Raw genomic sequence first — 112,407 nt, 5'->3', positions numbered from 1 at the left:
AGGTGTCGGTGCGCTGCTGAATGGCGTGTTGACTCAAGGCCTGACCAACCTGCGGGTCTATGACTGCGACGCGATCGAAGTGCTCAACCGCTGCATCGCCGACAACAGCCTCGACCGCCTGATGCTGTTCTTCCCCGATCCATGGCACAAGAGCCGTCACCATAAGCGCCGCATCGTCCAGGCTTCTTTCGCGGAACTGGTGCGCAGCAAGCTGAAAGTCGGCGGTATCCTGCATATGGCTACCGACTGGGAACCCTATGCCGAATACATGCTGGAAGTGATGGACGTTGCCCCTGGCTACCGCAACCTGGCGCAAGACGGCAAATGCGTACCACGCCCGGCCGAACGCCCGATCACCAAGTTCGAGCGGCGTGGTGAGCGGTTGGGGCATGGGGTTTGGGATTTGAAGTTCGAGAAGCTGGCGTAACTCGCCACTGACTTTAAATGCAATTCAATGTGGGAGGGGGCAAGCCCCATCCCACAGTTGTTTTGTGTTGGATTTGAGGTCAGCGGCGATCGGCGACGACGCCAATCAGCACCAGCACCACCACCAACACCGGCGCCAGGCTGTAGTTATTGAACTGGCTCAACCCCCGCACAATCCACGGCGTCGCATAGATCAGCGCCGCACCGCTGCCGATCATGCACAGCAGGGCCATCAACGGTACGCGCAACGCGCCGGCAACGCTGCCCAGGCGTGCTTCGACCCAGCCCTTGATGTCGGCGCCAAACAGCACCAGCAAACAGCCCACAAGGGCCAGGGAGATTTCCGACAGGTTGCTGCGGCTCCAGCGGGATACGGTGGCGAGCAGGTCGAGTACCAGATCCATTCGATTTCCTTAGAGCGATCAGCTCAAAAACTTCTGCAACAGGTCATTGAGAAAGAGTTGCCCGCGATCGGTGGCCGCCAGGCGTGACGGTTCGACCTGCATTAAGCCACTTTGTTCTGCCTCGCGCCGCGCCTCGTCGAGGCTCGCCAGGTCGAGGCCGGTGCGCTCGGCATAGAGCGTGGCGTCGACGCCCTCGGTGAGGCGCAGGGCGTTCATCAGGAACTCGAACGGCAACTCTTCGTTGGTCAGCTCCTTCGCCCCGGCCTGGAAGCTTTTGGCCGGGTTGAGGTAGTCCTTCGGCGCGCGGGTCTTCCAGGTGCGCACAATGCGTCCGTCCGGATGGCTGAGCTTGCCGTGGGCCCCGGCGCCGATGCCGATAAAGTCGCCGAAGCTCCAGTAGTTGAGGTTATGTCGCGCCGGGCGCCCTGGCTGGGCGTAGGCCGACACTTCGTATTGTGCGTAACCGTGCTCGGCCAGCAGCGCCTGGCCGGCTTCCTGGATGTCCCACAGGGTGTCGTCTTCCGGCAGCGCGGGCGGCTGGTTCCAGAACACGGTGTTGGGTTCCAGGGTCAACTGGTACCAGGACAGGTGTGTGGGTTTGAGCGCGATGGCCTGGCGCAGGTCACTCAACGCATCGTCCAGGGACTGATCGGGCAAGCCGTGCATCAGGTCCAGGTTGAAGTTGTCGAACCCGGCCTGGCGCGCCATCCCGGCGGCGCGTACGGCTTCGTCGCCGTTGTGGATGCGGCCCAGGGCCTCAAGCTTTTCCTGCTGGAAGCTCTGGATGCCGATGGACAGCCGGTTGATCCCCAGCGCGCGGTAGGCGATGAACTTCTCTTGCTCGAACGTGCCGGGGTTGGCTTCCAGGGTGATCTCGATGTCACCGGCAAACGGGATGCGTGCTTCCACGCCTTTGAGCAATTGGCCCAGCGCCGCAGCGCTGAACAGGCTTGGCGTGCCGCCGCCGAAGAAGATCGAACTCAGTTCGCGCCCATACACCGCGTGCAGGTCCTGATCGAGGTCGGCCAGCAAGGCGTCCACATACTCTTCTTCCGGCAGCACCTTGCTGGCGGTGTGGGAGTTGAAGTCGCAGTAAGGGCATTTGCGCACGCACCACGGGATGTGGATATACAGCGCCAGGGGCGGCAGCACCGGCATGGCCGCCCGTGGTGTTTGCGCGCCACCGTGGATCAGCGGCTGCGCGGAGGTGTTCCGGGTCATTTCAAGCCCAGGCGCTGGCGCAGCAAATCCATTGCGCGGGCGCGGTGGCTGATCTGGTTCTTGTCGGCCGGGCTCAATTCGGCACTGGAGACATTGCGCTCCGGCACCCAGAACAGCGGGTCATAGCCAAAACCGTGCTCACCGCTGGCAGCGTGCAGGATGCGCCCGTGCCACAGGCCTTCGCAGAGGATCGGCAGCGGGTCATCGGCATGCCGCACCAAAGCCAGCACACAGACGAACTGCGCGCCGCGCATCGCGTCCGGCACGTCCTTGAGCGCGTCCAGCAGCTTGGCGTTGTTGGCCGCGTCGCCCTTGCCGTCGGCATAACGCGCCGAATAGATACCCGGCGCGCCGCCGAGGAAGTCCACCGCCAGGCCAGAGTCGTCCGCCAGCGCCGGGAGGCCCGAGATACGTGCGGCATTGCGCGCCTTGAGGATGGCGTTCTCGACGAACGACAGGCCGGTCTCTTCGGGTTCGACCTGGCTGAACTCGCCAATCGAGCGCAGTTGCACGGACTCGCCGAGCATGGCCTGGAGTTCTTTGAGCTTGCCGGCGTTATGGCTGGCCAATACGAGTTGAGTAAGGTTCATCATTCCGCCGGAAACAGTTCCTGGTTGAATTGGAAGCTATGGGCTTTGCCGCCGGTTTCAACATTGATGGTAAACGTCTTGTATTCACGCTGTGTCACGGAGTACGGCGCGAGGTAATTGATCCCGCCTTTCTCGTCGATTTGCTTGAACGTCAGGATCTCGCTCTTGCCGCCCAGGTCCTTGATGGTGCCTGTCACCTGCGCTGCCACCGGGGTTACGCCCTTGATCACGGTCACATTGATCAAGCCCTTCTTCTTGCTGCGCACCACGCCGACTTTCTGGGCGGTTTCCGGCTGCAGGAAGCTGGAGGTGAAGGTGTTGTAATGAACGGTGATATCACCGAAGTCTTTCTTGCGATTAGCGTCGATAGTGTCCGCCGCCATGGCGCTGGCGCCCAGGCATGCAGTCAGTAGAAAAATAGCCAAGCGACTCATGATCGTCCCTCTTGAAAATGATTAGACGGCAATCTTGTGATCCGTCAGGCCAGGGCTGCTGACCCGATAGATACCAATTTCGCCCAACAGATTGGGCCATAGCTTGCTTGCCCAGCCGTGACGATGCTGTTGATCGACGGCCAGGCGGTTGATCACCTTGGCTTCACGCTCGCCACACAGGGCTTCGAAGTCTTCGAAGGTGCAGAAGTGGATGTTCGGCGTGTTGTACCAGGTGTACGGCAGGAAATCCGAGACCGGCATGCGGCCCTTGGTCGCCAGGTACCAGCGGCAGCGCCAGTGCCCGAAGTTGGGGAAGGTGATGATGCACTGCCGGCCCACGCGCAGCATTTCGTCGAGGATACGGTCCGGGTAGTGCACCGCTTGCAGGGCCTGGGTCATCACCACGATATCGAAGCTGTTGCTGGCGAAGTTGCCCAGGCCCTTGTCCAGGTCCTGCTCGATCACGTTGATGCCCTTGGCCACGCACTGGGCGATGTTGTCCGGGTCGTTTTCCAGGCCGTAGCCGGTGACTTGCTTGTTGTCGCGCAGCCAGCTCAGCAGTTCGCCATCGCCGCAGCCCAGGTCGAGCACGCGGCTGCCGGCGGGGATCCAGTCTTGGATGATGTCCAGGTCGGCTCTCATGGCGTTCTCACAAAGTAATGCGGTTCATGTAGTTGCTGAAAGCCTGGAGGTAGCGCGGGATCGGAATCAGGAAGGCGTCATGGCCTTGCGGTGCATCGATCTCCAGGTAGCAGACGTCTTTCTTGGCCGCCATCAGCGCATCCACCAGCTCTCGGGAGCGGGCCGGCGAGAAGCGCCAGTCGGTGGTGAACGACATGACGCAGAACTTGGCCGTGGCGCCCTCGAAGGTTTTCGCCAGGTCATCGTCGTGGTTGGCTGCCGGGTCGAAGTAGTCCAGGGCCTTGGTCATCAGCAGGTAGGTGTTGGCGTCGAAACGCCCGGAGAACTCCTCGCCCTGATAACGCAGGTAGCTTTCCACCTGGAACTCGACGCTGTGGAAGTCATAGTTGAGCTTCTCGCTCTTGAGGCCACGGCCGAATTTCTCGCCCATGGAGTCATCGGACAGGTAGGTGATGTGCCCGACCATTCGCGCCAGCATCAAGCCGCGCTTGGGGATCACACCGGCTTCCTGGAACGAACCGCCGTGGAACTCGGGGTCGGTGAGGATGGCCTGGCGTGCTACTTCGTTGAAGGCGATGTTCTGTGCCGACAATTTGGGCGCCGAGGCGATGGCCAGGCAATGGCGCACGCGATCCGGATACGTGATGGTCCATTGCAGGGCCTGCATGCCGCCCAGGCTGCCGCCGATCACCGCGGCCCATTGCCGGATGCCCAACAGGTCGGCGAGGCGAGCCTGGCTGTGCACCCAGTCTTCCACGGTGAGCACCGGGAAGTCGGCGCCGAACGGCTTGCCGGTTTCCGGGTTGAGGCTGCTAGGGCCGGTGGAGCCATTGCAGCCGCCGAGGTTGTTCAGGCTGACGACAAAGAACTTATTGGTGTCGATGGGCTTGCCGGGGCCGATGCAACTGTCCCACCAGCCAGGCTTGCGCTCGTCAACGCTGTGGAAACCAGCGGCGTGATGATGGCCGGAGAGGGCGTGGCAGATCAGCACGGCGTTGCTCGCCGTGGCGTTCAGTTGGCCGTAGGTTTCATAGATCAGGTCGTAGGCGGGCAACGAACGGCCGCAGGCCAAGGCCAGCGGTTCGCTGAAGTGCGCCACTTGGGGCACGACCAGTCCAACAGAATCGGGGGGGAAGGCAGCTGGCATCGACCCTGCTCTCGTTTAAATGAGGCGTAAGTCTAAAGACCGATGCACCCAGCGGCAAGCAAAGGCCAAATGTGGGAGGGGGCCGGTCGAATCGTCGCACCGCCCCTCCTGCATTTGCTTCGCCTGTCAGATCAGCCCGAACAGTAACTTGGGCATGTTCGCGAAGTCAGCCAGGTACGGGATGCCCCAGCCTTGTATCAGCTGGATCGCGATAAACGCGAAGATCGGCGAAATATCCAGGCCGCCGAGGTTGGGCACCCAGCGACGGAACGGCGCGAGCACCGGCTCGGTGATCTGAGACACCAGCTCGGCACCTGGGCTGCGGCTACCCGGTGCGACCCAGGACAGGATCACGCTGATGATCATCGACCAGAAGATGATCTTCAAAAACAACGAGAAGATCCCGATCAGTGCCCATGGCAACAGCAGCACGGTGTAAGGCAGGTAGCCCTTGAGCATCAGGACCAGCGCGAACAGCAGGATCTGCAGCAGCAATGCCAGCACCAGCGACGACATGTCCAGGCCGAACATGCTCGGGACCACTCGACGCAGGGGCTTGAGCAGCGGTTGGGTGGCCTTCACCACGAATTGGCACAGCGGGTTGTAGAAGTTCGCCCGCACCAGTTGCAGGATAAAACGCATCAGCACGATCAGCAGGTACAGGCTGCCCAAGGTCTGGATGATGAAGATGACGGCGTCATTGAGTCCAAGCATCATTTATTCCTTCGTAGGGGTACGACTATTTGCCCAGCTGCTCGGCCATTTCAGCCGAACGATGTGCTGCGGCACCCAGTGCTTTTTCCACCAGGGCTTCAAAGCCCCCGGCCTGGAACGATTCGATGGCAGCCTGCGTGGTGCCGCCGGGGGAGGTGACGCGGCGGCGCAACTCGGCAGCGTCCACTTCACTGGAGACAGCCATTTTCGCGGCGCCCAGGGCGGTTTGCTCGGCCAGTTGCTCGGCGACTTGCTGTGGCAGGCCCAGTTTCACGCCGGCGGCGGTCATGGCCTCGATCAGTAGGAAGAAGTAAGCCGGGCCGCTGCCCGACACGGCGGTGACCGCGTCCAGTTGCTGCTCCTGTTCCAGCCACAGGGCGATGCCCACGGCGGACAGCAGTTCCTGGGCCTGGTCACGTTGCTCGGCGGTCACCTCGTGGGTGGCGTACAAACCGCTCACGCCCTGGCGCAGCAGCGCCGGGGTGTTGGGCATGCAACGTACGATCGGCTGGGCACCGAGCCAGTTGTTCATGCTGGCGCAGGTGATGCCGGCAGCGATCGACACCACCAGTTGGTGCGGCTGCAGGCTTGGGCGCAGGCTTTCGCACACGGCCTTCATGGCCTGTGGCTTGACCGCCAGCACGATCACATCGACACCTTGGATGGCTTCGGCGTTATCGGCGAAGGTTTCGATACCGTGCTCGGCGCTGACGCGGGCACGGGTCTCGGCGCCCGGGTCGCTGGCGCGGATCTGTGCCGCTTCCAGGCCCTTGGCCCGCAGGCCGCCGATCAGGCTGGCCGCCATGTTGCCGGCGCCGATAAAGGCAATACGCGTGTTGCTCATGACAGGTCCTTACTTAGATGGATGTCAGCCATTTCATGGCTGGCCGTAGTCGCGGGCGCCAAACAGGGCGGTACCGATCCGCACCCAGGTGGCGCCTTGGGCGATGGCCGACTCAAGGTCGTGACTCATGCCCATGGAAAGTGTGTCGAGCGGCAGGTTCAGGCTGTTTTGCAGGTCGCGCACGCTGGCGAACGCGGCGTCTTGTTCGGCCCGATCTTCCGTCGGCTCGGGAATCGCCATCAGACCCCGCAGCTTCAAGCGCGGCAGGGCGCTGATGGCGTTGGCCAGGGCCGGCAGGTCGGCGGGGGTGCAGCCGGATTTGCTGGCTTCGCCACTGACATTGACCTGGATGCAGATATTCAGCGGTGGCAGGTCGGCCGGGCGTTGCTCGGACAGGCGTTGTGCAATTTTGAGGCGGTCCACGGAATGCACCCAGGCGAAGTGCTCGGCGATGGCGCGAGTCTTGTTCGATTGAATGGGGCCGATGAAGTGCCAACTCAAGGGCAGGTCGGTTAATTCGGCCTGCTTGCCCAGGGCTTCCTGCAGGTAGTTTTCGCCAAAATCACGCACCCCGGCGGCATAGGCTTCACGCACGGCTTGGGCGGGTTTGGTCTTGCTCACGGCCAGCAGGTGGATGCTGTTTGCGTCACGTTGCACGGCGTCGGCTGCGGCGCGGATGCGCTGGCTAACCTGGCCGATGTTGTCTGCTATCGTCGACATTCAAGATGCGCCCGTGGATATGGAGTCCGCGGCATTCTACTGGAAATGGAAAGCCCTATGGATATCACTGAATTACTGGAGGCGGGCGTGCGTCGCGGCGCTTCCGACCTGCATTTGTCGGCCGGTGTGGCACCCATGCTGCGCATTGATGGCGAAGTCTGGCCGTTGGATTGGCCAGTGCTTTCACCCCCGCAAGTGGCAGATTTATTGAGCCCGTTGCTCAACCGCTACCAACAAAAGGATTTCGAAACATCTCTTGAAACGGATTTTGCCTTCGAGTTGCCGGGCGTGGCGCGGTTCCGGGCGAACGTATTCCAGCAGGATCGCGGCATGGGCGCGGTGTTTCGCACCATCCCGGCCGAGGTCCAGAGCCTGGAAAACCTCGGTCTGGGGGAGGTGTTCCGGCGTATTGCCCAGTTGCCGCGTGGCCTGGTGTTGGTGACGGGCCCCACGGGCTCCGGCAAGTCCACTACCCTGGCGGCGATGATCGATTACCTCAATCAGCATCGGCGCCAGCACATCCTCACGCTGGAAGACCCCATCGAGTTTATCCACACGCCGAAAACCGCCCTGATCAACCAGCGCCAGGTGCATCGCGACACCCACAGTTTCTCGCTGGCCTTGCGTTCGGCGCTGCGCGAAGACCCCGACGTGATCCTGGTGGGCGAACTGCGCGACCTGGAAACCATCCGCCTGGCCCTGACGGCGGCTGAGACCGGGCATCTGGTATTTGGCACCCTGCACACCACCTCGGCGGCGAAGACCGTGGACAGGCTGGTGGACGTGTTCCCGGCGGGGGAAAAGGCCATGGTCCGCTCGATGCTGTCGGAGTCGTTGCAGGCGGTGGTGTCCCAGGTGCTGGTCAAGAAGGTTGGCGGCGGGCGGGTGGCGGCCCATGAGATCATGCTGGGCACGCCGGCCATTCGAAATTTGATCCGCGAGGACAAAGTGGCGCAGATGGTCTCGGCGATTCAGACCGGCGGTGCGCTGGGTATGAAAACGTTGGATATGAGCTTGAAGGCGTTGGTCACGGAAGGCGTGATCAGCCGGGAAGAGGCGCGGGAGAAGGCGAGGGTGCCTGGGGATATCTGAGGGGTTGTGGACGACACAAATCGAATGTGGGAGGGGGCTTGCTCCCGATAGCGGTGGATCAGTCAGCTTATCTGTACCTGGCCCACTGCTATCGGGAGCAAGCCCCCTCCCACATGTACTACTGCATTCCAGCTTCAGATCAGCGTTGTACTACCCGCAAGGTGTTCTGCTCTTTCGGCAGAACCCGCTTGGCAATCACGTAGTTCTTGTCCCAGAACGGCTTTTTCAGCGTGTCGATGCTGACCGACTTGCCACGACGCGGTGCGTGGATGAAGCGGTCGTTGCCCAGGTAGATGGCTACGTGGTTCACCTGGCGGCTCTTCAGTTTGAAGAACAACAGGTCACCCGGTTTCAGGTCCTTGCGCTCAACCTTCTGCCCGTGACCGGCGGCCATGGCGTTGGAGGTGCGCGGCAGATCCACGGCCGCTACGTCGTTAAACGCATATTTCACCAGGCCGCTGCAGTCGAACCCTTTACTTGGGCTGCTGCCGCCCCAACGATAAGGAGTGCCGAGCACGTTTACGGCGCGGCTCAGGACGGTGCTGCTTTGCTTGGTGTTGACTGCCATCAGGCCTGGAACTGCTTTACCGTGGGCCTTGCTCAGTTGAGTCGGGCGGCTGACGGTCGGCTTTGCCGATTTGGCAGTGCTGGGCGCGCTGTGGACTTTAGGGGTGAAACCGTTGACGTTCGGAAGTCGTTGCTCACGATTGGTGGCGTGGGCGGCCAGTGGCATTAATAGGCAAATGGTTAGCCATGTCTTTAAAAATGGTCGCATTAGGCGTGGCTCTTATGGGTTTGCGCGCAACTTTATAACAGCTTTTTGTGTCGTTCTCAGGCCGTTTGTCGACTGAACCTTGGGGTCAAACTGAGGAAAAACGCGACGATTCGCCGCGATTGTCCTACACAAGTCAGGTGGCATAAGGCTTTCAGGGGAGGGAAGATACCATTTGCCGTACGTCGGGCGCCTGTAAAAAAGTCACAAAGAAACTGAAAAAATTTATCTATCGAAGCAAAAGAGGTACGCCATGAACACCTATCAACAGGTTGGTCCGCAGCAAGACACCCACAGCAAGGTGATCGGTTACCTGCTCTGGATTTTCGGGTTTACCGGTGCCCATCGTTTCTATTACGGCAAACCGGTCACTGGAACGATCTGGTTTTTCACCCTCGGCTTGCTGGGGATCGGCTGGCTGATCGACCTGTTCCTGATTCCGGCCATGGACCGTGAAGCGGACCTGCGTTTTACCGCTGGGCCTATTGAATACAACGTGGCGTGGATTCTGTTGGCGTTTCTGGGGGTGTTCGGCGTGCACCGCATGTACCAGGGCAAATGGATCACTGGCCTGATCTACCTGCTGACCGGCGGGTTGTTCCTGGTGGGGGTGCTGTATGACTTCTGGACGTTGAATACCCAGGTTTCGATCCGCAATGCCGAGCGCAACGGCGGCCGGTAGATCATAAATAACCTGTAGGAGCGAGCTTGCTCGCTCCTACAGGTTTTAATGGCTCAAGCCTGATAGCTGATGCGCCCATCCACCAAGGTGTAGCGCACGCTCGCCGGCAGGCTATGGCCGATGAACGGGCAGTTCTCACCCTTGGACAGCCAGTGCTCGCCCGCAACCGTGGAGCCGGCCGGGTCAAACAGCACCAGATCCGCCGCCGACCCCACCGCCAGCTTGCCCGCCGGCAGGCGCAAGGCCTCGGCCGGGCCTGCACTCAGGCGCGCCAGCAGTGTCGGCAGGTCCAGCAAACCGTCTTCCACCAATGTCATCGCCAGCGGCAGCAACAGCTCCACGCTGCTGATGCCCGGCTCTGTCGCGCCGAACGGCGCCAGCTTGGCATCGCGCTCATGGGGCTGGTGGTGGCTGGAAATCGCCGAGATCACACCGGATTTGACTGCCGCACGCAAACCGTCACGATCGGCCAATGTGCGCAGCGGCGGTTGCACGTGGTAAAGGCTGGAGAAGTCGATCAGCGCCTCATCCGTCAGCAGCAACTGATACAACGCCACGTCTGCCGTCACCGGCAGGCCACGGGCCTGGGCCTGGGCGATCAGGGCCACGCCCCGGGCGCTGGTCAGTTGGCTGAAGTGCGCACGCACGCCGCTTTGTTCCACCAGCAGCAGGTCACGGGCCAGGGCTACGGTTTCAGCGGTTTCCGGAATGCCCGGCAAGCCGAGGAAGCTGGCGACCGCACCTTCATGGGCCAGGCCGCCTTCAGCCAGGTCGCGGTCCTGGGAGTGGAAGATCACCGTCAAGTCGAAGGTGGCCGCGTATTCCAGAGCGCGGCAAAGGGTACGGGTGCTGCGGAAACTCTCCAGGCCGTTGCCGAACGCCACGCAACCGGCATCGCGCAGGGCGATCAGTTCGGCAAGTTGTTCGCCCTCCAGGCCTTTGCTCAGGGCGCCGATGGGGAACACTTTGCAATTGCCGGCCTCACGGGCGCGGTCGAGGATCAGCTCGGTCACGGCCGACGTGTCGAGCACCGGTTTGGTGTGCGGTGGGCAGCACAGGCTGGTGACGCCACCGGCTGCGGCCGCGCGGGTCTCACTGGTGATATTGCCTTTGCGGCTGAAGCCCGGCTCGCGCAGGGCGACGTTCAGGTCCACCAGGCCGGGCGCGGCCACCAGGCCTTTGGCGTCGATGGTCTCGCTGGGGCTGAAAGCACCGGGCGCGGCACCGATGGCGATGATCCGGCCGGCCTCCAGGTGCAGATCGGTAACCTGATCCAGGCCGCTGGCCGGATCGATGACTCGGGCGCCGAGAATGCTGAGCTTCACTGGGCCTTCTCCTGCTCGAATTGACGTTGCGCGGTTTGTCCGCTCATGGCCATGGACAACACCGCCATGCGCACGGCGATGCCATACGTGACCTGGTTGAGAATCACCGACTGGCTGCCGTCGGCCACCGCCGACTCAATCTCCACGCCTCGGTTGATCGGCCCCGGGTGCATCACGATGGCGTCCGGCTTGGCGCCGGCCAGGCGTGCGGTGGTCAGGCCGAACAGGCGGTAGAACTCGCCTTCGCTCGGCAGCAGGCCACCCGACATGCGTTCGCGTTGCAGGCGCAGCATGATCACCACGTCCACATCCTTGAGGCCTTCGGTCATGTCGGTGTAGACCTTCACGCCGTATTGCTCGATGCCGATGGGCAAGAGGGTTTTCGGTGCGATCACGCGGATGTCCGGGCAACCCAGGGTTTTCAGGGCCAGCATGTTCGAGCGTGCCACCCGCGAGTGCAGGATGTCGCCGACGATGGCCACCGAGAGGTTTTCAAAGCTGCCCTTGTGCCGACGTATGGTGAGCATGTCGAGCATGCCCTGGGTCGGGTGGGCGTGACGGCCGTCGCCGCCGTTGATGATCGCCACCTGCGGGCACACGTGCTCGGCAATGAAGTGGGCGGCACCGGAGTCGCCGTGGCGCACCACGAACATGTCGGCGGCCATCGCTTCCAGGTTGCGCAGGGTGTCGAGCAGGGTCTCGCCCTTGCTCGCCGACGAGGTGGACACGTTCAGCGTGATCACGTCGGCCGACAGCCGTTGGGCCGCCAGTTCAAAGGTGGTGCGTGTACGGGTGGAGTTCTCGAAGAACACGTTGCAGATGGTCTTGCCGCGCAGCAACGGGACTTTCTTCACCGCCCGGCCGCCAACCTCGAGGAACGAGTCGGCGGTGTCGAGGATTTCGGTGAGCAGTTCGCGGGGCAAACCGTCGAGGGACAAGAAGTGTTGCAACTGGCCCTGAGCATTGAGCTGCAGCGGGCGCTTGGCATCTAGAGGCGTCATCGCGGGGACTCTTTACAAGGCGGTTTAAAGGGCAAGGTCTTGCAGTTCGAGTTCGAGCGGCGTGGGACCGGACAATTTTACTCGCTGGCTGGCCTCAAGGGACAGCGTGGCGCCAACCACGTCCGGGCTGATGGGCAGTTCGCCTGCGTCCAGGTCCAGCAGGCAGACCAGGGTGATGCTGGCCGGGCGCCCGTAATCGAACAATTCATTCATGGCGGCGCGGATGGTACGGCCGCTCATCAGCACGTCGTCGATCAGCACCAGGTGCTGGCCTTCAATCTCGAACGGCAGGGCGGACGGGCGCACTTGCGGGTGCAGGCCGTTCTGGCTGAAGTCGTCGCGGTAGAAGGACACGTCCAGGGTACCCAAGGGTGAGTCGCTGCCCAGTTCGTCCAGCAACGCTTGGGCGACCCACACACCACCGGTGCGAATGCCAATAAAGCGCGGTTCGCTGATGCCACGGTGTTCCAGGTGCGTCTTGAGGCTAACCGCCATCTGGCGGATCAGTTCGGCGGGTTTTGGCAGACTCATGGTGGCTCCTTCAAGGCCTTGCGCGGCGGGGGCGACGACAAGGTCCGGGCTCAAACGTAAGAAGACGCGGCAAGCCGCGTCAGTCAGGATTCAAATAAAGCAGTGTTTTCGTCCAGCCAGCCCTGTAACAGCAAGGCGGCGGCGATGGCGTCCACCGGGTTGTCGCGGTAGCTGCCTTTCTGGCCGCCACGGTCACGGCGCTCGCCCTTGGCTTCAAAGGTGGTCAGGCGTTCATCGTGGGTATAGAAGGGCAGGTTGTAGCGGCCGTTAAGACGGCGGGCGAACTTTTCGGCGCGCAGGCACATGTCGCTGGGGGTGCCGTCCATGTTCAGGGGCAGGCCGACCACTACGGCATCGGGCTTCCACTCTTTGATCAGGGCTTCGACCTGGTTCCAGTCCGGTATGCCGTTCTGGGCCTTGAGGGTGCACAGCTCGCGGGCCTGGCCGGTGATGACCTGGCCGACCGCTACGCCGATCTGCTTGGTGCCGTAGTCAAAGCCGAGGATCAGACGCAAGGCCATCAGGCGTGCCCCGCCTGGCTGGTCAGCAGGCTGAGGTTGACCCGCAGCTTGGCCGCGGCGGCTTCCAGGCGCAGTTCGCTTGCGGTGTTGAACAGGATGTCGGCATCGAACGGGCAGGTCAGCCAGGCATTGCTGGCCAGTTCGGCTTCCAGCTGCCCGGCTTCCCAGCCGGCGTAACCCAGGGTGATCACACTTTGCTCAGGGCCCACGCCGTCGGCGATGGCGAACAACACGTCCTGGGAGGTGGACAGCGAGACTCCGTCCAGGTCCACCGTGGCCTGGAACTTCGGCCCGGTGGGGTGCAGCACAAAGCCGCGATCGGTCTGCACCGGCCCGCCGATGTAGATCGGCACGCCCTGGCAACGGGCCGGTGGGTCGACCTCCGGGCGCAGTTGTTCAAGGATGTCGGCCAGGTTCAGCGCCTGTGGGCGGTTCACCACCAGCCCCATGGCACCATTGGCCGTGTGCTCGACGATGTAGGTCAAGGTCTGCGCAAAGTTCGGGTCGGCCATATGGGGCATGGCGATCAGGAATTGGTGCTTGAGGTAGGTCGGGCTGACATTTTTCATGTCCGCTAGTGTGGCGTTGGAGGGGCGAACTGACAAGCTGGACGTGACCCGAATACAGTGCTGTCGGCTTTTCTGTAGGACGGCGCGTTCAGTTGCTGGAAAGGCGATCACCCTTGGCAAACTTCCAGGTGCGGATGATTTCCAGGCGGTCCACATCGTTCAAGTCCCCGGTAAACGGGGCAAAGGGCGCGGCCAGGCGCACGATGCGTTGGGCGGCCTGGTCCAGCAGCGGCTGACCGGACGATTCCAGCACCTGCACTTCATATAAGGTGCCGTCGCGGTTGATCGACACCAAAAGACGCAAATTGCCGTAGATCTGCTGGCGCCGAGCCTCTTCCGGGTAGTTGAGGTTACCGATGCGCTCGACCTTCTTACGCCACTCGTCCTTATACCAGGCACCCTTGTCGCGCATGGTCGAAGCGGCGTTCAAGCGGTAAATGCGTGGTCGCTTGGCGTAAAGCTGTTGTTCATGGGCCAGTTCGGCCTCCAGGCTGGAAATTTCGTCGGACAGTGTCGAACTGTCGAACGTCGGCGCCGGCTTCACGGGCTCGGGTTGCGGCTCGGTCTTGGTTTTCTCGCGCTGGACTGGGGCTTTTTGCGGCTTGGGTGCGACGGTGGTCACCGTGGGCTTGGGCGTGGCCTGTTTGACTTCAGGCTTGGGCGCCGGCGGCGGTGTGACCTTATTGACCTTGTTGTCCTGGAAGGGCGCCACTTCGGTGGTCTTGGGGATCGCCTTCTTGTCCAGGGTGCCACTGCCCTGCTGGTTGTCCTGGGCGAGAAAGTCCGCCTTCTCGGGCTTCTTTTCACTCTTGAACGTGGCGAGGGTGATTTCCAGGGTCTTGGTGATCTGCTTGGGCTCGACCATGGTGAAACCCACGCCGAGGATCAAGGCCAGGTGAATCAATGCCGCGAGAAACAGGGTAAATCCGAGCCGATCAGCCGGGCGCACGCCGCTGTGGGAGAGTTCGGAGGGCAGATCGGACGGGAGTGTCATGACAAAAAAACCAACATCGCGCGTTTCACAGGTCGGGCATGATAGCGCAATGTTGGTGTGTGTCCGGCTGTTCTATATCACTTGGCGTGCAGCTTGCGTTCGATGGCGGCCATCAACATTTCGCCGATGTTCGTGCCAAATGCGTTGTCGATCTCGCGAATGCAGGTCGGGCTGGTGACGTTGATTTCGGTGAGGTTTTCACCAATCACGTCAAGGCCGACAAACAGCAAACCCTTTTCCCGCAGGGTCGGGCCAACCTGGCTGGCGATCCAGCGGTCCTTGTCGGACAACGGCCGCGCTTCGCCACGACCACCGGCTGCCAGGTTGCCACGGGTCTCGCCCGCCGCCGGAATACGCGCCAGGCAGTAATCCACCGGCTCGCCGTCGATCATCAGGATGCGTTTGTCGCCGTCCTTGATGGCCGGCAGGTAGGCCTGGCCCATGATCTGCTGGGTGCCCAGGGCGGTCAGGGTTTCGAGGATCACCGACAGGTTCGGGTCGCCGGCGCGGTGACGGAAGATCGAGGTGCCACCCATGCCGTCCAGCGGCTTGAGGATCACATCACCGTGTTTGGCGGCAAATTCACGCAGCACGTCGGCGCGACGGCTGACCACGGTGGGCGGTGTGCACTGCGGGAACAACGTGGCGAACAGCTTTTCATTGCAGTCGCGCAGGCTTTGCGGCTTGTTGACGATCAGCACGCCGGCACGCTCGGCCTGCTCCAGCAGGTAGGTGGAGTAGACGAACTCCATGTCGAACGGCGGGTCCTTGCGCATCAGGATCACGTCGAGGTCGCTCAGGGGGCTGTCGATTTCGTCCTGCAGTTCGAACCACTTCTCGGGGTTGGCAAACACCTGCAGCGGGCGCATGCGTGCACGGGCCTCGCCGTCGCCCTGGTAAAGGTCGCGCTGCTCCATATAGAACAGGCTCCAGCCGCGGGCCTGGGCGGCCAGGAGCATGGCCAGCGAGCTGTCCTTTTTATAGGAAATGCTGGCGATAGGGTCCATGACAATGCCGACGCGAACGCTCATGGGGGATTTCCTCTAGCAAAATTAGGGCGCATAAAAGTGGCGTCAGAGTGGCGCTGCGGCTGTTGTGGGTCAAGGAAAAACCACCGGGCGGGTGCCTCGATAGATTGCTCCCCGAGACTGTGCTAAAAAGACTGCCACGGCGCAGCAGCCCTTGAATTCCAAGGCCTGCGGCGCTCATCCTGTGCAACATCAGGCAGTACACACCGAAAACCGATTCGCTGTGGCGATGGTAGAGCAGATATGGAACAGCATTCCAACGCCTTGAGAGTGATGGTGATCGACGACTCGAAGACGATCCGCCGCACCGCCGAGACGCTGTTGAAGAACGTGGGCTGCGATGTCATCACGGCCATCGACGGTTTCGATGCCCTGGCCCGGATTGTGGATCATCACCCGCACATTATCTTTGTCGACATCATGATGCCGCGCCTGGATGGCTATCAGACCTGCGCCCTGGTGAAGAACAACCCGGTGTTCAAGTCGATCCCGGTGATCATGCTGTCCTCCAAGGACGGCCTGTTCGACAAGGCCAAGGGGCGCATCGTGGGTGTCGATCAGTTTTTGACCAAGCCTTTCAGCAAGGAAGAGCTGCTGAGTGCGATCAAGGCCTATGTGCCCGGGTTCGCCGCAGTGGAACAAGCACACTGACGCCGCCTCACAAGGGCCGGTGCCGACCAATGTAGTGGGGAAAACCATGGCACGTGTTCTGATCGTCGACGATTCGCCGACCGAAATGTACAAACTGACCGGCATGCTGGAAAAGCACGGCCACCAGGTCCTCAAGGCCGAGAACGGCGCCGACGGCGTGGCCCTGGCCCGCCAGGAAAAGCCCGACGCCGTGCTGATGGACATCGTGATGCCGGGCCTCAATGGCTTCCAGGCCACCCGACAGCTGTCCAAGGAGCCGGAAACCAACGGCATCCCGATCATCATCATCACCACCAAGGATCAGGAGACCGACAAGATCTGGGGCGCACGCCAGGGTGCCAAGGATTATCTGACCAAGCCTGTGGACGAGGAAACCCTGATCGCCACCCTGAACAAGGTGCTGGCCGGCTGACGGCACGCCATCATGACCGAGTCGCAAACCGCCTTCGAGTTGCTGCTGGACATCGACCGCCGCTGCCGCCTGCTGGCCGCCGACCTGCCATCCCAGGAAACCCGCCTGCAACGCTGGAGCGGGATTGGCTTTCGCCTGGGGCAGCATTGGTATGTCGCGCCCATGGGCGAAGTCGCCGAAGTCCTGCATGAGCCGCGCTGCACTTTAATGCCCGGGGTCAAGGCCTGGGTCAAGGGTGTTGCTAACCTGCGCGGGCGTTTGCTGCCGGTGATGGACCTCGGCGGCTTCCTTGGCCTTGAGCTGTCCAAGGCGCGCAAGCAACGGCGGGTGCTGGTGGTGGAATACAACGATCTGTTTGTCGGGCTGCTGGTAGATGAGGTGGTGGGGATGCAGCATTTTGCACAAGACGCCTTGCTGGCGAACACCAGCCCCAGCGCGCCGTTTATCCAGGGTCACTTCGATGGTGAGCCGCTGTGGCAGGTCTTCAGCCCCTTCGCCCTGGCCCAGGCCCCTGGCTTCATGGATGTCGCCGCATGACCACCGCTACTACGCCCAAACCCCAGGCCGGCTCACGTAGCCGTTCACAGATCATCGTGCTGTTTATCGCGCTGATCGTGTTCATCATGCTGCTGTTCGCCAACTTTGCTTACCTCAACACCCAGTCCACCTACGACAAGCAGTACATCGGCCACGCCGGTGAACTGCGCGTGCTGTCCCAACGCATTGCCAAGAATGCTACCGAGGCCGCCGCCGGCAAGGCCGCCGCATTCAAGCTGTTGGGCGATGCGCGCAACGACTTTGCCCGACGCTGGGGCTACCTGAAAAAAGGCGACCCGGAAACCGGCCTGCCCGCTGCGCCCAGTGCGGTCCGTGCCGAAATGCGCGCGGTGCAGACCGACTGGGAGGCACTGCTGAAAAACACCGACGCGATCCTCGCCAGCGAACAGACCGTGTTGTCACTGCACCAAGTGGCCGCGACCCTCGCCGAAACCGTACCGCAATTGCAGATGGAATCGGAAAAGGTCGTCGACATCCTGCTGCAACGCGGCGCGCCGGCCAGCCAGGTGGCCTTGGCCCAGCGCCAGTCGCTGCTGGCCGAGCGTATCTTGGGCGCGGTCAACACGGTGCTGGCCGGTGACGAAACCGCCGTCCAGGCCGCCGACACCTTTGGCCGCGACGCCAATCGCTTCGGGCAGGTGCTCAATGGCATGCTCAACGGCAACCCCGGGCTGCGCATCACCCAGGTCGAAGACCGCGATGCCCGCGCGCGGCTGGCGGAAATCGCCGAGTTGTTCGAGTTTGTCTCCGGCTCCGTGGATGAAATTCTCGAAACCTCGCCACAGCTGTTCCAGGTCCGCGCCTCGGCGAGCAATATTTTCAACCTGTCGCAAACCCTGCTCGATGAAGCCTCGCACCTGGCCACCGGTTTTGAAAACCTCGCCAGCGGACGCAGCTTCGACACCATCGGCGGCTATGTGCTGGGCCTGTTGGCGCTGGCCTCGATCATCCTGATCGGCCTGGTGATGGTGCGCGAAACCAACCGCCAACTGCACGAGACCGCCGAGAAGAACGAGCGCAACCAGAACGCGATCATGCGCCTGCTCGATGAAATCGAAGACCTGGCCGACGGCGACCTCACCGTGACCGCCTCGGTGACTGAAGACTTCACCGGCACCATCGCCGACTCCATCAACTATTCCGTGGACCAACTGCGCGACCTGGTGGCCACCATCAACCTCACCGCCGGGCAGGTGGCGGGTGCCGTGCAAGAGACCCAGGCCACCGCCATGCACCTGGCCCAGGCCTCCGAGCATCAGGCCCAGCAGATCGCCGAAGCTTCCACCGCGATCAACCAGATGGCCCAGTCCATCGACCAGGTGTCGGCCAACGCGGCCGAATCCTCGGCGGTGGCGGAACGTTCGGTAGAAATCGCCAACAAAGGCAACGAGGTGGTGCACAACACCATCCACGGCATGGACAATATTCGCGAACAGATCCAGGACACCGCTAAGCGCATCAAGCGCCTGGGCGAGTCGTCCCAGGAGATTGGCGACATCGTCAGCCTGATCGACGACATTGCCGACCAGACCAACATCCTCGCCCTCAACGCCGCGATCCAGGCGAGCATGGCCGGGGATGCCGGGCGCGGCTTTGCGGTGGTGGCCGATGAAGTGCAACGGCTGGCCGAGCGTTCGTCGGCGGCCACCCGGCAGATTGAAACCCTGGTGCGCGCGATCCAGGCCGACACCAACGAAGCCGTCATTTCCATGGAGCAGACCACCACCGAAGTGGTGCGCGGTGCACGGCTGGCCCAGGACGCCGGGGTGGCGCTGGAAGAGATCGAAGGCGTATCGAAAACCCTGGCCGCGCTGATCCAGAGCATCTCCAACGCGGCGCAGCAACAGACCTCATCGGCGGGGCAGATCTCCCTGACCATGAACGTGATCCAACAGATCACCACGCAGACGTCATCGGGCTCCACCGCTACCGCCGAAAGCATCGGCAACTTGGCGAAGATGGCCAGCCAGTTGCGCAGGTCGGTGTCGGGTTTCACCCTGCCAGCGGCCAAACAGGTTGATGATTGAAATGCGATCCAAATGTGGGAGGGGCTTGCCCCCTCCCACACTAGATCTCTATTGGCTTTGAGATCCAGGCAACCCACGAATTCTAAGCGGAGCAGTTATGGTTGATCGGCACGACTACGTGGCCCTCGAATGGGTCAAGGGCGACATTGCCGAAACCCTGAAACAGGCCCGTTCGGCGCTGGATGCATTTGTCGAGACCCACGACGATGGCGTGATCAGCCAGTGCCTGGACGCTATCCACCAGGTGCATGGTGCGCTGCAAATGGTCGAGTTCTACGGCGCGGCGCTGCTGGCCGAAGAGATCGAGGAGCTGGCCCTGGCGCTCCAGGCCGGGCATGTCGGCCAGCGCGAGGAAAGTATCCGCCTGCTGCAACAGGCCCTGGGCCAACTGCCGTTGTACCTTGACCGGGTGCACAGCGCCCGCCGTGATTTACCGCTGGTGGTGCTGCCGCTGCTCAACGACCTGCGCAGCGCCCACGGCGAAAGCCTGCTGTCGGAAACCAGCTTGTTCAGCCCGCCCCTGCTGTCGATTGCGCCGCTTGCCGATGACATCCTGGCCCAACGCGCGCCGGCCGACCTTCAGGCGCAACTGCGCCAGTGGCATCAACTGTTGCAGCAAGCCCTCGCCGGGCTGCTGCGTGAAGACCACGGGCCGAGCAACCTGGAAGACATGGCGCGGGTGTTCGCGCGCCTCGAGGCGCTGTGCCAGGGCGCGCCGCTGTTGCCGCTGTGGCAAGTGGCGTCGGCGCTGGTCGAGGGCATGCTCACCGGCGTGGTCGCCAACAGCCCTGCGCTGCGCAGCCTGCTCAAGGCCAGCGACAAGCAGCTCAAGCGCCTGCTGGCGCAGGGCATCGGCGGGATCAACCAGCCCGCACCGGATGAACTGCTCAAGAGCCTGTTGTTTTACGTCGCCAAAGTCACCCGGCCGACCCCACGCATGCAGAGTCTGAAAGAGCGCTACAGCCTGGATGAGGCCTTGCCCGATAGCACGGTGGTGGACGCCGAACGCGCGCGCCTTGCCGGGCCGGATCGCAACGCCATGGGCTCGGTGCTCGGTGCGTTGTGTGAAGAGTTGGTGCGGGTCAAAGAGCGCCTCGACCTGTTCGTGCGCAGCGACCGCCAGCACACGAGCGACCTCGACGCGCTGCTGGCGCCCCTGCGACAGATTGCCGATACCCTCGCGGTGCTGGGGTTTGGCCAGCCGCGCAAAGTCATCATCGACCAGCTGGCGGTGGTATTGAGCCTGGCCCAGGGGCATCGCGAGCCCAACGATGCGGTGTTGATGGACGTCGCCGGCGCGCTGCTCTATGTGGAAGCCACGCTGGCGGGAATGGTCGGCACCGTCGAGCCGGAAGGCCATGAAGAGAGCCGCCTGCCCACCACCGACCTGACCCAGATCCACCAGTTGGTCATCCGCGAATCCTGCCAGTGCCTGCAGCAAGCCAAGGAGCTGGTGATCGACTGTATCGAAGCCGATTGGGACCGCCAGCGCCTGGAATCCCTGCCGGAACTGCTGAGCCAGGTGCGCGGCGCGCTGGCGATGATCCCCTTGCCCCGCGCGGCAAGCCTGATGCGCGGTTGCACCGATTACGTCGACGAACAGTTGATGGTCAGCGACAGCCCGCCGTCGGAGCTGCAACTGGGGCATTTCGCTGACGTGATCAGCAGCCTGGAGTATTACCTCGAACGCATGCTCCAGGACCCGGACGCCGCCGGTGAACGGGTGTTGGAAATGGCCACCCAAAGCCTGGCTGCGCTGGGCTACCTGCCCGCCGAAAAACCCTGGCGCCAGGCGCTGGCAGCACCCGATGGCGCGCTGTCGAGCGAGGTTGCGCCCAGCCAGTCGCAGTTCGACGCACTGGCCAACCCCACGTCGCGCCTCAATCCGCCAGCCTTGCAACGCCCCGGTAGCCTGCTGCCGCCGCCGGCCGATGAAGCGCCCATCGACGATGAACTGCGCGATGTCTTCCTCGAAGAAACCGAGGAAGTCCTTGAGGTGCTGCACCGCCACCTGCCCAACAGTGCGGACAAAACCGCCCAGGGCGAAATGCGCCGCGCCTTCCACACCCTGAAAGGCAGCGGCCGCATGGTGCGCGCCCTGGTGCTGGCAGAATTGGCCTGGGCCGTGGAAAACCTGCTGAACCGTGTGCTCGAGCGCAGCGTGGCCCTAGGCCCCGAGATCCAACAGGTGCTGGATGACGCCGTGGCCCTGCTGCCGGCATTGATCGCCGACTTCGCGACGGGCGAGCAACACCAGCGCGATGAGGTCGACGCCCTGGCCGCTCGCGCCCACGCCTGGGCCAACGGCGCCCCAGCGTCGGTCGGCGAACCCCACGATCCGATGTTGCTGGAGATCTTCCGCAACGAAGCCCAGAGCCATCTGGACAGCCTCAACCACTTCCTGCAACAGGCCGCCGAGCATGTGCCGCTGCAAGTCAGCGATGAACTGCAACGCGCCCTGCACACCCTCAAGGGCAGCGCCTACATGGCCGGCGTGTTGCCGATCGCCGAGCTGGTGCGCCCACTGGATCACCTGACCCGCGAATACAAGGCCCATCGCCTGCCGCTGGATCTGGACGAAGTCGAGTTGCTGCTGGAAGCCGAAGGCCTGTTCCAGCGTGGGTTGCGTCAACTGGACCGCGATCCCCTGGTGCCGATCAAGGGCGCGGATGACTTGATCCGCCGTACCCAGGCCCTGCTCGACCATCAACTGGCCGCGCTGCTCGACGCCCCCAACACGGGGTTGCGGATCAAGCGCGACCCGCAACTGATCGCCAACTTCCTGGCCCAGGGCATGGACATTCTGCTCGACGCCGAAAGCCTGCTGCGCCGCTGGCAGCAGCACCCCGGCGAACGCCAGGAACTCACCGCGCTGCTGGATGAATTGACTACGTTGGGGGAGGGCGCGCATGTTGCTGACCTGCACGCCATCGATGAACTCTGCGAAGCCTTGCTCGACCTCTACGGCGCCGTGGAAGAAAGCAGCCTGGCGGTCAGCGAGCGGTTTTTCCATGAGGCCGAACAGGCCCATGAAGCGCTGATCAACATGCTCGATCAATTGGCCGCCGGCCAGGAAATCATCCCGGCACCGGCACGTGTACACGCCCTGCGCGAACTGTTGGACGATGCACTGGACCCTTCTGCCACCGGCCTGATCAAAAGCGACGGCAGCCGCGCCCTGAGCATCTCCGAACTGGGCGCCGCCACCGCGCAACTGCAGGATGAAACGTGGATCGACGATGAACTCGTGGAGATCTTCCTCGAAGAAGCCGTGGATATCCTCGACAGTGCGGGGCAGTCCCTGAAACGCTGGCTGCTGGAGCCGGACAGTGCCGCGCCGTTGTCGTCCCTGCAGCGCGACCTGCACACCCTCAAGGGCGGCGCGCGCATGGCCGACATCGGACCGGTGGCCGACCTGGCCCATGAATTGGAGTGCGTGTACGAAGGCCTGGTGGATCGGCGCTACAGCTACTCCAGCGAGCTGTCGCAGGTGCTGATGGCCAGCCATGAGCGACTGGCCCTGCAACTGGAGGAACTGCAGCACCATCAACCCTTGAGCGACAGCGCCGAACTGGTCGCCCGGTTGCGCGCGCTACGCCAGGGCGGCATGCCGGCTGCACAGGCCGCTCCACCTGCGGAAACGCCGGGCACCGACCCCGAGTTGCTGGACATCTTCCTCGAAGAAGCCGCCGACATTCTCGACAGCTCCGGCAGCGCCTTGCTGCGCTGGCAGGCCGAGCCTAACAATCGCCAGGAAGTCGAAACCCTGCTGCGCGACCTGCACACCCTCAAGGGCGGCGCGCGCATGGTCGAGATCGGACCGATCGGCGACCTGGCCCATGAGCTGGAATTTCTCTACGAAGGGCTGTCCGCCGGTTTGCTCGCGCCGTCCGCCGAACTGTTCGCGTTGCTGCAGGGCTGCCACGACCGCCTGGCGCAGATGATCGACGCCGTGGCGGATGGGCTGCCGGTGGGTTCGGTGGACAAGCTCATCGAACGTATCAAGAGCCTGGTGCACCCCAGCGATGAGCCCGTGACGCCCGTGGCGCTGCCTGCAGGCAAGGCCGAAGCGGTGGTTGATCCCGGCGCCGACATGGTGAAGATTTCCGCTGAACTGCTGGACGACCTGGTCAACCTGGCCGGCGAGACCTCGATCTTCCGTGGTCGTATCGAGCAGCAAGTCAACGATGCGCGCATTGCCCTGCATGAGGTGGAAACCACTATCGAACGAATGCGCGACCAACTGCGCCGCCTCGACACCGAAACCCAGGGGCGCATCCTCAGTCGTCAACAGGCCGAGGCCGAGCGCCTGGGCTATGAAGAATTCGACCCGCTAGAAATGGACCGTCATTCGCAGTTGCAGCAGCTGTCCCGGGCACTGTCGGAGTCGGCGTCCGACCTGCTCGACCTCAAGGACACCCTCGACCGCCGCAACGAGGACGCCCATGACCTGTTGCAACAACAGGCGCGCATCAATACCGAGTTGCAGGAAGGCCTGATGCGCACGCGCATGGTGCCCTTCGAGCGCATGCTGCCGCGCCTCAAGCGCATCGTGCGCCAGGTCGCGGGCGAGTTGGGCAAGGACGTGGAATTCATCGTCGGCAATGCCGAGGGCGAGATGGACCGCAATGTGCTGGAGCGCATGGCGGCACCGCTGGAACACATGCTGCGTAACGCCGTCGACCATGGCCTGGAGTCCCGCGATGTTAGGCTGCTGGCCGGCAAGCCGGAGAAGGGCCGCATCACCCTGGACCTGACCCACGAAGGCGGCGATATCGTTTTCGACATGCGCGACGACGGCGCCGGCGTGCCTCTGGATGCGGTGCGGCGCAAGGCGATCAAGCGCGGTTTGCTCGCCCCTCATCAAGAGATGAGCGACCGTGATGTGTTGCAGTTCATCCTGCAGCCGGGGTTCTCCACGGCGGAAAAGATCACGCAGATTTCCGGGCGTGGCGTGGGCATGGACGTGGTACACGAAGAAGTGCGCCAGCTCGGCGGCTCGATGTTCATTGACTCGACACCGGGGGAGGGCGTGCACTTTCGCATCCGCCTACCGTTTACCGTGTCGGTCAACCGAGCGTTGATGGTGCACTGCGCGGACGATCAATACGCGATTCCGCTCAACACCATCGAAGGTCTGGTGCGGGTGCTGCCCCATGAGCTGGCGGGGCACTACCAGCAGGATCCGCCGTGTTATGAATATGCCGGCCAACGCTACGAGCTGTTTTACCTGGGTGACCTGCTGCACACCGTCGGTCGCCCGAAATTACTGGGCCAGTATCAACCCGTGCCGGTGTTGCTGGTGCAGTGCAACGAGCGCCGTGTGGCGGTGCATGTGGACGCCATGGCCGGCACCCGGGAGATTGTGGTCAAGGGCCTGGGCCCGCAGTTTTCCGGGGTGCAGGGGTTATCCGGCGCGACCATCCTGGGGGATGGGCGCGTGGTGTTGATCATCGACCTGCTCGCGCACATCCGCGCCCGGCAACCGGCCTTGCCGGCCCAGCCGGTGGATGCTCCGTTGATCCTCAACGACCCGCTGAAAAAGCGCCCGCTGCTGGTGCTGGTGGTGGACGACTCGGTCACCGTGCGCAAAGTCACCAGCCGCCTGTTGGAGCGCAACGGCATGAACGTACTCACCGCCAAAGACGGCATCGACGCCCTCGCCGTGCTCGAGGAACATACCCCCGACCTGATGCTGCTCGACATCGAAATGCCGCGCATGGACGGCTTCGAAGTCGCCATCCAGGTGCGCAACGACCCCCGGCTGATGCGCCTGCCGATCATCATGATCACCTCCCGCACCGGCCAGAAACACCGCGACCGCGCCATGGCCATCGGCGTCAACGACTACCTGGGCAAGCCGTACCAGGAATCGGTGCTGCTCGAAAGCATCGCCTACTGGAGCAAATCCCGTGCTTGACCACCGTACCAGCCAACTCACCGGCCTGCTCCTGCCCCTGGCCGACCGCCACCTGATACTGCCCAACGTCGCCATCGCCGAGTTGATCGACTTCCAGCGCGGCGAACCGGCCAGCGATGCACCGCCGTGGTATTTGCGGCAAGTGACGTGGCGCGATCGGCAAATCCCGTTGATCAGCTTTGAAGCAGCGTGCGGCGAGGCCAGCGTGACCGGCGAACGCTCGCGGATCGTGGTGTTGAATGCACTGGGCGGGCGACCGACGTTGAAGTTCATTGCGCTGGTGATCCAGGGGATTCCACGGTCGTACAAGCTCGATAGCGAATTGAGCTACGTGGACGTGCCACTGTGCCCGCTGGAACTGGCGGCGGTGCAGGTGGGGGAACATGTGGCGAAGGTGCCGGATTTGATGGGGCTTGAAGCCTTATTGGTCGAGTCCGGACTGGCCTGAATCTAAGTCATGTGAGGATCCCCTGTGGGAGGGGGCAAGCCCCCTCCCACATTAAAGTGCCGGTGTTTGACAGATTGCGGGTGGTCTTAGGATTTTTCCTGCAAGATTTTGGGCTGTGCATGAACTTGTCGCGTGCAGCCCGCGCGCCTAGTCTTCGTCCCGTCATCGCAAAAAACGGTGACACGGACGTGCAAGTCCGACGAAACTGTTTAGGCGTACAAACGCCCTGCCAACCAACGGGCGTTTTTTGTGCTCGCTGCTTTATGGCGGCTGCGCGCAGGAGGTCTTCGGACCTGCTGGGTGTCCTAAACAGGCCCGGTCTTGCACACCTGCGCACGGTCGCCACCCTCATTCGCGTGCAAGCGAACGGTGGCGCTCCTTACTGACTGTTTAGGAGTTTCATCATGATCAAACCTACCCCTAATCTGCCTCTCTTCGCCGTAAACCCCCACCAAACCACCGAAACGCTGCTGGTCAACGCCAGCGAAACCCTGTCCTCCCTCAATGCACTCACCTGCAACCTGGCCTTCGACCTGGACACTTCCCAGCGCGCCATCATGCTCGGGATCCAGCAAATGGCCGAGTTGGGGCAGTTGTTGGTGGATCGGGCGCTGGAGCAGGTCAGCCCTTCGCTGGAAAAGGTCCCAAACAGGGACTGATCAGCCCCTGTTTGGGACCGCTATCTAACAGGCATCACTGAACAAATGTGGGAGGGGGCTTGCCCCCGATGGCTGAGTGTCAGTTGATACATAACTTAGCTGACCCTCCGCTATCGGGGGCAAGCCCCTCCCACATTTAGATCATCTTTTGGCTCGGATCAGTGTTTGCTGATTCTCCATTACTCCAACCGTAACGATCCACCGCTAAGCTTGATTGATGGCCCCCGAATCACTCCTAAGGTACAGCCCACGACAGCAAACCCGTGGAGCGACCATGACAACAATAACTACCCCCGACTCGCGCTGGACGCGGCGGCGTGACGAGAAGCAGCGGCGGCTCGGGCGGGTTTTGCAGTATGCAGACGGGGCGGTTTTGCCCAGTGACAGGATCGTCGAGGCGCTTGAGGCGCTGATCCTCCCCGGCGACCGAGTGGTGCTGGAAGGCAACAACCAGAAGCAGGCCGACTTCCTCTCGCGCTCTCTGGCCAAGGCCGACCCGGCCAAGCTCCACGATTTGCACATGATCATGCCCAGCGTCGGGCGGTCCGAGCACCTGGACCTGTTTGAAAAGGGCATCGCGCGCAAGCTGGACTTTTCCTTCGCCGGCACCCAATCCCTGCGCATCAGCCAATTGCTCGAAGACGGCCTGCTGGAAATCGGTGCGATCCACACTTACATCGAACTCTATGCACGGCTGGTGGTGGACCTGATCCCCAACGTCGTACTGTCCGCCGGTTTCATGGCTGACCGTGCCGGCAATATCTACACCGGCGCCAGCACCGAAGATACTCCGGCGCTGATCGAACCCGCCGCGTTCAGCGATGGCATCGTGATCGTGCAGGTCAACCAGTTGGTGGATGACGTCAGCGACTTGCCCCGCGTCGACATCCCCGCCAGTTGGGTGGATTTCGTGGTGGTGGCCGACAAGCCGTTCTACATCGAGCCGCTGTTCACCCGCGACCCGCGCCATATCAAGCCGGTGCATGTGCTGATGGCGATGATGGCGATCCGCGGCATCTACGAAAAACACAATGTGCAGTCCCTCAACCATGGCATCGGGTTCAACACCGCTGCCATCGAATTGATCCTGCCCACCTACGGTGAATCCCTGGGCCTGAAGGGCAAGATCTGCCGCAACTGGACCCTCAACCCGCACCCCACGCTGATCCCTGCCATCGAAAGCGGCTGGGTGGAAAGCGTGCACTGCTTCGGCACCGAACTGGGCATGGAGAACTACATCGCCGCGCGCCCGGATGTGTTCTTCACCGGCCGCGACGGTTCGATGCGTTCCAACCGGATGTTCTGCCAACTGGCCGGCCAATACGCGGTGGACCTGTTTATCGGCGCTACCCTGCAAGTCGACGGCGACGGCCATTCCAGCACCGTGACCCGTGGTCGCCTCGCCGGTTTCGGTGGGGCGCCCAACATGGGCCACGACCCGCGCGGCCGTCGTCACGGTACGCCGGCATGGCTGGACATGCGCCACGGCGACGCGCCGGAAGCGCTGCTGGAGCGTGGCAAAAAACTGGTGGTGCAGATGGTCGAGACCTTCCAGGAAGGCGGTAAGCCCACCTTCGTCAACACCCTGGATGCGGTCGAAGTGGCGCGCAAAAGCGGCATGCCCCTGGCGCCGATCATGATCTACGGTGACGACGTCACCCACCTGCTTACCGAAGAAGGCATCGCCTACCTGTACAAGGCGCGGTCCCTGGAAGAGCGCCAGGCGATGATCGCCGCCGTCGCCGGGGTGACCGCCATCGGCATGCGCCACAACCCCAAGGACACCGCACGCATGCGCCGCGAAGGTCTGATCGCCTTGCCCGAAGACTTGGGCATCCGCCGCACCGATGCCACCCGCGAGTTGTTGGCCGCCAAGAGCGTGGCCGACCTGGTGGAGTGGTCCGGTGGCCTGTACAACCCGCCCGCCAAATTCAGGAGCTGGTAAATGCGCGCCCTTAAACTGCACGAACTCAGCCTCGCGGATCGCCTGGCGGATATGGCCGTCGATGCGCTGATCGATGAAGCCGACCTGTCACCCAAGCCCGCCCTGGTGGACCGCCGCGGCAACGGCGCCCACAGCGATTTGCACCTGGGGCTGATGCACGCCTCGGCGCTGGCGCTGTGGCCGATGTTCAAGGCAATGGCCGAGGCGGCGCTTGAATTCGGCGAGGTCGGCTTGCCCCTGCGCGAAGCCCTCGGCCGTATCGGGCGCGAAGGTGAACAGGCGATGCTCGCCACCACCCACGGCGTGAACACCCATCGCGGCGCGATCTGGGCCCTCGGCCTGCTGACCGCAGCGGCTGCCCTGGAACCGCGTGCCATAACGCTGAACGCCGCCAGACTGGCCCTGCTCAACGACCGTTACGCGCCCCAATCGATGAGCCACGGCGCCCAGGTCGCGCAACGCTACGGCGCACGCGGTGCCCGTGAAGAAGCGCAATTGGGCTTCCCCGCCGTGACCCAACGCGGTCTGCCGCAACTGCACAAAAGCCGCCGCCAGAACGTCGGTGAACAGAACGCGCGTCTTGACGCCTTGCTCGCGATCATGACCGAGCTTGCCGACACCTGCGTGCTCTACCGCGCCGGCACCGCAGGCCTGCAGGCAATGCAACACGGCGCCCAAGCAGTGCTCGACGCTGGCGGCAGCGCCACCCTGGCCGGGCGCCGCAGCCTGCACGAACTGGACAACCAGCTCTTGGCCCTGAATGCCTCCCCCGGTGGCGCCGCCGACCTGTTGGCCGCCTGCCTGTTTATCGACCGCCTCGACGGAGCGTTGTGATGGAAACCTTATCCTTTGAATTCCCCGCCGGGCAGCCGCCAACAGGCCGTGCGCTGGTGGGCTGCGTCGGCTCGGGCGACCTGGAAGTGCTGCTGGAACCGGGCACGGCCGGCACGCTGACCATCCAGGTCCAGACCTCGGTGAATGGCGCCGAACAACGCTGGCAGCACCTGTTCGAGCGGATCTTCCAGGAGCAGACGCCTCCGGCCCTGAACATTGATATCCACGATTTCGGTGCCACCCCCGGCGTGGTGCGTTTGCGCCTGGAACAGGGTTTCGAGGAGATCGGCCATGACTGACTTGCTGGCTAAACACAGCTTCGTGGAATTGGGGGCGCGGCAGCGGGCCAAGGCCTTGTTGGATGCCGGCACCTTTCGCGAACTGATCGACCCGTTCCAGCGCGTCATGTCGCCCTGGCTCAGCCGCCAAGGGGTGGTGCCCCAGGCCGATGACGGCGTGGTGATCGCCAAGGGCAGCATCGGCGACTTGCCTGTGGTGATTGCAGCCATTGAAGGCAACTTCCAGGGCGGCAGCCTCGGTGAAGTGGGCGGCGCGAAAATCGCCGGCGCCCTGGAGCTGGCGGCCGAAGACAACCGCAAGGGCATCCCGACCCGCGCCGTGCTGCTGCTGGAAACCGGCGGCGTGCGCTTGCAGGAAGCCAACCTCGGCCTGGCCGCGATTGCCGATATACACGCGGCGATTGTCGACCTGCGCCAGTACCAGCCGGTGATCGGCGTAGTGGCGGGCAGCGTTGGCTGTTTCGGCGGCATGTCCATCGCGGCCGGGCTGTGCAGTTACCTCGTCGTCACCCGCGAAGCGCGCCTGGGGCTGAACGGTCCGCAGGTGATCGAGCAGGAGGCCGGGCTGGAAGAGTACGACTCCCGCGACCGTCCTTTTATCTGGAGCCTCACGGGCGGCGAACAGCGTTTTAACAGTGGCCTGGCGGACCGTTACGTGGCCGATGATGTGGCGCAGATCCAGCAGACGGTCAGCGCGTTGCTGCAACAGGGTGTGCCCGCACAACAGCGCAGTCGCCAGGCTGATTATTACCTCGCACGCTTGGCCGAGTTGGACGCCGTAGCGCAAATCGACCCGGCGACGGTGCGCGAGCTGTATCAGGGAGAACGCTCATGAGAGGCTTGCAGTGGTTCAACGCATTGAGCGCCGGCGCTCCAGTTGTAGACGATTTACCGGCGTCGCTGAGGGTGGCCGACGGTGTATTGGGTGAGCAACAGGTGCGCTTTGTCGCCGTAGTGACCGACGCGCAAAACCGCTTCCCTCGGGCACGCAATGGCGAAGTCGGCCTGCTCGAAGGCTGGGGCCTGGCCAAGGCCGTCGATGAGGCCATCGCCCGCGGCGACAAGCGGCCCATCATCGCCATCGTCGATGTGCCCAGCCAAGCCTACGGCCGTCGCGAAGAAGCCCTCGGCATCCATCAAGCCCTGGCCGCTGCCGCCGACAGCTATGCTCGCGCTCGCCTCGCCGGGCACCCGGTGATTGCGCTGCTGGTGGGCAAGGCCATGTCCGGTGCGTTCCTCGCCCATGGCTACCAGGCCAACCGCCTGATTGCCCTGCGCGACCCCGGCGTGATGGTGCACGCGATGGGCAAGGCCTCGGCCGCGCGAGTGACCCTGCGCAGCGTCGAAGAGCTGGAAGCCCTGGCCGCCAGCGTGCCGCCCATGGCCTATGACATCGACAGTTATGCCAGCCTCGGCTTGCTCTGGGAGACCTTGTCGGTGAGCCGGATTGAACAGCCCACGGCGGACGATGTAGCACGGGTCAGCGATTGCCTGGTGAATGCGCTCAAGGACGTCGGCAGCACCGATTTGCGCGGGCGCCTCGGCGCGACCAATCGCGCCGCCTCCAGCCAGGTTCGCCAACTGCTGCGGGAACAATGGTGAACGCCCACGACTTGCTCTGGGGCATGACCCCGGCGCATGCGCCCGCCGATGCACCGGCCTGGGTGCTGGAGGCGCTTGGCGCCGGCCACCCGGTGGTGGTGCGCCGCGCCATTGCCGAACCGGGTTATGTGGCGGTCGGCGTGCGCGGGCGTTTGCGTGAGCAGCGGTTCGCCGCCGAGATGCCGCTGGCGGCGGTGCAGCGGCGTGTTGCACCGGAAGCCCTGCGCGACGTGGTTTCGTCACGGGATTTACCCGCGCTGCAAGCGCTTGCTCAATTGCGTTCGGTGCTGGTGCACGAGGCATGGGGCGTCAGCGGTAGCGCAGGCTTTGAATTGGCCACCGGCATCGAAGCGCTGCATGCCCAGAGTGATCTGGATTTGATCCTGCGTACGCCCAAGCGCCTTGAACGCAGCGATGCCGAGGACCTGCTGGCGAGCCTGGACGCGGCGGTGTGCCCCGTGGACCTGCAACTGCAAACCCCGTTCGGCGCCGTGGCCTTGCGCGAATGGGCTGGCGGATCACGTCGCGTGCTGTTGAAAACCATCAGCGGCGCGCACCTGGTCGACGATCCCTGGCAGGCCGTGGCATGAGCAGCCTCCTGGTGTTTCCGGGGCAGGGTGCCCAGCGACCAGGCATGCTCCAGTCGCTGCCCGAACCTGTGCTGGAAGAAGCCAGCGATGCCCTGGGCGAAGACGTGCGCCGGCTCGATTCAGCGCAAGCCCTGGCCAGTACCCGCGCCGTGCAACTGTGCCTGTTGATCGCCGGCGTCGCCCACGCCCGCCTGTTGGAGCGCACCCCGGATTACGTGGCGGGCCTGTCCATCGGCGCCTACCCGGCGGCGGTCATCGCCGGGGCCCTGGATTTTGCCGATGCGGTAAAGCTGGTCAGCCTGCGCGGCCAACTGATGCAAAGCGCTTATCCACACGGCTACGGCATGACCGCGATCATCGGCGTGGAGTTATCCACCGTCGAAACACTCCTCGCCGACATCCACAGCCCCGAAACCCCGGTGTACCTGGCCAATATCAACGCCGATAACCAGACTGTGATCGCCGGCAGCGACGAGGCCATGAAGCGTGTCGCCGCGCGCATCAAGGGCAACGGCATCGCCAAGCGCCTGGCTGTCAGTGTGCCGTCCCATTGTGCGCTGCTGGCGCAACCGGCCGAGGTCCTGGCCCAGGCATTTGTCCCGCTCAAGGCGCCGCGCATCACCTACCTGAGCAGCACCCGCGCGCGGCCGATCTACCACCCCGAACACCTGCGCGACGACCTGGCCTTCAACATGTGCCGCGTCGTTGACTGGCGCGGCACCGTACAAAGCGCCTACGAGCGTGGTGTGCGCCTGCAAATCGAACTGCCCCCGGGCGCCGTGCTCACCGGCCTGTCACGCCGCGTGTTCGAACAAGGCACCGTGATCGCCTGCGAAGGCGCACGCCTGGATACCTTGCAGGCCCTGCTGGAAGAGGAGGAGCGCCGCCACCGATAAAGCACCACCCAAGGCTGTCGAAGCACAAAAACAACAATTTCGATCGAGCACTTCGAGGACAACAACAATGATTATTTACGGTGTGGCATTGCTGGCGATCTGCACGCTGGCAGGCGTGATCATGGGTGACATGCTCGGCGTGTTGCTGGGCGTCAAATCCAACGTGGGCGGGGTGGGCATCGCCATGATCCTGCTGATCTGCGCCCGCCTGTGGATGCAAAAACGCGGCGGCATGACCAAGGAGTGCGAGATGGGCGTGGGCTTTTGGGGCGCCATGTACATTCCCGTGGTGGTGGCGATGGCCGCGCAACAGAACGTCGTGACCGCCCTGCACGGCGGCCCGGTCGCGGTGCTGGCGGCGATTGGTTCGGTGGTGGTCTGTGGTTGCACCATCGCCTTGATCAGTCGTACGCACAAGGGCGAGCCTCTGCCCGCCGAAGAGCCGCTGATCGTGCCTGCGGGAGGTCGCTGATATGTGGGATCTCATCGAAAAAGGCCTGGAACATAACGGCCTGATCACTGCGTTTGCGTTTGTTGGCGTGGTGATGTGGATTTCCGTGGTGCTGTCCAAGCGCCTGACGTTCGGGCGCATCCACGGCTCGGCGATTGCCATCGTCATCGGCCTGGTCCTGGCCTGGGTCGGCGGCACCCTTACCGGCGGGCAAAAAGGCCTGGCCGACCTGGCACTGTTCTCCGGCATCGGCCTGATGGGCGGCGCGATGCTGCGCGACTTCGCCATCGTTGCCACGGCGTTCGAGGTGCAGGCCACCGAGGCACGCAAGGCCGGGATGATCGGTGTGATTGCGCTGCTGCTGGGCACGATCCTGCCGTTTATCGTCGGCGCCAGCATGGCCTGGGTGTTTGGCTATCGCGACGCTATCAGCATGACCACCATCGGCGCGGGTGCCGTGACCTACATCGTCGGCCCGGTGACCGGTGCGGCGATTGGCGCGACTTCGGATGTGATGGCGCTGTCCATTGCGACCGGGTTGATCAAGGCGATCCTGGTGATGGTCGGCACCCCGGTGGCGGCGCGTTGGATGGGCTTGGACAACCCGCGTTCGGCGATGGTGTTTGGTGGCCTGGCCGGCACCGTGAGCGGCGTGACGGCAGGGCTGGCGGCGACGGATCGGCGCTTGGTGCCGTATGGCGCGTTGACGGCGACGTTCCATACCGGGCTTGGGTGTTTGCTGGGGCCTTCGTTGCTGTACTTCATTGTGCGTGGGTTGGTTGGCTGACCTTGGGGGTTGCGGAGTGTCAGGCTGTTCCCTGCCGATTGGCATACATCCGACACTCCGCCAGCAACGCCAGTAAATTCGGATCACGCTCCTTGGCCTTCAGGAACACCACGCCGATATGCTGCTGCAACCGATACCTGGGTTGCAGCGGTATCAGCTTCACGCGGTTCTCGTACACCGCCGCAATCCTTCCCGGCAGCAACGCATAACCCACCCCCGAACTGACCATGCTCAGCAGTGTGAAGATGTCATTGACCTGCATCGCCACCTTGGGCTCGAACCCCGCCTGCTTGAACACCCGGTTGCCATCCTGGTGAGTGGCGAAGCCTTGGGTGAGGGTGATGAAGGTGGCGTCGCGCACGTCGGCCAGGTCGATTTCCTGGGTGCGGTCGAAGGGCGAGTCGGCCGGGGTGGCGAGGAAGATGTCGTCGCAGAACAGCTCGATCTGTTCGCAGTCGGGGTCGTTGGCGTGTTCGTCGAGGGAGATGAGGATCGCGTCGACTTCCATGTTCTTGAGCTTGTACAGCAGGTCGAAATTGGAGCCGAGGATCAGGTCGATATTGAGTTCGCTGCGCCTGATCTTCAGGCCCATGATCAGTTGCGGCACGGTCTTGACCGTCAGCGAATACAGCGAGCCGAGCTTGAAGCGTTCGGCGGAGAAACCGGCGGCTTCGCGGGTCAGGCGTACGCTGTCGACCACATCGGCGATGAGTTTCTGTGCGCGTTCTTCCAACACGTAGGCGCTTTCCAGCGGGGTGAGGTTGCGGCCCTCGTGTTTGAACAGCGGGCAGCGCAAGGCATTTTCCAGCGAGTGGATGGCACGGTGCACGCTGACATTGCTGGTTTGCAGCTCGGCGGCGGCGCGGGCCAGGTTGCCAGTGCGCATGAATGCCAGGAAGATTTCCAGTTTCTTGAGGGTGAATTCTTCGTCGATCAGCATGGCCGTGGGCTCTTGTTCGAATGCGTCCGATTGTGCCCGCAAAACCCGGCGGCGTCCTCGGAACGTCACAAGTCGCTTGCACTCTTATGCGCAAGGCTGGACGCTTGCCAGCCAGTTCCAGCGGCTACAGGAGGTCAGTGACAGATGTATCACGGGGAACGATTCAACGCCTGGAGCCATTTGCTCGGTGCAGTCGCGGCGTGTATTGGCGCCGTGTGGATGTTGGTGGTGGCGAGCCTGGACGGCAGCCCCTGGAAAATCGTCAGCGTGGCGATTTATGGCTTTACGCTGATGGTGCTGTACAGCGCGTCGACCGTGTACCACAGCGTGCAGGGGCGGCGAAAAGAGATCATGCAGAAGGTCGATCACTTTTCGATCTACCTGCTGATCGCCGGCAGCTACACGCCGTTTTGCCTGGTGACGTTGAGAGGCCCTTGGGGCTGGACGCTGTTCGGCATCGTGTGGGGGCTGGCGGTGATCGGCATCCTGCAGGAGATCAAGCCGCGCTCCGAGGCGCGCATCCTGTCCATCGTGATCTACGCGGTGATGGGCTGGATCGTGCTGGTGGCGGTCAAGCCGCTGATCGCCGCGCTGGGCACCGCCGGGTTTATCTGGCTGGCGGCGGGCGGGGTGCTGTACACCGTCGGTATCATCTTCTTTGCCCTGGAGCATCGCCTGCGGCATTCCCACGGGATCTGGCATTTGTTTGTGATCGGCGGCAGCCTGCTGCATTTCGTGGCGATCATGCACTACGTGTTATAGGCGCTCCAGCTGCTCCCGAGCCCGGTTGCCGAAGATCTGTAGCAGATTGGCCAGCATATGCGGCGGCGGTTCATCGGCACGGGTCAGGGCGTAGAGGGTGATCGGCAGCGGCGGTGTAAGCGTGCGGATGCAGGTGGTCGCCGTCGATGCGCCGAGGGCGGTAAAGGGGTCGATGACCGTCAAGCCGGCGCCGGACTCCACCATCGCCCGCGCCAGGGAATAGGTTTGCACCGAGATCGTCACCCGAGGCGGCGGGTCGACGCTCTCCAGGTAGTTGTCGAGCCTCGCCGCCAGTGGGTCGGCGCTGGACAGGCCAATCAACGGTGCCCCCGCCAGGTCTGCCAGGGGCAGGGCTTGATGCAGCTCAGCGTCCGGCCAGTAGTTTTTCGACGCCAGGGCCACCAACACACCGTTGGCCAGCACTTGTGTGGTCAACCCGGGATGGCCGGAGAAGCTGAGGGTCAGTGCCAGGTCGATCTCGCGCATCAACAGTTTTTGCACCAGCTCGCGGCTATGGTCGCTGGACAGTTCGCAGGCTATGTCCGGGTAGTCGCGCTTCCATTCCAGGATCGCCGGGGGCAGCAGCGACAGCGCCAATGCCGGGATTGCACCAATCCGCACACTTTGCCCCGGGGCGCGGCGCAGGCTCTTGGCCAGGCGCCGCACGCCTTGCAGGCTCGCGGTGACTTTTTCGACTTCACTTTCCAGCGCCAGGGCTTCGGGCGTGGGCTGCAATTTGCCGCGTACCCGCAAAAACAGCGGGAAACCCAATTGTAACTCGGCATGTTGCAACACCTTGGTCACCGCCGGTTGGGAGACATGCAGCAACTGCGCGGCGGCGCTGATGGAGCCGGTCTGGCGGATGGCCTGGAAGATTTCGATATGACGCAAGCGCATGGCAAGTCCATAACCTTTGTTTATAGGTGCCCCATCTTTATTCATTGTCGGCGGCCTGTCACCTGCACCTACGCTGGGGCTTTCTTGGATCAAGGGTTGGGGGTGTTGAATGGCCGGGCAGGTTTGCATCATTGGTGGTGGCGTTATCGGCCTGGCGAGTGCCTACGCGTTGGTACGTGCAGGTCATGAAGTGACGGTGATCGACGCGCGTGACACCGTGGGCAGCGAAACCAGCTTCGCCAATGGCGGGCAATTGTCCTACCGCTACGTCGCACCGCTGGCGGATGCGGGAGTGCCACTACAGGCGATTGGCTGGTTGCTGCGCGGTGACTCGCCGCTGAAGCTGCGCCCACGTCTGGACCCTCAGCAATGGCGCTGGATGGCCGCCTTCATCGGCGCCTGCCGTGGCTCGGTGAATAAGCGCAACGCCGCGCACTTGCTGCGCCTGGCGAGCCTGAGCCAAAACACCTTGCAGCAATGGCGCGTCGACGATCGCCTGGACACGTTCAATTGGCGGCGTAACGGCAAGCTGGTGACCTTTCGCAATGCCGAGACCTTTGAGCGTGCGCGCAGCAAGGTCACCGACATCCTGCAACAACAGGTGCTGTCGGCCCTGGATTGTGCGCGCCTGGAACCGGCGCTGGCACAGGTGGCTGATCAGTTTGTGGGCGGTATCTACACGCCCAACGAGGAAGTGGCGGACTGCCATGCCTTTTGCCAACGTCTGGCGCAAAGGCTCGAAGCGTCGGGGCGCTGCACCTTTCTGCTGGGGCGCAAGGTCACCGGGATTCGCCACGCCGACGGTGTGGTACAGGCCATCGAATTGGGGGGCGAGGTGATGCCGGTGGAGCAACTGGTGCTCGCGGCGGGCCATCGCAGCGCCGAGTTGGCATTGCCCGGCGTGTCACTGCCACTGTATCCACTCAAGGGCTATAGCCTCAGCGTACCGATTGGCGCACAGCACCAGGCGCCGAATGTGAGCATCACCGACTACGACCGCAAGATGGTCTACGCGCGTATCGGCGAACAGCTGCGGGTGGCGGCCATGGTGGATATCGTCGGCTTTGACGCCAGCCTTGAGCCCAAGCGCCTGGCGCTGATGAAACGCCAGGCGGTCGAGACATTTCCTACGGCTGGCGACTATGCCAATGCTGTGGAATGGGCCGGTATGCGTCCCGCCACCCCGACCGGTGTGCCGCTGATTGGCCCCAGCGTGTATCGCAACCTGTGGCTGAACCTGGGCCACGGCGCCCTCGGCTTTACCCTGGCGTGCGGCAGCGGCCAATTGCTGGCCGAGCTGATCGGCCACCACCTACCTTCCATTGACATGCAGGGCCTGGCGCCCCGCGCCGCGTGAGGATTGACCCATGACCATCAACCGAATCAGCAGCAACGACCGGCTGTCCGGCGCCGTCACGTTCAAGGATCTGGTATTCCTTTCGGGCCAGGTGCCCGGCGAAGGCCAGGATGTGGCGACGCAGACCCGCGAAGTGCTGGCCAGGATCGATGCGCTGCTGGCCCAGGCCGGCAGTGACAAGGATCATTTGCTCAATGCGACCATTTACTTGAAAGACATCGGCAGCGGTTTCGCGCCGATGAATGAGGTATGGGCTGCCTGGCTATCGCCCGGGATGGCGCCGACGCGCACTACCCTGCAGGCGGAGCTGGCTAGGCCGAGCGTGCTGGTGGAAATCAGCGTGATTGCGGTACGAAAATAACGTCAAAAACCAACGGAGAATAACAATGAAAAAAATCCTGTTGACCGGCTGCATCGGCCTTTTGCTGGGAGTACACGCCCATGCCAACCAGGCGCCGCTGGACGGTACGCTGGGCAAGATCGCCAGCACCCAGTCCATCACCCTGGGCTATCGCGATGCGTCGGTGCCGTTTTCCTACGTGGGGGATCACACCGGTAAGCCGATGGGCTATTCGGTCGACCTGGCCAGCAAGATCGTCGAGCGTATCCAGCAGAAAACCGGGGTGGCTGACCTGAAGGTGAAGTACAACCTGGTGACCTCTCAAACGCGGATTCCGCTGGTGCAGAACGGCACCGTCGACCTGGAGTGCGGCTCCACCGGAGTCACGGCCGAGCGGCAGAAACAGGTGGCATTTTCCTACGGGTTTATTTACGTGAAAGGCCAGTTGCTGACGGCTAAGGACAGCGGCATCAAGGGCTTCGCCGACCTGGCGGGCAAGAACGTGGTGACTACCGCCGGCACCACCAACGAGCGTTTTCTAAAGAGCTACAACGCCGAGCATAAGAGCAATATGTTCGTGATCAGCGCCAAGGACCACGGCGAGGCGTTCAAGATGCTCGAGACGGGCCGCGCGGCCGCGTTCTATATGGACGATGCATTGCTCTACGGCGAACGTGCCAAGGCCAAGGACCCACACAACTGGGTGGTGGTGGGCGAGGAGCAGTCGCGGGAGATCTACAGCTGCATGGTGCGCAAGGATGATCCGCAGTTTCTCGCGGTGGTCAACGAGACCCTCGGCGACCTGTACCGCTCGGGGGAGATCAACGGGATTTACCAGCGCTGGTTTGAACAGCCGATTCCGCCCAAGGGCTTGAACCTGGAATTCCCGATGACCAGTGAGTTGAAGGCGATCATTGCCAAGCCGGTCAGCGATCCGGTGGACTGATCACCCCTCCCACATTTAGAAGTCGCCCCAGAGTTGTTGGGCAACCGCCAACGCGACGACGGGCGCAGTCTCGGTGCGCAACACACGCGGGCCGAGGCGGGCGGCGTGGAAGCCGGTGCCTTGGGCCGCTTCGACTTCCCCATCCGTCAATCCACCCTCGGGCCCGATCAGGAACGCCAGGCTCGCAGGCTTGGCATGGCTGACCATCGGCTCGGCCACCGGGTGCAGCACCAGTTTCAGGTCCGCCTCGACCTGCTTCAACCAGTCCGCCAGTAGCAACGGCGGGTGAATCACCGGTACCGTCGAACGCCCGCACTGCTCGCACGCGCTGATCGCCACCTGGCGCCAGTGCAGCAGGCGTTTGTCGGCGCGTTCGTCCTTCAGCCGCACTTCGCAGCGGTCGCTGAAGATCGGCGTGATGGCGTTGACGCCCAGCTCAGTGGCTTTCTGGATCGCCCAGTCCATGCGTTCGCCCCGGGACAGGCCCTGGCCGAGGTGGATGTGCAGCGGCGATTCGGCCTGGCCGGCGAAGCTTTCCGTCAGTTGCACGGTGACGCGTTTCTTCCCGACTTCCAGCAGGCTGCCCAGGAATTCCTGGCCGGAGCCGTCGAACAATTGCACGGCGTCACCTTCGCCCATGCGCAGCACGCGGCTGATGTAGTGCGCCTGGGCTTCGGGCAGTTCGTGATCGCCGAGGCTCAGCGGGGTGTCGGTGAAAAAGCGGGACAGTCTCATGTCGGTTCTCTGGAAAAAGGTGTAGGTGTGCCGGCAATCAACCCGGATCGCGGAAACCAGGGTGGAAATCCTTCGGCACCGCCACGCTGACTTTACTGTTGGTGGCGATATCGATGCCTTCGCTGGCGACTTCGGCGAGGAAGTCGATCTGCTCCGGTGTAATTACATAGGGCGGCAGGAAATACACCACGCTGCCCAACGGCCGCAACAACGCACCGCGTTCCAGGGCGTGTTCGAACACCTTGAGGCCACGGCGCTCCTGCCACGGGTAAGCGGTCTTGGTGGCCTTGTCCTGGACCATCTCGATGGCCAGCACCATGCCGGTCTGGCGTACTTCCGAGACGTGCGGATGGTCGACCAAATGCGCTGTTGCCGTGGCCATGCGCCGGGCCAGGGCCTTGTTGTTTTCGATGACGTTGTCTTCTTCGAAAATATCCAGGGTCGCCAGGGCCGCCGCACACGCCAGCGGGTTGCCGGTGTAGCTGTGGGAGTGCAGGAAGGCGCGCAGGGTCGGGTAGTCGTCGTAGAACGCGTCGTAGACGTCATCGGTGGTGACCACGGCGGCCAACGGCAGGTAGCCGCCGGTCAGGGCCTTGGACAAGCACAGGAAGTCCGGGCGGATGCCGGCCTGTTCACAGGCAAACATGGTCCCGGTGCGTCCGAAGCCCACGGCGATTTCATCGTGGATCAGGTGCACGCCATAGCGGTCGCAGGCCTCGCGCAGCAGCTTGAGGTACACCGGGTGGTACATGCGCATGCCGCCGGCGCCCTGGATCAGCGGTTCGACGATCACGGCGGCGACGCTGTCGTGGTGCTCGGCCAGGGTCTGTTCCATGGCCAGGAACATCGTGCGCGAGTGTTCTTCCCAGCTCATGCCCTCGGGGCGCAGGTAGCAATCCGGGCTCGGCACCTTGAGGGTGTCCAGCAGCAGCGCCTTGTAGGTCTCGGTAAACAGCGGCACGTCGCCCACCGACATCGCGGCGATGGTTTCGCCGTGGTAGCTGTTGGTCAGGGTCACGAAGCGCTTTTTATTCGGCAGGCCACGGTTGAGCCAATAGTGAAAACTCATCTTCAGCGCGACTTCGATGCACGACGAACCGTTATCGGCATAGAAGCAGCGGGTCAGGCCCTCGGGGGTCATCTTGACCAGGCGCTCGGACAGCTCGATCACCGGCTGGTGGCTGAAACCGGCGAGGATCACGTGTTCCAGCTGGTCGACCTGGTCCTTGATGCGCTGGTTGATGCGCGGGTTGGCGTGGCCGAAGACGTTGACCCACCAGGAGCTGACGGCGTCGAGGTAGCGCTTGCCTTCGAAGTCTTCCAGCCAGACGCCTTCACCGCGTTTGATCGGGATCAGCGGCAGTTGCTGGTGGTCTTTCATCTGGGTGCAGGGATGCCACAGCACCGCGAGGTCGCGTTGCATCCACTGGTTGTTCAAGCCCATCGGTGATCTCCTCGAAGCGGTCCTGCGAACGGCGCAGGTGAAACAATCGCGCAAGCCTATGCAATGGTGGCCCGGGTCACAAGCCATTGTGGGGAATTCGGAGTAAACGTAGGACGGACTGTCACGTTTCTTAGGAATAGTCCTTAATCCTTGGTTAACTTATTGTGCATAGGCTCCAGATCGTATTTCTCGATATTTCAAAGCGAAATTTTCCGCTTTAATTCGATAGGTAAATCGCTAGTCTTGGGCGCAGCTCTTACGGGATTAAGTACATGCAGCTACGTAACTCACCGGCCCGTTACGGCTGGGTCAGTATGGTTTTGCACTGGGGCGTGGCCCTGGTGGTGTTCGGCCTGTTCGCCCTGGGCTTGTGGATGGTGGGTCTGGACTATTACAGCGCCTGGCGCAAGGACGCACCGGACCTGCACAAGAGCATCGGCATCACGCTGTTCGCCATCATGCTGGTGCGTATTGTCTGGCGCCTGATCAGCCCGCCGCCTCCGCCGCTGGCCAGTTACAGCCGCTTGACCCGTATCGGTGCCGCGTTCGGCCACGCGTTCCTTTATCTCGGGTTGTTTGCCGTGATGATCGCCGGTTACCTGATTTCCACCGCAGACGGTGTCGGTATCCCGGTGTTTGGCCTGTTCGAAATTCCTGCCGTGGTTTCCGGTCTACCGGACCAGGCAGACACAGCCGGCGTGGTGCACCTGTACCTCGCCTGGGTGTTGGTGGTCTTCGCCGGCCTGCACGGCGTGGCTGCGTTGAAACACCACTTTATCGACCGTGATGCGACCCTCACGCGAATGCTGGGGCGCAAAGCCTGATGTTCAACCTCGACTCACAAGGAATAGAAAGCATGTTGAAAAAGACCCTCGCCGCTCTGGCAATCGGTACAGCGCTGCTGTCTGCAGGTCAGGTGATGGCTGCCGACTACAAGATCGACAAGGAAGGCCAGCACGCCTTCATCGACTGGAAAATCAGCCACCTGGGCTACAGCTACATCCACGGTACCTTCAAGGACTGGGATGGTACGTTCAGCTGGGATGCCGCCAAGCCTGAAGCCAGCAAAATCGCGGTCGACGTGAAAACCGCCAGCCTGTGGTCCAACCACGCCGAACGTGACAAGCACATCGCCAGCAAGGACTTCCTGGATGTCGGCAAGTTCGCCGATGCCAAGTTCGTCTCCACTGCGGTTAAATCCACCGGCGAGAAAACCGCTGATGTGACCGGCGACCTGACCTTCCACGGCGTGACCAAGCCTGTGACCTTCAAGGCCACGTTCAACGGTGAAGGCAAGGATCCATGGGGCGGCGAACGTGCCGGCTTCAACGCCAAGACCACGCTGAACCTGAACGACTTCGGCATCAAGGGCCCAGGCCCGACTTCCCAGACCGTCGATCTGGACATCTCGCTGGAAGGCGTCAAGCAGAAGTAATTTCTGTCCGCACACAAAAAACCGGATCTCAGGATCCGGTTTTTTTTGGCCTGTATTTCCTGTAGTGAGCGAGCTTGCTCGCGCTGGGCTGCGCAGCAACCCCCAACACCTGTCACCGTGTTCTGCTAGAAAAATCATGTATCTGATTAGGGCCGCTTCGCGCCCCAGCGCGAGCAAGCTCGCTCACCACAGCAAGCTCGCTCATCCCAGGGAGCGTGTCGGGAGGAGATAAAAAAATGCCCCGCATCGAAAGATGCGGGGCATTTTTTAAGGCGCTTTGAAACTCAGCGGTTGCGGGTCAGCAATGCCGGTTTTTCACCACGAGGACGGCCTGGCAGTTGATCCAACTGCTCGGGTGTCGGGAAGCGGTCGGCTTTCGACTCCTTGTGGATGATCTTCGGCGCCGGGCCACCGCGCGGGTTCTGCACGGCTGGCTCGGACAAACGCGGCTGGTCGTCACGGGCCGGGCGGCGGTTGTTGCTGCGCGAATCTTCGCGACGCGCCTGGCCGTCACGCGGTGCACCGTTACGCGGGCCGCTGCGCTTGGCCGGTGGAGTGCCGGTCGTGCCGCCGCTGCTGTTGCGCGGGCCGTTCTGACGACCGCCCTGAGGCTGGCCGCCACGTGGAGCGCCGGCGGCAGCGCCCTGTGCCGGAGCACCTGGACGACGGCCGCGGCCCTGGGCCGGTTTGGCCTGGGGCACGTAGTCCACGCGGTTACCGAAGTTATCCACGTCGTCGTCGAGGAATTCGTCCGGGGCTCGGTCGGCTGCGGCACGTGGGGGCTGGCTCGGCTGGCGCTGTTCGCGGGCCGGGGTGCCTTCACGGGGCTTCTGCTCACGGGCCGGGCGTTCGCCACGGCCGTTGGTTGGCGCCTTGTCCTTGCCGCCCTTGTCCTTGCCCTTGTCGCGACGACCACCGCCACCACCGCCGCCGTTCGGGCCATCGCCCTTCGGACCGCGGGGGTTACGTGGGTTGCGCACGTCCGGACGTTCGCGCACTTCAGGCTTCTCGGCCTCAACGGCGCTGGCATCGAAGCCCATCAGGTCGCCATCGGCGATTTTCTGCTTGGTCATGCGTTCGATGCTTTTCAGCAGTTTCTCTTCGTCCGGGGCAACCAGGGAAATGGCTTCACCCGAACGCCCGGCACGGCCGGTACGGCCGATACGGTGCACATAGTCTTCGTCGACGTTTGGCAGCTCGAAGTTGACCACGTGTGGCAACTGGTCGATGTCCAGGCCGCGGGCGGCGATATCGGTGGCGACCAGGATGCGCACTTCACCGGCCTTGAAGTCGGCCAGGGCCTTGGTGCGGGCGTTCTGGCTCTTGTTGCCGTGGATGGCGACGGCGGTGAGGCCGTGCTTGTCCAGGTACTCGGCCAGGCGGTTGGCGCCGTGCTTGGTACGGGTGAACACCAGCACCTGTTCCCAGGCGCCGGCGGTGATCAGGTGCGCCAGCAATGAACGCTTGTGGCTGGCGGCCAGGCGGAATACGCGTTGCTCGATCCGCTCGACCGTGGTGTTCGGCGGCGTGACTTCGATGCGTTCCGGGTTATGCAGCAGCTTGCCGGCCAGGGCGGTGATGTCGTTGGAGAACGTTGCCGAGAACAGCAGGTTCTGACGTTTGGCCGGCAGGCGGGCGAGGACCTTCTTCACGTCATGGACAAAGCCCATGTCGAGCATGCGGTCGGCTTCGTCCAGCACGAGGATTTCCACGTGGGACAAATCGACGCTGCCTTGGCCGCACAGGTCGAGCAAACGACCGGGGCACGCCACCAGCACGTCAACACCACGGGACATGGCCTGGACCTGTGGGTTCATGCCGACGCCGCCGAAGATGCAGGCGCTGACGAACTTCAGGTCGCGGGCATACAGCTTGAAGCTGTCGTGCACCTGGGCGGCGAGTTCGCGGGTAGGGGTCAGGACCAGTACGCGCGGTTGGCGCGGGCCGTGACGCTGGGATTTGTCCGGATGACCGTTGGGGAACAACCGCTCCAGAATCGGGAGGGCGAAGCCGCCGGTTTTACCCGTACCTGTCTGAGCCGCAACCATCAGGTCGCGACCTTGCAACACGGCGGGAATAGCCCGCTGTTGCACCGGAGTAGGCTCGGTATAGCCCGCTGCCTCGATGGCGCGGACTAAAGCCTCGGAGAGACCGAGGGAAGCAAAGGACATGAGTAATCCTGTTTTAGTTAGGGCTTGGCCCAGAGGGATAATCTTGCCGGGCGTGAATGGCGCTTAGGGGAGCGCAATCCCGTCCGGTCCTGCTGCGTCTGGCGGGCACTCCACCGGCTCGCGCGGGCTGAAAGCTGCGCAGTAGCGGGGTTGGGTGCCTTTTTCAGGACCTCAGCGGCCGGGCGTAAGCCTGGCGGAAAGGCCAGAGTATAACAGAGCAATCACTGTGCGCCGCTTTCCTGCTGCTCAACGGTGTGTCCGGACGCGGTTATGGCGTGGATTCCACCATATTTGGCGCTTAAAGCGGCGTAGGCCGGTTCCTGTTTGAAGCGCTTGAGCTCGGCGGCAAAGCGTTGTACCAGCAGGTCCATCCCCGCGCCACGGCGTACGGCGAGGTATTGCTGCTGGCGGCTGACCACAATGGGCGCCTGGCTGACCTTGCCTTCCAGGCCCAGGGCCTTGATCACATGCTGGCCGACCCGGCGGTCGGTGATCAGCAGGTCGATGCGTCCCAGCAGCAATTTACCGAAGTTGGCCTCGTGGCTGGGGGCCGGCTCGCGGCTGAACCGGGTGGAGTCGCTGAATGGCGCGCCATACAGATAGCCTGGCGACGTGCCGACAGTGAGGCCGTCCAGCTCGTCGAGGCCTTGGACCGGGTGAGGGCGTTCGTTGGCGTAGAACATCACGAACTCCACTTCCGACAACGGTTCACTCGGGTACAGCAGCAGGGCGTCGCGTTCGTGGCTGTGGAAAATATCCAGTGCGCCATCGGCATGACCCTGATCGAGCATGGCCAGACAGCGCTTCCAGGGCAGGAACTGCCATTGCACCTCGACCCCCAGGCGCTGAAACACGATCACCGTGGTTTCGTAGTCCAGTCCGTGCATGGCGCCGTGCTCTTCGTACACATAAGGCGCCCAGGGCTCGGTGACAATGCGCAATTTCTCGCCATAAGCGGCGAGGCTCAAGCAAGTAAAAAGCGTAACGGTCAACAGCTTCAGAATGACGGGCATGCCCCGAGGTTACGATGCCCGTGCGCTAAAGAGAAGCGCTGGCACACGCATCTGCGGGCGACGCTATTTTGGGGGTGAGGTCATCAGGTGTTCATAGATGGCTGCACGTCGCTCGCCCAGAATCAGGCGCACCACTGGGTTGGCGAACCAATGTTCGAGCTGATGCGCATCGACCGGGCCTTTTTGCCGCTCTTCCTGATTCTGCAGGGCCTTGTCCCACCAAACCGGGCCACAGGCCTGGTCGAATTCATTCTCGTGCTCGTAGCAGCCGTAGAGAATTTCGCGGATGAACTGCTGCTTGCGTTTGGGCAAGGCCAGGGTGATCAGCTTGTACATCAAGCGCTGCAACCGCGGCGGGCGGGGCAGGTGGGAAGACACATTGCGGGTGTCGGCCAGGGCCTGGGCGCAGATGGGGTTCGCGGCGTGCTTGGTGACCCACGCCTTGACCTTGGCCCGGAACAACTGCTTGCGGCTCCAGTAGTGATGGATCAGGTCGGGGCACTGGCGCACGTTGAGCGTACGGTACGCGGCCACCGACAGACAGAACTCTTCCAGGGTGTAGGCACCGTGGGCCATCGGGAACAGCTCGTCCATCAACTCGATCGAGCGATCAAGGATGTGCGCGTCTTGCCGGGTCAGGCCCATGACGCCGGAGTTGAGCAGCCACATGTCATCGTCGGCCAGGCCTTTGTCTTCAAGGTGCCTGGCCAGGGCTTCATACAGCACGCTTTCGCGGTTGTCGCCGTACTTGGCGTGGAAGGCATTGCACAGCACGGTACCGGGCGCGACGCGTTCGAACAGCGCCATGGGTGAGTCGTGGAAAAAGGTGTCGGTGTCGATCAACAGCGCCCGTTCCGCTGTTTCCAGCACCTGGCGCAACAGCACGTGCTTGGTGCGGAAATGGTAGCCGTGGGGCTCGCTCCAGCGTCTGCGCGTGGTGTCGTCCAGCGTGTGAACCTGTACCGGCAAGCCGCGATAGGGGGCCGGATTGTCGCTGAACACCTGGATGTCCAATGGCATGTCCTGGGGACCGCCCAGGTGGGCCAGGGCGCTGGCGATGCTGAATACGGCTTCCTGATGATAGGTCTCGGCGCCGAATACCAGGTACACCAGCTGCGGGCGGGGAGTCGGGGACGCTGTATTCATGTACTGCAGGCTTCCTTTCCGGGAATATATAGACGAAAAAAACCCCCGTAATAACGAGGGCCGGGTACAGCGATTAAACCGGCCTAACGTGGCAGTTTAAGGTTGTTCCAGATCGCGAGGCTTGGTTCAGCCTGGTTCAGGGTATAGAAGTGCAGGCCTGGTGCGCCACCTTGCAACAATTCTTCACACATATTGCTGATCACCTGTTCGCCGAACGCCTGGATGCTCTTGACGTCGTCGCCATAGGCTTCCAGTTGCTTGCGCACCCAACGTGGGATCTCAGCACCGCAGGCGTCGGAGAAGCGCGCCAGCTTGCTGTAGTTGGTGATTGGCATGATGCCCGGCACGATCGGGATGTTCACGCCCATGGCGCGTACACGCTCGACGAAGTAGAAGTAGCTGTCGGCGTTGAAGAAGTACTGAGTGATCGCGCTGTCGGCGCCGGCGTTGGCCTTGCGTACGAAATTCTGCAGATCGTCTTCGAAATTGCGCGCCTGGGGGTGCATCTCCGGGTAAGCAGCCACTTCGATATGGAAGTGGTCGCCGCTTTCTTCGCGAATGAAGCTCACCAGGTCATTGGCGTAGCGCAGCTCACCGCTGGCCATGCCCATGCCGGACGGCAAGTCGCCACGCAGGGCAACGATGCGCTTGATGCCGGCGGCCTTGTATTGAGTGAGCAGGCCGCGCAGGTCGGCCTTGCTGTCGCCTACGCAGGACAAATGCGGAGCGGCGGGAATGTTGACTTCGCTTTCAAGCTGCAACACGGTGTTGATCGTACGATCGCGGGTCGAGCCGCCGGCGCCGTAGGTGCAGGAGAAGAAGTCGGGGTGGTAAGTGGCCAACTGCTTGGCAGTTGCCATTAGTTTTTCATGCCCAGCATCGGTCTTGGTGGGGAAGAACTCGAAGCTGTAGCGACGGTCTTGGGACATGGTCATACCCTTGGGAACTCGAAAGCCTGTAAGGCGAACCCGCCCCTGAAGGGGCGGGCAGCCAAGCCGATCAGTAGCGGTAAGCGTGCGGCTTGAACGGACCTTCGACGGTCACGCCGATGTAGTCGGCCTGGGTCTTGGTCAGCTGAGTCACCACGCCGCCGAAGCCGCGGACCATTTCCAGGGCCACTTCTTCGTCGAGTTTCTTCGGCAGTACTTCCACGGTCAGGCGCTCGGCTTTCTGGGCTGGCGACAGGTCGGCGTATTTCTGGCCGAACAGGAAGATCTGGGCCAGTACCTGGTTGGCGAACGAGCCGTCCATGATGCGGCTTGGGTGGCCGGTGGCGTTGCCCAGGTTAACCAGGCGGCCTTCAGCCAGCAGGATCAGGTAGTCGTCGTTCTGTGGGTCGAAATCGCCAGCGCCGGTACGGTGAACCTTGTGTACCTGCGGCTTCACTTCTTCCCATGCCCAGTTCTTGCGCATGAAAGCGGTGTCGATCTCGTTGTCGAAGTGACCGATGTTGCACACCACGGCGCGCTTCTTCAGGGCCTTGAGCATGTTGGCATCGCAGACGTTGACGTTACCGGTGGTGGTCACGATCAGGTCGATCTTGCCCAGCAGGGCCTTGTCGATGCTGGCTTCGGTGCCGTCATTGACGCCGTCGAGGAACGGCGACACCACTTCGAAACCGTCCATGCAGGCTTGCATGGCGCAGATCGGGTCGACTTCGGAGACTTTAACGATCATGCCTTCCTGGCGCAGGGACTGGGACGAACCCTTGCCCACGTCGCCGTAGCCGATCACCAGGGCTTGCTTGCCCGACAGCAGGTGGTCGGTGCCGCGCTTGATGGCATCGTTCAGGCTGTGACGGCAGCCGTACTTGTTGTCGTTCTTGCTCTTGGTCACCGAGTCGTTGACGTTGATGGCCGGGATTTTCAGTTCGCCCTTGGCCAGCATGTCCAGCAGGCGGTGCACGCCGGTGGTGGTTTCTTCGGTCACGCCGTGGACGCGGTCGAGGATCTGCGGGTACTTCTTGTGCAGCAACTCGGTCAGGTCGCCGCCGTCGTCGAGGATCATGTTGGCATCCCAAGGCGCGCCATCCTTCAGGATGGTTTGCTCCAGGCACCACTCGTACTCTTCTTCGGTCTCGCCTTTCCAGGCGAATACCGGGATACCGGCGGCGGCGATGGCGGCAGCGGCCTGGTCTTGCGTCGAGAAGATGTTGCAGGACGACCAACGCACTTCGGCACCCAGGGCAACCAGGGTTTCGATCAGCACGGCGGTCTGGATGGTCATGTGGATGCAGCCGAGGATCTTCGCGCCCTTGAGCGGTTGCTCGGCGGCATACTTGCGACGCAGGCCCATCAGGGCTGGCATTTCGGATTCGGCGATAAAGGTTTCGCGACGGCCCCAGGCGGCGAGGGACATGTCGGCGACTTTGTAGTCGTTGAAATCTGCAGGCGTAATTACAGCGCTCATGAAGAGCCTCCATTCGTAGTGTGCGAATGGGCGCCGTTGTGCGTTTAGTATCAGGCCAGGGCAACCAGGCCGGACAACGCCCCATCCGAGCCTGACAGGTTGAACCTGCTGCAGCGCCCCTCGGACAGGTGGCGGGAGAAACGGTATCAACTGAAGATGACCGTTTTGAAGCGGTGCGATTATAGCCGCGTACGCGGCACTTCCCAAGCCTTTCTGTCGGTCATATGAAGATCGCACATGAGGTTGATAGGCAATGGCGCATAGAGCTTGGGGGCAGGCTCTGCCATGATGTTGCCCATCATTCGGCAAGACGCTTTGGAGTGACCATGAACTTCCACACCCGCAAATGGGTAAAACCCGAAGACCTCAACCCCAACGGCACCCTGTTCGGCGGCAGCCTGCTGCGCTGGATAGACGAAGAAGCGGCCATCTACGCCATCGTCCAATTGGGCAATCAGCGCGTGGTGACCAAGTACATCTCCGAAATCAACTTTGTCAGCGCCTCGCGCCAGGGCGACATCATCGAACTCGGGATCACTGCCACCGAGTTTGGCCGCACCTCCATCACCCTCACCTGTGAAGTGCGCAACAAGATCACCCGCAAAAGCATCCTCACCGTGGAAAAAATGGTCTTCGTCAACCTGGGCGAGGACGGTTTGCCCGCCCCTCATGGACGCACCGAGATCAAGTACGTCAAGGACCAGTTCCAGGACGATGGCATCCGCGAGTAACTACATGTCACCCGTTTGATTTCTGTTGCCGGGTTGTTCCGGCTGGATCTTTCCCAGGCTCTCTCATCACTCAGGATTACACCCCTGCAGAGAGAGTCGGCTCATGAAAGTGCTCAATCCGGTCACCCCTGTTCAGACGCCTTTGCATGGAGATGACAGCGCCAGCGCCGATCACACGGCGAAGACGTTGTTGGTGGACAGTGGCGGCGATCGCAATCTGACCCTCCTTCGCGATCCTCAAGGGCGGGTGGAGGTGGTGTTATCGCCGCCGCCCATCACGCATTTGGTGCTCAGTGGTGGTGGCGCCAAGGGCGTCGCCTTCTCGGGAGGTGTGCAGGCACTGGAAGACGCACGGCAATTGGAAGGCATTCGAGAGATCTCCGGTTCCTCTGCCGGCGCGATTTCCGCCGCCTTGATTGCCAGTGGCATGGGGGCGGCAGCATTCGATCGGCTGTCGGACACCATCAATCTGCCCAGTCTGCTGAACAGCAAAGACCCTGTGACGACCTGGTTGCAGGAAGCCAGTTCAACGCTTGGCAAGCATGTGGGGCGCTTGCCGGGCCTGGTCGGCAACATTTCCCAGTTGTTGGTGACCCTGCTGCCGCGTTTGAAAACCGCTGCCGTTCCGCTGGAGGACATGATCCGCGACGAGTCGCGCAAGGCGCTTCTTGGTCATATTGCCGACTCTCCCAGAGAAACCCGGCCCGCCGAAGTCATGCGCATTGCTGACAAGCTCAGTGCCGGTGGCGCGCCCACGTTTGCCGACCTTGACGTGTTAAGCCGCACTATTCCAGCGGTCAAGCAACTCAATATCACGGGTACTGGCATGTTTGGTGGGCGCCCACAGTTGGTAGTGTTCAACAGCAGTTTGACTCCGGACATGGATATCGCCCGCGCCGCGCGTATTTCGGGTTCGTTGCCCGTCCTGTTCAAAAGCCCTGTGGAACAAGGGCATGCCTTCCAGATGGCATCTGAAACCACGGCCTTTCAGGACGGTGGCCTGTTGCTCAATACACCAGCGCCAGGCGTGGTGGACCGATTGTTTCCCGAGAGCCCCCTGAGTAAGTCTGAGTCGCTGATCATCAAGTTCGAGTCAGACGCCGTCGGGGCGCCAGCCCAAAGTGGCGGTTTTATCAGCAGCCTGGCCGACTGCATCACGGGAACACCCCACTCGGCCGCCGAGGCTTACCAGGATAAAAGGCTCGAAGCATTTGCCGAGCAGACGCTGGCGTTGCCACTGAATACCGAAAAAGGCGATTTTCGCGGCCTGCTCAACGGTACGGTCAACTTCACCATGAAGGATGAGTACAAGCAGCACCTGCAGGAAAAGGCGCATGAGGCGGTGGAGGGGCATCTGCAGCGTCGTGCCGCGACGCGTGAGTCTCACTCGTTCGGTACGCTAGATGAAGCGGTGCTGGCGATGGATGATAAAACACTGGCCAGTGTGCAGCCGACGTTGCAGAAAGACACCGCCGCAGCCAGCGCGCTGATGTTTCGAGAAGAAGCGAAGCAGGTGTTGCACGCCCTGGACCGTGCGATTACTGAGGTCGATAACTCCCATGATGGCTTGCTGTTCACACCGAAGTTGTCGTCGGCAGTTCGTAATCTGGATGCACTTGCCCGCAGTCCCGAGAAAACCGAATGGTTGGGACGGCGCTTGAATGATACTGGCCAACACAATTTCCAGGCGTTGCTGCAAATGGCTGCCAAGCAGGGCGACACCTCTTCCAAAGTCATGACCTGCGCCGTTGCCGAAATGAAACGGCGCGATATTGCGGTACGTGCCGAGAGCTTTACGCGGGAGGTCATCTACCCCTCGTTGTTCCGGCCAGGCCAGCCGGCGTCGAATGTTGAACTGTTACAGCGTGCAGCCCGAGACTTGGCCAAGGCCCCTACGCCACTCGCGTTCAACCGTGTGCTTGATGACCTCAGCGAAAATTACCAGGCGCGCAACAAGCCCTGGGGCACGCCTTCCAGTTCCACCACTGTGGAGATGGCCAAGGCTTGGCGCATGCAGGTTTAGTTGACTGGCCACTGAACAGCTACCGCGCCAGCCTGTCGTAGCTACAGGCACCCCCTCGGACTCTGGAACATCATGGCCACCAACGAAGACGGCAAGACCCCCAACCTGTCGCAGGAAGAGCAACAGGACGTGGACAAGAACCAGCCACCCCGTGCTGCGGTGCTCCACGAAATCATCCGTACCCAGGGCGACCAGGAGTTGGAGCGCAGTGTCGCCGCCTTGTGGTGGTCGGCCCTGGCCGCAGGCTTGACCATGGGCCTGTCGCTGATGGCCATGGGGCTGCTCAATTCACGCCTGCCGGACGGCGAAGCGTTCAAGGTGATCGCCAGTTTCGGCTACTGCGCAGGCTTCCTGGCGGTGATCCTGGCGCGCCAGCAACTGTTCACCGAAAACACCCTGACCGCCGTGTTGCCGGTGATGAGCAAACCTACACTGGCCAATGCCGGGCGGCTGATCAGGCTCTGGAGCGTGGTACTGGTGGGCAACCTGTGCGGCACGCTGTTGGTGGCCTATGTGATGCTGCACCTGCCGATCTTCGACACCAAGACCGACATGGCCTTTCTGGAAATCGGGCGCAAGATCATGGAAAACGACGCCGGCCAGATGTTCGCCAAGGGCATCGTCTCCGGCTGGATGATTGCCACCATGGTGTGGATGATCCCTTCGATGGAAAGCGCCAAGATGTGGATCATCATTCTGATCACCTACCTGATGGCCCTGGGGGATTTCACCCATATCGTGGTGGGGTCGGCGGAAGTCTCATACCTTGTGTTTGCCGGTGAGTTGCCGTGGAAGGATTTCTGGCTGGTGTTTGCCGGCCCAACCCTGGCCGGCAATATCATCGGTGGCAGCTTTATCTTTGCGTTGATCAGCCATGCGCAGATTCGCAGCGAGAGTAGCTTGCCGGGCAAGCACGCTGCGGACCCGAGGCATCCGCAGCGGATCAACAAGGATCAGTGAACGTCAGGTGCGGCCTGGGGTTCGCCCTGGGTCACGCGCTTGACCAGCTTGCCGATGCTCAGCCCCTGCAACAGGATCGACGACAGCACCACGATGTAGGTGATGCTCAGCAGCAGATCGCGCTCCGGGCCCAGTGGCAGGGCCAGCGCCAGTGTCACCGAAACCCCGCCGCGCAGGCCGCCCCAGGTCAGGATACGGATGGTGCCGCGCGGCACCGTGCGCCAGCGCCGCAGCAACAGGATCGCCGGGGCCACGGTCAGCAGGCGCGACAGCAGGATCGCCACCGCCAGCAAACTGGCTGCGAACACGTGCAGCCAGTTGAACGGCAACAGCAGCAGCTCCATGCCGATCAGCGCAAACAGCAGCGCGTTGAGCATGTCGTCCAGCAATTCCCAGAAACCGTCCAGGTAGCGCCGGGTCATGTCGTTCATCGCCAGCTTGCGTCCCAGGTTGCCGATGATCAGCCCGGCCACCACCATCGCGATCGGTGCGGAAACGTGCAGTTCGGTGGCCATCGCCGAGCCGCCGATGACCAGGGCGAGGGTCAGCATCACTTCGATCTGGTGCTGTTCGATGCTCTTGATCATCAGGTACACCAGGTAGCCGATCAGCCCGCCGAAGACCACGCCACCCACTGCCTCATGGGCGAACAGCATGGCCGTGGCGCCCACGGTTGGCGTCTCGCCCAGCTGCGCGATACCCAGCAATACGGTAAACACCACAACCGCCGTGCCGTCGTTGAACAGGCTTTCACCCACAATCGTGGTCTTCAGCGGTTTCGACGCATTGGCGGTTCGCAGCACGCCCAGTACCGCAATGGGGTCGGTGGGCGAGATCAGTGCGCCGAACAACAGGCAGTAAAGGAAGCTCACGTGCCAGCCAAACAGGGCGAAGATGTAATACGCCAGGCTGCCGATCACCACAGTGGCGATCAACACGCCGAAGGTGGCCAGCAGGCCGATGGGCCAGCGGTAGCTGCGCAGGTCGTTCAAGTTGACGTGCAAGGCGCCGGCGAACAGCAGGAACGACAGCATCCAGTTCATCAGCAGGTCGCCGAAGTCGATCTGGCCGATCAGTTGCTGGATGCGTTCCTCCAGGCCTGGGTAGCCGAGCACGCTCAGGCCTTGCAGGATCAGGGAGAACAGCAGGGCCGTGACCATCACGCCGATGGTGGGCGGCAGGCCGATAAAGCGGAAGTTCACATAGGTGAGCAGGGTTGTGAGGCAAATAAAGGCGGCGACAAGTTCAAGCATCCGGGGTCCTTGGAAGGTGGGGGTGGGTTGTTAATGGGGGATGGACCGCAGTGGCGGCGTGAGGTTGCAAGGTCTTGGGTGAAAGTGCGGTAGAACCTTTCGGTGTCGCGCGGCTCATAGCGGTTAGGTGCGACATTGGGTTTTTAGTGCTAGAACTCTAATCGCTGCATAAAACGACAAAAGGACTGAGTGATGACGGCTGCTTTCTGGTGTGTGTTGATCGCGATTTTCCTGCCTTACCTGTGCACGGGCGTGGCCAAGTTCAGTGGCGGCAAGTTCGGGCCGCGGCAGAACCACGACCCGCGTGCTTTCCTGGATACCCTTGAAGGGTTTGCCAAGCGCGCCCACAGTGCGCAGCTCAACAGCTTTGAAGTCACCCCCGCCTTTGCTGCCGCGGTGATTATCGCCCACCTGGCCGGCACGGCCGAACTGGTGACCATCAATGTGCTGGCTGTGCTGTTTATCACCAGCCGCCTGCTGTACATCATTTGCTACCTCGCCGACTGGGCGATACTGCGCTCGCTGGTGTGGGCGGTGGGCATGGCGTTGATTGCGAGCTTCTTCTTCGTGTCGATCTGACCTGTGACACAGATCCAGTTGTGGGAGAGGCTTGCTCCCGATGACGGCTGGCCAGTTGATAGATATGTCAATTGACACATCGCCATCGGGGGCAAGCCCCCTCCCACATTTGGTCTAGAGCGTCTCCGGCACCTGCGGCAACGCCGCGCCCTTGGGCCACAGCATCCAGATCTGTCCTTGCTGCTTCATATTTCCCGCCAGCTCTCCGGCAGCATCACCCGTGCCCCAGAACAAATCCGCTCGCACTTCTCCGGTGATTGCACCGCCGGTGTCCTGCGCGGCGACCGGGCGTGCCAATGGCGAGCCGTCGGGCTTGGTAGTCGACAGCCACAACAGGCTGCCCAACGGAATCACCTTACGATCCACTGCTACGCTGTAGCCAGCGGTCAACGGCACATTCAGCGAACCGCGCGGGCCTTCATTACTGTCGGGGCGAGCGCTGAAGAATACGTAGCTGGGGTTGCTGGCCAGCAGTTCCGGGATGCGCTCCGGGTGCGCCTTGGCCCAAGCGCTGATGGCACCCATGGTCACGTCTTCTTTCTTCAGCTCGCCTTGCTCCACCAGCCAACGGCCGATAGGGCGATACGGGTAGCCGTTCTGGTCGCCGTAACCGACGCGCAGTTGACGTCCGTCCTTGAGTTGAATGCGCCCCGAGCCCTGGATCTGCAGGAATTGCAGGTCCATCGGATTAGTCAGCCAGGCAATCGGCTTGGCGGTGGAGCCCTTGCCGTTGATGGCGTTGGCATCGTCGTAGGGCTTGAGCACGCGGCCTTCGAGGCGGCCGCGCAGGCGCTTGCCCTTGAGCTCCGGGTAGATGCTTTCCAGATTGACGATGATCAGGTCATCCGGCACGCCATACACGGGTACATGGGCGGCGGCGGTCTTGGTCAGGCTGCCGGGGTAGACCGGTTCGTAGTAGCCGGTGATCAAGCCGTTGGGGGTGTTGTCAGCCGAACGCAGGCCGAACACATCCAGGCGCTCCTTGAGAAAACCGCGCACCGCCACGGCATTGCCGGGCACGCTGGCTGCTGCGGCACAGGTCGCGCCCCATACCGGGTCTGCCTTGAGGCGCTGGCAGGCGCTGCGCCAGGATTCAAAACCGGCCAGTAGGTCGGCGTCGGACACGCTCGGCAAGGCCTCCCAAGGGGCATTCACGTAGGTGGCCACGGCGTGGGGTTTAATTGTTTCATCTTTGCCGGCGTCTTTGCCCGCGTCGCAGCCTGCCAGCAGCGCAAACATCGGCAGAGCCCATGCCAGCCGGCGGCTCCAGTGTTTCAGTGTGAGATTCATACAAACAGTTCCTGAAGCGATTGCCCGCGCCGCAGCGCCTGTGGACAACCCTTATTATTAATAGGGCTATTGGTCTTTACGAGCAGGGCGAGGATACTGGCCGCCGTTTCCCGTGACCCTGAGCCGCCATGACTTTTAAAAAAATGACGCTTGTGCTGTTGGCCTGCCTGACACTGTCCGCCTGCGGCGGCGTCGATCCGAATTCGCCCCTGGGCCAGCGCAAGGCGATCTTCAAGCAGATGCTCAAGACCTCTGAAGACCTGGGCGGCATGCTGCGCGGGCGCATTGCCTTCGATGGCGTGAAATTCGCCGAAGGCGCGGTCAAGCTCGATGCGCTGTCCCATGAACCGTGGAAACATTTTCCGAGCGTACGCGAAGAGGATCACACCAGCGCCAAGGACGACGTGTGGCAAAAACAGGCGCAGTTCCAGCAACTGGCACGCGACCTGGAAGCGGCCACCGGTGAGCTGGTGATCGCCAGCCAGGTGCAGCCCTACAAGGCCAGCAACCTTACGCCTGCCGTACAGAAAGTCGAAGATGCCTGCAGTGCCTGCCATAAACAATTTCGCGACCACTGACCGGTTTTACTGGTCGAGTTCTTCCACGGCGTCCTGCAGTTCCTTGCGTGACTCGGCGAGTTTGTCCTTACGCTTGTTGATCTTGTCCGCGTCGCCTTTTTTCATCGCCTTGTCGAGGTCGGCCTGACGGCGGCTGACCTCGTGCTTGGCGTCGAGTACCTTGTTTTCGCGCTCCTTCCTCAAGGCGGCATCCGTGCAGTTGGCGGTGACTTCGCTCAGGGCTTTTTCCAGGCCAGCTTGCTGGTCGCTGTTGCCGTGGGCCTTGGCCTGTTCGAGCTGGGTGCTGATGGCCTGGCGTTTGGCGGCACAGCCGGTGAGTGGGGTGGCTTCTTCGGCGGCCAGCAGTGGCGTGGCCATGAAACTGGCGACGGTCAACAGGGCGAAAGGGGCGAGGAATTTCATGGGGAGCTCCAGGTGCGCAAATAGCAGGGTGAATTCTGCTGTGATTCAAAGGTGGCTGGGTCGGGTTCAAAACCCGTCTATTCCGGCCATGCGTAATGTTTCAGCCAGGGTCTGTACATGTGGGTCGCGAAAAAAAGCGCTCAGTTGCGCCGCGCGGCCCGGGCCGATGCCATCGATGGCCAGCCAGGCCTGGGTGTCCCTGGCGACCAGCGTCTGCCAGTCGCCTTCCAGGTTGTTACGTGCCGCAGGCGGTACACCCAAGGCCTTGAGCCATTGTGCGAAGGGGCGTTGCCGAGCGCTGTGAAGGCTGTCGAGCAGCCGCGTGCGGCTGCGCTCACCGAAGCCATCAATGTTAGCAAGCTCTGCCGCATCCAGGGTTAACCAATCGAGAAAGCCTGCGATTAGACCGGCCTGGATCAATATGTTCCACGTCTCGCGGCCTATGTGCGGCAGTGCCAGGCCCTGGTTGCCGCTCAGCCAGGTAAGGCGTGCGAGCAGTTGTTCTTCGCAGCCGGGCTCCAGCTGCCAGCAACTCAAGGCGTGAAAGTCCCGAGGGTCGGGCACTGGCAGCTCGACCCTGGTGGTATTGCGCAGGATCACCTGGTCCAGCCGAGGGATCACTTGGCCCGCCAGGCTGACGGACACCTGGTCGCCCGGGCGAATATCCAGGGTCTGCCAGCGCTTCAAGGAGCCGGCGCTGACCCGGCTGATCCGGCGGTCGTCCAGGCGCACCGGCTCCAGTTCCAGAATGGGGGTGATGCGTCCGGTGCGGCCGATCTTGAACTGCACCTCGCGTACCAGCGCCAGGGCCTGGGAGGCGGGGTACTTCCAGGCGACAGACCAGTAGGGCGCACTGGCCTGCCAGCGTTCAGCGGGTGCGCGCTGCGCCTGGTGCAGCACCACGCCGTCACTGGCAAAGGGCAGGGGGTGGTTGTACCAATAGGTGCGCCAATGTGCTGCTTCGATGATGTCCTGGATCGGCTGGCTATAGCGCTGGCTGTCGGTGAACCCCCAGCGTGCCAGGGTGGCCAGGCGCTCGGGAAACGCCGCAGGGCCTTCGGGCCAGGCCCAGATAAACAGGCCGATACCGGCAGCGTCGGTGTCGCTCAACTGCCGACGGTTCATCAGCCCGGCCACCTTGCTGCGCGCGTTGAGCCCGCCGTGTGCCGATTGCACATGCTCGTCGAGGCGCCAATAAAGTTCGCCTTGCAGCACCAGGTCAATGGGTTCCGGCAGTTGCTGGACAATGCCGGGGATCTTGCGCGCGGAGGTCGACCAGTCCTGGCCCAGCTTGCCATCGCCACGGCTGATCAGCTGTTTCAAGCGACCCTGGCGGTACACCAGGGTCACTGCAACGCCGTCCACCTTGGGTTGGATCCATACATCCTGGCGCGTGTCTAGCCAGGCTCCCACGGCTTGCTCATCCAGGCGTTTTTCGAGGCCGGTATGGGCGACCGGGTGCGGCAAGGTGCCCCGTGAACTGGCCAGCGGATCATCAGGCGCCGTGGGGTTGGGCACGCACTGGCGCCAGTGGGCCAGACGCTGGCGGGCCTGGTCGTAGAGTTCATCACTGACGGGGGATTGGCCGAGGCGGTGGTAACTGTCGTCCTACAGGCGGATTTGTTCGGCCAGGGTGCCGACCTGGGCCCTGGCCTCATCGGGGCAGTTTTCAGCCCAGGCCGAAAAGGGTAGAGCGCTGAGTAGCAGAGCAATCAGTAAACGCATCATGAGCATCCTTGCTCGAAAGGGGCGCCCAGCCTAAATGATCCCTTCACCCACAAAAAAGCCCCGACGCTGCGGGGCTTTTTACCGGGTGTTTCGGCTTACTTGAACAGGCCGCCCAGTGCTTTCACGGCATCAGGCTTATCAGCCTTGGCTTCCTGCTTGGCGTCGGCTTTGGCCTGGGCTTGGGCGAGTTTGTCACAACCTTTGTTGATCTGGTCTTGCGCCGCTTTGAAAGCCTTCACTTTCAAGCTGTCTTTGCTGGCTTCGGCCGCATCGATCTTGGTTTGCAGGTCTGCGGATTGCTTTTGGCAGTCGCCGGAATTGCCGACACCCAGCTGGGAGCCCAGGGCGCCACTCAATGCGCTCAGGTCGGCGGCGTGGGCCGGCAGGGCGAACAGGCTGAGCAGAAGGGCGGCAGGGGCGAGCGTGGAGATGCGCATGAAAAACCTCAATGTTCGATTGCCTGCGCACTTATGAGTCCCGGGCTGGCGCAGGGCAATATCCAAATAAGGTGAAGGCCCGAGAGGGCGCGGATTCTAGAGGGCCATTATTGTGCCTGCAAGCTTTGGATCCAAAAAATGTGAAGGCGGTCCCGCAGGCAATAAAAAGCCCCGCCGGGCAAACCCGGCGAGGCTTTATGTACCGTGGGCGATTACAGGCCGGCGGCAGTGCGCAGGTCGTTGGCGCGGTCGGTTTTTTCCCAGGTGAAGGTGGTGAAGGTGTCTTCGCCGACGGTCTTCTGCGCAGGGGTACGACCGAAGTGGCCGTAGGCTGCGGTTTCCTGGTACATCGGGTGGAGCAGGTCGAGCATGGTGGTGATCGCGTACGGGCGCAGGTCGAAGATCTCGCGCACCAGCTTGATGATCTTGTCATCGCTGATCTTGCCGGTACCGAAGGTATTCAGCGAGATCGACGTAGGCTGGGCCACGCCGATGGCGTAGGACACCTGAATCTCGCAACGCTCGGCGAGGCCGGCAGCAACGATGTTCTTGGCCACGTAACGACCGGCGTAGGCGGCCGAACGGTCAACCTTGGATGGGTCTTTGCCGGAAAACGCGCCACCGCCGTGACGGGCCATGCCGCCGTAGCTGTCGACGATGATCTTGCGACCGGTCAGGCCGCAGTCGCCTACCGGGCCGCCAATGATGAACTGGCCGGTCGGGTTGATGTGGAACTGGGTGTCCTTGCTCAGCAGTTCGGCCGGCAGCACGTGCTTGACGATCAGCTCCATCACGCCTTCGCGCAGATCGGCGTAGGAAACGTCCGGATTGTGTTGGGTCGACAGCACGACGGCGTCAATGCCGACCACCTTTCCGCCTTCGTAGCGGCAGGTCACCTGGGACTTGGCGTCCGGGCGCAGCCAAGGCAGCACGCCGGATTTACGCGCTTCAGCCTGACGCTGCACGAGCTGGTGCGAGAAGGTGATCGGTGCCGGCATCAGCACCTCGGTTTCGTTGCTGGCGTAGCCGAACATCAGGCCCTGGTCGCCGGCGCCCTGGTCTTCCGGCTTGGCACGGTCGACGCCCTGGTTGATGTCGGGCGACTGCTTGCCGATGATGTTCATCACGCCGCAGGTCGCGCCGTCGAAACCGACGTCGGAGCTGTTGTAGCCGATGTCGGTGATCACGTCACGAACGATCTGCTCCAGGTCAACCCAGGCGGTAGTGGTCACTTCGCCGGCGATGATCGCTACACCGGTTTTCACCAGGGTCTCGCACGCCACACGGGCGAACTTGTCTTCAGCGATGATGGCGTCCAGCACCGCATCAGAAATCTGGTCGGCGATTTTGTCCGGATGCCCTTCAGACACGGACTCGGAGGTGAAAAGGGAGTATTCGCTCATCTCGATGTTTTCCTGATATTTACCGATGGTGAGTGTCGCCAGTCGGTCGCTGAAAGTGGCGGACCTGGATCTGGAAACCATTACGTAAACCTACATAGAGGCTTTCCCCGGGAACGAGTCCCGCAGCGGTGGCCCAACGGGCCAGATCGTCCTGTTCAAAACCCAACCAGAGATCACCGCAGGCCTCCCTGGCCCAATTCTGGTTGTGGCTGCATAAATCCGTAACCAACAGGCTACCGCCGGGGTGCAGCAACCCGGCCATTTGCTTTAAAGCGTCGGCGGGGGCGGCGAAATGGTGCAAGACCATGTTCAGCACCACGCAATCGGCCTTGATCGTTGTGCTGCTCAGGGCGTCAGCCAACTGCAGGCTGACATTGCCCAATGCTTCGCGCTCACAGAGCTGGCGGGCCAGTTCGAGCATCGCCGGGCTGTTGTCCAGCGCCGTGACCTGCCGAAAGCGGCGGGCGAGTTCCGGCAGGAAGCCGCCATCTCCAGGCCCGACTTCCAGCGCCGTCGCTTCTTCACTGAAGCTCAGCTTATCCAGTAGCGCCAGTACGCTGTCGCGGTATTGGGCCAGACCTGCGATCAAGTCCTGCTGGGCGCGAAATTTCTCGGCAACTCGTGCGAAAAAGTCCTGGCTCGCGGCGGCACGTTGCCCGTGGACCTGGCCGATGCGTGACTGCACGTCATGGGGCAGGCTCAGGCTGTCCACTTCTTCAAGCAAGGCAGCGTGCAACTTGCCGCCGAGCAGGTCGGTATGGGGCAGGGCGCGGCGGTAGAAAATCGCATTGCCTTCGCGGCGGGTGGCGACCAGGTCGGCCTGGGCCAGCACCTTCAGATGGTGGCTCATGCCCGACTGGCCGATGGCGAAGATCTGTGCCAGTTCCAGTACGCCGAATGAGTCGTTGGTCAGTGCGCGCAATACGTTCAGACGCAATGGGTCGCCAGCGGCCTTGCACAAGGCTGCCAGCTCTTCGCCGTCGTCAGGACGCAGGGTGGGCACGGGTAGGTTCATAAGGCCAGCAGTCTAGTGACGGGTGAGTATCCCCGCAAGGTCAATATCAAAAAGTTTTGATATTGATCGATAAGTGGCGGTTATAAGCCGCCGCTATAACCTTTAGACGAAGCGGTTAAAGGTTTCTGCAAGCGATTGCCGCCCAAAGCACAGGAAAAACACCTGCAAGTGACTATCTGTCATTGCCCGCAGGCGGTGGCTGAGGGAAAATGCCGATCCTTTTTTCCGTTTCTTTTAATCATTCACTCTTCAAAATCCTCAGGAGAACAGCGATGCCCAGCCGTCGTGAGCGTGCCAACGCCATTCGTGCCCTCAGCATGGATGCCGTGCAAAAAGCCAACAGCGGCCATCCCGGTGCCCCGATGGGCATGGCGGATATCGCCGAGGTACTTTGGCGTGATTACCTGAAGCACAACCCGAGCAACCCGTCGTTCGCCGACCGTGACCGCTTCGTACTGTCCAACGGCCACGGCTCGATGCTGATCTACTCGCTGCTGCACCTGACCGGCTACGACGTCACCATCGATGACCTCAAGAGCTTCCGCCAGCTGCACAGCCGCACCCCGGGTCACCCGGAATTCGGCTACACCCCAGGCGTCGAGACCACCACCGGTCCCCTGGGCCAAGGCCTGGCCAATGCCGTGGGCTTCGCGCTGGCTGAAAAAGTCCTGGGCGCACAGTTCAACCGCCCTGGCCACGACATCGTCGATCACCACACCTATGTGTTCCTGGGTGATGGCTGCATGATGGAAGGCATTTCCCACGAAGTCGCGTCCCTGGCCGGTACCCTGGGCCTGGGCAAGCTGATCGCCTTCTACGATGACAACGGTATCTCCATCGACGGCGAAGTCGAAGGCTGGTTCACCGATGACACCCCCAAGCGTTTCGAAGCCTACAACTGGCAGGTAATCCGCAATGTCGACGGCCACGATCCGGAAGAGATCAAGACTGCCATCGACACCGCCCGCAAGAGCGCGCAGCCGACCCTGATCTGCTGCAAGACCACCATCGGCTTCGGTTCGCCGAACAAGCAAGGCAAGGAAGACTGCCACGGCGCCCCACTGGGTGACGCGGAGATCGCCCTGACCCGCGAAGCGCTGAAGTGGAACCACGGCCCGTTCGAAATCCCGGCCGACATCTACGCCGAATGGGATGCCAAGGAAAAAGGCCTGGCCACCGAAGCCGAGTGGGACCAGCGTTTCGCTGCCTACTCCGCCGAATTCCCTGAGCTGGCCAATGAGCTGGTACGCCGCCTGGCCGGTGACCTGCCTGCCGATTTCTCGGAAAAAGCCTCGGCCTACATCGCCGAAGTCGCGGCCAAGGGCGAAACCATCGCCAGCCGTAAAGCCAGCCAGAACACCCTGAATGCCTTTGGCCCGCTGCTGCCTGAGTTCCTCGGTGGTTCGGCCGACCTGGCCGGTTCCAACCTGACCCTGTGGAAAGGCTGCAAAGGTGTCTCGGCCGAAGACGCCAGCGGCAACTACATGTACTACGGCGTGCGCGAATTCGGCATGAGCGCCATCATGAACGGCGTGTCTCTGCACGGCGGCCTGGTGCCTTACGGCGCGACCTTCCTGATGTTCATGGAGTACGCGCGCAACGCCGTGCGTATGGCCGCGCTGATGAAGAAGCGGGTGATCCATGTCTACACCCACGACTCCATTGGCCTCGGCGAAGACGGCCCGACGCACCAGCCGGTCGAGCAACTGACCAGCCTGCGGACCACGCCGAACCTGGATTGCTGGCGCCCAGCCGACGCGGTGGAATCCGCTGTGGCCTGGAAGCACGCGATCGAGCGCAAGGACGGCCCTTCGGCGCTGATCTTCTCCCGTCAGAACCTGCAACACCAGGTGCGCACCGACGCGCAGATCGCCGACATCAGCCGTGGCGGCTACGTGCTCAAGGACTGCATCGGCGAGCCGGAGCTGATCCTGATCTCCACCGGTTCCGAAGTGGGCCTGACGGTTCAGGCGTACGACAAGCTGACTGCCCAAGGCCGCAACGTGCGCGTTGTGTCCATGCCGTGCACCAGCGTGTTCGAAGCCCAGGACGCCGGCTACAAGCAATCGGTATTGCCGTTGCAGGTCAGCGCGCGTATCGCCATCGAAGCGGCTCACGCCGACTACTGGTACAAGTACGTGGGCCTGGAAGGCCGCGTGATCGGCATGACCACCTACGGTGAGTCGGCGCCGGCGCCAGCGTTGTTCGAAGAGTTCGGTTTCACCCTGGAAAACATCCTGGGTCAGGCTGAAGAGCTGCTGGAAGACTAAGTCAGTCTGCGTTGTCTGTACTGGCGCTATCGCGGGCAAGCCCGCTCCCACATTTGGATCGCGGTCTGATGTGGGAGCGGGCTTGCCCGCGATAGCGTCAGAACATTCAACACCGAACTAACCTTGATCGAGAACCTCATGCCCCAACCGCGTCCCTACAAAGTTGCACTCAACGGCTACGGCCGCATTGGTCGTTGCGTCTTGCGTGCTCTGTTCGAGCGAGGGGCGGCAGCCGGGTTTGAAATTGTCGCGATCAACGACCTGGCCGACATGGCCAGCATCGAATACCTGACACGCTTTGACTCCACCCATGGCCGTTTCCCCGGCGAAGTGCGGGTCGAAGGCGATTGTCTGCATATCAACGGCGACTGCGTGAAAGTGTTGCGCAGTGCTACCCCCGAGGGCATCGACTGGGCGGCGCTGGGCGTCGACCTGGTGTTGGAATGCTCCGGTGCCTATCACACCCGTGCCGATGGCCAGCGTTTTCTCGACGCTGGCGCACCGCGTGTGCTGTTTTCCCAGCCGATGGCCAGCGAGGCGGATGTCGACGCCACCATCGTCTACGGCATCAACCAGGATTGCCTGACCGGCAGTGAGCTGCTGGTGTCCAATGCCTCCTGCACCACCAACTGCAGCGTGCCGCTGTTGCGCCTGCTGGATCAGGCGATCGGCCTGGATTACGTGTCGATCACCACCATCCACTCGGCGATGAACGACCAGCCGGTGATCGACGCCTATCATCATGAAGACCTGCGCCGCACACGCTCGGCGTTCCAGTCGGTGATTCCGGTATCCACCGGTCTGGCGCGCGGCATCGAACGCCTGCTGCCGGAACTTGCCGGGCGAATCCAGGCCAAAGCCGTACGGGTGCCGACGGTGAACGTGTCCTGCCTGGACATCACCATGCAAACCGTCAGCGACACTGACGCGACGGAGGTCAACCGGATCCTGCGCGACGCCGCCACCAGCGGCCCGCTCAAAGGCTTGCTGGCCTACACCGAGTTGCCCCACGCCAGTTGTGATTTCAACCATGACCCGCATTCGGCGATTGTCGATGCCAGCCAGACCCGCGTTTCCGGCCCTAGGCTGGTGAACATCCTGGCCTGGTTCGACAACGAATGGGGCTTTGCCAACCGAATGCTGGATGTTGCGGAACATTATCTGCATATCGCCTCTAAACAACCTCAACAGTAATTCAGGAACTGCCACCCATGACCGTGTTGAAGATGACCGACCTCGATCTGCAAGGTAAGCGCGTACTGATTCGCGAAGACCTCAACGTCCCCGTCAAGGACGGTGTTGTCACCAGCGATGCGCGAATCCTGGCCTCGCTGCCGACCATCAAGCTGGCCCTGGAAAAAGGCGCGGCCGTGATGGTCTGCTCCCACCTGGGTCGCCCGACCGAAGGTGAGTTCTCCGCCGAAAACAGCCTCAAGCCGGTAGCCGACTACCTGAGCAAGGCCCTGGGCCGTGATGTGCCGCTGGTGGCTGACTACCTGGGCGGCGTCGACGTTAAGCCTGGCGACATCGTGCTGTTCGAAAACGTGCGCTTCAACAAAGGCGAGAAAAAGAACAGCGACGAACTGGCCCAGCAATACGCCGCCCTGTGCGACGTGTTCGTGATGGACGCGTTCGGCACTGCCCACCGTGCCGAGGGTTCGACCCACGGCGTGGCCAAGTTCGCCAAGGTGGCGGCTGCCGGCCCATTGCTGGCGGCTGAACTGGAGGCACTGGGCAAGGCCCTGGGCGCTCCGGCCCAACCGATGGCGGCCATCGTTGCCGGCTCCAAGGTGTCCACCAAGTTGGACGTGCTCAACAGCCTGAGCCAGATCTGCAACCAGTTGATCGTTGGCGGCGGCATTGCCAATACCTTCCTGGCGGCAGCAGGCCACCCGGTGGGCAAGTCCCTGTACGAGCCGGACCTGCTCGACACCGCCCGTGCCATCGCCGCCAAGGTCAGTGTGCCGTTGCCGGTGGACGTGGTGGTTGCCAAGGAGTTCGCTGAAACCGCCGAAGCCACCGTCAAGCTCATCGCCGACGTGGCCGCCGACGATATGATCCTGGACATCGGCCCGCAAACTGCAGCCAACTTCGCAGAGCTGCTGAAAGCCTCCCAGACCATCCTGTGGAACGGTCCGGTCGGCGTGTTCGAGTTCGATCAGTTCGGCAACGGCACCAAAGTGCTGGCCAAGGCCATTGCAGACAGCTCGGCATTCTCCATCGCCGGCGGCGGCGACACCCTGGCGGCCATCGATAAATATGGCGTTGCCGACCAGATCTCCTACATTTCTACCGGTGGCGGTGCATTCCTCGAATTCGTCGAAGGCAAAGTCCTGCCCGCCGTTGAAGTGCTGGAAACCCGGGCCAAAGGCTAAGGCTCGTGATCCGGAAAAGGAGTATTCCCATGATCAAGTCGTTGGCAATGGTGATCGCGGCGGGCCTGATGGCAGGCTGCGGCAGCACGCCAAGCGCAGCGCCGGCGGCAGGCAAACCTGCCACGGAGCAGAAAAAAAGCTGCTACCAGGCTGACTGGCAAGCCGAGACCATGCCGGTGATCAACAAGCGCATCGGCAACGAACGGCTGGAGAAATACGACTCCGCGCCCAACGGTCAGGAACAGGGTTGCCCTTGACGGGTCTGATCAACTAACCGACGGCATCGGCGGCCTTTGGCCCCGCTGCGAGGATTGGCAATGAAAGGCGTTTTCGCCCTGGCAGCCCTGGCCCTACTGGCCGGTTGCAGCAGCATGAACATGTTCAACAAGGCACAGCCTGCCGATAAGTGGACCACCTGGACCTGCGACAGCAAGGCCGAGGTCAACTGGCGCTTCGCCAACCAGGCCCGCAGTGAGGTGGATGTACGCCTCGGCGGTTCCGACCAGGTCTATCGCCTGAAACAGGACGTTGCCGCCTCGGGCGTGCTGTACAGCAACGACCAGTTGGCGTTTCACACAAAAGGTGAGGAAGGCCTGGTTTACTGGGTCGCCACCGACGATTTGATCGGGCGGGGCTGCAAGGCCCAATAAGATTTCAACTTTGATGAGATCCAAATGTGGGAGGGGGCTTGCCCCCGATAGCGGTTTGTCAGCACCCCCATGTGCTGACTGAGCCACTGTCATCGGGGGCAAACTCCCTCCCACATCAGCAATAACGATTCAGCACGCCAGGCATGCAAAGCCTGACCTGCAATAACTTGAATAGCAGCCGCCGCTACGGCAGGCTTGCACGATTAACGACCCTCGACCGGGAGAGACAACACAATGGCACTTATCAGCATGCGTCAAATGCTGGACCACGCAGCCGAGTTCGGCTACGGCGTCCCAGCCTTTAACGTCAACAACCTTGAGCAGATGCGCGCCATCATGGAAGCCGCTGACAAGACCGACTCCCCAGTGATCGTCCAGGCTTCGGCCGGTGCGCGCAAATACGCCGGTGCCCCGTTCCTGCGTCACCTGATCCTCGCCGCGATCGAAGAATTCCCGCACATCCCGGTGTGCATGCACCAGGACCACGGCACCAGCCCTGACGTGTGCCAGCGCTCCATCCAACTGGGCTTCAGCTCGGTGATGATGGACGGCTCCCTCGGCGAAGACGGCAAGACCCCGACCGACTACGAGTACAACGTACGCGTAACCCAACAAACCGTGGCCATGGCCCACGCCTGCGGCGTTTCGGTTGAAGGTGAACTGGGTTGCCTGGGCTCCCTGGAAACCGGCATGGCCGGTGAAGAAGACGGCATCGGCGCCGAAGGCGTGCTGGATCACAGTCAGATGCTGACCGACCCGGAAGAAGCCGCCGACTTCGTCAAGAAGACCCAGGTCGACGCCCTGGCCATCGCCATCGGCACCAGCCACGGCGCCTACAAGTTCACCAAGCCACCGACCGGTGACGTACTGGCCATCGACCGCATCAAGGAAATCCACAAGCGCATCCCTAACACCCACCTGGTGATGCACGGTTCTTCCTCGGTACCGCAGGAATGGCTGGCGATCATCAACCAGTACGGCGGCGACATCAAAGAAACCTACGGCGTACCGGTTGAGGAAATCGTCGAAGGCATCAAGTACGGCGTGCGCAAGGTTAACATCGACACCGACCTGCGCCTGGCGTCCACCGGCGCAATGCGTCGCCTGATGGCCACCAACCCGAGTGAGTTCGACCCGCGCAAGTTCTTCGGCGCGACCGTGACGGCGATGCGTGATGTGTGTATCGCTCGTTACGAAGCGTTCGGTACTGCGGGTAACGCTTCGAAGATCAAGCCGATCTCGTTGGAAGTGATGTACCAGCGTTATCTGAAAGGTGAGTTGAACGCTAAGGTGAATTGAGCCTCAGGCGTTAAAAAAGAAGCCCGCAGCGATGCGGGCTTTTTTTTGGCAGGAAATCAGTCTTGCGCCTATCGGACAATGCCTGCTCGAATCGAGGCCGATCCGTTCACTCGTGATCAATATCCAACTTGGCAAACGTCACCTTGGCGCCTTCCTTGCTGTCCCCACTGTTGTCCTGCACATAAGCGCCCGCCTTGAAGTACAGCGGCTTGGCGGCCCACGCCGCACCAATGCGCTCGTTCCACTCACTGTCAGCGGCGTACACGCTGAGCAGCCCGGCCTTGTTGAGGTTGATCACGTAGGTAAAGCTTTTCTCCAGCGGCACATTGGACGCGACGATGATCACGCGGCTTTCATCTTCATCCGGGCGCATGCGCACCTTGGCGACGATGTTGCCGGTCTGGGTCTTTTCCTTGAACTGGTATTCGAGCTTGATCAGCGGTTTCTGGCTGTCGTAGGCGTGGATCTGGCCGATGACGATCTTGCCGCTGGAGGGCACCTGGTTGACCGCGAGGGTGGCGCGCAGGAAGTTGTCGGCTTCGGGGTAGGTCCAGTTGCGCAGGCGGCCGTCGGCGTAGGTTTCGCGCAGTTCGCTGCGCGGGTACACGGCGTTTTCGGTGCGGGTGCCGGTGACGGGTGTCCAGAATTGCACGTTGCTGCCTTCGGCCTGGAAGTATTGGTCGTTGAAGCCGCTGAGCAGCCTGGGTGTGTCGATGGTCGCGGGGGGAGAGCCGACCGGAATGCTCAGGTTCCAAGTGGAGAGGTCGATCATGGCGTTGGCCTTTTACAGGGGGTGAAGGCTTTGGCCCGGGGGCCTGACAGGTTCTTTATAGGCGGTGGTCGGCCAGTTGTTAAACACTTGCTGGCAATTTATTGGCGCCAAGGGAATGCCAAAAAGCCATGTTTCCCATGAACCGTGGGCTGTAGAGGTTGACCGTTAGTCGGCTGACTGAACTTTGGCGCAATGATGGCATCCACGTCACTTCTGATTTTCAGGATCCGGGGCTAGAGTGAGGCCTCAATGTTTGTCCGGGTTTTCTCTCAGAAGTGACCGGAGTAGACCCAAGGAAGAGACCTAGCATGGAATGCGTTCCACCTCATGGCGATGGCAGTTCGGTTCTTCTGGTGGTCGATGACTACCCGGAAAATCTGATCAGCATGCGTGCACTTCTGCAACGTGATGATTGGGTGGTGGTAACGGCCGCGTCCGGGGTGGAAGCCCTGGAGTTGCTGCTGCAGCATGAGGTCGACCTGGTGCTGCTGGATGTGATGATGCCCGGCATGGACGGTTTCGAAGTCGCCCGCTTGATGCGCGGCAGCCAGCGCACGCGCATGACCCCGATCATCTTTCTGAGCGCCAACGCTCAATCCCCCGCCGCCGTGCTGGAAGGCTACGCCAGCGGCGCCATCGACTACCTGTTCAAGCCGTTCGACCCGCACGTCCTCAAGCCCAAGGTCCAGGCGTTGCTGGAGCACCAGCGCAACCGCCGGGCCTTGCAGCGCCTGAGCCATGACCTGGAGTCCGCCCGGGCGTTCAATGCGTCGGTGTTGGATAACGCTGCCGAGGGCATCCTGGTGGTGAGTGAAGAGGGCATGATCGAATACGCCAACCCGGCGATTTCGCGCCTGCTCAATGCCACGATCCAGGAGCTGCAAGGCCAGGAGTTCCTGAGTTTCCTGCAAAAGCCCCACGTGCCCGTCTGGCTGGAATCGCAGATGTACGCCGGCTACCGCCGCGGTGAGACCTGGCGCCTGCATGATGCGCTCCTGCGCACCGGCCGCGGCCAGCAGGTGCCGGTGGCGTTGTCCTCTGCGCCGCTGCCCGCTGAACAGAAGGCCATGGTGGTGACGGTGCTGGATATGTCCGAAGTGCGTCACTTGCACCAGCAGCTGGAGTTCCAGGCCGTGACCGACCCGCTGACCGGTCTGCTGAACCGGCGCGGTTTTTACCAGGCGGTGGAAAACACCTTATCGCGCAGTGAGCGGACAGAGCAGTCCCTGGTGTTGCTGTACTTGGACCTCGACGGTTTCAAGCGGGTCAACGATTCTCTGGGCCATGATGCCGGAGACCGTGTATTGCGCTGGGTCTCGGAGCAATTGCAGGGCTGTCTGCGTTCCTACGACATTATCGGCCGCATGGGCGGCGATGAATTCACGGCGTTGCTGGAGCTGGAGTTTCCGGAGCAGGCGGCAAAGATCTCGGAAAAACTGATCGAGCGAGTGTCGGTGTGCCAGCAGGTCGACGGTTTGGATGTCATGCTCGGCGTCAGCATCGGCATTGCCACCTTTCCGGATTGCGGCGCGGATTTGAGTGGTTTGCTACGTGCGGCCGACATCGCCATGTATGAAGCCAAGCGCGCCGGCCGTCAGCAATATCGCTATTACGACCAGGAAATGAACGGCCGCGCCCGCTCGCGGTTGATGCTCGAAGACAGCGTGCGTACAGCGATTCAAAACAAGGATTTCACCCTGGTCTATCAGCCCCAGGTTTCGCTGGTGGATGGGCGTTTGCGCGGCGTTGAGGTGTTGTTGCGCTGGCAGCACCCCAGCGTCGGCGATGTGCCGCCGGGGCTGTTTTTACCGTTGCTGGAAGAAGCACGGCTGATCAGCCAACTGAGCGCATGGATTTACCAGCAGATCGCCGCCCAGCGCCAGGCGTGGCAGGCCGCGTTCGACGATGAATTGGTGCTGAGCGTGAGCCTGAGCAGCAGCCAGTTCAATATGCCCAACCTGGTCAATCAACTGCAGCAGATGCTGGATCGCTATGGGCTGGAGGGGTACCAGTTGGAGGTGGAAATCGGCGAGGACTGCCTGATGAGTAACCTGGAAGAGGGCGCCAAGCAGCTCAAGTTGCTGCGCCGTATCGGGGTGCGTATCGCCCTGGATGACTTCGGTTCGGGACAGTGTTCCCTGGCGCATTTGCGTGACCTGGCCTTCGATACGCTCAAGCTTGATCCGCAATTGGTTGCGCGACTACCGGGCTCGGTGCGGGACGCGGCGATGGCGCGCAGCATTATCGAGCTGTGCAGGCATTTTGAGGTGGTCGTGGTGGCCGAGGGCGTGGAAACCCAGGAGCAGGCCCAGTGGCTCAAAGCCCAGGGTTGCCCGTTTATCCAGGGGCCGTGGGCGGCGCAGCCCTTGATGGCTGAAGAAGTGGTCGACTGGTCACGCGCCCGCACGCACTGAATTCGCTACACTAGCGCCCATCCGAATCCTGTTGCAGACCCCAATGACCGCGCTGAAATACCTCCAGGCCTACCCCGCTGCCCTCCAGGAGCAAGTGCGCCAACTGATCGCCAAGGACCAGTTGGGCGCCTACCTGGAGCAGCGTTACCCCGATCGCCATGGGGTGCAGAGCGACAAAGCCCTGTACGCCTATGCCCAGGCCTTGAAGCAGGAACACCTGCGCAACGCGCCGGCCATCGACAAAGTGCTGTTCGATAACCGCCTGGACCTGACCCACCGCGCCCTGGGCCTGCACACCACGATTTCACGGGTGCAGGGCGGCAACCTCAAATCCAAGAAAGAGATCCGCATTGCCTCGCTGTTCAAAGAGGCCGCGCCGCAATTCCTGCGCATGATCGTGGTTCACGAGCTGGCGCACTTCAAGGAATCGGACCACAACAAAGCGTTCTACAAACTCTGCGACTACATGATGCCCGGCTACCACCAGGTGGAGTTCGACCTGCGGGTGTACCTCACGTATCGCGACCTGCAGGGCAAGCCCTGAGCGCACAAGGCGACCAACCATGGATGTGAGCAAGACCAAAAGCAGCTTCTACCGCCGGCTGTACGTGGCGTACCTGATCGACAGTGGGCTGGCCAGCAGCGTCCCGGCGCTGACCGACGTCACCGGCATGCCCCGGCGCACCGCGCAGGACACGATTGCGGCGCTGGCGGACCTGGACATTGTGTGTGAGTTCGAGCAGGAGGATGGGGCCCGCAACCATGCCGGGCATTATCGGATTCGCGATTGGGGCGCGATTGATCGGGGGTGGATCGAGGTGAATCTCAGCCAGATCAAGCGGGTTCTGGATTATCCCTGAGTTCAGCGGTGGCTGGGCCGGCGCTATCGGGAGCAAGCCCCCTCACACAGTTTTGATTTGTGAACACAGTCAACATGTGGGAGGGGGCTTGCTCCCGATAGCGTCCTCAAGCGCGCCGCATCCCGATATGTGGAATGTCATCCTCCAGGTATTCCTCACCCGCCACCACAAACCCATATCGCCCGTAATACCCCTGCAGATGGGCCTGGGCTGACAGGAAGATCGGCGTCTCAGGCCAGATCTCGTCAATCTGCCTGAGGGTTTCTTCCATCATCTGGTGCCCCAGCCCGGTGCCCCGTGCAACCGGCGCCACGATCACGCGGCCGATCACCACGTCGCCGCCCTGGGACTCCGGGTCCAGCAGGCGCAGGTAGGCCACCAGCTCGTCGTCTTTCCACGCCATCAGGTGATGGGTATCGCCCGCCAGGTCTTGCCCGTCGATATCCTGGTAGACGCACTTCTGCTCGACAACGAAGACCTCGCCGCGCAAACGCAAAATGGCGTAGAGCTGCTCCTTGCCCAGGTCGGTGTGATGTTTGCAGACCCAATCGACTGTCATGGTGTGTTCTCACTTGAATGTCTGTTCTGGATAGTAAGCGCGGCGGACGACTCTGTCTAAATCGACTATTTTTGTGAGTGAAATCAATTTGCCATTATTGAGTGCTCTCGACGTCCGTTTCTTTGTGTAATCTGAGCTAATGTTAGAACCTCAGGCCCTGCCTGAGCCAAGGCCACCGCCTGCCGCCAAGGATTTTGAGCATGCCGCGATTGTCTCGTGCCGTTGCTTTGATTGGAGTGTTGTTGCTGGCGACACCTGTGTTCGCACAGCGTCTGCGCCTGGTCGCGGATACCTGGCCACCGTTTACCGATGCCACCTTGATCAACGGTGGCCTGGCCACCGATATAGTCACCACGGCCCTGGCCCGTGCGGGCTATGCCAGTGACTTCGAACAAGTGCCCTGGGCGCGGGCGCTGATGGGGGTGGGTGACGGGCGCTATGACGTGCTGGTCAACGCCTGGTACGACGAGGCCCGTACACAATTGGGGCAGTTTTCCGGCAAATACCTGCTCAATCGCGTACGTTTCATCAAGCGCCGTGACGATCCCATCGAGTTCCAGAACCTGGAGCAGTTGCACGACTATCCCATTGCCGTGGTGCGCGGTTATGCCTACTCGGCGGCGTTCGATGGGGATGGGCAGTTGCAGAAAGTGCCGGTGCATAACTTCGCCATGGCGGTGCGCATGCTGGCGGCGCAGCGGGTGCGGTTGACCGTGGAGGATGAGTATGTGGCGCGCTATTACCTGTCGCGCGAGTCGGTGCGGGTGCGCAATGCGGTGGAGTTTCTGCCCACGCCGCTGAGCGAAAACAGCCTGCATATCCTGGTCAGCCTGAAGAACCCTGAGCATGCGCAGATCGTTGCCGGTTTTGACCGCGAGATTGCCAGGATGAAGGCGGATGGCAGTTATGAGCGGCTGATGAAGGCCCATGGCATGTAGGGCCTGTGCGGGCCTCATCGGGGGCAAGCCCCCTCCCACAGTTTTGATTTGTGAACACAGTCAACATGTGGGAGGGGGCTTGCCCCCGATAGCGACCTAAGCCGCGCTGGTATCTTTGATCAAATGCGCCGCCAAGGTGCGCAACGGCCCCAATTGCCGGCATATCAACGCCAACTGCGTCTGCACCAACCGCTGCCCTTCATCAATCTCATCCGGCATCTGCTCCAGGTCCGCCGCCAGGGCCTCCTCGGCATCGCTCTGAATCGCAATCGGCTGCTTGTTCGCCAGCCCGGTGGCGATTTCGTCAATGCTCGCCGCCAGGCTATTGCCGGCGCCATCGATCAAGTGCGCGCGCACCTCGGCCGGCAGTTGGGTTTCGCGGTGTGCCCCGAGCCCCGACAGGTAGCTGAGCAAGGTGTGCGACAGCACCAGGAAGCGGAAGCCCACGTCCGCTTCCTTACGGAAATGCCCCGGCTCCATCAGCATATTGGCCAAGGTGGTGGACAGCGCCGCATCGGCGTTGTGGGCATTGCGCCGGGCCAGGCGGTAGGCCAGGTCGTCGCTCTTGCCAGCGGCGTATTGCTGCATGATCTGGCGCAGGTAGATGCTGTTGCAGGTCAGGGTGTTGGCCAGCACTTTGTTCAGGCGCCGGCCTTGCCAGTCCGGGAGGAACAGGAACACCGCCAGGCCCGCGATCAGGCTGCCGAGCAGGGTATCGAACAGGCGTGGCAGGAACAGTCCGTAGCCATCGCCCACCTGGTTGAAGCAGAACAGCACCATCAGGGTGATCGCCGCCGTGGCCAGGGTGTAGCGGGTGGTGCGGTTGATAAAGAACACCAGGCCGGCGGCGATGGCGAACATCGATTGCACCAGCGGGCTTGGGAACAGGTCGAACAGCGCCCACGCCACGGTGAGGCCGATGGCGGTGCCGATGATCCGCTGGCCAAGCTTACGTCGCGTGGCACCGTAGTTCGGTTGGCAAACGAACAGCGTGGTGAGGATGATCCAGTAGCCCTGGGAGGCGTGGATCGCATGCAGCATGCCGTAGCCGACGGTCAGCGCCAGGGACAGGCGCAGTGCATGGCGGAACAGCAGCGATGTCGGCGTGAGCTGGGTACGCAGGCGCGTCCACATTTCCTTCAGGTTGCGTGGGGCGCGGTCCAGCAGGTTGCTGTCGGTGGCGTCTGCCAGAGCGTCGGGGTTGCTGGCGTCGCCGAGCAGGCGGTCGAGGGTGGACAGGTTGGCCGCCAGGGCGCGCAAGGAGCGCAGCAGGCCGCGCCAGGCCGGGTTGCTCTGGATGCGCAGGTGTTCCAGGGAGGCGTTCAGGTCGCTGAGGGCTTCGGCGAAGCTGTCGTCATAGATGAACGGCTGACGCAACTGGATCGACTCGGCCAGGGCCTGGCAGGCCTTGCCTTGCTGGCGCAACAGGCGTTGGCAGCGGAACAGCACATCGCTGTGGAAAAACGCATCGGCCAGGGCGTTGTAAGGATAGTGAGAGGAGCTGGCGCGTTCGTGGATGTCCTGGGCCAGAAAGTACAGCTTGAGGTAACGACTGACCTTCGAGCCGGGTCGGCCATTGCCGACGCGGTGCAGGATGATTTCCTTCGCCGCATTCAGCGCCGCCACCACCCGGCCGTTTTGCTGGGCCAGTTCCAGCCGGCGGGCTTCCACGTCCAGTTGGCGAATCGGTTCGAACAACGATGATTTGAGCTTGAGGTAGCGCCCCAATTCGCGGAACAACCGCGCCAGGCTCTGCTGCACCGGCTGGTTGGAGAACAGCGCCTGCCACAGCACCGATAACGCGCCGTACCAGGCGGCGCCGGCCACCAGCAGCAACGGCTCATGCCAGAAATCACTGACGGCGCCGCCGCGCTGGTCCACACCGATCATGGTGTAGACCGACAGGATCAAAGTGGCCGAAGCAATCGCACCATAGCGTTCGCCCAAGGCGCCGAGCATGGTCAGGCAGAACGTGGCCAGGGCCAGGGAGATGGCGAAAATCCAGGGGTAGGGGAACAGCAGCTCCACCGACAGCGCGGCAATGCTGAAACACACCAGCGTCACCGCCAGGGCGTTGAGGCGGCCTTGCCAACTGTCGTCGGTCTCGGCCAGGGCGCTGGCGATAATCCCCAGGAACAGCGGGATCAGCAGGGTCATTTCATCCTGATACCAGCACAGCGCCATGCTGCCGGTGAGGGCGATAAACACCCGGATGCTGTAGCTGAATTTATCCAGCGCCCACAGGCGCCGCATGGACTGCTTGAACGAGGTCGATGACATGAAGTCTGGAGTCTTCCGGGACGATGCCGCTAAATTGAGCCATCAGTGACGCCACGGCAAGGGTGGTGATCACATCTGGCAGCAAATTATTCCCAGGCATACCGCAAATCAAATGTGGGAGGGAGCCAGCCCCCTCCCACATTCATCAGGCGTACTGCGCTGCGGCGTAACCCGAGGCCCAGGCCCACTGGAAGTTAAACCCGCCCAGATGCCCGGTCACATCCAGCACTTCCCCAATAAAGTACAAGCCCGGGCTTTTCAGCGATTCCATGGTCTTGGACGAGACTTCCCGCGTATCCACCCCGCCCAGGGTCACTTCGGCGGTGCGGTAGCCCTCGGTGCCCGCCGGCACCAGTTGCCAGCTCGAGAGTTTTTGCGCGATGTCTGCCACTTCAGCGTGGGTGTACTGCTTCATCGGCTTGGACGCGAACCAGGTTTCCGCCAGCAGATTGGCCATCTTCTTGGTGAAGATTTCACCCAGCAGGGTTTTCAGCTCGCTGTTGGGGCGCTCGACCTGCTGCTGTTGCAGCCAGGTGTGGGCGTCGTGGTCGGGCAGCAGGTTGATCTCCAGCGTGTCACCGGACTCCCAGTAGGAGGAAATCTGCAGAATCGCCGGGCCGCTGAGGCCGCGATGGGTAAACAGGAGGTTCTCGCGAAAGCTCTGGCCGTTGCAGCTGACCAGGCAATCCACCGAGGTCCCGGACAGCTCGCCGCACAAGTCCTTGAGCTGGTCGGTGATGGTGAACGGCACTAGCCCGGCGCGGGTCGGTAACAGTTCGTGGCCGAACTGCCTGGCGACTTGATAGCCAAAGCCGCTGGCGCCCAGGGTCGGGATCGACAGGCCGCCGGTGGCGATCACCAGGGATTCGCAGCGCAGTTCACCCAGGGTGGTCTGCAACTGGTAGCCGCTGTCGACCTTGGCGATTTCTTCAATCGAGGTGTCCAGGTGCAGGCTCACGCCGGTCTGGATGCATTCGTCCAACAGCATGCCGAGGATGTCGCTGGATTTGTTATCGCAGAACAGCTGGCCGAGTTTCTTCTCGTGGTACGGCACGCCGTGCTTGGCCACCAGGTCGATGAAATCCCACTGGGTGTAACGGGCCAGGGCCGACTTGCAGAAGTGTGCGTTGTGCGAGAGGAAGTTGGCCGGCTCGGTGTACATATTGGTGAAATTGCAGCGGCCACCGCCGGACATCAAGATCTTCTTGCCGGCCTTGTTCGCATGGTCGAGCAGCATCACCTTGCGCCCACGCCCGGCGGCGGTCAGTGCGCACATCAAGCCTGCGGCGCCGGCGCCAATGATCACAACTTCGGTCGAGCGCACAGCAATGTCCTCATAAAAATACGGGTCTGAAATGCAATCAAAATTGTGGGAGGGGGGCTTGCTGTGGTGAGGGGGCTTGCTCCCCGACGAGATCACCACCGATTCAATGGGGCTGCTTCGCAGCCCAGCGCGGGGCAAGCCCGCTCACCACAACAAGCCCGTTCACCACAGCAAGCCCGCTCCCACATTGGATCTCCATATAGGTCGGAGATCGTGTTACAGGATCCGCACACGCAACGAACGGCCTTTGATCTTGCCGTCGTTCAAGCGCTGCAACGCCTGCTTGGCGATGCCGCGTTCCACGGCCACGAAGGCCTGGAAGTCGAAGATCGCGATCTTGCCGACCTGGGCACCGGGGATGCCGGCTTCACCGGTCAATGCGCCGAGGATGTCGCCCGGGCGCACCTTGTCTTTGCGCCCGGCGGCGATGCATAGGGTGCTCATCACCGGCAGCAGCGGACCACCGCTTTGCGGCTTGAGGTTGTCCAGTTGGTCCCAGTTCAGCGGCGACTTCTGCAGTTGCTCGATGGCCTGGGCGCGGTGCGCTTCGGACGGCGCCACCAGGCTGATGGCGATACCGGTCTCACCGGCACGACCGGTACGGCCCACGCGGTGGATGTGGATTTCCGAGTCGCGGGCCAGTTCGACGTTGATCACCATGTCCAGCGCGTCGATGTCCAGGCCGCGGGCGGCGACATCGGTGGCCACCAGCACCGAGGTACTGCGGTTGGCGAACATCGCCAATACCTGGTCACGGTCGCGCTGTTCCAGGTCGCCATGCAGGCCGACGGCGGAAATGCCCTTGGCCGTCAGGTGGTCGACGGTTTCCTGCACTTGCTGCTTGGTGAAGCAGAACGCCACGCAGGAGGCCGGGCGGAAATGCGCCAGTACCTTGGTCACGGCGTCCATGCGTTCTTCCGGGGAGATCTCGTAGAAACGCTGCTCGATCTGGTCGTCGGAGTGGAACGCTTCGGCTTTCACTTGCTGCGGCGCGCGCATGAACTTCGAGGCCAGCTGCTTGATGCTCACCGGGTAGGTGGCCGAGAACAGCAGGGTCTGGCGGCGCGGCGGGGTCTTGCTGATGATGTCTTCGATGGCGTCGTAGAAGCCCATGTCGAGCATGCGGTCGGCTTCGTCGAGGATCAGGGTGTTCAAACCGTCCAGCACCAGCGAACCCTTGCGCAGGTGTTGCTGGATACGGCCTGGGGTGCCGACGATCACGTGGGCGCCGTGCTCCAGGGAGGCGATCTGCGGGCCGAGGGACACGCCGCCGCACAGGGTCAGGACCTTGATGTTGTCTTCGGCGCGGGCCAGGCGGCGGATTTCCTTGGCGACCTGGTCGGCCAGCTCACGGGTCGGGCACATCACCAGGGCCTGGCAGCCGAAGTAGCGCGGGTTTATCGGGTTCAGCAGGCCGATGCCGAACGCAGCGGTCTTGCCGCTGCCGGTCTTGGCCTGGGCAATCAGGTCCAGCCCCTTGAGGATCACCGGCAAGCTTTGCGCCTGGATCTGCGTCATCTCGACATAACCCAGCGAGTCGAGGTTAGCCAGCATGGCGGCGGACAGGGGCAAAGTATTAAAAGCGGTGGCGATGGTAGTCACGGGACTGGCTCTGCAAAACAAAATGTCGCGCAGTGTACCAGCCCTGTAGGAATTTCCCCGCAAGTTCTAGACGAGACGCCGGTTAATGCTCGATATGCTGTTCCGGGCTGGCCGCCCGTTTGCCGTCTTGGGGCGACAGTTGCAGGAAGATCGCCGCCGCCAGCATCGCCATGATGCCCACGGTGAGGAAGGTCAGCTGGAACGCGCCGAGCACCGTGCTCACGCCGTCGTTGCCCGATTCGGCGGTAAACCCGCCGAGCAATGCACCGGCACAGGCCACCCCCAGGCTCAGGGACAGTTGCGCCACCACCGACAGCAGACTGTTGCCGCTGCTGGCCTGGGCGTCGTCAAGGTCGATGAGGGTGACGGTGTTCATCGCGGTAAATTGCAGCGAGTTGATCGCCCCCAGCACCGCCAGCATGGCCAGCAGCAGCGGGTAGGGCGTCTGCTCGCTGACCAGGCCCATGCTCGCCAGCATGATGCCCAGGGCCAGGGTGTTGCCGGTCAGCACCACGCGATAACCCAGACGTTCGATCAACGGGCGCGCCACGGACTTGGCGAACATCGCCGCCGCCGCCAGGGGCAGCATGCTCATGCCGGCCTGGGACGGCGAGTACCCCAGGGCCACTTGCAGCAGCAACGGCACCAGGAACGGCAAGGCACCGCTGCCCAGGCGCGCGAACAGGTTGCCGAGGATGCCCACCGCAAACGTGCGGGTCTTGAACAGCGCCGGTGAAAACAGCGGGTTATCGATATGCCCGGCGCGCAGCCAGTATGCCGCCAGGCACGCCAACCCGCCGAACAGCAGCAGCATCACCCGCAGGTGCGGCAGGTGCAGCTCGCCCAGGCCTTCCATGGCAATGGTGATCAGCACCATCGCCGCGCCGAACAGCAGGAAACCGATGCCATCGAAGCGTGTGCGCTCGCTGCCGCGCAGGTCGGGGATGAATTTCCATACGGCGTAGCAACCGATCATGCCCACCGGCAGGTTGATCAGGAAGATCCAGTGCCAGGTCAGGTATTGCACCATCCAGCCGCCCATGGTCGGGCCGAGCAAGGGCCCGAGCAGACCGGGGATGGTGATGAAGCCCATGATCCGCACCAGTTCGGAGCGGGGGTAGGCACGTAGCACCACGAGCCGCCCGACCGGCAGCATCAGCGCACCGCCGAGGCCCTGGATGACCCGCGCGCCCACCAGCATGGTCAGGCTGCTGGACAGGGCGCACAGCAAGGAGCCGATGCTGAACAGCATGATCGCGCCAAAGAAGATTTTTTTGGTACCGAAGCGGTCGGCGATCCAGCCCGAGGCCGGGATCAGCAAGGCGACGGTGAGCATGTAGGCGATCACCACCCCTTGCATGCGCAGCGGGTTTTCTGCCAGGTCCCGGGCCATGGCCGGCAGTGCCGTGTTGAGAATCGTCCCATCCAGCGATTGCATGAAGAAGGCAATCGCGACCACCCAGGGGAGCCAGCGGGCGGTCTTGGCGTCGAGAGGGGCACGATCTGGCATGGGGTACCTGTTTGTTAGCCGGCTATGTGTCGGCGATTATGCGCCATTCGTCGCTCCTTTTCCCACTGGCGGTTCGTCTAAGTCCGACAAGTTCGCGTGCTCTCCCACCAGGAAATCCAACAACGCGCGGTGCACCGCCAAAGCCGCCTCGCGGGACTCCAGGTCCAGTAAATGCCCGGTGTGTTCGGCCACGGCAAAGCTGCTGCGGCCGACGTAGTGCTTGAACAGTTGGGCATCAGCGGCGGGGGTGTATTCGTCCAGCGTGCCGTTGAGAAAGTGCACCGGGGTTTCGATCTGGCGCAGTGCCGGCAAGTAGTTGCCATCACCCAGGGCCAGCACCTGGTGGATATGAAAGCGCGCCTGGCGGTACTCGGTGGTGGCCATGTTCGACAGGTGCCGATGGTTGTTGCGCTTGAGGCGCGGCGACAGGTATTTGCCGACGGTCTCGTTCAGCAGGTGGCCGACGGCGGATTTGTCATCGGCCTCGATCAGCACCCGCACGCGCTCCACATAGTCGAGCATGGCCTGGTTGAGGTTGGGCGCCAGGGCCATCACCACCGAGCTTTCGATCGACGGCGGGTTGTGCGCCAGGGTCAGCAGCGTGGAAATACCGCCCCAGGAGGCCGAGACCAGGTGGTTGACCTGGAAGCGCTCGACCAGGGCGCGCAGGATTTGCACCTCGTCATCCTTGGTCACCAGGTCCAGGTCGGTGTTGTGTTCGCGGGAATAGCCCGAGAAGGGCAGGTCGAACAACAACACATTGAAATGCTCGGCCAGGCATTTGCTGGTACGGGCGAATGAGCGTGTGGTGGACAGTGCGCCATTGACCATCAGGATGGTCTTCTTTTCCGAATCGTTTCCCAACTGCTCAACATGAACGTTGTAGTGCTTGAACAGGTTTTCTATGACAAAACTTCCATGGTTCATGTCAACGCTCCAGCTTGCCCTTCCCGGGCAAGGTCGTGCTCTCGTGGGTGAGGTGGCGGGGTGCCACTAACCGTTATAACGAGGTTTTTCGCAGGCGACAACAGGCTACCCGTGCAGACTGGGAGGAAGAGAATTTACGGTAGGAATGGCTGAAACCGGGATGTCTGAAATCAGCACAGGACAAGGTGGGAGAGGGCAAGCCCGCTCCCACAGGGGGGTATCTACAGGGTCAGGGTCAGGCGTTTAACCAAGGCACCCGGTAACAGGTTGGACGCGGTATTGCGCTGGCCGTAGGTGCTGGCCGACAGCAGCAGTTCCCGCTCGGCGGTCAGCGCTTCCAGTTGCGAACCGAGCAACTGGTAGACACTGTCATCAAAACGCATGGTGCTGACCGGCGCCTTGATCTCGCCGTCTTCCACCCAGAACGTGGCGAAGCGCGTCATGCCGGTCAGGCGTGCGGCGGGCAGGTCGGAGTAGTTCAGGTACCACAGGTTGCTGATGTAGAGCCCGGTGCCCAGTTGCTTGAGGATATCGGCCTGGGCCAGGGTGCCCGCCGCAATCTGCAAGGCGCTCGGTGACTCATCGCCGCTGGCGCCGTTGGCGCTGAGGCCATATTCGGCGGCGCTGCGCGAGTTCACCAGTTGGCCTTCGGCCTGGCCGGCGTTGATCAGCGTGACATCACTGCGCGGGTAGCCCTCGCTGGAGAACGCCTGGCTCAGGGAGTCGGTGATGTGTTCTTTCACCGTCACCAACGGGCTCAAGGACTGCTCGCCGGCATACAGCCGTTGCAACGAGCTGCCTTTGCTGGCGATGGCCTGGGCGGAAAAACCACCCCAGGTGATGATGCTGATGATTTCTTCCAGCGCCGCCGGCGCGAGGTAGGCGCGGTATTGTCCGGGCGCCAACGGGTGCAGCGGGCGGCCAAGGAATTCCAGCTGTTCACGCGCCAGCTGGAAGCGCCGGGCGAACTCGGCGCTGTCCCAAGCGTCGCCGGCGTAGCTGGCTTTTACCGCCTCGCCATTGGCGTGGAACAGGCTGAAATCGAAGTTGAAGCTATTGGCCTGATGCCAGCCAAACGCGCCGTCCGAACTCGCGAAGCCCCGACTGATCGGGCCGGCGGCATAGAAGCCGACCAGGTCGACGCCATCGGCGGCCTGGCTGATTTCTTCCAGCACCTGGGCCAGGTCGGGCACGGGGCGGGCCTGTTCGTTGTGGCTTTGCCAGGCGTTGTGGTTGAGCAGCAGGTACGGGTCATGGGGCAGCAGCGGCAGGGTTTCGCGCAATTGCTGCAGGCCGTCGGCGAGGCGCTGGCGATCCAGCTCGGGCTCGCCGGCCAGGGTGATGCCGAGGTCGGCATGGCGGCCATCGCTGATCAGCTTGAGGTTGAGGCTGGCCTGCTGCACGTGCCCGGCCTGACGCACCTTGGCGTGGTTGAGGCGCACGAACTCGGACGATTCTGCCGCATAGCCCAGGTGGAATTGTTCCTTGTCGGTGATGGCCTGCTTGAGCCACTGCACCAATGCCTTGAAGGTGTTCATCAGGCATCTCCCCCAAATACGTCAACGTTGCTGAACACACAGGCCGGCGACGCATGGCCGACGCGGATCACCTGGTTGGGCTCGCCCTTGCCGCAGTTCGGCGTGCCCAGCACCTTGAAGGTGCTGGCGTCGCCCACGGCGCTGAGGTTGCGCCAGAACTGCGCGGAAATCGCCCGGTAGTTGGGGTTTTTCACTACGCCCTTGAGCTCGCCGTTTTCAATCAACTGGCCCCACTCGCAGCCGAACTGGAACTTGTTGCGCGCATCGTCGATGGACCACGAACGGTTGGTCGACATCAGGATGCCGCTTTCGATGCCGCCAATCAGTTGCGCCAGGCTCTTATCGCCGGCTTCGATATTCAGGTTGGCCATGCGGTCGATCGGCGCGCGGTTCCAGCTGCTGGCGCGGCTGTTGGCCACGCCGCCCATGCCGGCGCGGAACTGCGACAACGCCCCACCCAGGGGCCTGAGCAGCAGCCCTTCGCGGATCAGGAATTGCTTGCTGGCGGCGGTGCCGTCGTCGTCATGGCTGTAGCTGGCCAGTTGCTCGGGAATGTCCGGGTCGAACGTCACGTTCAACAGCTTGGAACCGTATTGCAGCTGGCCGAAGTCACTGGCCTTCACAAAACTGGTGCCGGCGTAATTGCGCTCGTCGCCGAGGATACGGTCGAGTTCCAGCGGGTGGCCGATGGACTCGTGGATCTGCAGGATCATTTGGTCGGGCATCAGCAGCAGGTCGCGCGGGCCCTGGGGCGTGTTTGGCGCCAGCAGCAGTTGCAGGGCTTCGTCGGCAATGCGCGGCGCGGCGCCCACCAGGCCGAAGCGACTGATCACGTCAAACCCGCCTTGCTGGCCGAAGTTACTGCCGCCGAGGATGCGCGATTGGCTGTCGTTGCCGTCGTAGGCGGTGACGTTGACGCCGGGGAACACAAACCGCTGGGCCTGGCGCAGTTCGGCGCCGGCATTGTTGAGGTAGATCTGCTCGACGTGGGTCAGGCCGAGGCTGACTTCCCAGTTCACCAGGCGCTCGTCCTGGGGCACTGCAGAGGACTCATCGCCGAGCAGTTGGTAGCAGTCGCTCAAGGACGGGAAGGCGTGCTCGAGGTGCGGCGACAGGTAGTCGGCGACGTCGCTGGACACCGGTTGGTCGCGCAGGTCGAGCAGGGCGTGCGGTTTTATCAGGCGGGCTTGCTGTTCGGCGCGCTCGAGGGCGGCTTGCAGGCCAGGCAGGGAAATATCGTGGGTCGCGGCGTAGGTTTCCACACCGTTCAAACGCACGGTGAGCATGGCGCCTTCGTCGTGGCTCAGGTGCGGCGGTTCGGCGACGTTCTTGCGCACCGACAGGTACTGGCCGGACTCGCGCACGTAACGCAGGGAGAAAAATTCGGCGGTGGTGCGCAGGGCACTGAAGTGCTGCTTGAGTGTGGCGTGGTGGTCGAACATGGGGCCTTCCTTGTGGGCGGCTCAGCGCGGGCAGGCACACAGAGTAGGCCTGGGCTGGGGAGCGATCAAGGAGAGGTGATTCTTTGTAGCGAGTGCCCCTGTGGCGAGCGGGCTTGCCCGCGTTGGGCTGCGCAGCGGCCCCCAAAATCTTGGGAGCGCTGCGCACTCCAGCGCGGGGCAAGCCCGCTCACCACAGTGTTTGGCGTTATTGCGCCAATGGCCCCACTTCACGCAACGGCTTGCCACGCACCGGCGCGTCGCCGGCCACGTAGTAGTCGGCAGTGCTGCGCGGCAGCGGCTGGCGGCCACGGATCTTGTCGGCGATTTTCTCGGCGATCATGATCGTCGGCGCGTTCAGGTTGCCGGTGGTGATGATCGGCATGATCGACGCATCGACTACGCGCAGGCCCTGCATGCCATGCACGCGGCCTTCGCCATCGACCACGGCCATCTCGTCGTCGCCCATCTTGCACGAACAGGACGGGTGGAACGCGGTCTCGGCGTGCTCGCGGATGAACTTGTCCAACTGCTCATCGGTTTGCACCTCGATGCCCGGGCTGATTTCGCGGCCACGGTACGGGTCCAGTGCCGGCTGCTGCATGATTTCACGGGTCAGGCGGATGCCGTCGCGGAATTCCTGCCAGTCCTGCTCGGTGGCCATGTAGTTGAAGAGGATGCTCGGGTAGTCCCGTGGGTTCTTCGACTTCAGTTGCACGCGGCCACGGCTCGGCGAGCGCATGGAGCCCATGTGCGCCTGGAAGCCGTGCTCTTTGACACCGTTGCTGCCGTTGTAGTTAATCGCGACCGGCAGGAAGTGGTACTGGATGTTCGGCCATTCGAATTCTTCACGGGTACGGATAAAACCGCCCGCTTCGAACTGGTTGCTGGCGCCGATGCCGGTGCCGTTGAACAGCCACTCGGCACCGATGGCCGGCTGGTTGTACCAGAGCAGCGACGGGTACAGCGACACCGGCTGGGTGCACGCATATTGCAGGTACAACTCAAGGTGGTCCTGCAGGTTTTCGCCGACGCCGGGCAGATCGTGGACCACCGGGATGTCGAGGCTTTCCAGCAGCTTGGCCGGGCCCACGCCGGAGCGTTGCAGCAGCTGCGGCGAAGCGATTGCACCGCTGCACACCAGCACTTCTTTACGCGCACGGGCTTCCACGCGCTCTTCGGCGGCACCGATCAGGTAACGCACACCCACGGCACGCTTGCCTTCGAACAATACCTTGTCGGTGAGGGCGTGGGTGACGATGGTCAGTGTGGAGCGCTTCTTGGCTATGTCCAGGTAACCGCGTGCGGTGCTGGCGCGACGGCCGTTAGGCGTGACCGTGCGGTCCATCGGGCCGAAGCCTTCCTGCTGGTAGCCGTTCAAGTCTTCGGTGCGCGGGTAACCGGCCTGCACGCCCGCTTCAACCATGGCGTGGAACAGCGGGTTGTTGCCGGCTTTAGGCGTGGTCACGCTGACCGGGCCATCGCCGCCGTGCCAGTCGTTCGGGCCGATGTCGCGGGTTTCGGCCTTGCGGAAATACGGCAGGCAGTCGAGGTAGCTCCAGTCTTCCAGGCCTGGCAGCTTCGACCAGTTGTCGTAGTCCATGGCGTTGCCACGGATGTAGCACATGCCGTTGATCAGCGAAGAGCCACCCAGGCCCTTGCCGCGACCGCATTCCATCCGGCGGCCGTCCATGTGCGGCTCCGGATCGGTCTCGTACGCCCAGTTGTAGCGCCGGCCTTGCAGTGGGAAGGCCAGGGCGGCGGGCATCTGGGTACGGAAGTCGAGGCGGTAGTCGGGGCCGCCGGCTTCCAGCAGCAGGACGGTGACGCCTTCGTCTTCGGTCAGACGGGTCGCCAGGGTGTTACCGGCGGAGCCGGCACCCACAATGATGTAGTCGTATTCTTGGGACATAAATGCACCCTCTTTGAAGTGTGGTCAGGTCGGACCTCATCGGGGCGGTGCGACAAGCCCAGATGGCGGCCTCAAAGGCACTACAGAACCCGGGTCTTAGAACACCGAGGCGTAGTCGCCCAGCTCAACCTGTACCGATTTGATGCGGGTGAAGTTGTTCAGCGAGCTGATGCCGTTTTCACGGCCCACACCGGATTGCTTGTAGCCACCCACCGGCATCTTCGCGTCGGATTCGCCCCAGGCGTTGATCCAGCAGATGCCCGCTTCCAGCTGGTGAATCACGCGGTGGGCGCGGTTCAGGTCCTTGGTCACAAGGCCCGCAGCCAGGCCGAAGTCGGTGTCGTTGGCGCGGCGGATCACTTCTTCTTCGGTTTCATAGGTGAGGATGCTCATCACCGGGCCGAAGATTTCTTCACGGACGATGGTCATCTCGTCGGTGCAGTCGGTGAACACGGTCGGGGCCACAAAGGCGCCTTTGGCCAGGTCGCCGTCGGTCAGGCGGTCGCCGCCGCACAGCACGCGGGCGCCTTCTTCCTTGCCTTTGGCGATGTAGCCCAGCACGCTTTCCATGTGGGCGAAGCTGACCAGCGGACCGAAGTTGGTGTTGGCGTCCTGCGGGTCGCCAACGCGGATGCGCGCAACACGCTCAACGATCTTGGCTTCGAATGCCGCTTGCAGGTGCTTGGGCACGAACACGCGGGTGCCGTTGGTGCAGACCTGGCCGGAGCTGTAGAAGTTGGCCATCATCGCGATGTCGGCCGCACGATCCAGGTCGGCGTCTTCGAACACGATCAGCGGCGACTTGCCGCCCAGTTCCATGGTCACTTCCTTGAGCGAAGAACTCGACGCGCTGGCCATGACTTTCTTGCCGGTGTCGGTGCCGCCGGTGAACGAGACTTTCTCGATGCGCGGGTGCTCGGTCAGCCAGGTACCGACTTCACGGCCGCTGCCGGTCAAGACGTTGAACACGCCGGCTGGAACGCCGGCTTCGGTGTAGATCTCGGCCAGTTTCAGGGTGGTCAGCGAGGTGACTTCGCTTGGCTTGAAGATCATCGCGTTACCGGCGGCCAGGGCCGGTGCGGATTTCCACAGGGCGATCTGGATCGGGTAGTTCCACGCGCCGATACCGGCGACCACGCCCAGGGGCTCGCGGCGGGTGTAGACGAACGAGGTGTCGCGCAGAGGGATCTGCTCGCCCTCGATGGCCGGTACCAGGCCTGCGTAGTATTCCAGCACGTCGGCGCCGGTGACGATGTCGACGTACTGGGTTTCGGAAAAGGCTTTACCGGTGTCCAGGGTTTCCAGCGCGGCCAGTTCGTCGTTGCGCTCGCGCAGGATGTCGACGGCACGACGCAGGATGCGCGAACGCTCCATGGCGGTCATGGCGGCCCAGATTTTCTGGCCTTTTTCCGCGCTGACCACGGCACGTTCAACGTCGTCGAACGTGGCGCGTTGCACTTGGGCGAGAACTTCACCGTTAGCCGGGTTGATGGCGTCGAAGGTGGCATCGCTGCCAGCGTCGCTGTAGCCGCCGTCAATGTAGAGTTTTTGCAGGTCGAAACGGGCCATAAAGTCCTCGCAAGTGCATAAGTGGTTGGCGTTACCCGCCGCAAAGTGGGCCATGAGGGTGTGGCAACACTGGGCGGCGGACGTTCAGGGGTTGAGCGTTTATAAGGGCTCTAACTCACCTGCTTGGCCAATTGGAAATCCATGTATTCGTAAGCGATCCGTTGCGCCTGCGCCGTGTCGAAAGCGTCTCCCGACAGGGCACCGCGCAACCACAAACCGTCGATCAGGGCCGCCAGGCCTCTGGCTGCTTTGCGTGCGTGCGGCAGCGGCAGCACTCGGCGGAACTGGCAGCACAGGTTGGAATACAGACGTTGATCGTTGATCCGCTGCAACCTGTGCAATGACGGGTGATGCATGCTGGTGGCCCAGAAGGCCAGCCAGGTTTTCATTGCCGGGCCATTGACCTGGCTGGCGTCGAAGTTGCCCTCGATGATCACCCGAAGGTGCGCCCGTGGGCTGTCGTCCTTCAGCGCCAGCCTGCGTTCGTGGACGTTCTCGATCAGCACGTTCATCAGGTAGCGCATCGTCGCGGCGATCAGGCCGTTCTTGTCCTGAAAGTAGTGACTGATGATGCCGTTCGAGACCCCGGCCAAACGGGCGATCAGCGCAATGCTGGCATCTCCCATTCCGACCTGGTCGATGGCCGTCAACGTGGCTTCGATCAACTGTTGGCGGCGTATGGGTTGCATACCGACCTTGGGCATGTAGCACCTCTCCTTAGGCCTGCCGACGGGCGATGAACGTTCGTCGACTTGAAGGCCAGTCTATTTTGTTTTGATTGAACGTTCAATCAACAAAGAATAAGCTCTGCGACAAATGGTCGCTGCCTACGGGTATTTCCTACGTGAGGGCGGCGACATCCGGCACCTGCAAAACCCTTCGAAACAGGCGGTATCAAGGCCTGCCCACTGTCTGGTGGGGCTCAAGGATTTTCGGGGTGTCTTTATAACACCCGTCCGTCGACTGCCGAAAAATCGATAGGTCGGGATAACCGCTGCCTTGTGTTTCTCTCTCGCACTGCCCGGAGCATCTGCGCCATGAGTTCTGCCTCTCTTATAAAGACCCCGCCGGAAAAGGTACGGGTCAACGGTTGGGTGTTCTACACCTCCACCGCACTGATTCTGTTGTTGACCGCCATTCTGATCATCGCCCCGCAGGAGGCCGGGCGCATGCTCGGCGTAGCCCAGGCCTGGCTTTCCAAAAGCTTCGGCTGGTACTACATGGTGGTCATCGCCGCTTACCTGGTGTTTGTGGTCGGCCTGGCGTTTTCGTCCTATGGCAAGTTGAAACTGGGCAGCAAGGACGACACCCCGGACTTCAGCTACGGCGCCTGGGCCGGCATGCTGTTCTCGTCGGGTATCGGCATCTCGCTGCTGTACTTCGGTGCCTCCGAGCCGCTGGATCACTACTTCAACCCGCCCGAAGGCGCCGCCGCCAGCAACGGCGCGGCACGCCAGGCGTTGCAGTTGACCTTTTTGCACTGGGGCCTGCATGGTTGGGCGATCTATGCGCTGGTCGGCCTGGCCGTGGCGTACTTCGCTTATCGGCATAACCAGCCGCTGGCCTTGCGTTCGGCGTTGTACCCGCTGGTGGGTGAGCGTTGGGTGAAGGGCGCGGCCGGTCACGCGGTGGACGGTTTCGGCATGTTCGTGACCCTGCTGGGCCTGGTAACGAACCTGGGCATCGGTTCGATGCAGGTGTCGTCCGGCCTGGAAAACCTGTTCGGCATGGCGCACAGCAACACCAACCTGCTGATCGTGATCATTGTGATGAGCACCGTGGCGACCATCGCCGCCGTGTCGGGCGTGGAGAACGGCATCCGCCGCCTGTCCAACCTCAACATCGTGCTGTTCAGCGGCTTGCTGATCTTCGTGCTGCTGTTCGGCCCGACCCTGCACCTGCTCAATGGCCTGGTGCAGAACACCGGCGACTACCTCAACGGCATCGTGCTGAAAACCTTCGACCTCTATGTGTACGAAGGCGACGGTGACAAGACCGAACGCTGGATGGGCCTGTGGACCCTGTTCTACTGGGCCTGGTGGATTTCCTGGGCGCCATTCGTAGGCATGTTCATCGCGCGGATTTCCCGTGGCCGTACGGTGCGTGAACTGGTGGCCGGCGTGTTGCTGATTCCCCTGGGCTTTACCCTGGCGTGGCTGTCGATCTTCGGTAACTCGGCGCTGGACCTGGTGCTCAACCATGGTGCGGTGGAGTTGGGCAAGACGGCGCTGGAACAACCGTCCATGGCCATCTACCAGTTGCTGGAGCATTACCCGGCGTCGAAAATCGTTATCGGCGTGTCGATCTTCGTGGGCTTTGTGCTGTTCCTGACCCCGGCGGATTCCGGTGCGGTGATGATGGCCAACCTTTCCTGCAAAGGCGGCAATGTGGATGAAGATGCACCGCACTGGTTGCGCATCTTCTGGTCGGCGGTGATCACCCTGGTGACCATTGGCCTGCTGTTTGCCGGCAACTTCGAAGCCATGCAAACCATGGTGGTGCTGGCGGGTCTGCCGTTCTCGGTGGTGCTGATTTTCTTTATGTTCGGTTTGCACAAGGCGATGCGCCAGGACGTGGCGATCGAACAGGAGCAGGCGCAACTGGCTGAACGCGGGCGTCGCGGCTTCAGCGAGCGTTTGACGGCACTCGACCTGCAACCGAGCCAGGGCACTGTGCAGCGCTTTATGGACAAGCACGTCACGCCGGCGCTGGAAGAAGCGGCGACGGCGTTGCGTGAACAAGGTTTGGAAGTGCAGACGCTGCTGGGTAAATCCAAGCGCTGCATCGGTGTGCGCATCGAGATGGAAGAGGGCAATCCCTTCGTTTATGAAGTGAGCCTGGATGCTTACTCGTCGGCACCGAGCGACCTGCCCGAAGAAGAACGCACCCGCTATTACCGGGCCGAGGTGTACCTGCACAACGGGCCTCAGGAATACGACCTGATGGGCTTCGCCCAGGAACAGATCACCCGGGACGTGCTCGATCAGTTTGAAAGCCATCGGCAGCTCCTTGGCCGTGTCTATAGCTGATAGTTGAGCCTGGTGGTGCTTTAAATGTGGGAGGGGGCTTGCCCCCGATTGCAGTGTGTCAGTCAGTCCATCTGTTACTGATCCACCGCTATCGGGGGCAAGCCCCCTCCCACAGTTGTCATGCAGTGTGGTCAGCCCAGGTTTTTGCCCAGCAGGGCGTGGTAGAGCTCACTGTCGCCGAGGATCCCCACCACCTGGTTGTTGTCATGCAACACCAGCTTGTTCCCCGTCTGGTAGCGAATCTGCAGCGCATCACGCATGCCGATATTCGAATCCACCAGTGTCGGGACTCGACCCAGGCCTTCCACCGGTTGCCCCGGCGCCCAGTTTTGCAGGTTCATCACCACGCCATTCTGCCGTGCGCCCTGGATGGTGTTGCCTTCGGCCAGGTCCAGCCATGAGTCGCCGCCCGGGTCGAGACACACTGAGCCGTTGACGCGTTTGCAGTTGTCCAATGTGCGCATCAGGCTGCGGCCGCACAGTACGTTCAGCGGGTTGGTATGGGCGACGAAGGTACGTACGTAGTCGTCCGCCGGGTTCAGCACGATCTCTTCCGGCACGCTGTACTGGATGATCTTGCCGTCTTTCATGATCGCGATGCGGCTGCCCAGCTTGAGCGCCTCGTCGAGGTCGTGGCTGACGAACACGATGGTCTTGCTCAGCTTGCTTTGCAGTTCCAGCAACTCGTCCTGCAGGCCCTGGCGGATCAGCGGGTCGAGGGCGGAGAAGGGCTCGTCCATCAGCAGGATGTCGGCGTCCATCGCCAACGCGCGCGCCAGGCCGACGCGTTGTTGCATGCCGCCGGACAGCTCATCGGGCTTCTTGTTGCGCCATTGGGTCAGGCCCACCAGCTCGAGTTTATCGTCCACCAGCTTGCGCCGTTCTTTTTCCGGGCGGCCCTGCATTTCCAGACCAAAGCTGATGTTCTCGCGCACCGTCAGCCAAGGCATCAGGGCGAATTTCTGGAACACCATGGCGATGCGCTTGGTGCGCATCATTTTCAGCTCGGCGGGGCTGCAGGAGGCGATGTCGATCTGGCGACCTTCATGCTCGACGAACAACTGGCCACGGCTGACGGTGTTGAGGCCGTTGATGCAGCGCAGCAGGCTCGACTTGCCGGAGCCCGACAGGCCCATCAGCACGCAGATCTCGCCTTTTTCCACATCCAGGCTGGCCTTTTCAACGCCGACAATCTGCCCGGTCTTTTTCAGGATTTCGTTACGGCTCATGCCCTGGTCCAGCAGCTTGAGCGCTTCGCGTGGGTCTTTGGAGAAGATCACGTCGACATTGTCGAATCGGATAATGCTCATGCATCACCCCCTACTTTGGCGTCGGGTTGTTTGCAGATGCGGTCGAGCATGATGGCCAGCAGCACAATCGCCAGGCCGGCTTCGAAGCCCAGGGCGATATCGGCGGTGTTCAGCGCGTTGACCACTGGCTTGCCGAGGCCGTCGGCGCCCACCAGGGCCGCGATCACCACCATCGACAACGACAGCATGATGCATTGGGTAATACCGGCAGCGATGCTCGGCATGGCGTGGGGCAGTTCAATGCGCGAGAGCAACTGACGGCGCGAGCAGCCAAAGGCCTTTCCGGCGTCCATCAACTCTTGCGGTACATCACGGATACCCAGGTAGGTCAGGCGGATCGGCGCGGCAATCGCGAACACCACCGTGGAAATCAACCCAGGCACCACACCCAGCCCGAAGAGGGTCAGGGTAGGGATGAGGTAGACGAAGGTCGGTACGGTCTGCATCAGATCGAGCACCGGCCGCATCATGGTGTAGAACAGCGGTTTGTGCGCGGCAACAATGCCCAGCGGCACACCGATGACCACGCAGACCAGGGTGGCGAACAGCACCTGCGCGAGGGTCTCCATGGTTTCCTGCCAGTACCCCAGGTTGAGGATCAGCAGGAAGGAGGCGATGACAAAAACAGTCAGTCCCCATTTACGTTGAATAAAGTGAGCCAGCAGCGCAATCAGACCGATCAATGCCAGCGGATTGAACCAGGTCAGCGCGAACGTCACGCCGTGGATCATCGTTTCCAGTGTCGATGCGATTGCGTCGAAGTAGTTGGCGCCGTGTTGGGTCAACCATTCGACGAAGGCAGCGATGTACTGGCCTAGTGGGATTTTCTGTTCAGTCAGCATGGTAGTGAATGTCCACATGCGAAGAGGGAAAACATCCCGGGGCAGCGCACCGCCCCGGGGTCAGCGGGATTACTTGGCGAGATACGCTTTGACGGCCTCCAGGCCTGGTTTGCCATCGACGGTGTTGACCCCGGCGAGCCAGGTGTCGAGGACTTGCGGGTTCTTTTTCAGCCAGGCCTTGGCGGCGGCATCGGGCTTCATCTTGTCGTCCAGGACGTTGCCCATCAGGGTGCTTTCCATGTTCAAGGTGAACACCAGGTTCTTCAGCAACTGACCGACGTTGCTGCATTCCTCGGTGTAGCCCTTGCGGGTGTTGGTGTAGATGGTGGCCTGGCCGTAGTTGGGGCCGAACGAATCGTCACCCCCGGTCAGGTACTTCATCTTGAAGCGGGTGTTCATCGGGTGCGGTTCCCAGCCGAGGAACACGATGGCCTGGTCACGCTTGGTGGCGCGCTCCACCTGGGAAAGCATCCCGGCTTCGCTGGATTCGACCACTTTGAAACCGGCGGTCTTGAGGCCGAAGGCGTCTTTGTCGATCAGCGTCTGGATGGTGCGGTTGCCGTCGTTGCCCGGCTCGATGCCGTAGATCTTGCCGCCCAGCTCATCCTTGAATTTGGCGATATCGGCGAAGTCTTTCAGGCCCTTGTTGTACAGCGCCTCGGGTACCGCCAGGGTGTACTTGGCGTTTTCCAGGTTGGCGCGCACGGTTTCCACGGTGCCGGCATCACGGTACTGCTTGATGTCGTTTTCCATGGTCGGCATCCAGTTGCCGAGGAACACGTCCATGTTCTTGCCGTCGGCCAGGGACTTGTAGGTCACAGGAACGGAAATCATCGTGGTCTTGGTCTTGTAGCCCAGGCCCTTGAGGATTTCGCTGGTGGTCGCGGTCGTGACGGTGATGTCGGTCCAGCCGACATCGGAGAAGTTGACGGTCTTGCACTGTTCCGGTTCTGCGGCGTGCGCCATGACTGGCAGACTCAGCATGGCGGCCAACAACAACGAGGGTGAACCTTTCATCTGGGTAGACTCCTGTGTTTTTTCTGGCGGCATTCGCCGCGCTTTATAAGTGTTGCGGTTGGAGCGTGCGGCAACAGCTCTGCCACGGTGCCTTGCAAACGAGTCGAGACTGATCATGTACCAGTGAAAATCTGACGCCTACAGGGGGCGTCGTATCCAGTACAGGGAGGGTCGTATCCAGTGTCGGTGACGTCGCTTACAGGTTTTTCCCAAGGTAAAACCGCTGTTTTTGCCCATCTGCACCGCTAAAAACGGCTGAAACAGGCGATCGCACGGGAGCGACGCTGGTGAGCATGGGTGCGTCGGTGTGAGACGCCGTGAGCGACAGCAAAAGCTTGATGATGCCGCCATCTGGGCGATCTGAGCGTAGCACCTCGTTCAAGCCTGGCCGTGCTTATCGAGGAGTTCTACCGCAATGGCTATCAGTGTTTTCGACCTGTTCAAGATCGGCATCGGGCCTTCCAGTTCTCACACCGTCGGCCCCATGCGCGCCGCGGCGTTGTTCGTCCAGGGGTTACGTGAACGTGAACTGTTGGAACAAGTCAGGCGTGTCGAAGTTCAGCTGTACGGTTCGCTGTCCGCCACCGGCATCGGCCACGGCAGCGACACCGCCACCATCATGGGCCTGATGGGCGAGTGGCCGGACGCGATCGATCCATCGCAGATCGGCCTGCGCATCCACACCCTGCGCGAAACCGACACATTGCTGCTGGACGGACGTTTGCCCGTGCCGTTCGTGTGGGCCCGGGACATGCGCCTGCTCGACGAAAACCTGCCGTTCCACCCCAACGCCATGACCCTGGTGGTGTTTGGTGATGACGGCGAGCTGCACCGCGACACCTACTACTCAGTGGGCGGTGGTTTCGTGGTGGATGAAGCCCAGGCGCAGAGCGGTGTGGCGGACATGGACCGCACCGAGTTGCCCTATGATTTCTCCAGCGCGGTGGAGTTGCTGCAGCTGTGCAAGACCCACAACCTGCGTGTCGCCGAGTTGATGCTGGCCAATGAAAAAGTCTGGCGCTCCGAAGATGAAATCCGCAGTGGCCTGATGAAGCTCTGGCGCGCCATGCAGGCATGCGTGGAGGAGGGCCTCAAGCACGAAGGCATCCTGCCCGGCGGCCTCAACGTGCGCCGTCGCGCCGCCAAGTTGCACCGCAGCCTGCAGGAGTTGAACAAGCCCAATGTGATCGGCTCGACTTTGAGTGCGATGGAGTGGGTCAACCTGTTCGCCCTGGCGGTGAACGAAGAAAACGCCGCCGGTGGGCGCATGGTCACGGCGCCCACCAACGGTGCGGCGGGGATCATTCCGGCGGTGCTGCACTACTTCATGAAGTTCAGCGACGAAGTCACCGAAGCCAACGTGGTCGACTACCTGCTCAGTGCGGCGGCGGTGGGGATCCTGTGCAAGAAGAACGCCTCGATCTCCGGGGCCGAAGTCGGTTGCCAGGGTGAAGTGGGTTCGGCCTGCGCCATGGCCGCTGCCGGGCTGGCAGAGATCCTCGGCGCAACCCCGGAGCAACTGTGCAACGCCGCCGAAATCGGCCTGGAGCACAACCTCGGCCTGACCTGCGACCCGGTGGGCGGGCTGGTGCAAGTGCCGTGCATCGAGCGCAATGCGATTGCCGCGGTGAAGGCGATCAACGCGGCGCAGATGGCCCTGCGCGGTGATGGCCAGCACTTTATCTCCCTGGACCGCGTGATCCGCACCATGCGCGATACCGGGGCGGATATGCATGACAAGTACAAAGAGACGTCCCGGGGCGGGTTGGCGGTCAGTGCGGTGGAGTGCTGATTAGCTTGTTGTGATGAACAGGGCCTTTGTGGTGAGCGGGCTTGCCCCGCGCTGGGTGGCGAAGCCTCCCCAATAAAGGCACCACATAGTTTCAGATAAAACCCGGTCGCCTGATTTTGGGGCGGCTTCGCCACCCAGCGCGGGGCGAGCCCGCTCACTACAAGTGAACACTCCAACCAAAATCGCCACCTTTTAGCGCGTCGCAAACAGATAAGTAGCTTCCAAACGATTTTCCCCTCGACCACCCGTCACCTGTGCGTGCGGTGACAGACTTTTCCTACGCGCTGAAAGCGCCTTCCCACAAGTGATACCGAACTGCTCACACCCCTTGAGCAGGGCGGCTGCCACTCCATTTTCGGCCATATCCCGCACTTACCGCGCGGGCTTATTTAGACGCGTCATCAGGTCGTTTTCAGGATTTGTTGAATGGCCATTCAAATTTAGGCATGGCATTTGCTCTATCAATTCAAAGCCTCTCGCCTTGCCGGATGAAGAGCGCAATAACAAGAGCCTCGCCTGAGGCCATCACCTGCTTTGTGTGAGGAGATACCGCGATGACGTCGTTCAACTCCGGGGCCCAACCCCAGAACCGTGCGCCTCAATCCATCGGCTTTTTGCTGCTGGACAATTTCACGCTGATTTCCCTGGCGTCGGCCGTGGAACCGCTGCGCATGGCCAACCAGCTGTCCGGCCGCGAGCTGTATCGCTGGACAACTCTGAGTGTCGACGGCAATCAGGTATGGGCCAGCGACGGTCTGCAAATCACCCCCGATGCCTCCATGCACAAAGCCCCGGCCCTGGACACTGTGATTGTGTGCGGCGGCGTGGGTATCCAGCGCACCGTGACCCGTGAGCATGTGTCGTGGCTGCAAAGCCAGGCGCGCCAGTCCCGTCGCCTTGGCGCGGTGTGCACTGGCAGCTGGGCCCTGGCCTGTGCCGGTCTGCTCGACGGCTTCGATTGCAGCGTGCACTGGGAATGCCTGGCGTCGATGCAGGAAGCCTTCCCGCGCGTGTCGATGAGCACCCGTTTGTTCACCCTCGACCGCAACCGCTTCACCAGTTCGGGCGGCACCGCGCCACTGGACATGATGCTGCACCTGATCAGCCGCGACCACGGCCGCGAACTGTCGGCGGCGATCTCCGAGATGTTCGTGTACGAGCGCATCCGCAACGAACAGGATCACCAGCGTGTGCCGCTCAAGCACATGCTGGGCACCAACCAGCCGAAGCTGCAGGAAATCGTCGCGCTGATGGAAGCCAACCTCGAAGAGCCGATCGACCTCGACGAACTGGCGGTGTACGTCGCCGTGTCGCGTCGCCAGCTGGAGCGGCTGTTCCAGAAATACCTGCACTGCTCGCCGTCGCGCTACTACCTCAAGCTGCGCCTGATTCGCGCGCGGCAGTTGCTCAAGCAAACGCCGATGTCGATCATCGAAGTGGCCTCGGTGTGCGGGTTTGTCTCCACGCCACACTTCTCCAAGTGCTACCGCGAATACTTCGGCATTCCGCCACGGGATGAGCGCGTAGGCTCCAACACCACCCAGCAGGTGGCGATGATGCCGATTCCGCAGGCGCTGGTATTGTCACCGTTGTCGGGGCCGATGTCGGCGTTGAGCCAGGCGCGCAATGAGTCGACTTTCGCGAGTGTACGGCTTTAAACCGAGTTGACTGCATCGGGGGCTTGCCCCCGATAGCGGTCTGTCAGGCGCCGGAGTTCTGTTTGAACTGCATCAGTGCCGGTAACAACTGTTTATCGATCGCCTGACGCACCGCCGGCAAAATCGTCGCACTGCCGGTGTACATCTGCTCAACCATACCCTTGAGCGCCTTGGCCCGTGCTTCGCTCAAACCGCGTACCGCGCACTCGCAGGCCTGTTCGGCGCTGGCGCCGCTGGACACCTCGAAACCCAGGGAGCGCAGTTGGCTCAGCAGGTCATCCTGGTCAATCAAATCCGCATGCATCATGACGTTTATCCTGGTGAAGGGAGCGGGGATCGACTTGGATTCTGGTAGGCCCCCGGCCGGTCGGCAAGGGCAGAATGCACGAATGGCTCAGATGGCTATGAGCGTGTCGTTTTCGGGCCATTTACCCACTGAAGTAATAGGCACACTGTCCACCAGCAAGCAGCTTGAAGGTTTGGTCACCCTCGGGATGCACGGCTCACACAAGGCACTCTGCCCCGATCCAGTCACGGCTGGACCGGGGCTTTTTTAGCGCTGCAGCACCAGGATTCGTGAAAGCAGTTCATCCCGGTCGATATAGCAACCCTGAAAGTGCCGCGCCCCGGAGGTGGGATCAAACGCATTGCGCGCATGCAACGTGCGGCGGTTATCGAAGCACCACAGCTCGCCCGGGTTCAGGCGCTTGACCAACCGAAAGCGCGCCTCGCGCGTCATCGCGATAAAGCGTCGATAAGCCCGATACAGCAACGGCATCTGCGCCACCGACGTCTCGAACGGCCCACGCAAAAAGTTGGCCATGCGAATCTCTGCCACATCCCCCAAGGCGTCCAATGCGATGATCGGCGCGAGGCGACGATAGTCGCTGTGGCGGTCTTTGTTGCGAAACTCCACGGGTATTTCACACAAGGCACGAAACGCTTCGGGATCTTCCTCGCGCAGGGCATTGGCGATGGCAAACCCATCGACAAAAATACTTTCGCCCCCGTCGGCATCGTTGACCAGGCAATGCAGGAATTGCAGCCCCGGTTGCAGCTCCCGGGTCGGCAAATCACTGTGCAAGGGCAGGTTGAAAGCGGTGTAGGCATTGCTGTCGGCATCGGCCTTGGATTGCACGTTGAACAGCACGCCGAAATTGCTCTCGCGGATAAATGAAATACGCTGGGCGACACGCGCCAGGGAACCGGGTTCGGTGGGTACGCCGCGCATTTGCGTCAGGCCCGCGTCACGCAAGGCCAGCAGCCATTGCAGCAGCGCCGCAGGGTCTTGCATGACCGCCGCGTAGTCGAATATAGGCAGTTCGAAGGTGTTGTCCCAGAGCCGCGATTTTGCTTTCGCCGCCCGGCGTTCGGCGCGGGATTCATCGTCGTAGGCATGGGCCCGCAGCCAGCCGGGATCGTACTGGCTGCGATGACCGCCGTGCCATTCCACGCTGAGGAAGCCCTGGTCGATACGCACGCTGATGGCGCCGAGGTTTTCATCCACATCGACAATTTCCAGCACTTGCTCGCGGGTCACGCTGTACACGCATTGCGTGCACGGGCAGTTGTCCCGCAGCCACTGATGATGAAACGGGCTGACCCGGCCATCGGCCCATGTCACGCGAACCTGATCGTCCAGCACCTGTACATCGGCGAGGTCGCAGAGTTTCGGGTAAATACGGAAATCGGCAACAGCGGCGGCGGTTTGCATGATGGCTCCTTATTTTTTCGGGGGCAGTCCAATCACTCGGCCGAGGAGCGCGGGCCTTGGCAGGTCGGCTTGCTCAGCGCTGATCGCAATGAGTTTCTCCAACGTCGCCTCGGCAAACGGGGCCGAATGCGGACCCGCCAGGTCGACGTGCAGCAGCATCTGTTCGTTGCCGGCCAGTTCTTTCTCATCGCCCACTAAATGCAGGCTGTGATAAAGGTGCAGGCGCTTGGCATCGTGGGCGATCAGTTGCGTGTGCACCTCCACTTCGGCGCCCAGTTTCACCTCGTGCAGGTAGTTCAGGTGCAGTTCCAGGGTGAACAGCGAATGGCCGCTGGCTTCGCGGTTTTCGCTGTCCAAACCGAGGGTGTCCATCAGCGCGTCGGTGGCGTAGCTGAAGATCAGCAGGTAGAACGCGTCGCGCAGGTGGCCGTTGTAGTCCACCCAGTCGGCAAGGACTGGGGTGGTGTAGGTGGTCAGTGCAGGCATGGTGAGGGTTCCGTTATTCGGCGAAGGTCATGCCGTGCTTGGCTTTGGTGGTTTTCACCGCTTCCAGCACCGCCAGCAGGCAATCATCACGATAGCGTTCCAGCGCAGAAATGCTGTGTTTGCCCAACTGGTCGCTGGTGCCATCGACCACATCGTCGATCAACTTGTCGGTCAGCTCCGGAGCCGGCAGGTAGGTCCACGGCAACTGCAACGCCGGGCCGAACTGCGCCATGAAGTGGCGCATGCCCGCATCGCCGCCCGCCAGGGTGTAGGTGAGGAAGGTGCCCATGAACGACCAGCGCAGGCCGGCGCCAAAGCGGATGGCATCGTCGATCTCGCCGGTGGTGGCCACGCCGTCATTCACCAGGTGCAATGCCTCGCGCCACAGCGCTTCGAGCAAGCGGTCGGCGATAAACCCGGGGACTTCCTTGCGCACATGCAGCGGGCGCATGCCGAGGGATTCGTACACCTTGATCGCGGCCTGGATCGCTTGCGGCGCGGTGTTCTTGCCGCCGACCACTTCCACCAGCGGCAACAGATAGACCGGGTTGAACGGATGGCCGACCACACAGCGTTCCGGGTGGGTCGAGCCCTCGTAGAACTCACTCGGCAACAGCCCCGAGGTACTTGAACCGATCAATGCATCGGGCTTGGCCGCGGCGCTGATCCTGCTGTGCAATTCCAGCTTCAGTTCCAGGCGTTCCGGGGCGCTTTCCTGGATGAAGTCGGCGTCTTTCACGCATTCTTCGATGGTGGCCACAAAGCGCAGGCGGTCTTGGGATGCGCCGGGTGCCAGGCCCTGTTTTTCCAGGGCGCCCCAGGCATTGGCGACGCGCTTGCGCAGCGCCGCTTCGGCACCCGGCGCCGGGTCCCAGGCCACCACATCCAGGCCGTGGGCCAGCGCGCGGGACACCCAGCCGCTGCCGATGACACCGCTGCCCAGGGCGGCGAAGGTTTTGATCTCAGTGATAAAGCGCATGGCAAATTCCTAGAGCGTTCGGTGATTCCCTGTGGGAGGGGGCAAGTCCCTCCCACATTTTTTGATTCGGTTAGCCGCGTTTGGTAAGGCCCATCTTGATGCGACCCTCCGCCGGGGTCATGACCCGCGCGCCCAGGCGGCTGAGGATTTCGCCGGCGCGTTCCACCAGTTGGCCGTTGGTGGCAAGTACGCCTTTGTCCAGCCACAGGTTGTCCTCCAGGCCGACCCGTACGTTGCCGCCCAGCAGCACCGCTTGCGCGGCCATGGGCATTTGCATGCGGCCGATCCCGAACCCGGCCCACACCGCGTCGGCGGGCAGGTTGTCGACCATGGCCTTCATGGTGGTGGTGTCGGCCGGCGCGCCCCAGGGGATGCCCAGGCACAGTTGGAACAGCGGGTTGTCGAGCAGGCCTTCCTTGATCATCTGCTTGGCGAACCACAGGTGGCCGGTGTCGAAGATTTCCAGCTCGGCCTTCACGCCCAGTTCCTGGATGCGCTTGGCGCCCGCACGCAACTGCGCCGGCGTGGAGACGTAAATCGTGTCGCCATCGCCAAAGTTCAGGGTGCCGCAGTCCAGGGTGCAGATTTCCGGCAGCAGCTCTTCCACATGGGCCAGGCGGGTCAGCGGGCCGACCAGGTCGGTATTGGGACCGAAGTCCATCGGGTGCTCGCCGCCGCCGATCTCGAGGTCGCCGCCCATGCCGGCGGTGAGGTTGACGATGATGTCGATGTCGGCCTCACGGATGCGCTCCATCACCTCGCGGTACAGGGCGACGTCGCGGCTGAACTTGCCGGTCTCGGGGTCGCGCACGTGGCAGTGCACCACGGTGGCGCCCGCTCTGGCTGCTTCCACCGCGGCGGCGGCGATTTGCTTGGGGGTGACCGGCACGTGTGGGCTTCTGGCGGTCGTGTCGCCAGCACCGGTGAGTGCGCAGGTGATGATGACGTCGTGGTTCATGGGGCAGGTTCCTTACAGGCGTGGTGATGCCGTTCGCGGTCGGTAGTGACCGCGAAACGGTGATTCGAAGAAGGTTATTTGCTGGTCAATTGCAGGTTGGCCGCCGCCGGTTTGCCGTCGAAGGTGGTCACGCCTTCGAGCCAGCGCGCCTGGTCCTGGGGGTGATCCTTGAGCCACTGCCTGGCGGACTCGAGGGCATCCTTGTGATCCAGCAACGGCTGCATCATCCGGCTCTCGTCGGCGGCGGTGAAGGTCAGGTTGGTCAGCAGCTTGTGTACGTTGGGGCACTGTTCGGCGTAGGTCGGCGCGGTCACGGTCCAGACGGTGGCCATGCCTTCGTTCGGGCCCAGGGCGTCGTCGCTGCCGGTGAGGTAGGTCATCGCGATATTGACGTTCATCGGGTGCGGCGCCCAGCCGAAGAACACCACGGCTTCCTTGCGGCGTACCGCACGGTCCACGGCGGCAAGCATGCCGGCCTCGCTGGATTCCACCAGTTGGAACTTGCCCAGGCCGAACTGGTTCTTGGCGATCATCGCCTTGATCTGGGTGTTGGCCCCCGAGCCCGGCTCGATGCCGTAGATCTTGCCGCCCAGTTCCTTCTCGAATTTGGCGATGTCGGCAAAGGTCTTCAGGCCTTTGTCCGCCAGGTAAGTCGGCACGGCGAGGGTCGCGCGGGCGTCTTCCAGGCTGGGTTTGTCGAGGACTTTGATTTGCTTGGCGTCGACGAACGGCGTGATGGTCTGGGTCATCAGCGGGTTCCAGTAGCCGAGGAACAGGTCCAGGCGCTGGTCACGGATACCGGCGAAGATGATTTGCTGGGAGGCGCTGGTTTGTTTGGTCTTGTAGCCGAGGCCGTCGAGCAACACTTGGGTCATGGCGCTGGTGGCGATGACGTCGGTCCAGTTCACCACGCCCATGCGCACGTTCTGGCAGGATGCCGCGTCGGCAGCCCATACGTTCGTGCTCAAGATGGCGCTGGCGCTGAGTGCAAGCACGCAGCGGCGAATCAGTCGGTTCATGGTGGATCCCTCGGCAGGTCGTTATTGTGGGGGCCGGCGTCTTTGTGCGCCGTGAGGCCAAGTTACGTAGCTTTGGCGGCGACAAAACGCACGGCGGCGACCAGCTCTTGCACTGCAGCGACCTGCCCCCTTGAATCCACCCGAGAACGGGAGTATCACAGTGCCACGCTGCCCGTCCTACGAGAGCGCCACCATGTCCCAGGATTTCTACTTTCTGCTGATGCCGGGGTTCTCGGCCATCGGTTTTATTTCTGCACTGGAACCTTTACGCGTGGCCAACCGCTTTCGTGGCGAGTTGTACCGCTGGCATGTGCTGAGCGCCGATGGCGGCGCGGTGCTGGCGAGCAATGGCATGTCGGTCAACGCCGACGCCGCGCTGGAACCGCTGAAAAAGGGTGCGACGCTGTTGGTGGTGGCCGGCTTCGAACCGCTGCAGTTCGCCACGCCGGCGCTGGAGCACTGGCTGCGCCGTCTGGACCATGACGGCGTGACCCTCGGCGCCATCGACACCGGCGCCTGCGTGCTCGCCGAAGCCGGCCTGCTCGACGGTCATCGCCTGACCCTGCACTGGGAAGCCATCGATGCCTTCAAGGAGTCGTACCCGCACCTGAGCGTGACCCAGGAACTGTTCGAAATCGACCGCCGCCGCATCACCTGCGCCGGCGGCACCGCCTCCATCGACCTGATGCTCGACCTGATCGCCCAGGCCCACGGCGCCGACCTGGCGATCCAGGTCTCCGAACAGTTCGTACTCGGCCGCATCCGCCCGCGCAAGGACCACCAGCGCATGCAGATCGCCACGCGCTACGGCATCAACAACAAGAAGCTGGTGCAAGTGATCGGCGAGATGGAGCAGCACACCGAACCGCCCCTGAGCACCTTGGCGTTGGCCGACGCGATCAAAGTTACCCGACGCCAGCTGGAGCGTTTGTTTCGCCTGCATTTGAACGATACCCCGAGCAACTTCTACCTTGGCCTGCGCCTGGAAAAAGCCCGGCAGCTGCTGCGCCAGAGCGATATGAGCGTGCTGGAGGTGAGCATTGCCTGCGGGTTCGAGTCGCCGTCGTATTTCACCCGGAGTTATCGGGCGAGGTTTGCCAAGTGTCCGAGGGAGGATCGGCGACGGGAGGTGGTTTGACGGGCAATTATAGTGAATTATACTCATCACTATAATTTATAGTTGTTTTCATAATTGAGTATAAATCCATGTCCAAGCACAGCGGCTTCGTGTTCCGTCGCCCCGCCCTGGCAAGCAGTATTGCCGATGGCCTGGTGGGCGCCGGTATTCAGGATTTCACCTCTGGCCTGTTTCTTGCGGCCCCCCGTCGTACCGGCAAAAGCACTTTCCTGCGCGAAGACTTGATTCCGGAATGTCAGCTCCGGGGCTGGCTGGCGGTGTATGTGGATCTCTGGGCTGACAAGGAGAAAGATCCTGCGGAGTTGATTGCCAGTGCTATTGCGGCAGCCCTGGTTCCCTATGAAAAGGGCATTCGCAAACTGGCCAAGAATATTGGCATCGAGAAACTGAGCTTTCTGCGAACGCTCTCCTGGGACTTTACCAAGCCACAATTGCCTGTCGGTGCGACGCTGACCCAAGCCTTGGAACTGCTCCACAGTGCTGCAGAAAAACCTGTTGTGCTGGTGATTGACGAAGCGCAGCACGCCTTGACCACCGAGTCGGGTATCAATGCGATGTTCGCGTTGAAGGCTGCCCGGGATCAGCTCAACCAGGGCCGTGACGAAGAGGGCAGCGGCTTGCGCCTGGTGTTTACCGGTTCCAATCGCGACAAACTCGCCCATTTGGTATTGGGTAAAAGCCAGCCGTTCTTCGGTTCCAGCATCACGCCGTTTCCGCTGCTGGGTAAAGAGTTCACCCAGGCCTATACCGTACACCTCAACGCGCACCTGGCCGAGACCAACCAGTTCAACGCGGCTGATATTGATGAGGCATTTGAGCTGGTAGGCCGGCGTCCCGAGATGTTGCGCACGATCATCGGTGAAGTCGCGTTGGAACTGGGCGAGGCGAGCAATCTGGGCCAATTGCTGCACAGTCGCGCCGAACTGCTGCGCGCGGGTGTATGGACCGAGTTCGAAAGCGCCTGGAACGCCCTGACTATCCCGCAACGTGCGGTGTTGGAGGTGATGGTGGAGCGCTCACACAACAACGAACCTTTTGCGCCGTTTACCGACAGCACCCTCACGGCTGTCAGCAAGGCGCTGGAAGCCATGGGCAGCGACGTGGTGCCGGGCACCCAGACCGTCCAGGCCTGCATCGATGCGTTGCGTGACAAGGAGCTGGTGTGGAAGTCGAGTCGGGGTGGGTATGCCCTGGAAGACAAAACGTTCGGCGACTGGCTGCGGCACAAGCGCCATACACCCCACTGAAAAAACCACACATCTAATGTGGGAGGGGGCTTGCTCCCGATGACGGACTGTCAGTTGATACAGCTTTGGCTGACTCACCGCTATCGGGGGCAAGCCCCCTCCCACATTGGATTGTGGTGTAGCTTACTTCTTCAGCAGTGCCGAACACGCCGCCTTGAAGGCCTCATGCTGATATTTGTTCAACGTCGCCGGCAGTTCAAAGTTGTGCTTCTTGTTCTGCGCATTGATGGTCTGCGGCGACAGCAGCGTCACCTCAACCCCCTCCAGCAGTTGAAACACCCCTTCAATCTTGAACGTGGTCGGGCCACCGGCGAATTCGCCTTTTTTGCTGCGCTTCTTGATCGCGATGCGAGTGACGGCGTTGGCCTGCACGAAGGCCTTCACCTGGGCGGCAAAGGCTCTGACGTTGGCCGCTTCATCATCGTCTTCAAGGGCGATTTTCTTGGTGGCCAGGGCGACGTGGCCCAGCGCCTGGTTGTCCAGGGAGGCGACAGCGATGATGGCTTCGCTGCCTTTGATTTCGATGCCGCAGATAGTCATGAATGGCCTTGGTTCAAAGAGAAAGTGGCGGCGATTGTCGCTTATTCCTGCCCAATCGACTCCAGAAACTCCGACCGCTCATCACTCATCCGCGCCAGGCAGTCATTTTGCGCAATCGCATAGGCCTTGGTGCCCGTCACCGCTGGAAAGGTGTCCACCGCACAATCGGCGTCACGCAGTTTTTCCCACTTCTGCTGGGCATCCTTCAGACGAGCGGTAATGTCGGCGAGTTTGGTCTTGTCGCTGCCATAGGTGGAATGCATGCGTTCCAGCAGGCCCTGATAATTATCCTTGAGCAATTGCTCGGCAGTGGTTTTGTTGTAGGTGGCGCATTCCAGGGTTTGCTTGTCGTTTTCGATGCCATCGCACGGCGTGCTGTCGGTGTCTTCGGCCGCGTGGACGCCGGTTGCGATGAGTGCCAAAGCCAGGAAAATCGATTTCATTGCGCCGTCTCATATCAGGTGATGCGGGAATTCTGGCTCAAGCGTAAGACAAATAACAGCCGCCAGTCAGACCACTCATAACAGCCTTTGTCGTGGATTGACGCTTTCGGCAATTCCCCTGTCGTTTTTGCACCCGGCTCGGTCGGCCCCTGGGCATATGCTGGCCCCAAAGCGCCGGCAGACGATTCGGCGCATGAATTGCCAAAATAAGGGGACGCCTGATGAGCCCAGCCGAATTGCACGCCGACAGCATCGTTATCGACGGGCTGATCATTGCCAAGTGGAACCGCGACCTGTTCGAGGACATGCGCAAAGGTGGCCTCACCGCCGCGAACTGCACTGTGTCGGTATGGGAAGGGTTCCAGGCCACGATCAACAACATCGTCGCCAGCCAGACCCTGATCCGCGAGAACAGCGACCTGGTGATCCCGGTGAAAACCACCGCCGACATCCGCAAGGCCAAGGAACAGGGCAAGACCGGCATCATCTTCGGCTTCCAGAACGCCCACGCGTTTGAAGACCAGCTCGGTTATGTAGAGATCTTCAAGCAGCTCGGCGTCGGTGTGGTGCAGATGTGCTACAACACCCAGAACCTGGTCGGCACCGGTTGCTACGAACGCGACGGCGGCCTGTCGGGCTTCGGGCGCGAGATCGTCGCCGAGATGAACCGCGTCGGCATCATGTGCGACCTGTCCCACGTCGGCTCCAAGACCAGCGAAGAAGTCATCCTCGAATCGAAAAAGCCGGTGTGCTACTCCCACTGCCTGCCGTCCGGCCTTAAAGAGCACCCGCGCAACAAGTCCGATGAAGAGCTGAAGTTCATCGCTGACCACGGCGGCTTTGTCGGCGTGACCATGTTCGCGCCGTTCCTGGCCAAGGGCATCGATTCGACCATCGACGACTACGCCGAAGCCATCGAATACACCATGAATATCGTCGGCGAGGACGCCATCGGTATCGGCACCGACTTCACCCAGGGCCATGGCCAGGATTTCTTTGAAATGCTGACCCATGACAAGGGCTACGCCCGCCGCCTGACCAGCTTCGGCAAGATCATCAACCCGCTGGGCATCCGCACCGTCGGCGAGTTCCCCAACCTGACAGAGACCCTGCTCAAGCGCGGCCACCCCGAGCGTGTGGTGCGCAAGATCATGGGCGAGAACTGGGTCAACGTCTTGAAGGACGTTTGGGGCGAATAAGCCAACTATCCACGGGCTACACCACAACGAATTTTTCTGGAGTTAAGTTTCCATGGCCAAGATCGCCCCGCAATTGCCTATTGAAGTCGACAGCGAAACCGGTGTCTGGACGTCCGACGCCCTGCCGATGCTGTACGTGCCGCGTCATTTCTTCGTCAACAACCACATGGGTATCGAAGAAGTGCTGGGCGCCGAGGCCTACGCCGAGATCCTCTACAAGGCCGGCTACAAATCCGCCTGGCACTGGTGCGAGAAAGAAGCTGAATGCCATGGCCTGGAAGGCGTCGCGGTGTTCGAACACTACATGAAGCGCCTGTCGCAACGCGGCTGGGGCCTGTTCAAGATCCAGGACATCGACCTGGATAAAGGCACCGCCAGCGTCAAGCTCGAACACTCGGCCTTCGTCTATGTGTACGGCAAGGTCGGGCGCAAAGTCGACTACATGTTCACCGGCTGGTTTGCCGGCGCCATGGACCAGATTCTGCAAGCCCGTGGCAGCCAGATCCGCACCGTGGCCGAACAAGTCTACGGAGGCTCCGAAGAGGGCCACGATGACGGCTTGTTCACCGTCAAGCCGTTGTAAGCCGAGGACCGTGCCATGGCTTTCGAAGCAATGTTCCAGCCGATCCAGATCGGCAAACTGACCATCCGCAATCGCGTGCTCAGTACCGCCCACGCCGAGGTGTATGCCACCGACGGCGGCATGACCACCGACCGCTATGTGAAGTACTACGAAGAAAAAGCCAAGGGCGGTATCGGCCTGGCGATCTGCGGCGGTTCCTCGGTGGTTGCCATCGACAGCCCCCAGGAATGGTGGAGCTCGGTGAACCTGTCCACCGACCGCATCATCCCGCACTTCCAGAACCTGGCGGATGCCATGCATAAGCATGGCGCCAAGATCATGATCCAGATTACCCACATGGGCCGTCGCTCCCGTTGGGATGGCTTTAACTGGCCGACCCTGATGTCGCCGTCCGGCGTGCGCGAGCCGGTGCACCGCGCCACCTGCAAGACCATCGAGCCGGAAGAGATCTGGCGCGTGATCGGCAACTACGCCAGCGCCGCCAAGCGCGCCAAGGCTGGTGGCCTGGACGGTGTGGAACTGTCCGCCGTGCACCAGCACATGATCGACCAGTTCTGGAGCCCACGGGTCAACAAGCGTACCGACGAGTGGGGCGGCACCTTCGAAGGCCGCATGAAGTTCGGCCTGGAAGTGTTGAAGGCCGTGCGTGCCGAAGTCGGTGACGACTTCTGCGTGGGCATGCGCCTGTGCGGTGACGAATTCCACCCGGACGGCCTGTCCCACGAAGACATGAAGCAGATCGCCAAGTACTACGATGACACCGGCATGCTCGATTTCATCGGCGTCGTCGGCTCGGGTTGCGACACCCACAACACCCTGGCCAACGTAATCCCCAACATGAGCTATCCGCCGGAGCCGTTCTTGCACCTGGCGGCCGGTATCAAGGAAGTGGTCAAGGTTCCGGTGCTGCACGCACAGAACATCAAGGACCCGAACCAGGCCACGCGCATCCTCGAAGGCGGCTATGTGGACATGGTCGGCATGACCCGTGCGCACATCGCCGACCCGCACCTGATCGCCAAGATCAAGATGGGCCAGATCGACCAGATCAAACAGTGCGTCGGCGCCAACTATTGCATCGACCGCCAGTACCAGGGCCTGGATGTGCTGTGCATCCAGAACGCCGCGACCTCCCGTGAGTACATGGGCGTGCCGCATATCATCGAGAAGTCCACCGGGCCGAAACGCAAAGTCGTGGTGGTCGGTGCCGGCCCTGCCGGGATGGAAGCCGCGCGGGTGGCCGCCGAACGTGGCCACGACGTGACCCTGTTCGAGAAGAAAGAATTTATCGGCGGGCAAATCACCACCGCCTCCAAGGCGCCGCAACGCGACCAGATCGCCGGTATCACTCGCTGGTTCCAGCTGGAGCTGGCGCGTTTGAAAGTCGACCTGCGCCTGGGCGTGGCGGCCGATGCCGAGACCATCCTGGACCTGCGTCCGGACGTGGTGGTGCTGGCGGTCGGCGGGCATCCGTTTATCGAGCAGAACGAGCACTGGGGCGCTGCCGAAGGCCTGGTGGTGAGCAGCTGGGACGTGCTCGACGGCAAGGTCGCACCGGGCAAGAACGTGCTGGTGTACGACACCATTTGCGAATTCACCGGCATGTCGGTGGCGGACTTCCTGGCCGACAAAGGCTGCCAGGTGGAAATCGTCACCGATGACATCAAGCCGGGCGTAGCCATCGGCGGTACGTCGTTCCCGACCTACTACCGCAGCATGTACCCCAAGGAAGTGATCATGACCGGCGACATGATGCTGGAAAAGGTCTACCGCGAGGGCGACAAGCTGGTGGCGGTGCTGGAGAACGAATACACCGGCGCCAAAGAGGAGCGGGTGGTGGACCAGGTGGTGGTGGAAAACGGCGTGCGTCCGGACGAAGCGATCTACTACGGGCTCAAGGAGGGTTCGCGCAACAAGGGCCAGATCGACGTCGAAGCCCTGTTCGCGATCAAGCCGCAGCCATGCTTGAGCGAGGCGGGCGAGGGGTACTTGCTGTTCCGTATCGGTGACTGTGTGGCGCAGCGTAATACCCACGCTGCCATCTATGACGCCCTGCGCCTGTGCAAAGACTTTTGATGAGGTGAACGCGGTCAAATGTGGGAGGGGGCTTGCCCCCGATAGCGGTGGTTCAGCGACAACTGTACCGACTGACAGTCCGCCATCGGGAGCAAGCCCCCTCCCACATTCGGGCCAGTTTCACAGTAGACCTGTGCGGTCTGTGGGAGCTTCACCATGTTGAACACCTTGCTGCCTATTCTCTTATTCGCCGCCCTGGGCCTCGCCGTCCTCGGCGCCCTGCGCCGCGTGAACATGTGGCGCCGTGGCCGAGCCTCCAAGGTCGACCTGCTGGGCGGCCTGCTGGCCATGCCCAAGCGCTACATGGTCGACCTGCACCACGTGGTCGCCCGCGACAAATACATCGCCAACACCCACGTCGCCACGGCGCTGGGCTTTGTGCTGTCGGCGCTGCTGGCGATCCTGGTGCACGGCTTCGGCCTGCATAACCGTCTCCTCGGCTACGCCTTGCTGCTGGCGTCGGTGTTGATGTTTGTCGGCGCCACCTTCGTTTACCTGCGGCGGCGCAATCCACCGTCGCGCCTGTCCAAGGGCCCGTGGATGCGCCTGCCGAAAAGCCTGATGGCGTTCTCGGTGAGTTTCTTCCTGGTGACGCTGCCGGTGGCGGGGATCCTGCCCGCCGACTTCGGCGGCTGGCTGCTGGCCGCGCTGCTGAGTGTGGGGGTGCTGTGGGGCGTGTCCGAGATGTTCTTCGGCATGACCTGGGGCGGCCCGATGAAGCACGCCTTCGCCGGTGCCCTGCACCTGGCCTGGCACCGTCGCGCCGAACGCTTTGGCGGTGGTCGTTCCACCGGTTTGAAACCCCTGGACCTGAGCGACAAGAGCGCGCCCCTGGGCGTGGAAAAACCCAAGGATTTCACCTGGAACCAACTGCTCGGTTTTGACGCCTGCGTACAGTGCGGCAAATGCGAAGCGGCGTGCCCGGCCTTCGCCGCCGGCCAGCCGCTGAACCCGAAAAAGCTGATTCAGGACATGGTGGTCGGCCTGGCCGGCGGCACCGATGCCAAGTTCGCCGGCAGCCCTTATCCAGGTAAACCGATTGGCGAGCACAGCGGCAACCCGCACCAGCCCATCGTCAACGGCCTGGTGGACGCCGAGACCCTGTGGTCGTGCACCACCTGCCGTGCCTGCGTGGAAGAGTGCCCGATGATGATCGAGCACGTCGACGCCATCGTCGACATGCGCCGCCACCTCACCCTGGAAAAAGGCGCGACCCCGAACAAGGGCGCCGAAGTCCTGGAAAACCTGATCGCCACCGACAACCCCGGCGGCTTTGCCCCGGGCGGTCGCCTGAACTGGGCGGCGGACTTGAACCTGCCGTTGCTCAGCGACAAAGGCAGCGTCGACGTGGTGTTCTGGGTCGGCGACGGCGCCTTTGACATGCGCAACCAACGCACCTTGCGGGCGTTCGTCAAAGTGCTCAAGGCGGCCAAGGTCGACTTCGCCGTACTGGGCCTGGAAGAGCGCGACAGCGGCGACGTCGCACGGCGCCTGGGCGATGAAGCGACCTTCCAGATGCTCGCCACGCGCAATATCCAGACGCTGGCCAAGTACAGCTTCAAGCGCATCGTCACCTGCGATCCCCACAGCTTCCATGTGCTGAAAAACGAGTACGGCGCCTTCAACGGCAACTACCGCGTGCAGCACCACAGCACCTTTATGGCTGAGCTGATCGGCGAGGGCGCGCTGAACCTGGGCCAGCACAAAGGCAACAGCGTGACCTACCACGACCCGTGCTACCTGGGCCGCTACAACGGCGAATACGAGGCGCCGCGCCAAGTGCTGCGTTCCTTGGGCATCGAGGTCAAGGAGATGCAACGCTCGGGTTTCCGCTCGCGCTGCTGCGGCGGTGGCGGCGGCGCGCCGATCACCGATATTCCCGGCAAGCAACGTATCCCCGATATGCGCATGGAAGACATCCGCGAGACCGGTGCCGAGTTGGTGGCGGTGGGTTGCCCGCAATGCACGGCGATGCTCGAAGGTGTGGTTGAACCGCGCCCGTTGATCAAGGACATCGCCGAGCTGGTGGCCGATGCATTGCTGGAAGACGTCGCACCGGCCAAAGCTCCCAACAAGCGTGAACCTGCGGAGGTGCACTGATGAGCGACATTATCCGCCGCGACCCACGGGCCGAATGGATTGCCCGCAACCGTCTGCACCCGCTGCATGCGGCGATGCAGCCAGTGCAACACAGCTGGATGGGGCCTAACGGCGTCATCCGCAAGAACGTGCATGGCGTCGGTTTTATCGGCCCCAACGGCATCAAGCGCATCGACCGCAGCGGTGCCCAGCAGGGCGGTGCGGCCAAGCGTACGGCGGTGATTGAAGTGCAGTTGCCGCTGCATCAGGTGCCTGCGCCTGCGTTCTACATCAACGTAGTGCCGGACATGGTCGGTGGCCGCTTGAGCA

Annotated in this window: 105 protein-coding genes, 1 pseudogene and 1 riboswitch (2 of these 107 running past the window's edge); of the genes and pseudogenes, 50 read left to right on the top strand and 56 right to left on the bottom strand. The window is 62.1% G+C overall.

Going from position 1 to position 112,407, the window contains the following annotated elements:
* Positions 1–427, top strand: partial view of a tRNA (guanosine(46)-N7)-methyltransferase TrmB gene (gene trmB, locus NIBR502773_RS13465; RefSeq protein WP_027606098.1) — the 3' portion only. 299 nt of this gene lie to the left of the window's left edge; the window shows 427 of its 726 coding nt (coding positions 300–726); the start codon falls outside the window, past its left edge; the stop codon is at positions 425–427.
* 79 nt (positions 428–506) lie between these two features.
* Here trmB and NIBR502773_RS13460 read toward each other — a convergent pair whose 3' ends face one another.
* The 9 genes from NIBR502773_RS13460 to NIBR502773_RS13420 form a co-directional block, all read right to left on the bottom strand.
* The gene (locus NIBR502773_RS13460; protein ID WP_010207241.1) at positions 507–830 is read right to left on the bottom strand and encodes a DUF3392 domain-containing protein; all 324 of its coding nucleotides are present in this window, start codon (positions 828–830) and stop codon (positions 507–509) included.
* An 18-nt stretch (positions 831–848) separates the two neighbouring features.
* Positions 849–1,988, bottom strand: a complete 1,140-nt coding sequence (gene hemW, locus NIBR502773_RS13455) for a radical SAM family heme chaperone HemW (RefSeq protein WP_218938957.1) — start codon at positions 1,986–1,988, stop codon at positions 849–851.
* A 59-nt stretch (positions 1,989–2,047) separates the two neighbouring features.
* Positions 2,048–2,644, bottom strand: coding sequence for an RdgB/HAM1 family non-canonical purine NTP pyrophosphatase (rdgB, locus tag NIBR502773_RS13450; RefSeq protein WP_027606096.1), 597 nt, complete (start codon positions 2,642–2,644; stop codon positions 2,048–2,050).
* Entirely contained in the window at positions 2,641–3,075 is a 435-nt protein-coding gene (locus NIBR502773_RS13445) for a DUF4426 domain-containing protein (RefSeq protein WP_141156226.1), read from the bottom strand. The genes rdgB and NIBR502773_RS13445 overlap by 4 nt, the downstream gene beginning before the upstream one ends.
* Before the next feature lie 21 nt (positions 3,076–3,096).
* Positions 3,097–3,717 (bottom strand): methionine biosynthesis protein MetW, encoded by a 621-nt coding sequence (metW, locus tag NIBR502773_RS13440; protein ID WP_017735309.1) that lies wholly within the window; start codon positions 3,715–3,717, stop codon positions 3,097–3,099.
* A 7-nt stretch (positions 3,718–3,724) separates the two neighbouring features.
* The gene (locus NIBR502773_RS13435; protein WP_115485575.1) at positions 3,725–4,864 is read right to left on the bottom strand and encodes a homoserine O-acetyltransferase; all 1,140 of its coding nucleotides are present in this window, start codon (positions 4,862–4,864) and stop codon (positions 3,725–3,727) included.
* A 126-nt stretch (positions 4,865–4,990) separates the two neighbouring features.
* The gene (locus NIBR502773_RS13430; RefSeq protein ID WP_065938117.1) at positions 4,991–5,578 is read right to left on the bottom strand and encodes a YggT family protein; all 588 of its coding nucleotides are present in this window, start codon (positions 5,576–5,578) and stop codon (positions 4,991–4,993) included.
* 25 nt (positions 5,579–5,603) lie between these two features.
* Positions 5,604–6,422 (bottom strand): pyrroline-5-carboxylate reductase, encoded by an 819-nt coding sequence (gene proC / locus NIBR502773_RS13425; protein ID WP_027606092.1) that lies wholly within the window; start codon positions 6,420–6,422, stop codon positions 5,604–5,606.
* Between the two features lie 33 nt (positions 6,423–6,455).
* Positions 6,456–7,142 carry a YggS family pyridoxal phosphate-dependent enzyme gene (locus tag NIBR502773_RS13420; RefSeq protein WP_141156225.1) on the bottom strand — a complete coding sequence of 229 codons (687 nt, stop codon included), beginning with the start codon at positions 7,140–7,142 and terminating at the stop codon, positions 6,456–6,458.
* A 57-nt stretch (positions 7,143–7,199) separates the two neighbouring features.
* On the opposite strand from NIBR502773_RS13420, the gene NIBR502773_RS13415 reads away from it, so the two are divergent.
* On the top strand, positions 7,200–8,234 hold the full coding sequence (locus NIBR502773_RS13415) for a type IV pilus twitching motility protein PilT (protein ID WP_065938119.1): 1,035 nt from the start codon (positions 7,200–7,202) through the stop codon (positions 8,232–8,234).
* Positions 8,235–8,373: 139 nt separating this feature from the next.
* Here NIBR502773_RS13415 and NIBR502773_RS13410 read toward each other — a convergent pair whose 3' ends face one another.
* Positions 8,374–9,009, bottom strand: a complete 636-nt coding sequence (locus tag NIBR502773_RS13410; protein ID WP_065938120.1) for a C40 family peptidase — start codon at positions 9,007–9,009, stop codon at positions 8,374–8,376.
* Positions 9,010–9,259: 250 nt separating this feature from the next.
* Between NIBR502773_RS13410 and NIBR502773_RS13405 the strand changes: the two genes are divergently transcribed.
* Positions 9,260–9,688, top strand: a complete 429-nt coding sequence (locus NIBR502773_RS13405; RefSeq protein WP_027606088.1) for a TM2 domain-containing protein — start codon at positions 9,260–9,262, stop codon at positions 9,686–9,688.
* Positions 9,689–9,741: 53 nt separating this feature from the next.
* Here the strand turns inward: NIBR502773_RS13405 and NIBR502773_RS13400 are convergent, their stop codons facing one another.
* The 7 genes from NIBR502773_RS13400 to gshB form a co-directional block, all read right to left on the bottom strand.
* The gene (locus NIBR502773_RS13400) at positions 9,742–11,013 is read right to left on the bottom strand and encodes a dihydroorotase (protein WP_141156224.1); all 1,272 of its coding nucleotides are present in this window, start codon (positions 11,011–11,013) and stop codon (positions 9,742–9,744) included.
* Positions 11,010–12,014, bottom strand: coding sequence for an aspartate carbamoyltransferase catalytic subunit (locus NIBR502773_RS13395; RefSeq protein WP_027606086.1), 1,005 nt, complete (start codon positions 12,012–12,014; stop codon positions 11,010–11,012). Before NIBR502773_RS13395 ends, NIBR502773_RS13400 begins: the two co-directional genes overlap by 4 nt.
* Positions 12,015–12,038: 24 nt before the next feature.
* On the bottom strand, positions 12,039–12,545 hold the full coding sequence (gene pyrR, locus NIBR502773_RS13390; protein ID WP_141156223.1) for a bifunctional pyr operon transcriptional regulator/uracil phosphoribosyltransferase PyrR: 507 nt from the start codon (positions 12,543–12,545) through the stop codon (positions 12,039–12,041).
* Between the two features lie 83 nt (positions 12,546–12,628).
* The gene (gene ruvX, locus NIBR502773_RS13385; RefSeq protein WP_005792259.1) at positions 12,629–13,066 is read right to left on the bottom strand and encodes a Holliday junction resolvase RuvX; all 438 of its coding nucleotides are present in this window, start codon (positions 13,064–13,066) and stop codon (positions 12,629–12,631) included.
* Positions 13,066–13,635: a YqgE/AlgH family protein gene (locus NIBR502773_RS13380; protein ID WP_027606084.1), complete on the bottom strand. Its 570-nt coding sequence runs from the start codon at positions 13,633–13,635 to the stop codon at positions 13,066–13,068. Before NIBR502773_RS13380 ends, ruvX begins: the two co-directional genes overlap by 1 nt.
* 88 nt (positions 13,636–13,723) lie before the next feature.
* Complete coding sequence (locus tag NIBR502773_RS13375; RefSeq protein WP_027606083.1) at positions 13,724–14,629, bottom strand: energy transducer TonB; 906 nt, start codon at positions 14,627–14,629, stop codon at positions 13,724–13,726.
* A 77-nt stretch (positions 14,630–14,706) separates the two neighbouring features.
* A complete protein-coding gene (gene gshB, locus NIBR502773_RS13370; RefSeq protein ID WP_141156222.1) occupies positions 14,707–15,660 on the bottom strand; it encodes a glutathione synthase in 954 nt (317 codons plus the stop codon).
* A gap of 240 nt (positions 15,661–15,900) precedes the next feature.
* Here gshB and pilG point away from each other — a divergent pair, with 240 nt between their 5' ends.
* The 16 genes from pilG (at position 15,901) to madM (ending at position 33,736) form a co-directional block, all read left to right on the top strand.
* Positions 15,901–16,308 (top strand): twitching motility response regulator PilG, encoded by a 408-nt coding sequence (pilG, locus tag NIBR502773_RS13365; protein ID WP_027606081.1) that lies wholly within the window; start codon positions 15,901–15,903, stop codon positions 16,306–16,308.
* Positions 16,309–16,354: 46 nt separating this feature from the next.
* Positions 16,355–16,720 (top strand): twitching motility response regulator PilH, encoded by a 366-nt coding sequence (gene pilH / locus NIBR502773_RS13360; protein ID WP_014720320.1) that lies wholly within the window; start codon positions 16,355–16,357, stop codon positions 16,718–16,720.
* 12 nt (positions 16,721–16,732) lie between these two features.
* On the top strand, positions 16,733–17,257 hold the full coding sequence (locus NIBR502773_RS13355; RefSeq protein ID WP_141156221.1) for a chemotaxis protein CheW: 525 nt from the start codon (positions 16,733–16,735) through the stop codon (positions 17,255–17,257).
* Complete coding sequence (locus tag NIBR502773_RS13350; RefSeq protein WP_027606079.1) at positions 17,254–19,305, top strand: methyl-accepting chemotaxis protein; 2,052 nt, start codon at positions 17,254–17,256, stop codon at positions 19,303–19,305. Before NIBR502773_RS13355 ends, NIBR502773_RS13350 begins: the two co-directional genes overlap by 4 nt.
* Before the next feature lie 97 nt (positions 19,306–19,402).
* Positions 19,403–25,225 (top strand): Hpt domain-containing protein, encoded by a 5,823-nt coding sequence (locus tag NIBR502773_RS13345; RefSeq protein WP_141156220.1) that lies wholly within the window; start codon positions 19,403–19,405, stop codon positions 25,223–25,225.
* Positions 25,218–25,673 carry a chemotaxis protein CheW gene (locus tag NIBR502773_RS13340; protein WP_115485585.1) on the top strand — a complete coding sequence of 152 codons (456 nt, stop codon included), beginning with the start codon at positions 25,218–25,220 and terminating at the stop codon, positions 25,671–25,673. The genes NIBR502773_RS13345 and NIBR502773_RS13340 overlap by 8 nt, the downstream gene beginning before the upstream one ends.
* A gap of 404 nt (positions 25,674–26,077) precedes the next feature.
* Positions 26,078–26,332 (top strand): DUF6124 family protein, encoded by a 255-nt coding sequence (locus NIBR502773_RS13335; protein ID WP_092355663.1) that lies wholly within the window; start codon positions 26,078–26,080, stop codon positions 26,330–26,332.
* A gap of 274 nt (positions 26,333–26,606) precedes the next feature.
* Complete coding sequence (gene mdcA, locus NIBR502773_RS13330) at positions 26,607–28,277, top strand: malonate decarboxylase subunit alpha (protein ID WP_141156219.1); 1,671 nt, start codon at positions 26,607–26,609, stop codon at positions 28,275–28,277.
* Entirely contained in the window at positions 28,278–29,111 is an 834-nt protein-coding gene (locus tag NIBR502773_RS13325) for a triphosphoribosyl-dephospho-CoA synthase (protein WP_141156218.1), read from the top strand.
* Entirely contained in the window at positions 29,111–29,410 is a 300-nt protein-coding gene (locus tag NIBR502773_RS13320; protein ID WP_065923835.1) for a malonate decarboxylase subunit delta, read from the top strand. Before NIBR502773_RS13325 ends, NIBR502773_RS13320 begins: the two co-directional genes overlap by 1 nt.
* The gene (locus NIBR502773_RS13315; RefSeq protein ID WP_141156217.1) at positions 29,403–30,245 is read left to right on the top strand and encodes a biotin-independent malonate decarboxylase subunit beta; all 843 of its coding nucleotides are present in this window, start codon (positions 29,403–29,405) and stop codon (positions 30,243–30,245) included. The genes NIBR502773_RS13320 and NIBR502773_RS13315 overlap by 8 nt, the downstream gene beginning before the upstream one ends.
* Positions 30,242–31,012 carry a biotin-independent malonate decarboxylase subunit gamma gene (gene mdcE / locus NIBR502773_RS13310; RefSeq protein WP_141156216.1) on the top strand — a complete coding sequence of 257 codons (771 nt, stop codon included), beginning with the start codon at positions 30,242–30,244 and terminating at the stop codon, positions 31,010–31,012. Before NIBR502773_RS13315 ends, mdcE begins: the two co-directional genes overlap by 4 nt.
* Entirely contained in the window at positions 31,006–31,602 is a 597-nt protein-coding gene (locus tag NIBR502773_RS13305) for a malonate decarboxylase holo-ACP synthase (RefSeq protein WP_098480787.1), read from the top strand. The genes mdcE and NIBR502773_RS13305 overlap by 7 nt, the downstream gene beginning before the upstream one ends.
* Positions 31,599–32,498: a malonate decarboxylase subunit epsilon gene (mdcH, locus tag NIBR502773_RS13300; protein ID WP_141156215.1), complete on the top strand. Its 900-nt coding sequence runs from the start codon at positions 31,599–31,601 to the stop codon at positions 32,496–32,498. Before NIBR502773_RS13305 ends, mdcH begins: the two co-directional genes overlap by 4 nt.
* A 67-nt stretch (positions 32,499–32,565) precedes the next feature.
* On the top strand, positions 32,566–32,970 hold the full coding sequence (madL, locus tag NIBR502773_RS13295) for a malonate transporter subunit MadL (RefSeq protein ID WP_027606068.1): 405 nt from the start codon (positions 32,566–32,568) through the stop codon (positions 32,968–32,970).
* A 1-nt stretch (position 32,971) separates the two neighbouring features.
* The gene (madM, locus tag NIBR502773_RS13290; RefSeq protein ID WP_027606067.1) at positions 32,972–33,736 is read left to right on the top strand and encodes a malonate transporter subunit MadM; all 765 of its coding nucleotides are present in this window, start codon (positions 32,972–32,974) and stop codon (positions 33,734–33,736) included.
* A gap of 19 nt (positions 33,737–33,755) precedes the next feature.
* Here the strand turns inward: madM and NIBR502773_RS13285 are convergent, their stop codons facing one another.
* The gene (locus NIBR502773_RS13285) at positions 33,756–34,676 is read right to left on the bottom strand and encodes a LysR substrate-binding domain-containing protein (RefSeq protein WP_141156214.1); all 921 of its coding nucleotides are present in this window, start codon (positions 34,674–34,676) and stop codon (positions 33,756–33,758) included.
* A 144-nt stretch (positions 34,677–34,820) separates the two neighbouring features.
* Here NIBR502773_RS13285 and NIBR502773_RS13280 point away from each other — a divergent pair, with 144 nt between their 5' ends.
* Complete coding sequence (locus NIBR502773_RS13280) at positions 34,821–35,438, top strand: hemolysin III family protein (protein ID WP_065938136.1); 618 nt, start codon at positions 34,821–34,823, stop codon at positions 35,436–35,438.
* On the opposite strand, the gene NIBR502773_RS13275 is transcribed toward NIBR502773_RS13280, so the two are convergent.
* Positions 35,433–36,335, bottom strand: a complete 903-nt coding sequence (locus NIBR502773_RS13275; RefSeq protein WP_141156213.1) for a LysR family transcriptional regulator — start codon at positions 36,333–36,335, stop codon at positions 35,433–35,435. The genes NIBR502773_RS13280 and NIBR502773_RS13275 overlap by 6 nt on opposite strands.
* Before the next feature lie 109 nt (positions 36,336–36,444).
* On the opposite strand from NIBR502773_RS13275, the gene NIBR502773_RS13270 reads away from it, so the two are divergent.
* Genes NIBR502773_RS13270 through NIBR502773_RS13260 form a run of 3 tightly spaced genes read left to right on the top strand, consistent with a single transcriptional unit; the run spans position 36,445 to position 38,978 of the window.
* Positions 36,445–37,692, top strand: a complete 1,248-nt coding sequence (locus NIBR502773_RS13270; protein WP_115485597.1) for a D-amino acid dehydrogenase — start codon at positions 36,445–36,447, stop codon at positions 37,690–37,692.
* A 10-nt stretch (positions 37,693–37,702) separates the two neighbouring features.
* On the top strand, positions 37,703–38,053 hold the full coding sequence (locus tag NIBR502773_RS13265; protein WP_027606062.1) for a RidA family protein: 351 nt from the start codon (positions 37,703–37,705) through the stop codon (positions 38,051–38,053).
* Between the two features lie 25 nt (positions 38,054–38,078).
* The gene (locus tag NIBR502773_RS13260; RefSeq protein ID WP_141156212.1) at positions 38,079–38,978 is read left to right on the top strand and encodes a transporter substrate-binding domain-containing protein; all 900 of its coding nucleotides are present in this window, start codon (positions 38,079–38,081) and stop codon (positions 38,976–38,978) included.
* Positions 38,979–38,993: 15 nt separating this feature from the next.
* Here the strand turns inward: NIBR502773_RS13260 and NIBR502773_RS13255 are convergent, their stop codons facing one another.
* Both NIBR502773_RS13255 and NIBR502773_RS13250 read right to left on the bottom strand, forming a co-directional pair.
* The gene (locus NIBR502773_RS13255) at positions 38,994–39,713 is read right to left on the bottom strand and encodes a 16S rRNA (uracil(1498)-N(3))-methyltransferase (RefSeq protein WP_141156211.1); all 720 of its coding nucleotides are present in this window, start codon (positions 39,711–39,713) and stop codon (positions 38,994–38,996) included.
* Between the two features lie 37 nt (positions 39,714–39,750).
* A complete protein-coding gene (locus NIBR502773_RS13250; protein WP_141156210.1) occupies positions 39,751–41,157 on the bottom strand; it encodes an adenosylmethionine--8-amino-7-oxononanoate transaminase in 1,407 nt (468 codons plus the stop codon).
* A 272-nt stretch (positions 41,158–41,429) separates the two neighbouring features.
* Here NIBR502773_RS13250 and NIBR502773_RS13245 point away from each other — a divergent pair, with 272 nt between their 5' ends.
* Both NIBR502773_RS13245 and NIBR502773_RS13240 read left to right on the top strand, forming a co-directional pair.
* Positions 41,430–41,981: a cytochrome b gene (locus NIBR502773_RS13245; RefSeq protein ID WP_027606058.1), complete on the top strand. Its 552-nt coding sequence runs from the start codon at positions 41,430–41,432 to the stop codon at positions 41,979–41,981.
* A 32-nt stretch (positions 41,982–42,013) separates the two neighbouring features.
* A complete protein-coding gene (locus NIBR502773_RS13240; protein WP_027606057.1) occupies positions 42,014–42,592 on the top strand; it encodes a YceI family protein in 579 nt (192 codons plus the stop codon).
* A gap of 284 nt (positions 42,593–42,876) precedes the next feature.
* On the opposite strand, the gene NIBR502773_RS13235 is transcribed toward NIBR502773_RS13240, so the two are convergent.
* The 5 genes from NIBR502773_RS13235 to ahcY form a co-directional block, all read right to left on the bottom strand.
* The gene (locus NIBR502773_RS13235; protein ID WP_065938143.1) at positions 42,877–44,763 is read right to left on the bottom strand and encodes a DEAD/DEAH box helicase; all 1,887 of its coding nucleotides are present in this window, start codon (positions 44,761–44,763) and stop codon (positions 42,877–42,879) included.
* Between the two features lie 221 nt (positions 44,764–44,984).
* Positions 44,985–45,776, bottom strand: coding sequence for an ABC transporter substrate-binding protein (locus NIBR502773_RS13230; RefSeq protein WP_141156209.1), 792 nt, complete (start codon positions 45,774–45,776; stop codon positions 44,985–44,987).
* 63 nt (positions 45,777–45,839) lie between these two features.
* Positions 45,840–46,922 carry a hypothetical protein gene (locus tag NIBR502773_RS13225; RefSeq protein ID WP_141156208.1) on the bottom strand — a complete coding sequence of 361 codons (1,083 nt, stop codon included), beginning with the start codon at positions 46,920–46,922 and terminating at the stop codon, positions 45,840–45,842.
* Positions 46,923–47,005: 83 nt separating this feature from the next.
* A complete protein-coding gene (metF, locus tag NIBR502773_RS13220) occupies positions 47,006–47,851 on the bottom strand; it encodes a methylenetetrahydrofolate reductase [NAD(P)H] (protein WP_065938146.1) in 846 nt (281 codons plus the stop codon).
* 70 nt (positions 47,852–47,921) lie between these two features.
* Positions 47,922–49,331, bottom strand: a complete 1,410-nt coding sequence (gene ahcY, locus NIBR502773_RS13215; RefSeq protein ID WP_065938147.1) for an adenosylhomocysteinase — start codon at positions 49,329–49,331, stop codon at positions 47,922–47,924.
* Between the two features lie 21 nt (positions 49,332–49,352).
* Positions 49,353–49,459, bottom strand: a riboswitch (S-adenosyl-L-homocysteine riboswitch).
* 198 nt (positions 49,460–49,657) lie between these two features.
* On the opposite strand from ahcY, the gene NIBR502773_RS13210 reads away from it, so the two are divergent.
* The 3 genes from NIBR502773_RS13210 (at position 49,658) to NIBR502773_RS13200 (ending at position 53,045) form a co-directional block, all read left to right on the top strand.
* Complete coding sequence (locus tag NIBR502773_RS13210) at positions 49,658–50,062, top strand: acyl-CoA thioesterase (protein ID WP_065938148.1); 405 nt, start codon at positions 49,658–49,660, stop codon at positions 50,060–50,062.
* A 103-nt stretch (positions 50,063–50,165) separates the two neighbouring features.
* On the top strand, positions 50,166–52,085 hold the full coding sequence (locus NIBR502773_RS13205; RefSeq protein WP_141156207.1) for a patatin-like phospholipase family protein: 1,920 nt from the start codon (positions 50,166–50,168) through the stop codon (positions 52,083–52,085).
* 72 nt (positions 52,086–52,157) lie between these two features.
* The gene (locus NIBR502773_RS13200) at positions 52,158–53,045 is read left to right on the top strand and encodes a formate/nitrite transporter family protein (RefSeq protein WP_065938149.1); all 888 of its coding nucleotides are present in this window, start codon (positions 52,158–52,160) and stop codon (positions 53,043–53,045) included.
* Here NIBR502773_RS13200 and NIBR502773_RS13195 read toward each other — a convergent pair.
* Positions 53,039–54,298, bottom strand: a complete 1,260-nt coding sequence (locus tag NIBR502773_RS13195) for a sodium:proton antiporter (RefSeq protein ID WP_141156206.1) — start codon at positions 54,296–54,298, stop codon at positions 53,039–53,041. The genes NIBR502773_RS13200 and NIBR502773_RS13195 overlap by 7 nt on opposite strands.
* A 192-nt stretch (positions 54,299–54,490) precedes the next feature.
* On the opposite strand from NIBR502773_RS13195, the gene NIBR502773_RS13190 reads away from it, so the two are divergent.
* Positions 54,491–54,877, top strand: coding sequence for an MAPEG family protein (locus NIBR502773_RS13190; RefSeq protein ID WP_065938151.1), 387 nt, complete (start codon positions 54,491–54,493; stop codon positions 54,875–54,877).
* Between the two features lie 114 nt (positions 54,878–54,991).
* On the opposite strand, the gene NIBR502773_RS13185 is transcribed toward NIBR502773_RS13190, so the two are convergent.
* Positions 54,992–56,167 (bottom strand): murein transglycosylase A, encoded by a 1,176-nt coding sequence (locus tag NIBR502773_RS13185; RefSeq protein ID WP_141156205.1) that lies wholly within the window; start codon positions 56,165–56,167, stop codon positions 54,992–54,994.
* 128 nt (positions 56,168–56,295) lie between these two features.
* Here NIBR502773_RS13185 and NIBR502773_RS13180 point away from each other — a divergent pair, with 128 nt between their 5' ends.
* On the top strand, positions 56,296–56,745 hold the full coding sequence (locus NIBR502773_RS13180; protein ID WP_141156204.1) for a cytochrome c: 450 nt from the start codon (positions 56,296–56,298) through the stop codon (positions 56,743–56,745).
* 6 nt (positions 56,746–56,751) lie between these two features.
* Here the strand turns inward: NIBR502773_RS13180 and NIBR502773_RS13175 are convergent, their stop codons facing one another.
* From NIBR502773_RS13175 to NIBR502773_RS13155, 5 genes and pseudogenes are all read right to left on the bottom strand, one after another.
* A complete protein-coding gene (locus tag NIBR502773_RS13175; RefSeq protein WP_027606045.1) occupies positions 56,752–57,147 on the bottom strand; it encodes a DUF1090 domain-containing protein in 396 nt (131 codons plus the stop codon).
* Positions 57,148–57,213: 66 nt separating this feature from the next.
* Positions 57,214–58,875 (bottom strand): annotated as a pseudogene (gene ligB / locus NIBR502773_RS13170) (NAD-dependent DNA ligase LigB).
* Positions 58,876–58,970: 95 nt separating this feature from the next.
* A complete protein-coding gene (locus NIBR502773_RS13165; RefSeq protein WP_065938155.1) occupies positions 58,971–59,312 on the bottom strand; it encodes a hypothetical protein in 342 nt (113 codons plus the stop codon).
* A 212-nt stretch (positions 59,313–59,524) separates the two neighbouring features.
* Positions 59,525–60,715: a methionine adenosyltransferase gene (metK, locus tag NIBR502773_RS13160; protein WP_141156203.1), complete on the bottom strand. Its 1,191-nt coding sequence runs from the start codon at positions 60,713–60,715 to the stop codon at positions 59,525–59,527.
* 19 nt (positions 60,716–60,734) lie between these two features.
* A complete protein-coding gene (locus NIBR502773_RS13155; RefSeq protein WP_065938157.1) occupies positions 60,735–61,730 on the bottom strand; it encodes a metalloregulator ArsR/SmtB family transcription factor in 996 nt (331 codons plus the stop codon).
* A gap of 272 nt (positions 61,731–62,002) precedes the next feature.
* Between NIBR502773_RS13155 and tkt the strand changes: the two genes are divergently transcribed.
* From tkt to fba, 6 genes are all read left to right on the top strand, one after another.
* On the top strand, positions 62,003–64,000 hold the full coding sequence (gene tkt / locus NIBR502773_RS13150; protein ID WP_034116187.1) for a transketolase: 1,998 nt from the start codon (positions 62,003–62,005) through the stop codon (positions 63,998–64,000).
* A gap of 138 nt (positions 64,001–64,138) precedes the next feature.
* Positions 64,139–65,194 (top strand): erythrose-4-phosphate dehydrogenase, encoded by a 1,056-nt coding sequence (epd, locus tag NIBR502773_RS13145; RefSeq protein ID WP_027606039.1) that lies wholly within the window; start codon positions 64,139–64,141, stop codon positions 65,192–65,194.
* A 17-nt stretch (positions 65,195–65,211) separates the two neighbouring features.
* On the top strand, positions 65,212–66,375 hold the full coding sequence (locus NIBR502773_RS13140; RefSeq protein ID WP_027606038.1) for a phosphoglycerate kinase: 1,164 nt from the start codon (positions 65,212–65,214) through the stop codon (positions 66,373–66,375).
* A gap of 29 nt (positions 66,376–66,404) precedes the next feature.
* The gene (locus NIBR502773_RS13135; RefSeq protein ID WP_141156202.1) at positions 66,405–66,632 is read left to right on the top strand and encodes a hypothetical protein; all 228 of its coding nucleotides are present in this window, start codon (positions 66,405–66,407) and stop codon (positions 66,630–66,632) included.
* Between the two features lie 60 nt (positions 66,633–66,692).
* A complete protein-coding gene (locus NIBR502773_RS13130) occupies positions 66,693–67,025 on the top strand; it encodes an MliC family protein (protein WP_065938161.1) in 333 nt (110 codons plus the stop codon).
* A gap of 234 nt (positions 67,026–67,259) precedes the next feature.
* Entirely contained in the window at positions 67,260–68,324 is a 1,065-nt protein-coding gene (gene fba / locus NIBR502773_RS13125; protein ID WP_141156201.1) for a class II fructose-bisphosphate aldolase, read from the top strand.
* A gap of 106 nt (positions 68,325–68,430) precedes the next feature.
* Here the strand turns inward: fba and NIBR502773_RS13120 are convergent, their stop codons facing one another.
* Positions 68,431–69,096 carry a polysaccharide lyase family 7 protein gene (locus NIBR502773_RS13120; RefSeq protein WP_065925486.1) on the bottom strand — a complete coding sequence of 222 codons (666 nt, stop codon included), beginning with the start codon at positions 69,094–69,096 and terminating at the stop codon, positions 68,431–68,433.
* Between the two features lie 308 nt (positions 69,097–69,404).
* Here NIBR502773_RS13120 and NIBR502773_RS13115 point away from each other — a divergent pair, with 308 nt between their 5' ends.
* Genes NIBR502773_RS13115 through NIBR502773_RS13105 form a run of 3 tightly spaced genes read left to right on the top strand, consistent with a single transcriptional unit; the run spans position 69,405 to position 72,370 of the window.
* A complete protein-coding gene (locus NIBR502773_RS13115; RefSeq protein WP_065938163.1) occupies positions 69,405–71,510 on the top strand; it encodes a bifunctional diguanylate cyclase/phosphodiesterase in 2,106 nt (701 codons plus the stop codon).
* Between the two features lie 43 nt (positions 71,511–71,553).
* Positions 71,554–72,054: a M48 family metallopeptidase gene (locus NIBR502773_RS13110; RefSeq protein ID WP_027606033.1), complete on the top strand. Its 501-nt coding sequence runs from the start codon at positions 71,554–71,556 to the stop codon at positions 72,052–72,054.
* Positions 72,055–72,073: 19 nt separating this feature from the next.
* The gene (locus NIBR502773_RS13105) at positions 72,074–72,370 is read left to right on the top strand and encodes a helix-turn-helix domain-containing protein (protein ID WP_053128093.1); all 297 of its coding nucleotides are present in this window, start codon (positions 72,074–72,076) and stop codon (positions 72,368–72,370) included.
* A 106-nt stretch (positions 72,371–72,476) separates the two neighbouring features.
* Here the strand turns inward: NIBR502773_RS13105 and NIBR502773_RS13100 are convergent, their stop codons facing one another.
* The gene (locus NIBR502773_RS13100; protein WP_115485612.1) at positions 72,477–72,929 is read right to left on the bottom strand and encodes a GNAT family N-acetyltransferase; all 453 of its coding nucleotides are present in this window, start codon (positions 72,927–72,929) and stop codon (positions 72,477–72,479) included.
* Positions 72,930–73,129: 200 nt separating this feature from the next.
* On the opposite strand from NIBR502773_RS13100, the gene NIBR502773_RS13095 reads away from it, so the two are divergent.
* Positions 73,130–73,867 carry an ABC transporter substrate-binding protein gene (locus NIBR502773_RS13095; RefSeq protein WP_141156200.1) on the top strand — a complete coding sequence of 246 codons (738 nt, stop codon included), beginning with the start codon at positions 73,130–73,132 and terminating at the stop codon, positions 73,865–73,867.
* Between the two features lie 96 nt (positions 73,868–73,963).
* Here NIBR502773_RS13095 and yccS read toward each other — a convergent pair whose 3' ends face one another.
* The 10 genes from yccS to betI form a co-directional block, all read right to left on the bottom strand.
* Positions 73,964–76,147, bottom strand: a complete 2,184-nt coding sequence (gene yccS, locus NIBR502773_RS13090; protein ID WP_092489475.1) for a YccS family putative transporter — start codon at positions 76,145–76,147, stop codon at positions 73,964–73,966.
* A gap of 145 nt (positions 76,148–76,292) precedes the next feature.
* Entirely contained in the window at positions 76,293–77,471 is a 1,179-nt protein-coding gene (locus tag NIBR502773_RS13085) for an NAD(P)/FAD-dependent oxidoreductase (protein WP_141156199.1), read from the bottom strand.
* Positions 77,472–77,687: 216 nt separating this feature from the next.
* Entirely contained in the window at positions 77,688–79,025 is a 1,338-nt protein-coding gene (gene dbpA, locus NIBR502773_RS13080) for an ATP-dependent RNA helicase DbpA (protein WP_235865629.1), read from the bottom strand.
* A gap of 130 nt (positions 79,026–79,155) precedes the next feature.
* Positions 79,156–80,583, bottom strand: a complete 1,428-nt coding sequence (gene mdtD / locus NIBR502773_RS13075; RefSeq protein ID WP_141156198.1) for a multidrug transporter subunit MdtD — start codon at positions 80,581–80,583, stop codon at positions 79,156–79,158.
* A gap of 36 nt (positions 80,584–80,619) precedes the next feature.
* Complete coding sequence (locus tag NIBR502773_RS13070) at positions 80,620–81,510, bottom strand: alpha/beta fold hydrolase (RefSeq protein ID WP_141156197.1); 891 nt, start codon at positions 81,508–81,510, stop codon at positions 80,620–80,622.
* Positions 81,511–81,731: 221 nt separating this feature from the next.
* Positions 81,732–83,048, bottom strand: coding sequence for a TldD/PmbA family protein (locus NIBR502773_RS13065; RefSeq protein WP_141156196.1), 1,317 nt, complete (start codon positions 83,046–83,048; stop codon positions 81,732–81,734).
* A complete protein-coding gene (locus NIBR502773_RS13060) occupies positions 83,048–84,490 on the bottom strand; it encodes a TldD/PmbA family protein (protein WP_141156195.1) in 1,443 nt (480 codons plus the stop codon). The genes NIBR502773_RS13065 and NIBR502773_RS13060 overlap by 1 nt, the downstream gene beginning before the upstream one ends.
* A gap of 205 nt (positions 84,491–84,695) precedes the next feature.
* Positions 84,696–86,399 carry a choline dehydrogenase gene (gene betA, locus NIBR502773_RS13055; protein ID WP_027606022.1) on the bottom strand — a complete coding sequence of 568 codons (1,704 nt, stop codon included), beginning with the start codon at positions 86,397–86,399 and terminating at the stop codon, positions 84,696–84,698.
* A 96-nt stretch (positions 86,400–86,495) separates the two neighbouring features.
* On the bottom strand, positions 86,496–87,968 hold the full coding sequence (gene betB / locus NIBR502773_RS13050) for a betaine-aldehyde dehydrogenase (RefSeq protein WP_027606021.1): 1,473 nt from the start codon (positions 87,966–87,968) through the stop codon (positions 86,496–86,498).
* 110 nt (positions 87,969–88,078) lie between these two features.
* Positions 88,079–88,672, bottom strand: a complete 594-nt coding sequence (gene betI / locus NIBR502773_RS13045) for a transcriptional regulator BetI (RefSeq protein WP_053128113.1) — start codon at positions 88,670–88,672, stop codon at positions 88,079–88,081.
* A gap of 390 nt (positions 88,673–89,062) precedes the next feature.
* Here betI and NIBR502773_RS13040 point away from each other — a divergent pair, with 390 nt between their 5' ends.
* On the top strand, positions 89,063–90,997 hold the full coding sequence (locus NIBR502773_RS13040) for a BCCT family transporter (RefSeq protein ID WP_223841653.1): 1,935 nt from the start codon (positions 89,063–89,065) through the stop codon (positions 90,995–90,997).
* 131 nt (positions 90,998–91,128) lie between these two features.
* Here NIBR502773_RS13040 and choV read toward each other — a convergent pair whose 3' ends face one another.
* The 3 genes from choV to NIBR502773_RS13025 all read right to left on the bottom strand — a co-directional run bounded on the left by choV (position 91,129) and on the right by NIBR502773_RS13025 (position 94,166).
* Complete coding sequence (gene choV / locus NIBR502773_RS13035) at positions 91,129–92,307, bottom strand: choline ABC transporter ATP-binding protein (protein ID WP_115485618.1); 1,179 nt, start codon at positions 92,305–92,307, stop codon at positions 91,129–91,131.
* Entirely contained in the window at positions 92,304–93,149 is an 846-nt protein-coding gene (gene choW, locus NIBR502773_RS13030) for a choline ABC transporter permease subunit (RefSeq protein ID WP_016972877.1), read from the bottom strand. Before choW ends, choV begins: the two co-directional genes overlap by 4 nt.
* A gap of 69 nt (positions 93,150–93,218) precedes the next feature.
* Positions 93,219–94,166, bottom strand: a complete 948-nt coding sequence (locus NIBR502773_RS13025; protein WP_027606017.1) for a choline ABC transporter substrate-binding protein — start codon at positions 94,164–94,166, stop codon at positions 93,219–93,221.
* A 415-nt stretch (positions 94,167–94,581) separates the two neighbouring features.
* Between NIBR502773_RS13025 and NIBR502773_RS13020 the strand changes: the two genes are divergently transcribed.
* The gene (locus tag NIBR502773_RS13020) at positions 94,582–95,958 is read left to right on the top strand and encodes an L-serine ammonia-lyase (RefSeq protein ID WP_141156194.1); all 1,377 of its coding nucleotides are present in this window, start codon (positions 94,582–94,584) and stop codon (positions 95,956–95,958) included.
* 554 nt (positions 95,959–96,512) lie between these two features.
* Complete coding sequence (locus NIBR502773_RS13015; protein WP_065938176.1) at positions 96,513–97,616, top strand: GlxA family transcriptional regulator; 1,104 nt, start codon at positions 96,513–96,515, stop codon at positions 97,614–97,616.
* Between the two features lie 43 nt (positions 97,617–97,659).
* Here the strand turns inward: NIBR502773_RS13015 and NIBR502773_RS13010 are convergent, their stop codons facing one another.
* The 6 genes from NIBR502773_RS13010 to NIBR502773_RS12985 form a co-directional block, all read right to left on the bottom strand.
* A complete protein-coding gene (locus NIBR502773_RS13010) occupies positions 97,660–97,923 on the bottom strand; it encodes a hypothetical protein (RefSeq protein WP_027606014.1) in 264 nt (87 codons plus the stop codon).
* Between the two features lie 246 nt (positions 97,924–98,169).
* Entirely contained in the window at positions 98,170–99,330 is a 1,161-nt protein-coding gene (locus tag NIBR502773_RS13005; RefSeq protein ID WP_141156193.1) for a gamma-butyrobetaine dioxygenase, read from the bottom strand.
* Between the two features lie 9 nt (positions 99,331–99,339).
* Positions 99,340–99,816, bottom strand: coding sequence for a thioesterase family protein (locus tag NIBR502773_RS13000; protein WP_027606011.1), 477 nt, complete (start codon positions 99,814–99,816; stop codon positions 99,340–99,342).
* A gap of 13 nt (positions 99,817–99,829) precedes the next feature.
* Positions 99,830–100,795 (bottom strand): L-carnitine dehydrogenase, encoded by a 966-nt coding sequence (locus tag NIBR502773_RS12995; RefSeq protein WP_141156192.1) that lies wholly within the window; start codon positions 100,793–100,795, stop codon positions 99,830–99,832.
* A 70-nt stretch (positions 100,796–100,865) separates the two neighbouring features.
* The gene (locus NIBR502773_RS12990) at positions 100,866–101,753 is read right to left on the bottom strand and encodes a 3-keto-5-aminohexanoate cleavage protein (RefSeq protein WP_141156191.1); all 888 of its coding nucleotides are present in this window, start codon (positions 101,751–101,753) and stop codon (positions 100,866–100,868) included.
* 74 nt (positions 101,754–101,827) lie between these two features.
* Positions 101,828–102,772 (bottom strand): choline ABC transporter substrate-binding protein, encoded by a 945-nt coding sequence (locus NIBR502773_RS12985; protein ID WP_092490303.1) that lies wholly within the window; start codon positions 102,770–102,772, stop codon positions 101,828–101,830.
* Positions 102,773–102,965: 193 nt separating this feature from the next.
* Here NIBR502773_RS12985 and NIBR502773_RS12980 point away from each other — a divergent pair, with 193 nt between their 5' ends.
* Together NIBR502773_RS12980 and NIBR502773_RS12975 are read left to right on the top strand one after the other, a co-directional pair.
* Positions 102,966–103,910: a GlxA family transcriptional regulator gene (locus NIBR502773_RS12980; protein ID WP_027606007.1), complete on the top strand. Its 945-nt coding sequence runs from the start codon at positions 102,966–102,968 to the stop codon at positions 103,908–103,910.
* A gap of 68 nt (positions 103,911–103,978) precedes the next feature.
* Positions 103,979–105,157 carry an AAA family ATPase gene (locus NIBR502773_RS12975; protein ID WP_141156190.1) on the top strand — a complete coding sequence of 393 codons (1,179 nt, stop codon included), beginning with the start codon at positions 103,979–103,981 and terminating at the stop codon, positions 105,155–105,157.
* A 123-nt stretch (positions 105,158–105,280) separates the two neighbouring features.
* Here the strand turns inward: NIBR502773_RS12975 and NIBR502773_RS12970 are convergent, their stop codons facing one another.
* Both NIBR502773_RS12970 and NIBR502773_RS12965 read right to left on the bottom strand, forming a co-directional pair.
* Complete coding sequence (locus NIBR502773_RS12970; protein WP_141156189.1) at positions 105,281–105,697, bottom strand: DUF3010 family protein; 417 nt, start codon at positions 105,695–105,697, stop codon at positions 105,281–105,283.
* 41 nt (positions 105,698–105,738) lie between these two features.
* Entirely contained in the window at positions 105,739–106,140 is a 402-nt protein-coding gene (locus NIBR502773_RS12965; protein ID WP_027606004.1) for a lysozyme inhibitor LprI family protein, read from the bottom strand.
* Positions 106,141–106,361: 221 nt separating this feature from the next.
* On the opposite strand from NIBR502773_RS12965, the gene NIBR502773_RS12960 reads away from it, so the two are divergent.
* The 5 genes from NIBR502773_RS12960 to NIBR502773_RS12940 all read left to right on the top strand — a co-directional run.
* Positions 106,362–107,339, top strand: coding sequence for a dipeptidase (locus tag NIBR502773_RS12960; protein ID WP_010207105.1), 978 nt, complete (start codon positions 106,362–106,364; stop codon positions 107,337–107,339).
* A gap of 52 nt (positions 107,340–107,391) precedes the next feature.
* A complete protein-coding gene (locus tag NIBR502773_RS12955; protein WP_027606002.1) occupies positions 107,392–107,922 on the top strand; it encodes a DUF5943 domain-containing protein in 531 nt (176 codons plus the stop codon).
* Positions 107,923–107,937: 15 nt separating this feature from the next.
* Complete coding sequence (gene dgcA / locus NIBR502773_RS12950; RefSeq protein WP_065925458.1) at positions 107,938–109,998, top strand: dimethylglycine demethylation protein DgcA; 2,061 nt, start codon at positions 107,938–107,940, stop codon at positions 109,996–109,998.
* Positions 109,999–110,154: 156 nt separating this feature from the next.
* On the top strand, positions 110,155–112,098 hold the full coding sequence (dgcB, locus tag NIBR502773_RS12945) for a dimethylglycine demethylation protein DgcB (protein ID WP_141156188.1): 1,944 nt from the start codon (positions 110,155–110,157) through the stop codon (positions 112,096–112,098).
* Positions 112,098–112,407, top strand: partial view of an electron transfer flavoprotein subunit alpha/FixB family protein gene (locus NIBR502773_RS12940; RefSeq protein WP_141156187.1) — the beginning only. Its footprint extends 911 nt past the window's final position; only the first 310 of its 1,221 coding nucleotides appear in the window; its start codon is at positions 112,098–112,100; its stop codon lies beyond the right edge, outside the window. Before dgcB ends, NIBR502773_RS12940 begins: the two co-directional genes overlap by 1 nt.

This window comes from Pseudomonas sp. NIBRBAC000502773, from assembly GCF_006517195.1.
In the GTDB taxonomy this organism is placed as follows: Bacteria; Pseudomonadota; Gammaproteobacteria; order Pseudomonadales; family Pseudomonadaceae; genus Aquipseudomonas; species Aquipseudomonas marginalis.
The sequence above is the reverse complement of the archived record's forward strand: the minus strand, read 5'-3'. Positions and strand labels throughout refer to the sequence as shown.

Coding starts and splice junctions, on each gene's coding strand:
- NIBR502773_RS13175 (WP_027606045.1), bottom strand. CDS start 57,147: ATGAAATTCCTCGCCCCTTTCGCCCTGTTGACCGTCGCCAGTTTCATG.
- NIBR502773_RS13140 (WP_027606038.1), top strand. CDS start 65,212: ATGACCGTGTTGAAGATGACCGACCTCGATCTGCAAGGTAAGCGCGTA.
- NIBR502773_RS13395 (WP_027606086.1), bottom strand. CDS start 12,014: ATGACGCCTCTAGATGCCAAGCGCCCGCTGCAGCTCAATGCTCAGGGC.
- madL (WP_027606068.1), top strand. CDS start 32,566: ATGATTATTTACGGTGTGGCATTGCTGGCGATCTGCACGCTGGCAGGC.
- NIBR502773_RS13285 (WP_141156214.1), bottom strand. CDS start 34,676: ATGCTGATCGACGAAGAATTCACCCTCAAGAAACTGGAAATCTTCCTG.
- NIBR502773_RS13305 (WP_098480787.1), top strand. CDS start 31,006: ATGGTGAACGCCCACGACTTGCTCTGGGGCATGACCCCGGCGCATGCG.
- NIBR502773_RS13180 (WP_141156204.1), top strand. CDS start 56,296: ATGACTTTTAAAAAAATGACGCTTGTGCTGTTGGCCTGCCTGACACTG.
- gshB (WP_141156222.1), bottom strand. CDS start 15,660: ATGAGCGTTCGCGTCGGCATTGTCATGGACCCTATCGCCAGCATTTCC.
- choV (WP_115485618.1), bottom strand. CDS start 92,307: ATGAGCATTATCCGATTCGACAATGTCGACGTGATCTTCTCCAAAGAC.
- mdcA (WP_141156219.1), top strand. CDS start 26,607: ATGACAACAATAACTACCCCCGACTCGCGCTGGACGCGGCGGCGTGAC.
- NIBR502773_RS13205 (WP_141156207.1), top strand. CDS start 50,166: ATGAAAGTGCTCAATCCGGTCACCCCTGTTCAGACGCCTTTGCATGGA.
- NIBR502773_RS12995 (WP_141156192.1), bottom strand. CDS start 100,795: ATGCGCTTTATCACTGAGATCAAAACCTTCGCCGCCCTGGGCAGCGGT.
- NIBR502773_RS13245 (WP_027606058.1), top strand. CDS start 41,430: ATGCAGCTACGTAACTCACCGGCCCGTTACGGCTGGGTCAGTATGGTT.
- NIBR502773_RS13240 (WP_027606057.1), top strand. CDS start 42,014: ATGTTGAAAAAGACCCTCGCCGCTCTGGCAATCGGTACAGCGCTGCTG.
- pilH (WP_014720320.1), top strand. CDS start 16,355: ATGGCACGTGTTCTGATCGTCGACGATTCGCCGACCGAAATGTACAAA.
- NIBR502773_RS12960 (WP_010207105.1), top strand. CDS start 106,362: ATGAGCCCAGCCGAATTGCACGCCGACAGCATCGTTATCGACGGGCTG.
- NIBR502773_RS13270 (WP_115485597.1), top strand. CDS start 36,445: ATGGCCGGGCAGGTTTGCATCATTGGTGGTGGCGTTATCGGCCTGGCG.
- dbpA (WP_235865629.1), bottom strand. CDS start 79,025: ATGCTGGCTAACCTCGACTCGCTGGGTTATGTCGAGATGACGCAGATC.
- NIBR502773_RS13460 (WP_010207241.1), bottom strand. CDS start 830: ATGGATCTGGTACTCGACCTGCTCGCCACCGTATCCCGCTGGAGCCGC.
- NIBR502773_RS13010 (WP_027606014.1), bottom strand. CDS start 97,923: ATGATGCATGCGGATTTGATTGACCAGGATGACCTGCTGAGCCAACTG.
- NIBR502773_RS13405 (WP_027606088.1), top strand. CDS start 9,260: ATGAACACCTATCAACAGGTTGGTCCGCAGCAAGACACCCACAGCAAG.
- NIBR502773_RS13260 (WP_141156212.1), top strand. CDS start 38,079: ATGAAAAAAATCCTGTTGACCGGCTGCATCGGCCTTTTGCTGGGAGTA.
- NIBR502773_RS13225 (WP_141156208.1), bottom strand. CDS start 46,922: ATGAATACAGCGTCCCCGACTCCCCGCCCGCAGCTGGTGTACCTGGTA.
- NIBR502773_RS13070 (WP_141156197.1), bottom strand. CDS start 81,510: ATGAACCATGGAAGTTTTGTCATAGAAAACCTGTTCAAGCACTACAAC.
- NIBR502773_RS13320 (WP_065923835.1), top strand. CDS start 29,111: ATGGAAACCTTATCCTTTGAATTCCCCGCCGGGCAGCCGCCAACAGGC.
- NIBR502773_RS12965 (WP_027606004.1), bottom strand. CDS start 106,140: ATGAAATCGATTTTCCTGGCTTTGGCACTCATCGCAACCGGCGTCCAC.
- hemW (WP_218938957.1), bottom strand. CDS start 1,988: ATGCCGGTGCTGCCGCCCCTGGCGCTGTATATCCACATCCCGTGGTGC.
- NIBR502773_RS13200 (WP_065938149.1), top strand. CDS start 52,158: ATGGCCACCAACGAAGACGGCAAGACCCCCAACCTGTCGCAGGAAGAG.
- NIBR502773_RS13190 (WP_065938151.1), top strand. CDS start 54,491: ATGACGGCTGCTTTCTGGTGTGTGTTGATCGCGATTTTCCTGCCTTAC.
- NIBR502773_RS12975 (WP_141156190.1), top strand. CDS start 103,979: ATGTCCAAGCACAGCGGCTTCGTGTTCCGTCGCCCCGCCCTGGCAAGC.
- NIBR502773_RS13355 (WP_141156221.1), top strand. CDS start 16,733: ATGACCGAGTCGCAAACCGCCTTCGAGTTGCTGCTGGACATCGACCGC.
- betA (WP_027606022.1), bottom strand. CDS start 86,399: ATGTCCCAAGAATACGACTACATCATTGTGGGTGCCGGCTCCGCCGGT.
- pilG (WP_027606081.1), top strand. CDS start 15,901: ATGGAACAGCATTCCAACGCCTTGAGAGTGATGGTGATCGACGACTCG.
- betI (WP_053128113.1), bottom strand. CDS start 88,672: ATGCCCAAGGTCGGTATGCAACCCATACGCCGCCAACAGTTGATCGAA.
- mdtD (WP_141156198.1), bottom strand. CDS start 80,583: ATGCCAGATCGTGCCCCTCTCGACGCCAAGACCGCCCGCTGGCTCCCC.
- metW (WP_017735309.1), bottom strand. CDS start 3,717: ATGAGAGCCGACCTGGACATCATCCAAGACTGGATCCCCGCCGGCAGC.
- rdgB (WP_027606096.1), bottom strand. CDS start 2,644: ATGATGAACCTTACTCAACTCGTATTGGCCAGCCATAACGCCGGCAAG.
- NIBR502773_RS13100 (WP_115485612.1), bottom strand. CDS start 72,929: ATGACAGTCGATTGGGTCTGCAAACATCACACCGACCTGGGCAAGGAG.
- NIBR502773_RS13255 (WP_141156211.1), bottom strand. CDS start 39,713: ATGAGACTGTCCCGCTTTTTCACCGACACCCCGCTGAGCCTCGGCGAT.
- epd (WP_027606039.1), top strand. CDS start 64,139: ATGCCCCAACCGCGTCCCTACAAAGTTGCACTCAACGGCTACGGCCGC.
- NIBR502773_RS13230 (WP_141156209.1), bottom strand. CDS start 45,776: ATGCCCGTCATTCTGAAGCTGTTGACCGTTACGCTTTTTACTTGCTTG.
- dgcA (WP_065925458.1), top strand. CDS start 107,938: ATGGCTTTCGAAGCAATGTTCCAGCCGATCCAGATCGGCAAACTGACC.
- NIBR502773_RS13105 (WP_053128093.1), top strand. CDS start 72,074: ATGGATGTGAGCAAGACCAAAAGCAGCTTCTACCGCCGGCTGTACGTG.
- NIBR502773_RS13095 (WP_141156200.1), top strand. CDS start 73,130: ATGCCGCGATTGTCTCGTGCCGTTGCTTTGATTGGAGTGTTGTTGCTG.
- pyrR (WP_141156223.1), bottom strand. CDS start 12,545: ATGAGTCTGCCAAAACCCGCCGAACTGATCCGCCAGATGGCGGTTAGC.
- NIBR502773_RS13345 (WP_141156220.1), top strand. CDS start 19,403: ATGGTTGATCGGCACGACTACGTGGCCCTCGAATGGGTCAAGGGCGAC.
- NIBR502773_RS13210 (WP_065938148.1), top strand. CDS start 49,658: ATGAACTTCCACACCCGCAAATGGGTAAAACCCGAAGACCTCAACCCC.
- NIBR502773_RS13410 (WP_065938120.1), bottom strand. CDS start 9,009: ATGCGACCATTTTTAAAGACATGGCTAACCATTTGCCTATTAATGCCA.
- NIBR502773_RS13000 (WP_027606011.1), bottom strand. CDS start 99,816: ATGCCTGCACTGACCACCTACACCACCCCAGTCCTTGCCGACTGGGTG.
- yccS (WP_092489475.1), bottom strand. CDS start 76,147: ATGTCATCGACCTCGTTCAAGCAGTCCATGCGGCGCCTGTGGGCGCTG.
- NIBR502773_RS13325 (WP_141156218.1), top strand. CDS start 28,278: ATGCGCGCCCTTAAACTGCACGAACTCAGCCTCGCGGATCGCCTGGCG.
- betB (WP_027606021.1), bottom strand. CDS start 87,968: ATGGCCCGTTTCGACCTGCAAAAACTCTACATTGACGGCGGCTACAGC.
- NIBR502773_RS13335 (WP_092355663.1), top strand. CDS start 26,078: ATGATCAAACCTACCCCTAATCTGCCTCTCTTCGCCGTAAACCCCCAC.
- metK (WP_141156203.1), bottom strand. CDS start 60,715: ATGAGCGAATACTCCCTTTTCACCTCCGAGTCCGTGTCTGAAGGGCAT.
- NIBR502773_RS13155 (WP_065938157.1), bottom strand. CDS start 61,730: ATGAACCTACCCGTGCCCACCCTGCGTCCTGACGACGGCGAAGAGCTG.
- madM (WP_027606067.1), top strand. CDS start 32,972: ATGTGGGATCTCATCGAAAAAGGCCTGGAACATAACGGCCTGATCACT.
- NIBR502773_RS12990 (WP_141156191.1), bottom strand. CDS start 101,753: ATGAACCACGACGTCATCATCACCTGCGCACTCACCGGTGCTGGCGAC.
- NIBR502773_RS13025 (WP_027606017.1), bottom strand. CDS start 94,166: ATGAAAGGTTCACCCTCGTTGTTGTTGGCCGCCATGCTGAGTCTGCCA.
- NIBR502773_RS13060 (WP_141156195.1), bottom strand. CDS start 84,490: ATGTTCGACCACCACGCCACACTCAAGCAGCACTTCAGTGCCCTGCGC.
- fba (WP_141156201.1), top strand. CDS start 67,260: ATGGCACTTATCAGCATGCGTCAAATGCTGGACCACGCAGCCGAGTTC.
- NIBR502773_RS13135 (WP_141156202.1), top strand. CDS start 66,405: ATGATCAAGTCGTTGGCAATGGTGATCGCGGCGGGCCTGATGGCAGGC.
- mdcE (WP_141156216.1), top strand. CDS start 30,242: ATGAGAGGCTTGCAGTGGTTCAACGCATTGAGCGCCGGCGCTCCAGTT.
- NIBR502773_RS13415 (WP_065938119.1), top strand. CDS start 7,200: ATGGATATCACTGAATTACTGGAGGCGGGCGTGCGTCGCGGCGCTTCC.
- NIBR502773_RS13445 (WP_141156226.1), bottom strand. CDS start 3,075: ATGAGTCGCTTGGCTATTTTTCTACTGACTGCATGCCTGGGCGCCAGC.
- mdcH (WP_141156215.1), top strand. CDS start 31,599: ATGAGCAGCCTCCTGGTGTTTCCGGGGCAGGGTGCCCAGCGACCAGGC.
- NIBR502773_RS13375 (WP_027606083.1), bottom strand. CDS start 14,629: ATGACACTCCCGTCCGATCTGCCCTCCGAACTCTCCCACAGCGGCGTG.
- NIBR502773_RS13380 (WP_027606084.1), bottom strand. CDS start 13,635: ATGAAAAATGTCAGCCCGACCTACCTCAAGCACCAATTCCTGATCGCC.
- NIBR502773_RS12970 (WP_141156189.1), bottom strand. CDS start 105,697: ATGACTATCTGCGGCATCGAAATCAAAGGCAGCGAAGCCATCATCGCT.
- NIBR502773_RS13235 (WP_065938143.1), bottom strand. CDS start 44,763: ATGTCCTTTGCTTCCCTCGGTCTCTCCGAGGCTTTAGTCCGCGCCATC.
- NIBR502773_RS13430 (WP_065938117.1), bottom strand. CDS start 5,578: ATGCTTGGACTCAATGACGCCGTCATCTTCATCATCCAGACCTTGGGC.
- NIBR502773_RS13435 (WP_115485575.1), bottom strand. CDS start 4,864: ATGCCAGCTGCCTTCCCCCCCGATTCTGTTGGACTGGTCGTGCCCCAA.
- NIBR502773_RS13275 (WP_141156213.1), bottom strand. CDS start 36,335: ATGCGCTTGCGTCATATCGAAATCTTCCAGGCCATCCGCCAGACCGGC.
- NIBR502773_RS13195 (WP_141156206.1), bottom strand. CDS start 54,298: ATGCTTGAACTTGTCGCCGCCTTTATTTGCCTCACAACCCTGCTCACC.
- NIBR502773_RS13350 (WP_027606079.1), top strand. CDS start 17,254: ATGACCACCGCTACTACGCCCAAACCCCAGGCCGGCTCACGTAGCCGT.
- proC (WP_027606092.1), bottom strand. CDS start 6,422: ATGAGCAACACGCGTATTGCCTTTATCGGCGCCGGCAACATGGCGGCC.
- NIBR502773_RS13110 (WP_027606033.1), top strand. CDS start 71,554: ATGACCGCGCTGAAATACCTCCAGGCCTACCCCGCTGCCCTCCAGGAG.
- NIBR502773_RS13250 (WP_141156210.1), bottom strand. CDS start 41,157: ATGGGCTTGAACAACCAGTGGATGCAACGCGACCTCGCGGTGCTGTGG.
- choW (WP_016972877.1), bottom strand. CDS start 93,149: ATGCTGACTGAACAGAAAATCCCACTAGGCCAGTACATCGCTGCCTTC.
- metF (WP_065938146.1), bottom strand. CDS start 47,851: ATGTCCCAAGACCGTCGCTACAGCTTCGAGTTCTTCCCCACCAAGACC.
- NIBR502773_RS13065 (WP_141156196.1), bottom strand. CDS start 83,048: ATGAACACCTTCAAGGCATTGGTGCAGTGGCTCAAGCAGGCCATCACC.
- NIBR502773_RS13280 (WP_065938136.1), top strand. CDS start 34,821: ATGTATCACGGGGAACGATTCAACGCCTGGAGCCATTTGCTCGGTGCA.
- NIBR502773_RS13120 (WP_065925486.1), bottom strand. CDS start 69,096: ATGATCGACCTCTCCACTTGGAACCTGAGCATTCCGGTCGGCTCTCCC.
- tkt (WP_034116187.1), top strand. CDS start 62,003: ATGCCCAGCCGTCGTGAGCGTGCCAACGCCATTCGTGCCCTCAGCATG.
- NIBR502773_RS13165 (WP_065938155.1), bottom strand. CDS start 59,312: ATGCGCATCTCCACGCTCGCCCCTGCCGCCCTTCTGCTCAGCCTGTTC.
- ruvX (WP_005792259.1), bottom strand. CDS start 13,066: ATGGCCTTGCGTCTGATCCTCGGCTTTGACTACGGCACCAAGCAGATC.
- NIBR502773_RS13130 (WP_065938161.1), top strand. CDS start 66,693: ATGAAAGGCGTTTTCGCCCTGGCAGCCCTGGCCCTACTGGCCGGTTGC.
- NIBR502773_RS13015 (WP_065938176.1), top strand. CDS start 96,513: ATGACGTCGTTCAACTCCGGGGCCCAACCCCAGAACCGTGCGCCTCAA.
- NIBR502773_RS13115 (WP_065938163.1), top strand. CDS start 69,405: ATGGAATGCGTTCCACCTCATGGCGATGGCAGTTCGGTTCTTCTGGTG.
- NIBR502773_RS13020 (WP_141156194.1), top strand. CDS start 94,582: ATGGCTATCAGTGTTTTCGACCTGTTCAAGATCGGCATCGGGCCTTCC.
- NIBR502773_RS12985 (WP_092490303.1), bottom strand. CDS start 102,772: ATGAACCGACTGATTCGCCGCTGCGTGCTTGCACTCAGCGCCAGCGCC.
- NIBR502773_RS13315 (WP_141156217.1), top strand. CDS start 29,403: ATGACTGACTTGCTGGCTAAACACAGCTTCGTGGAATTGGGGGCGCGG.
- NIBR502773_RS13005 (WP_141156193.1), bottom strand. CDS start 99,330: ATGCAAACCGCCGCCGCTGTTGCCGATTTCCGTATTTACCCGAAACTC.
- dgcB (WP_141156188.1), top strand. CDS start 110,155: ATGTTGAACACCTTGCTGCCTATTCTCTTATTCGCCGCCCTGGGCCTC.
- NIBR502773_RS13185 (WP_141156205.1), bottom strand. CDS start 56,167: ATGAATCTCACACTGAAACACTGGAGCCGCCGGCTGGCATGGGCTCTG.
- NIBR502773_RS13420 (WP_141156225.1), bottom strand. CDS start 7,142: ATGTCGACGATAGCAGACAACATCGGCCAGGTTAGCCAGCGCATCCGC.
- ahcY (WP_065938147.1), bottom strand. CDS start 49,331: ATGAGCGCTGTAATTACGCCTGCAGATTTCAACGACTACAAAGTCGCC.
- NIBR502773_RS12980 (WP_027606007.1), top strand. CDS start 102,966: ATGTCCCAGGATTTCTACTTTCTGCTGATGCCGGGGTTCTCGGCCATC.
- NIBR502773_RS13265 (WP_027606062.1), top strand. CDS start 37,703: ATGACCATCAACCGAATCAGCAGCAACGACCGGCTGTCCGGCGCCGTC.
- NIBR502773_RS12955 (WP_027606002.1), top strand. CDS start 107,392: ATGGCCAAGATCGCCCCGCAATTGCCTATTGAAGTCGACAGCGAAACC.